This window comes from Microvirga puerhi (genome assembly GCF_020089865.1).
Classification (GTDB): Bacteria; Pseudomonadota; Alphaproteobacteria; order Rhizobiales; family Beijerinckiaceae; genus Microvirga; species Microvirga puerhi.
In genome coordinates, this window is the sequence record NZ_JAIRBM010000005.1 from 172,003 (window position 1) to 283,669 (window position 111,667).

114 protein-coding genes and 1 tRNA gene (1 of these 115 cut by a window edge) are annotated in these 111,667 nt (G+C 62.3%); 76 read left to right on the forward strand and 39 right to left on the reverse strand.

Translation table 11 applies throughout. From position 1 onward, the window contains the following. Both murJ and K9B37_RS08660 read right to left on the reverse strand, forming a co-directional pair. A protein-coding gene (gene murJ / locus K9B37_RS08655) for a murein biosynthesis integral membrane protein MurJ (protein ID WP_224312683.1) crosses the window boundary here: on the reverse strand, positions 1-380 show its beginning. The gene continues 1,147 nt to the left of window position 1, outside the view; only the first 380 of its 1,527 coding nucleotides appear in the window; it begins with the start codon at positions 378-380; its stop codon lies beyond the left edge, outside the window. Between the two features lie 3 nt (positions 381-383). Beyond that, on the reverse strand, positions 384-1,370 hold the full coding sequence (locus tag K9B37_RS08660; RefSeq protein ID WP_224312684.1) for a glycosyltransferase family 2 protein: 987 nt from the start codon (positions 1,368-1,370) through the stop codon (positions 384-386). Between the two features lie 109 nt (positions 1,371-1,479). Here K9B37_RS08660 and K9B37_RS08665 point away from each other — a divergent pair, with 109 nt between their 5' ends. Further along, positions 1,480-2,340 (forward strand): ChbG/HpnK family deacetylase, encoded by an 861-nt coding sequence (locus K9B37_RS08665; protein WP_224312685.1) that lies wholly within the window; start codon positions 1,480-1,482, stop codon positions 2,338-2,340. A gap of 56 nt (positions 2,341-2,396) precedes the next feature. Here K9B37_RS08665 and K9B37_RS08670 read toward each other — a convergent pair whose 3' ends face one another. Then, positions 2,397-2,996: a superoxide dismutase gene (locus K9B37_RS08670; protein WP_224312686.1), complete on the reverse strand. Its 600-nt coding sequence runs from the start codon at positions 2,994-2,996 to the stop codon at positions 2,397-2,399. A gap of 174 nt (positions 2,997-3,170) precedes the next feature. On the opposite strand from K9B37_RS08670, the gene K9B37_RS08675 reads away from it, so the two are divergent. Then, the gene (locus K9B37_RS08675) at positions 3,171-4,172 is read left to right on the forward strand and encodes a hypothetical protein (protein ID WP_224312687.1); all 1,002 of its coding nucleotides are present in this window, start codon (positions 3,171-3,173) and stop codon (positions 4,170-4,172) included. Here K9B37_RS08675 and K9B37_RS08680 read toward each other — a convergent pair. The 3 genes from K9B37_RS08680 to K9B37_RS08690 form a co-directional block, all read right to left on the reverse strand. Next, a complete protein-coding gene (locus tag K9B37_RS08680; protein WP_224312688.1) occupies positions 4,165-4,719 on the reverse strand; it encodes an isochorismatase family protein in 555 nt (184 codons plus the stop codon). The two genes, K9B37_RS08675 and K9B37_RS08680, sit on opposite strands and share 8 nt — an antisense overlap. A gap of 6 nt (positions 4,720-4,725) precedes the next feature. Further along, positions 4,726-7,113, reverse strand: coding sequence for a PAS domain-containing protein (locus K9B37_RS08685; RefSeq protein WP_224312689.1), 2,388 nt, complete (start codon positions 7,111-7,113; stop codon positions 4,726-4,728). Positions 7,114-7,219: 106 nt separating this feature from the next. Continuing rightward, entirely contained in the window at positions 7,220-9,331 is a 2,112-nt protein-coding gene (locus K9B37_RS08690; protein ID WP_224312690.1) for a S9 family peptidase, read from the reverse strand. A 431-nt stretch (positions 9,332-9,762) separates the two neighbouring features. Between K9B37_RS08690 and K9B37_RS08695 the strand changes: the two genes are divergently transcribed. After that, a complete protein-coding gene (locus tag K9B37_RS08695) occupies positions 9,763-10,191 on the forward strand; it encodes a Ros/MucR family transcriptional regulator (protein WP_224312691.1) in 429 nt (142 codons plus the stop codon). Between the two features lie 155 nt (positions 10,192-10,346). On the opposite strand, the gene ftrA is transcribed toward K9B37_RS08695, so the two are convergent. Continuing rightward, entirely contained in the window at positions 10,347-11,327 is a 981-nt protein-coding gene (gene ftrA / locus K9B37_RS08700; RefSeq protein ID WP_255616498.1) for a transcriptional regulator FtrA, read from the reverse strand. Between the two features lie 97 nt (positions 11,328-11,424). Here ftrA and K9B37_RS08705 point away from each other — a divergent pair, with 97 nt between their 5' ends. Further along, positions 11,425-11,862, forward strand: a complete 438-nt coding sequence (locus K9B37_RS08705) for a rhodanese-like domain-containing protein (protein WP_439651704.1) — start codon at positions 11,425-11,427, stop codon at positions 11,860-11,862. Positions 11,863-12,028: 166 nt separating this feature from the next. Continuing rightward, positions 12,029-13,000 carry a DUF6456 domain-containing protein gene (locus K9B37_RS08710; RefSeq protein WP_224312693.1) on the forward strand — a complete coding sequence of 324 codons (972 nt, stop codon included), beginning with the start codon at positions 12,029-12,031 and terminating at the stop codon, positions 12,998-13,000. Positions 13,001-13,028: 28 nt separating this feature from the next. Here the strand turns inward: K9B37_RS08710 and K9B37_RS08715 are convergent, their stop codons facing one another. Next, positions 13,029-13,457 carry a SufE family protein gene (locus K9B37_RS08715; RefSeq protein ID WP_224312694.1) on the reverse strand — a complete coding sequence of 143 codons (429 nt, stop codon included), beginning with the start codon at positions 13,455-13,457 and terminating at the stop codon, positions 13,029-13,031. A 507-nt stretch (positions 13,458-13,964) separates the two neighbouring features. On the opposite strand from K9B37_RS08715, the gene K9B37_RS08720 reads away from it, so the two are divergent. Next, positions 13,965-14,705, forward strand: a complete 741-nt coding sequence (locus K9B37_RS08720) for a class I SAM-dependent methyltransferase (RefSeq protein WP_224312695.1) — start codon at positions 13,965-13,967, stop codon at positions 14,703-14,705. A gap of 208 nt (positions 14,706-14,913) precedes the next feature. On the opposite strand, the gene K9B37_RS08725 is transcribed toward K9B37_RS08720, so the two are convergent. Further along, on the reverse strand, positions 14,914-15,258 hold the full coding sequence (locus K9B37_RS08725) for a hypothetical protein (RefSeq protein ID WP_224312696.1): 345 nt from the start codon (positions 15,256-15,258) through the stop codon (positions 14,914-14,916). Positions 15,259-15,633: 375 nt separating this feature from the next. Between K9B37_RS08725 and K9B37_RS24895 the strand changes: the two genes are divergently transcribed. Both K9B37_RS24895 and K9B37_RS08735 read left to right on the forward strand, forming a co-directional pair. Continuing rightward, positions 15,634-16,443, forward strand: coding sequence for a peptidoglycan-binding domain-containing protein (locus K9B37_RS24895; RefSeq protein ID WP_224312697.1), 810 nt, complete (start codon positions 15,634-15,636; stop codon positions 16,441-16,443). Positions 16,444-16,495: 52 nt separating this feature from the next. Continuing rightward, entirely contained in the window at positions 16,496-16,837 is a 342-nt protein-coding gene (locus K9B37_RS08735) for a DUF1491 family protein (protein ID WP_224312698.1), read from the forward strand. Between the two features lie 4 nt (positions 16,838-16,841). On the opposite strand, the gene K9B37_RS08740 is transcribed toward K9B37_RS08735, so the two are convergent. Continuing rightward, entirely contained in the window at positions 16,842-17,825 is a 984-nt protein-coding gene (locus K9B37_RS08740) for a hypothetical protein (RefSeq protein WP_224312699.1), read from the reverse strand. Positions 17,826-18,073: 248 nt separating this feature from the next. On the opposite strand from K9B37_RS08740, the gene K9B37_RS08745 reads away from it, so the two are divergent. Then, positions 18,074-18,274: a hypothetical protein gene (locus K9B37_RS08745; RefSeq protein WP_224312700.1), complete on the forward strand. Its 201-nt coding sequence runs from the start codon at positions 18,074-18,076 to the stop codon at positions 18,272-18,274. 45 nt (positions 18,275-18,319) lie between these two features. Here the strand turns inward: K9B37_RS08745 and K9B37_RS08750 are convergent, their stop codons facing one another. From K9B37_RS08750 to K9B37_RS08765, 4 genes are all read right to left on the reverse strand, one after another. Then, on the reverse strand, positions 18,320-18,835 hold the full coding sequence (locus K9B37_RS08750) for a GNAT family N-acetyltransferase (RefSeq protein ID WP_224312701.1): 516 nt from the start codon (positions 18,833-18,835) through the stop codon (positions 18,320-18,322). Continuing rightward, complete coding sequence (locus K9B37_RS08755; protein WP_224312702.1) at positions 18,835-19,404, reverse strand: DUF1254 domain-containing protein; 570 nt, start codon at positions 19,402-19,404, stop codon at positions 18,835-18,837. The genes K9B37_RS08750 and K9B37_RS08755 overlap by 1 nt, the downstream gene beginning before the upstream one ends. Continuing rightward, positions 19,401-19,994 (reverse strand): DUF1214 domain-containing protein, encoded by a 594-nt coding sequence (locus K9B37_RS08760; RefSeq protein ID WP_224312703.1) that lies wholly within the window; start codon positions 19,992-19,994, stop codon positions 19,401-19,403. Before K9B37_RS08760 ends, K9B37_RS08755 begins: the two co-directional genes overlap by 4 nt. A 174-nt stretch (positions 19,995-20,168) precedes the next feature. Continuing rightward, the gene (locus K9B37_RS08765) at positions 20,169-22,391 is read right to left on the reverse strand and encodes a transglycosylase domain-containing protein (protein ID WP_224312704.1); all 2,223 of its coding nucleotides are present in this window, start codon (positions 22,389-22,391) and stop codon (positions 20,169-20,171) included. 212 nt (positions 22,392-22,603) lie between these two features. Between K9B37_RS08765 and K9B37_RS08770 the strand changes: the two genes are divergently transcribed. Then, positions 22,604-23,137, forward strand: a complete 534-nt coding sequence (locus tag K9B37_RS08770; RefSeq protein ID WP_224312705.1) for a YcgN family cysteine cluster protein — start codon at positions 22,604-22,606, stop codon at positions 23,135-23,137. 341 nt (positions 23,138-23,478) lie between these two features. Here the strand turns inward: K9B37_RS08770 and K9B37_RS08775 are convergent, their stop codons facing one another. The 3 genes from K9B37_RS08775 to K9B37_RS08785 form a co-directional block, all read right to left on the reverse strand. Next, positions 23,479-24,570: an AI-2E family transporter gene (locus K9B37_RS08775; protein WP_224312706.1), complete on the reverse strand. Its 1,092-nt coding sequence runs from the start codon at positions 24,568-24,570 to the stop codon at positions 23,479-23,481. Between the two features lie 474 nt (positions 24,571-25,044). After that, on the reverse strand, positions 25,045-25,266 hold the full coding sequence (locus K9B37_RS08780; protein WP_369414260.1) for a DUF1259 domain-containing protein: 222 nt from the start codon (positions 25,264-25,266) through the stop codon (positions 25,045-25,047). Further along, positions 25,254-25,466: a hypothetical protein gene (locus K9B37_RS08785; RefSeq protein WP_224312707.1), complete on the reverse strand. Its 213-nt coding sequence runs from the start codon at positions 25,464-25,466 to the stop codon at positions 25,254-25,256. Before K9B37_RS08785 ends, K9B37_RS08780 begins: the two co-directional genes overlap by 13 nt. Positions 25,467-25,601: 135 nt before the next feature. Between K9B37_RS08785 and K9B37_RS08790 the strand changes: the two genes are divergently transcribed. Beyond that, positions 25,602-25,913, forward strand: coding sequence for a PadR family transcriptional regulator (locus tag K9B37_RS08790; protein ID WP_439651700.1), 312 nt, complete (start codon positions 25,602-25,604; stop codon positions 25,911-25,913). Between the two features lie 28 nt (positions 25,914-25,941). Further along, on the forward strand, positions 25,942-27,165 hold the full coding sequence (gene chrA, locus K9B37_RS08795) for a chromate efflux transporter (RefSeq protein WP_224312708.1): 1,224 nt from the start codon (positions 25,942-25,944) through the stop codon (positions 27,163-27,165). Between the two features lie 49 nt (positions 27,166-27,214). Here the strand turns inward: chrA and K9B37_RS08800 are convergent, their stop codons facing one another. The 4 genes from K9B37_RS08800 to K9B37_RS08815 form a co-directional block, all read right to left on the reverse strand. Further along, positions 27,215-27,826 carry a DUF2939 domain-containing protein gene (locus tag K9B37_RS08800; RefSeq protein WP_224312709.1) on the reverse strand — a complete coding sequence of 204 codons (612 nt, stop codon included), beginning with the start codon at positions 27,824-27,826 and terminating at the stop codon, positions 27,215-27,217. Between the two features lie 126 nt (positions 27,827-27,952). Next, positions 27,953-29,041 carry a TRAP transporter substrate-binding protein gene (locus K9B37_RS08805; RefSeq protein ID WP_224312710.1) on the reverse strand — a complete coding sequence of 363 codons (1,089 nt, stop codon included), beginning with the start codon at positions 29,039-29,041 and terminating at the stop codon, positions 27,953-27,955. Positions 29,042-29,200: 159 nt separating this feature from the next. Beyond that, positions 29,201-30,658 carry a sensor histidine kinase gene (locus tag K9B37_RS08810; protein WP_224312711.1) on the reverse strand — a complete coding sequence of 486 codons (1,458 nt, stop codon included), beginning with the start codon at positions 30,656-30,658 and terminating at the stop codon, positions 29,201-29,203. A 99-nt stretch (positions 30,659-30,757) separates the two neighbouring features. Beyond that, positions 30,758-30,907, reverse strand: a complete 150-nt coding sequence (locus K9B37_RS08815) for a hypothetical protein (protein ID WP_224312712.1) — start codon at positions 30,905-30,907, stop codon at positions 30,758-30,760. A gap of 160 nt (positions 30,908-31,067) precedes the next feature. On the opposite strand from K9B37_RS08815, the gene K9B37_RS08820 reads away from it, so the two are divergent. The 4 genes from K9B37_RS08820 to K9B37_RS08835 all read left to right on the forward strand — a co-directional run bounded on the left by K9B37_RS08820 (position 31,068) and on the right by K9B37_RS08835 (position 34,888). Then, positions 31,068-32,105, forward strand: coding sequence for an endonuclease/exonuclease/phosphatase family protein (locus K9B37_RS08820; protein ID WP_224312713.1), 1,038 nt, complete (start codon positions 31,068-31,070; stop codon positions 32,103-32,105). 309 nt (positions 32,106-32,414) lie between these two features. Next, positions 32,415-32,918, forward strand: a complete 504-nt coding sequence (locus tag K9B37_RS08825) for a DUF1772 domain-containing protein (RefSeq protein ID WP_224312714.1) — start codon at positions 32,415-32,417, stop codon at positions 32,916-32,918. Between the two features lie 160 nt (positions 32,919-33,078). Next, a complete protein-coding gene (locus tag K9B37_RS08830) occupies positions 33,079-33,627 on the forward strand; it encodes a hypothetical protein (RefSeq protein ID WP_224312715.1) in 549 nt (182 codons plus the stop codon). Further along, positions 33,560-34,888: a DNA-packaging protein gene (locus tag K9B37_RS08835; protein ID WP_500796457.1), complete on the forward strand. Its 1,329-nt coding sequence runs from the start codon at positions 33,560-33,562 to the stop codon at positions 34,886-34,888. Before K9B37_RS08830 ends, K9B37_RS08835 begins: the two co-directional genes overlap by 68 nt. 6 nt (positions 34,889-34,894) lie before the next feature. On the opposite strand, the gene K9B37_RS08840 is transcribed toward K9B37_RS08835, so the two are convergent. Continuing rightward, the gene (locus tag K9B37_RS08840) at positions 34,895-35,293 is read right to left on the reverse strand and encodes a DoxX family protein (protein ID WP_224312716.1); all 399 of its coding nucleotides are present in this window, start codon (positions 35,291-35,293) and stop codon (positions 34,895-34,897) included. A 139-nt stretch (positions 35,294-35,432) separates the two neighbouring features. Here K9B37_RS08840 and K9B37_RS08845 point away from each other — a divergent pair, with 139 nt between their 5' ends. From K9B37_RS08845 to K9B37_RS08885, 9 genes are all read left to right on the forward strand, one after another. After that, positions 35,433-36,599, forward strand: a complete 1,167-nt coding sequence (locus K9B37_RS08845) for a phage portal protein (protein ID WP_224312717.1) — start codon at positions 35,433-35,435, stop codon at positions 36,597-36,599. 80 nt (positions 36,600-36,679) lie between these two features. Then, positions 36,680-38,014 carry a right-handed parallel beta-helix repeat-containing protein gene (locus K9B37_RS08850; RefSeq protein WP_224312718.1) on the forward strand — a complete coding sequence of 445 codons (1,335 nt, stop codon included), beginning with the start codon at positions 36,680-36,682 and terminating at the stop codon, positions 38,012-38,014. 151 nt (positions 38,015-38,165) lie between these two features. Continuing rightward, positions 38,166-38,693, forward strand: coding sequence for a DUF1697 domain-containing protein (locus K9B37_RS08855; RefSeq protein ID WP_224312719.1), 528 nt, complete (start codon positions 38,166-38,168; stop codon positions 38,691-38,693). An 80-nt stretch (positions 38,694-38,773) separates the two neighbouring features. Beyond that, positions 38,774-39,178: a VOC family protein gene (locus K9B37_RS08860; RefSeq protein WP_224312720.1), complete on the forward strand. Its 405-nt coding sequence runs from the start codon at positions 38,774-38,776 to the stop codon at positions 39,176-39,178. 145 nt (positions 39,179-39,323) lie between these two features. Then, complete coding sequence (locus K9B37_RS08865) at positions 39,324-39,524, forward strand: hypothetical protein (protein ID WP_224312721.1); 201 nt, start codon at positions 39,324-39,326, stop codon at positions 39,522-39,524. Further along, positions 39,521-39,673, forward strand: a complete 153-nt coding sequence (locus K9B37_RS08870; RefSeq protein ID WP_224312722.1) for a hypothetical protein — start codon at positions 39,521-39,523, stop codon at positions 39,671-39,673. Before K9B37_RS08865 ends, K9B37_RS08870 begins: the two co-directional genes overlap by 4 nt. A 29-nt stretch (positions 39,674-39,702) precedes the next feature. Beyond that, positions 39,703-40,209 carry an HK97 family phage prohead protease gene (locus K9B37_RS08875; protein WP_369414261.1) on the forward strand — a complete coding sequence of 169 codons (507 nt, stop codon included), beginning with the start codon at positions 39,703-39,705 and terminating at the stop codon, positions 40,207-40,209. Between the two features lie 105 nt (positions 40,210-40,314). After that, entirely contained in the window at positions 40,315-40,512 is a 198-nt protein-coding gene (locus tag K9B37_RS08880; RefSeq protein ID WP_224312724.1) for a hypothetical protein, read from the forward strand. 93 nt (positions 40,513-40,605) lie between these two features. Then, complete coding sequence (locus tag K9B37_RS08885; RefSeq protein ID WP_439651706.1) at positions 40,606-41,841, forward strand: phage major capsid protein; 1,236 nt, start codon at positions 40,606-40,608, stop codon at positions 41,839-41,841. 9 nt (positions 41,842-41,850) lie between these two features. Here the strand turns inward: K9B37_RS08885 and K9B37_RS08890 are convergent, their stop codons facing one another. After that, positions 41,851-42,651, reverse strand: coding sequence for a S1 family peptidase (locus K9B37_RS08890; protein WP_224312726.1), 801 nt, complete (start codon positions 42,649-42,651; stop codon positions 41,851-41,853). An 85-nt stretch (positions 42,652-42,736) separates the two neighbouring features. Continuing rightward, positions 42,737-43,474 (reverse strand): S1 family peptidase, encoded by a 738-nt coding sequence (locus K9B37_RS08895; protein WP_224312727.1) that lies wholly within the window; start codon positions 43,472-43,474, stop codon positions 42,737-42,739. 21 nt (positions 43,475-43,495) lie between these two features. On the opposite strand from K9B37_RS08895, the gene K9B37_RS08900 reads away from it, so the two are divergent. The 6 genes from K9B37_RS08900 to K9B37_RS08925 all read left to right on the forward strand — a co-directional run bounded on the left by K9B37_RS08900 (position 43,496) and on the right by K9B37_RS08925 (position 46,011). Next, a complete protein-coding gene (locus K9B37_RS08900; protein WP_224312728.1) occupies positions 43,496-44,056 on the forward strand; it encodes a head-tail connector protein in 561 nt (186 codons plus the stop codon). Positions 44,057-44,270: 214 nt separating this feature from the next. Then, positions 44,271-44,606, forward strand: a complete 336-nt coding sequence (locus K9B37_RS08905) for a phage head closure protein (protein ID WP_224312729.1) — start codon at positions 44,271-44,273, stop codon at positions 44,604-44,606. Continuing rightward, a complete protein-coding gene (locus K9B37_RS08910) occupies positions 44,603-45,013 on the forward strand; it encodes a DUF3168 domain-containing protein (RefSeq protein WP_224312730.1) in 411 nt (136 codons plus the stop codon). The genes K9B37_RS08905 and K9B37_RS08910 overlap by 4 nt, the downstream gene beginning before the upstream one ends. Before the next feature lie 31 nt (positions 45,014-45,044). Then, positions 45,045-45,455 (forward strand): phage major tail protein, TP901-1 family, encoded by a 411-nt coding sequence (locus tag K9B37_RS08915; RefSeq protein ID WP_224312731.1) that lies wholly within the window; start codon positions 45,045-45,047, stop codon positions 45,453-45,455. An 11-nt stretch (positions 45,456-45,466) separates the two neighbouring features. Continuing rightward, a complete protein-coding gene (locus K9B37_RS08920; RefSeq protein WP_224312732.1) occupies positions 45,467-45,814 on the forward strand; it encodes a gene transfer agent family protein in 348 nt (115 codons plus the stop codon). Continuing rightward, the gene (locus tag K9B37_RS08925) at positions 45,811-46,011 is read left to right on the forward strand and encodes a phage tail assembly chaperone (RefSeq protein ID WP_255616499.1); all 201 of its coding nucleotides are present in this window, start codon (positions 45,811-45,813) and stop codon (positions 46,009-46,011) included. Before K9B37_RS08920 ends, K9B37_RS08925 begins: the two co-directional genes overlap by 4 nt. Before the next feature lie 12 nt (positions 46,012-46,023). Here K9B37_RS08925 and K9B37_RS08930 read toward each other — a convergent pair whose 3' ends face one another. Beyond that, entirely contained in the window at positions 46,024-46,293 is a 270-nt protein-coding gene (locus K9B37_RS08930; protein ID WP_224312734.1) for a hypothetical protein, read from the reverse strand. A gap of 25 nt (positions 46,294-46,318) precedes the next feature. Between K9B37_RS08930 and K9B37_RS08935 the strand changes: the two genes are divergently transcribed. Beyond that, positions 46,319-46,993 carry a phage tail tape measure protein gene (locus K9B37_RS08935; RefSeq protein WP_224312735.1) on the forward strand — a complete coding sequence of 225 codons (675 nt, stop codon included), beginning with the start codon at positions 46,319-46,321 and terminating at the stop codon, positions 46,991-46,993. A 6-nt stretch (positions 46,994-46,999) separates the two neighbouring features. On the opposite strand, the gene K9B37_RS08940 is transcribed toward K9B37_RS08935, so the two are convergent. Next, complete coding sequence (locus K9B37_RS08940; protein WP_224312736.1) at positions 47,000-47,242, reverse strand: HP1242/YdcH family protein; 243 nt, start codon at positions 47,240-47,242, stop codon at positions 47,000-47,002. Between the two features lie 83 nt (positions 47,243-47,325). On the opposite strand from K9B37_RS08940, the gene K9B37_RS08945 reads away from it, so the two are divergent. The 21 genes from K9B37_RS08945 (at position 47,326) to K9B37_RS09045 (ending at position 74,793) form a co-directional block, all read left to right on the forward strand. After that, entirely contained in the window at positions 47,326-47,964 is a 639-nt protein-coding gene (locus K9B37_RS08945; RefSeq protein ID WP_224312737.1) for a DUF2460 domain-containing protein, read from the forward strand. Between the two features lie 198 nt (positions 47,965-48,162). Next, positions 48,163-49,053 (forward strand): phage/gene transfer agent baseplate hub protein, encoded by an 891-nt coding sequence (locus tag K9B37_RS08950; protein WP_224312738.1) that lies wholly within the window; start codon positions 48,163-48,165, stop codon positions 49,051-49,053. 183 nt (positions 49,054-49,236) lie between these two features. Then, positions 49,237-49,659, forward strand: coding sequence for an NlpC/P60 family protein (locus K9B37_RS08955; protein WP_224312739.1), 423 nt, complete (start codon positions 49,237-49,239; stop codon positions 49,657-49,659). 18 nt (positions 49,660-49,677) lie between these two features. After that, complete coding sequence (locus K9B37_RS08960; RefSeq protein ID WP_224312740.1) at positions 49,678-53,550, forward strand: baseplate multidomain protein megatron; 3,873 nt, start codon at positions 49,678-49,680, stop codon at positions 53,548-53,550. A 173-nt stretch (positions 53,551-53,723) separates the two neighbouring features. Further along, entirely contained in the window at positions 53,724-54,869 is a 1,146-nt protein-coding gene (locus tag K9B37_RS08965) for a GGDEF domain-containing protein (protein ID WP_224312741.1), read from the forward strand. Between the two features lie 102 nt (positions 54,870-54,971). Next, entirely contained in the window at positions 54,972-56,507 is a 1,536-nt protein-coding gene (locus K9B37_RS08970) for a DUF2793 domain-containing protein (protein ID WP_224312742.1), read from the forward strand. 1 nt (position 56,508) lies between these two features. Further along, positions 56,509-57,069, forward strand: coding sequence for a glycoside hydrolase family 108 protein (locus tag K9B37_RS08975; RefSeq protein WP_224312743.1), 561 nt, complete (start codon positions 56,509-56,511; stop codon positions 57,067-57,069). Positions 57,070-57,074: 5 nt separating this feature from the next. Beyond that, entirely contained in the window at positions 57,075-57,284 is a 210-nt protein-coding gene (locus K9B37_RS08980; RefSeq protein ID WP_224312744.1) for a hypothetical protein, read from the forward strand. A 64-nt stretch (positions 57,285-57,348) separates the two neighbouring features. Beyond that, a complete protein-coding gene (locus K9B37_RS08985; RefSeq protein WP_224312745.1) occupies positions 57,349-57,729 on the forward strand; it encodes a PepSY domain-containing protein in 381 nt (126 codons plus the stop codon). 14 nt (positions 57,730-57,743) lie between these two features. Further along, on the forward strand, positions 57,744-58,415 hold the full coding sequence (locus K9B37_RS08990; protein ID WP_224312746.1) for a response regulator transcription factor: 672 nt from the start codon (positions 57,744-57,746) through the stop codon (positions 58,413-58,415). Positions 58,416-58,474: 59 nt separating this feature from the next. Beyond that, positions 58,475-59,812, forward strand: a complete 1,338-nt coding sequence (locus tag K9B37_RS08995; protein ID WP_224312831.1) for a sensor histidine kinase — start codon at positions 58,475-58,477, stop codon at positions 59,810-59,812. A gap of 72 nt (positions 59,813-59,884) precedes the next feature. Further along, positions 59,885-60,997 (forward strand): c-type cytochrome biogenesis protein CcmI, encoded by a 1,113-nt coding sequence (ccmI, locus tag K9B37_RS09000; RefSeq protein WP_224312747.1) that lies wholly within the window; start codon positions 59,885-59,887, stop codon positions 60,995-60,997. Continuing rightward, positions 60,994-61,473, forward strand: coding sequence for a cytochrome c maturation protein CcmE (gene ccmE / locus K9B37_RS09005; RefSeq protein WP_224312748.1), 480 nt, complete (start codon positions 60,994-60,996; stop codon positions 61,471-61,473). Before ccmI ends, ccmE begins: the two co-directional genes overlap by 4 nt. Before the next feature lie 12 nt (positions 61,474-61,485). After that, positions 61,486-63,471 carry a heme lyase CcmF/NrfE family subunit gene (locus tag K9B37_RS09010; RefSeq protein ID WP_224312749.1) on the forward strand — a complete coding sequence of 662 codons (1,986 nt, stop codon included), beginning with the start codon at positions 61,486-61,488 and terminating at the stop codon, positions 63,469-63,471. A 3-nt stretch (positions 63,472-63,474) separates the two neighbouring features. Beyond that, the gene (locus tag K9B37_RS09015; protein WP_224312750.1) at positions 63,475-63,924 is read left to right on the forward strand and encodes a cytochrome c-type biogenesis protein; all 450 of its coding nucleotides are present in this window, start codon (positions 63,475-63,477) and stop codon (positions 63,922-63,924) included. Between the two features lie 131 nt (positions 63,925-64,055). Further along, the gene (locus tag K9B37_RS09020; RefSeq protein ID WP_439651701.1) at positions 64,056-65,267 is read left to right on the forward strand and encodes a S1C family serine protease; all 1,212 of its coding nucleotides are present in this window, start codon (positions 64,056-64,058) and stop codon (positions 65,265-65,267) included. Between the two features lie 159 nt (positions 65,268-65,426). After that, positions 65,427-66,125 (forward strand): winged helix-turn-helix domain-containing protein, encoded by a 699-nt coding sequence (locus K9B37_RS09025; RefSeq protein WP_224312751.1) that lies wholly within the window; start codon positions 65,427-65,429, stop codon positions 66,123-66,125. Continuing rightward, positions 66,122-67,567, forward strand: a complete 1,446-nt coding sequence (locus K9B37_RS09030) for a HAMP domain-containing sensor histidine kinase (protein WP_224312752.1) — start codon at positions 66,122-66,124, stop codon at positions 67,565-67,567. Before K9B37_RS09025 ends, K9B37_RS09030 begins: the two co-directional genes overlap by 4 nt. Before the next feature lie 89 nt (positions 67,568-67,656). Beyond that, entirely contained in the window at positions 67,657-70,608 is a 2,952-nt protein-coding gene (locus K9B37_RS09035) for a bifunctional [glutamine synthetase] adenylyltransferase/[glutamine synthetase]-adenylyl-L-tyrosine phosphorylase (RefSeq protein WP_224312753.1), read from the forward strand. A gap of 918 nt (positions 70,609-71,526) precedes the next feature. Further along, positions 71,527-72,717, forward strand: a complete 1,191-nt coding sequence (locus K9B37_RS09040; RefSeq protein ID WP_224312754.1) for a calcium-binding protein — start codon at positions 71,527-71,529, stop codon at positions 72,715-72,717. Between the two features lie 783 nt (positions 72,718-73,500). Continuing rightward, a complete protein-coding gene (locus tag K9B37_RS09045; RefSeq protein ID WP_224312755.1) occupies positions 73,501-74,793 on the forward strand; it encodes a calcium-binding protein in 1,293 nt (430 codons plus the stop codon). A gap of 100 nt (positions 74,794-74,893) precedes the next feature. On the opposite strand, the gene K9B37_RS09050 is transcribed toward K9B37_RS09045, so the two are convergent. From K9B37_RS09050 to K9B37_RS09070, 4 genes are all read right to left on the reverse strand, one after another. Further along, positions 74,894-77,221: a sensor histidine kinase gene (locus K9B37_RS09050; RefSeq protein ID WP_224312756.1), complete on the reverse strand. Its 2,328-nt coding sequence runs from the start codon at positions 77,219-77,221 to the stop codon at positions 74,894-74,896. 194 nt (positions 77,222-77,415) lie between these two features. Continuing rightward, a complete protein-coding gene (gene pepN / locus K9B37_RS09055) occupies positions 77,416-80,067 on the reverse strand; it encodes an aminopeptidase N (RefSeq protein WP_224312757.1) in 2,652 nt (883 codons plus the stop codon). 307 nt (positions 80,068-80,374) lie between these two features. Further along, positions 80,375-82,078 carry a calcium-binding protein gene (locus tag K9B37_RS24780; protein ID WP_305072143.1) on the reverse strand — a complete coding sequence of 568 codons (1,704 nt, stop codon included), beginning with the start codon at positions 82,076-82,078 and terminating at the stop codon, positions 80,375-80,377. Between the two features lie 383 nt (positions 82,079-82,461). Further along, a complete protein-coding gene (locus tag K9B37_RS09070; RefSeq protein WP_224312758.1) occupies positions 82,462-83,742 on the reverse strand; it encodes a calcium-binding protein in 1,281 nt (426 codons plus the stop codon). Positions 83,743-83,972: 230 nt separating this feature from the next. Between K9B37_RS09070 and K9B37_RS09075 the strand changes: the two genes are divergently transcribed. The 14 genes from K9B37_RS09075 to K9B37_RS09140 all read left to right on the forward strand — a co-directional run bounded on the left by K9B37_RS09075 (position 83,973) and on the right by K9B37_RS09140 (position 97,307). Continuing rightward, positions 83,973-84,416: a VOC family protein gene (locus K9B37_RS09075; RefSeq protein WP_224312759.1), complete on the forward strand. Its 444-nt coding sequence runs from the start codon at positions 83,973-83,975 to the stop codon at positions 84,414-84,416. A 123-nt stretch (positions 84,417-84,539) separates the two neighbouring features. Next, entirely contained in the window at positions 84,540-86,027 is a 1,488-nt protein-coding gene (gene xdhA, locus K9B37_RS09080) for a xanthine dehydrogenase small subunit (RefSeq protein ID WP_224312760.1), read from the forward strand. 4 nt (positions 86,028-86,031) lie between these two features. After that, positions 86,032-88,389, forward strand: coding sequence for a xanthine dehydrogenase molybdopterin binding subunit (gene xdhB, locus K9B37_RS09085; RefSeq protein ID WP_224312833.1), 2,358 nt, complete (start codon positions 86,032-86,034; stop codon positions 88,387-88,389). Next, entirely contained in the window at positions 88,386-89,348 is a 963-nt protein-coding gene (xdhC, locus tag K9B37_RS09090; RefSeq protein ID WP_224312761.1) for a xanthine dehydrogenase accessory protein XdhC, read from the forward strand. Before xdhB ends, xdhC begins: the two co-directional genes overlap by 4 nt. Before the next feature lie 156 nt (positions 89,349-89,504). After that, positions 89,505-89,990: a nucleoside deaminase gene (locus K9B37_RS09095; protein ID WP_224312762.1), complete on the forward strand. Its 486-nt coding sequence runs from the start codon at positions 89,505-89,507 to the stop codon at positions 89,988-89,990. 58 nt (positions 89,991-90,048) lie between these two features. Then, entirely contained in the window at positions 90,049-90,645 is a 597-nt protein-coding gene (locus tag K9B37_RS09100; RefSeq protein ID WP_224312763.1) for an urease accessory protein UreE, read from the forward strand. A 34-nt stretch (positions 90,646-90,679) separates the two neighbouring features. Further along, positions 90,680-91,150 carry a Cys-tRNA(Pro) deacylase gene (gene ybaK, locus K9B37_RS09105; RefSeq protein ID WP_224312764.1) on the forward strand — a complete coding sequence of 157 codons (471 nt, stop codon included), beginning with the start codon at positions 90,680-90,682 and terminating at the stop codon, positions 91,148-91,150. Between the two features lie 184 nt (positions 91,151-91,334). Next, the gene (locus K9B37_RS09110; protein ID WP_224312765.1) at positions 91,335-91,805 is read left to right on the forward strand and encodes a methyltransferase family protein; all 471 of its coding nucleotides are present in this window, start codon (positions 91,335-91,337) and stop codon (positions 91,803-91,805) included. A gap of 63 nt (positions 91,806-91,868) precedes the next feature. Next, entirely contained in the window at positions 91,869-92,768 is a 900-nt protein-coding gene (locus K9B37_RS09115; RefSeq protein ID WP_224312766.1) for a GNAT family N-acetyltransferase, read from the forward strand. A 67-nt stretch (positions 92,769-92,835) separates the two neighbouring features. Further along, on the forward strand, positions 92,836-93,849 hold the full coding sequence (gene dusA / locus K9B37_RS09120; protein ID WP_224312767.1) for a tRNA dihydrouridine(20/20a) synthase DusA: 1,014 nt from the start codon (positions 92,836-92,838) through the stop codon (positions 93,847-93,849). Between the two features lie 184 nt (positions 93,850-94,033). Beyond that, positions 94,034-94,282 (forward strand): hypothetical protein, encoded by a 249-nt coding sequence (locus tag K9B37_RS09125; RefSeq protein ID WP_224312768.1) that lies wholly within the window; start codon positions 94,034-94,036, stop codon positions 94,280-94,282. 826 nt (positions 94,283-95,108) lie between these two features. Then, complete coding sequence (locus K9B37_RS09130; protein WP_224312769.1) at positions 95,109-95,459, forward strand: hypothetical protein; 351 nt, start codon at positions 95,109-95,111, stop codon at positions 95,457-95,459. Positions 95,460-95,518: 59 nt separating this feature from the next. Next, complete coding sequence (locus K9B37_RS09135; RefSeq protein ID WP_224312770.1) at positions 95,519-96,307, forward strand: ADYC domain-containing protein; 789 nt, start codon at positions 95,519-95,521, stop codon at positions 96,305-96,307. Between the two features lie 148 nt (positions 96,308-96,455). After that, positions 96,456-97,307 (forward strand): sulfite exporter TauE/SafE family protein, encoded by an 852-nt coding sequence (locus tag K9B37_RS09140; protein ID WP_224312771.1) that lies wholly within the window; start codon positions 96,456-96,458, stop codon positions 97,305-97,307. On the opposite strand, the gene K9B37_RS09145 is transcribed toward K9B37_RS09140, so the two are convergent. From K9B37_RS09145 to K9B37_RS09155, 3 genes are read right to left on the reverse strand one after another with little or no spacing between them, the layout of a single operon-like run. Then, on the reverse strand, positions 97,291-98,007 hold the full coding sequence (locus K9B37_RS09145; protein WP_224312772.1) for a retropepsin-like aspartic protease family protein: 717 nt from the start codon (positions 98,005-98,007) through the stop codon (positions 97,291-97,293). The two genes, K9B37_RS09140 and K9B37_RS09145, sit on opposite strands and share 17 nt — an antisense overlap. Continuing rightward, a complete protein-coding gene (locus tag K9B37_RS09150) occupies positions 98,004-98,201 on the reverse strand; it encodes a DUF1289 domain-containing protein (protein WP_224312773.1) in 198 nt (65 codons plus the stop codon). The genes K9B37_RS09145 and K9B37_RS09150 overlap by 4 nt, the downstream gene beginning before the upstream one ends. Positions 98,202-98,218: 17 nt before the next feature. Beyond that, positions 98,219-99,055, reverse strand: coding sequence for an adenosylcobinamide-GDP ribazoletransferase (locus tag K9B37_RS09155; protein ID WP_224312774.1), 837 nt, complete (start codon positions 99,053-99,055; stop codon positions 98,219-98,221). A gap of 77 nt (positions 99,056-99,132) precedes the next feature. Between K9B37_RS09155 and cobT the strand changes: the two genes are divergently transcribed. The 6 genes from cobT to K9B37_RS24785 all read left to right on the forward strand — a co-directional run bounded on the left by cobT (position 99,133) and on the right by K9B37_RS24785 (position 104,334). Further along, positions 99,133-100,158: a nicotinate-nucleotide--dimethylbenzimidazole phosphoribosyltransferase gene (gene cobT, locus K9B37_RS09160; protein WP_224312775.1), complete on the forward strand. Its 1,026-nt coding sequence runs from the start codon at positions 99,133-99,135 to the stop codon at positions 100,156-100,158. Next, on the forward strand, positions 100,159-100,689 hold the full coding sequence (locus K9B37_RS09165; RefSeq protein ID WP_224312776.1) for a thermonuclease family protein: 531 nt from the start codon (positions 100,159-100,161) through the stop codon (positions 100,687-100,689). Between the two features lie 72 nt (positions 100,690-100,761). Next, on the forward strand, positions 100,762-101,412 hold the full coding sequence (locus tag K9B37_RS09170; RefSeq protein ID WP_224312777.1) for a uracil-DNA glycosylase family protein: 651 nt from the start codon (positions 100,762-100,764) through the stop codon (positions 101,410-101,412). Then, positions 101,409-102,200, forward strand: coding sequence for an enoyl-CoA hydratase-related protein (locus K9B37_RS09175; protein WP_224312778.1), 792 nt, complete (start codon positions 101,409-101,411; stop codon positions 102,198-102,200). The genes K9B37_RS09170 and K9B37_RS09175 overlap by 4 nt, the downstream gene beginning before the upstream one ends. 12 nt (positions 102,201-102,212) lie before the next feature. Further along, positions 102,213-102,419, forward strand: coding sequence for a hypothetical protein (locus tag K9B37_RS09180; RefSeq protein WP_224312779.1), 207 nt, complete (start codon positions 102,213-102,215; stop codon positions 102,417-102,419). Between the two features lie 193 nt (positions 102,420-102,612). Next, complete coding sequence (locus K9B37_RS24785) at positions 102,613-104,334, forward strand: calcium-binding protein (protein WP_305072144.1); 1,722 nt, start codon at positions 102,613-102,615, stop codon at positions 104,332-104,334. 194 nt (positions 104,335-104,528) lie between these two features. Here the strand turns inward: K9B37_RS24785 and K9B37_RS09195 are convergent, their stop codons facing one another. The 4 genes from K9B37_RS09195 to moaA form a co-directional block, all read right to left on the reverse strand. Next, positions 104,529-105,581, reverse strand: a complete 1,053-nt coding sequence (locus tag K9B37_RS09195; protein ID WP_224312780.1) for an AraC family transcriptional regulator — start codon at positions 105,579-105,581, stop codon at positions 104,529-104,531. A gap of 275 nt (positions 105,582-105,856) precedes the next feature. Beyond that, positions 105,857-106,723 carry an NAD(P)-dependent oxidoreductase gene (locus K9B37_RS09200; protein ID WP_224312781.1) on the reverse strand — a complete coding sequence of 289 codons (867 nt, stop codon included), beginning with the start codon at positions 106,721-106,723 and terminating at the stop codon, positions 105,857-105,859. A gap of 151 nt (positions 106,724-106,874) precedes the next feature. Then, complete coding sequence (locus K9B37_RS09205; protein WP_224312782.1) at positions 106,875-107,660, reverse strand: ABC transporter substrate-binding protein; 786 nt, start codon at positions 107,658-107,660, stop codon at positions 106,875-106,877. Between the two features lie 100 nt (positions 107,661-107,760). Further along, positions 107,761-108,795, reverse strand: coding sequence for a GTP 3',8-cyclase MoaA (gene moaA / locus K9B37_RS09210; RefSeq protein ID WP_224312783.1), 1,035 nt, complete (start codon positions 108,793-108,795; stop codon positions 107,761-107,763). 115 nt (positions 108,796-108,910) lie between these two features. On the opposite strand from moaA, the gene K9B37_RS09215 reads away from it, so the two are divergent. Continuing rightward, positions 108,911-109,273 (forward strand): gamma-butyrobetaine hydroxylase family protein, encoded by a 363-nt coding sequence (locus tag K9B37_RS09215; RefSeq protein ID WP_224312784.1) that lies wholly within the window; start codon positions 108,911-108,913, stop codon positions 109,271-109,273. Positions 109,274-109,322: 49 nt separating this feature from the next. Here K9B37_RS09215 and K9B37_RS09220 read toward each other — a convergent pair whose 3' ends face one another. Further along, positions 109,323-109,907, reverse strand: coding sequence for a L,D-transpeptidase (locus K9B37_RS09220; RefSeq protein ID WP_224312785.1), 585 nt, complete (start codon positions 109,905-109,907; stop codon positions 109,323-109,325). Between the two features lie 243 nt (positions 109,908-110,150). Between K9B37_RS09220 and K9B37_RS09225 the strand changes: the two genes are divergently transcribed. After that, positions 110,151-110,225: transfer RNA gene (locus tag K9B37_RS09225), tRNA-Val, on the forward strand. 58 nt (positions 110,226-110,283) lie between these two features. Here K9B37_RS09225 and K9B37_RS09230 read toward each other — a convergent pair. Continuing rightward, positions 110,284-110,997 (reverse strand): HAD family hydrolase, encoded by a 714-nt coding sequence (locus K9B37_RS09230; protein WP_224312786.1) that lies wholly within the window; start codon positions 110,995-110,997, stop codon positions 110,284-110,286. Positions 110,998-111,105: 108 nt separating this feature from the next. Between K9B37_RS09230 and K9B37_RS09235 the strand changes: the two genes are divergently transcribed. Further along, entirely contained in the window at positions 111,106-111,561 is a 456-nt protein-coding gene (locus K9B37_RS09235) for a hypothetical protein (RefSeq protein WP_224312787.1), read from the forward strand. Positions 111,562-111,667: the final 106 nt, after the last annotated feature.

A 111,667-nucleotide genomic window follows, 5' to 3' on the forward strand; every position in this document is an offset into this window, starting at 1 on the left:
GTGACGGCGAGATCGAACTTCTCCGGATCCTGCGAGAAGCCGGGCGCGAGCAGGTTCACGACCGTCGGCATCGCGAGGAAGGCGAGAACGAGAAGCGCGATCTGCACGAGCAGCATGAGCGTCGTCATGCGGCCGGCGAATGACCGCGCCTTCTCCTCGCCACCCTTTTCCAGCACCTGTGCATAGGTGGGGAGGAACGCGTTGTTGAACGCACCTTCGCTGAAGATCTGGCGGAAATTGTTCGGAATCTTGAAGGCGACCACGAAGGCGTCCGCGATCGGGCCCGTGCCCATCACGGCGGCGATCACCACGTCGCGGATGAAGCCGGTGACGCGGGAGACAAGGGTCCAGCCGCCGACGGAGAGGATTTTCTTGAACATCGCTCAGGCCCGGCGCAAGCGAGGATCGTCTTGGACGAGGCTCGAACTGACTTCCGCCGCGCCGCCGAGCCGCTCCTGCACCACATACAGGGGGCGCCGCTTCACCTCCGCGAAGATGCGACCGACATATTCGCCGATGATGCCGAGCGACATGAGCTGGATGCCCGAGAAGAACATGACCGAGACGATCAGGCTCGGAAAGCCCGGCAGGTCGGTACCGAAGAGGAGGGTGCGGACCAGGAAGTAGACGGCCGTCGCGATCGACATGAACGAGATCAGGAAGCCGAGATAGGTCCAGATACGCAAGGGCACCGTCGAGAAGGCGGCCATGCCGTCGAAGGCGAAGCGGAAGAGCTTGCGGAAGCTCCATTTCGTCGTTCCGTGCAGCCGCTCCTCCACCACGAAGGGTACGCCGGTGCTTTTGAAGCCGATCCAGGCATAGAGGCCCTTGGAGAAGCGCGCCTTTTCGCCGAGGCTGCGAAGCACCTCGACGCCTCTCTGGTCGATGAGGCGGAAATCGCCCGCGCCCTCCGGCAGGGGGATCTCGCCGAAGCGGGCGAAGAGCCGGTAGAACAGATGCGCAAAGCCGCGCTTCACCCGGGTCTCGTCGGAGCGGTCGGTGCGCTGGCCGTAGACCATGAGATTGCCTTCCTTCCAGCGCTCCACGAAGGTTTCGATCATCTCCGGCGGGTGCTGCAGGTCGGCATCCATGATCACCACGGCATCGCCGCGGGCGTGGTCGAGTCCGGCGGCAATGGCGATTTCCTTGCCGAAATTGCGGCTGAGCGACACCGCGCCGATGCGTGGTTCGTCGTGGTTCACGGTCCTGATCCGGGCAAGCGTGTCGTCCCGGCTGCCGTCATCGACGAAGATCACTTCCCAAAGGGAGGTGATCCTGTTCAGCACGGGCAGCAGTCGCGCACAGAGCGGCGCGATGTTCTCGCTCTCGTTATGGACGGGAATAATGACGCTGAGCTTCGGCGACGCCACAATGGTTCCTTTGGTCGGGACGTTTCTGGGACCGGGGCCGCATTGAGACCCGAGTTTCCTCTTTTCCTCAAGAGGAATAGGGTGCGGCAAAGCCGATTTTGAGGTGATAATGAGTCTGCAGCGCCACCTGGTGCTTTGCGCCGATGATTTCGGCATGACCGATGGGGTCAGCCGCGGGATCCTCGATCTCATGGAGCAGGGCCGGCTGTCGGCGACCAGCGTCATGACCAATATGCCGGGCTGGCGCCGCGCCGAGCAGGACCTGAGGCCCTATGCGGGCCGGATCGGAATCGGCCTCCACCTCAACCTCACTACCGGCACGCCGATCCAGCCGATGTCGCACGTGGCCCCCGGCGGCAGGTTCCAGCCCATCGGTGCCCTGATCTCGAATGCCTTTCGTGGGCGGCTCTCCGTCTCGGAGATCGCCGAGGAGATCCGGCGGCAGCTGGTGGCGTTCGAGGGGGTACACGAGGCGCCTCCGGATTTCGTGGACGGCCATCAGCATGTCCACGTGCTGCCGGTGATCCGCCAGGCGCTTTTCACGGTTTTGCAGGAGAAGGGTTATGCGGGCCGGGTTTGGCTCCGCGATCCGTCCGACCGGGTGACCTCGATCCTGCGCAGGCCCATCAGCCGCGGCAAGGCCCTGATCATCACAGCGCTCGCCAGAGGCTTCAGGGATCAGGCGCGTGCGGCGGGATTCGACACCAATGACGGCTTTTCAGGCTTCTCGCCCCTCGATCCCCAGACCGAAGTCCAGCGCCTTTTCGGAACGTCCCTTGCCAATCTGGGTCCGCGACCGGTCGTCATGTGCCACCCAGGCTACGTGGACGACGAATTGCGCAGCCTCGACCCGGCGGTCGAAAGCCGGCCGGCGGAGCTGGCCTATCTCCAGTCGGAGGCCTTCGGGGAGCTGCTGGAGGAGAGAGGTATCGTGCTGGCGCCTGCGCCGCAGGCAATGTTGCGTTCCTGAAACGCGAATGGCCGGACTAAGTCCGGCCATGACGTAACGCGATATGTGTCGTCGCCTTACCGCGACGCAGCCTCGAACATTTCCTCGACGTAAGCCCAGTTCACGAGGTTCTCCAGGAACGCCTTGAGGTAGTCGGGACGGCGGTTGCGGTAATCGATGTAGTAGGAATGCTCCCACACGTCGCAGCCCAGGATCGGCTTCGCGCCATGAACGAGCGGGTTCTCGCCGTTCGGGGTCTTCATGATCTGGATCTTGCCATCCTTGACGGCGAGCCAGGCCCAGCCGGAGCCGAACTGGCCGACGCCGGCCTGGATGAAGTCTTCCTTCATCTTGTCGACGGAGCCGAGATCCTCGACGATCTTCTTCTCCAGCTTGCCTGGCAGGGCGCCGCCGCCATTCGGCTTCATCCAGTGCCAGAAGTGGAGGTGATTGTAGTGCTGGCCGGCATTGTTGAAGAGCGCCTGGTTCTTGCCATAGGAGCCCTTCACGACCTCCTCGACGCTCTTGCCCTCGAACTCCGTTCCTTTGAGCAGGTTGTTGCCGGTGTTCACATAAGCGGCGTGATGCTTGTCGTGGTGGTATTCCAGCGTCTCGCGCGACATGTACGGCTGCAGGGCGTCATAGGCATAGGGCAGTTCGGGCAGGGTGAACGACATAGGCGTCTCCTTCGAGGTTTTAGCGGCCTGCGGGTTAGTTAAAGCGGCAGGGCCGCGAGGGCAACGGCCAAGCTTCCGACTTTTTTCCGGCCAAGCTTTCCTTGACGGGGCCGTTGCCCTATAAAATCCGGGCCTTACCTAATGAGAGATGGTGTTTTGCGTAACGGAGATAGGATGGTCATCGCCCTTTTCGCCTTGGCTCTTGCGATGATCGTCGGCGGCGTTTTCGCCGCGGTACTGGGTTGGGATATCGTTCTCGTCGAGCGTGGCTGGACCATGGTCATCGCAGGAAGCATCAGCGCCGCCAGCGGCGCGCTGCTCCTGGGCGTCGCCACGATCGTATCCCGGCTGTCGCATATCCAGGACGAATTGATGCGCCTCCAGTCCAATCTGGTGGAGGACGAGGAAACGCATGCCGCGCAGGCCGGAGCCGCCGCGGCCGGGATGTCGCTGGCGGCTCTCGCCGGCGGTCTGCTGGGTCGCTCCGCAGCCGAAAGGGCGCCTTCCGAGGCCGAACCGGCGAAGGACGAACAGCCGAGCCTGCCGCTCTTTTCCGAGACGGAGTCCGCAGCCGCCAAGGGTGCGCCCGCCGAGGCCGCGCTTTCGGAGGCCGAACCTGTTCTCTCGGCCCATGAGCATGAGGAGAGCGATCGGCTACGCTCCTATGAGCGGCCCGCGTTCAGAGGGCCGGAGATTGCGGCTCCGCCTCAGGTTTCCGAGGCCGCGCCCCCATCCCGGGAGGAGCCTGCCCCCGAGCCGGACGTTCGCGTTCCCGACTTCCTGATCGCGGAGCGCTCCTGGGAGACGCGCTACACCGAGGTTCAGCCGCCTGAGCCTGCGCGGCCGTTTGCGTTTCCCGAGCGTGAGCCGGAGCAGGCACCGGAGGAACGTGAGCCGGAACCTGACGTTGCGGAGGACGACGACGTTTTGCAGCGCGAGCCGGAAGCCCGCGAAGAGGTCATGAAGCCAGTCGAAGAGCGGGCCGAAGAGGCCGCTTCCGAACCGGCAGGCGCCCGAACGATCATTGGAAGCTACAATTCCGGCGACAACCGCTACGTGATGTTCTCAGATGGCTCCATCGAGGCCGAAACCCCGCAAGGGCTGTTCCGGTTCAAGTCGCTCGATGAACTCAAGGAGTTCATTTCCACCGGTCAGGGCGGCGTCAAGATCACTTAAGAAGCGCGGACAGGGCACGGAAATTGTCCGTGCCGGCTTCCTCCAGCCATTCGAAAATCGCCATCTCGCTCGTAATCCAATGACAACCCGCATGGAGCAACCGGGCGCAGGCCGCCGCGACGCTCGCCGGCGCACGGCTTGAGACGGCATCACCGACCACGTAGGTGTGCAATCCCGCCATGCGGAAGCCAAGTGCGGACTGAAGCACGCAGACATGGGCCTCGACGCCGCACAGCACGATCTGATCGCGGCCCTGGCCACGCAGCATCGTCACGCGCTCCATGATCGCGTCATCGCCGGCCGCCGAAAAGTGAACCTTAGGCAGAACGACCGAGGCCGTCGGGAGAGCATCCAGGACGGGCGTGACAGTGGGGCCAAGTCCTTTCGGATATTGCTCCGTGACCGTCACCGGTATGCCGAGACGCTCCGCGCCGCGCAGCAGAAGATTGACCCGGGGCATAAGATCCTCCCCATGATCGATCGCCGGCATGAGCCGTTGCTGCATATCGACGATCATCAGTTGCGAGCGGGTGGCGTTGAGGAGCATGACTGGTCAGGAATTCGAGTTGAAAGGCGGCGTCGCGTCCGGAATGGGCAAGGTCATGTGGAAGCGCAGGCCCGCTTCGTCATACTCCATCTGCACGTCCGCATTCAGCTGAGCGGTGAGCACGCGCTGCAACAGGCGCGTGCCGAATCCTTGGCGGTTCGGTTCGATCACGCGCGGCCCGCCGCGCTCGGTCCAGGAAAATGAAAGAATGGACTTGCCTTTTTGTTTCTCGACCGTCCATTTCACGTCGACCTGGCCGCCGAAAGCCGACAGCGCGCCGTGCTTGGCCGCATTCGTCGTGAGCTCGTGGAGTGCCATGCCGATCGGGACGGCGGCCTCGGACGGCAGCTCCACCGAAGGTCCCTCGACCGAGACTCGGTTCCGCGCCTCGTCCTCGTAAGGGCCGAGCTCCGTCCGGATCAGTTCCTCGAGCGACGCCTTCTGCCAGTAATCCTCGGTCAGAACGTTGTGAGTGCGCGCCAGCGACACGATGCGTCCAACGAAGCCCTGGTAGAATTCCTCGATGTTCGACGCGGTGCGCGCGGTCGAACCGACGATGGCCTGCACGGTCGCGAGCGTATTCTTGACCCGATGATGCAGCTCGCGGATCAGCAGTTGTTGCCGATGCTCCGCCTGCTTGTAGCGCGTGATGTCGAGGTTGACGCCGACCATGCGCAAGGGCTTGCCATCGGCATCGTAGAAGAAGAGCGCAAGCGTATCGATGTGGTGTGCGCTGCCGTCGGGTCGACGGATACGATAGGTGAGATTCACTTCCGGATCTCGGCGACCGAGTGCTTCCTGAATGAGCTTGTTCGTCGTTCCCAGATCCTCGGGGAACACGCGCTCTTCCCAGGCTGCAAAATCTCCCTTGAATGTGCCGCTCTCGACGCCGAACAGGCGCTCCTGTTCGGGAGTCCAGGTGACCTTGCCGGACGGAACATCCCAATCGAAGACACCGATGCCGGCCGCCCGCTGCGCGAGAGAGAGGCGCTCCTCGCTGATGCGAAGGGCTTTCTCCGTCTCCTTCAGGTCGTGGATGTCGACACTGGTACCAACCCAGCCGGTGAATTCGCCCTTGGCGTTGCGAACGGGTGCGGCCCGGATCAGGTGCCAGCGATAGACGCCGTCCGTCGACCTGTAGCGCGCCTCTGTCTCGTAGTGCGATTCCGTGCGGATGAGGTCCTCCACGTCTTCGACAATCTTTGCGAGATCGTCCGGATGAATCGCGTTCATCCAGCTTCGGCCGAGAGCCTGTTCCGCCGGAAGACCCGAATAGGCGACCCAGCGCTCATTCGTATAGGTGAGGTTGAGATCCGAGCGCAGGATCCACACCAGGGCCGGGAGCGATTCGGCGATGATCTCGAAACGAGCTTGGGTTTCACGCAGGCCGTTTTCTGCCCGTGCCTTTTCGATGGCGATCCATGTGCGTTTGGCAACGTCCTCGACGAGGGAAATATCCTCGTCAGTCCAAGCCTGAGGCTCGGATGAGCTGATGTAGAGAAGGGCCGTGAGCTTTCCCTGATTCAGAAGTGGCACGGTCATCATGGTCCGCACGTTCATGGTCGCGTAGAACGTCTGGATCGGCGGCTCGTCGAGTCGCGGATCGCCCTTGACGTCGGCAATGGCAATCGTGCGTCCTCGCTCCAGATCCTCGACGACCCAGGGCGGAAGATCGCTGAAGCGGTAGCTGCGCCCCTCGTTGCTGATCATGCCGCGCGACCACTCGCGCTCGACCATCACCACATCGCGCGTCTTATCGTATTCACCGTAGCCGACACTATCGACCTTGAGCAGCCTGCCGAGGCTCTGCGCTGTCGCTTCCATGATGTCGGAAGGATCCTGGAAGCTGCGGAGCTGATCGTTGAGTTTCAGGAGGAATTCCTGCCGGCGCTGCGCCTGCTGCGCCTCCTCGCGGATCCTATCGCGTTCGCTCAGATCCTGTGTGACGCCCACCATGCGAACCGGCTTGTCGCCCTCGTAATAGGCGCGGCCCTTGACGAGGATGCGGCCGATCCGGCCGTCCGGCCGCAGAACCCGGTGCTCGATATGGTAGTCGGTCTTGGTGGCAAGCGCATAAGCGACCGCCTGCTCGATACGCTCCACGTCGGCGGGATGCTGAAGTCTGCGCAACCGGTCAAGGGTGAGAGCCTCGTCCGAAGCCAGTCCGAGATGCGCCTTGCAGGCGGCATTCGCCACCATCTCATCGGTGATGAGGTCTCGCTCCCAGGAGCCGAACCTGCCCAGGTCGAGCGCCAGGCGCAGCTTGCCGCTGGTACGGCGAAGGGTGCTTTCGGATTCTTTCAGCCGCTTTTCGAGCTCGGCAATACGCTGTTCCGTCTCGTCGTCGAGAGAGACGGCACCCTGAAGGGTGGATTGGCTGCCTGGCCCGGTCATGAACGTCCGCTTTCACTCTTTCGTTGGCGCAATATCCCGAAGCGGGGGCTTCGGGATATTGCGCCACCCTCATCCTTATACCACGGAAAATGTTAGGGAGTTCCACTTAGTCGTGGAATCCTTCGACGCACATGATGGCGAAGGTGTAGGCCAGGGCCACTTCCTCCAGCCGGTCGAAGCGGCCGGCAGCTCCGCCATGCCCGGCCTCCATGTTAAGCTTGAGCACGATCGGCCCTCCGCCCGTCATGGTTGCGCGCAGCTTCGCCACCCATTTGGCCGGCTCCCAATAGGTCACCCGCGGATCCGTAAGCCCGGCGAGAGACAGGATTGCTGGATAGGCCTGCGGCTTCACGTTGTCATAGGGCGAGTACGAAAGGATGGTGCGGAAGGCAGCCTCGTCGGCGCCGGGATTGCCCCATTCCGGCCATTCCGGAGGCGTCAGCGGCAGATCCGCGTCCAGCATCGTGTTGAGCACGTCGACGAAAGGCACTTCGGCGACGATGCCGGCGAAGAGATCCGGCGCCATGTTGGCGACCGCTCCCATGAGCATGCCGCCCGCGCTTCCTCCATGCGCGACGATGCGCCCGCGTGACGTATATCCGGCCGCGATCAGCGCTTCGCCGGCGGCGATGAAGTCGGTGAAAGTGTTGATCTTGTGCTCGCGCTTGCCGTCCAGATACCAGTGCCAGCCCTTCTCCGTGCCGCCGCGGATATGGGCGATGGCGTAGACGAAGCCGCGATCGACCAGGGACAGGATGTTGGTGCGGAAACCCGCCGGCATGGACACGCCATAGGAGCCGTAGCCGTAAAGCATCAGCGGCGCTGAACCGTTGAGATGAACCTCCCGGCGATGGACGATCGAGACCGGTACCTGTTCCCCATCGGGTGCCGTCGCCATCAGGCGATGCGTCACGTAATCATCCGGATTGTGGCCGCTCGGGACCTCCTGGCGCTTGCGCAAGGTCCGGCTCTTCGTCCGCAGGTCGTAGTCGATCACCTCGCCCGGCGTCTTGAGCGAGGAATAGCGGAAGCGGATGACATCCGTGTCGAACTCGTATCCCGGGTCGGCGCCGAGCGAATAGGTGTCCTCGGGAAATGCAATGGTCTCCTCCCAGCCACTCGCAATTTCGCGCAGCACGATACGCGGCTTGGCATCTTCGCGCTCAAGGCGCACGAGGTGGCGCGCCAGGGCCACTACGAAGAGGATCATGATGCCTGGCCGGTACGGCACCAGATCGCGCCAGTGGGCGCGCTGCGGCGTGGCGACCGGGGCCGTGACGATCTTGAAATCCTCCGCTCCATCCGCATTGGTGAGGATGATCAGATCACTGCCGTGATGCTCGACATCGTACTGCAGGCGCGGCGTGCGTTTTTCGACGAGACGGGGTTGTGCGGCGGGATCCGCTCGGTCAAGCAGCCAGACTTCCGAGGTTTCATGGTCGCTGGCCTCGATCAGCACGAAGGCGTTCGACTGCGTCGCGCCGACTTTGACGAAGAAGCCGGGATCCTCCTCCTCATAGATGACTTCGTCGCGATCGGGGTTCGCGCCCAGGATATGGCGTCGGACCCGCACCGGGCGGTGGTTGTCATCGAGCTCGACATAAAAGAACCCTGACGAGTCGCCGATCCAAACGACGTCTCCCGATGTGCGATCGATCACATCGGATAAGTCTTGCCCGGTCGTAAGGTCTCGCACGCGAATCGTGAAGTATTCGGAGCCTTTGATGTCGGCAGACCAGGCCATCAGCCGATGATCGGGCGAATGATCGGCGCCGCCGAGATCGAAGAAGGCGTACCCCTCGGCTTCCTTGTCGCCGTCGAGCATAATCGTCTCTGCCGCACCGTCGCGAGGCATGCGGCCGACGAGAGGATGCTGGCCGCCTTCACGATATCGTGTGAAGTAAGCATAGGCGCCGTCGGGTGCAGGGACGGACGAATCGTCTTCCTTGATTCGTCCGCGCATTTCGGCGACGAGCTGCTCCTGAAACTTTTCCGTCCCTTTGAAAACCTGCTCCGCATAGGCGTTCTCGCGCTCCAAGCATTTGCGGATTTCGGGAGGCAGCGCCTCAGGGTCTTTCAATACTTCTTTCCAGTTCTCGGCCTTGAGCCAAGCGTAATCGTCGCGAATGCGCGTTCCTTGAACCTCGTAATGGTGAGCTTTTGCCGGAATCGACGGAGCAGGCGGCAGCGGAGGAGGCGACAGACGTTCGCGTTTCATCGGGAGAGGTCCAAATCAGAAGGTATGCCAGAACAGCAAAGACATCTCTTACATAACTCAGATTTGCCGTTCCAGGTCCGTCAGAGCCCTCAAGGCAAAAGCCAAGCATTTCAAGAAAACGATTTCTAGCTACTTCTTCCGATCAGGAACATGCGAATTTTCTCATCCTGTTTACCTATGGTGATGGTTAAGACTTTTAACCGCACAGTTTTATTGTGCTTCGTAAGATGATATAAAGTTTTTTGGAAGATTTCCCGATGAACATCTTGTAATCGGAATGAAACTGGCATAGGTGGTCAATTGGGCACGATTTCTGTGCGATTACTAGTGCGGTTCAGAGTCGAAGCAAGCAACGTCTCTTGCCGAAACTGCCCAAATATATGCCTGCGTAAATATTGGGTAGAGACGGGACCGGAAAGGAAGAAAAGTACATGAGTGAAACAAGCGCAGCGTCCAACTATATTGAGCTGGCGGCGGATATCGTGTCGGCCTACGTGAGCAACAACTCGGTTCCCTCGGGTGAACTGCCCGCGCTGATCAACGAAATCCATTCCGCCCTGATTCGCGTCGGCGGAGGAGTCGCCGAGGCTCCGGTGGAGGCGCCGAAGCCGGCTGTCCCGCTGAAGAAGTCGGTCACGCCGGATTATATCGTGTGCCTGGAAGACGGGAAGAAGTTCAAGTCCCTGAAGCGTCATCTGCGTACGCAGTACAACATGACTCCGGAGCAGTATCGCGAGAAGTGGGGTCTCCCCGTGGACTATCCGATGGTTGCGCCGAACTATGCACGGGCCCGTTCCGAGCTTGCAAAGGAAATGGGCCTCGGCCAGCAGCGGCGTAAGCGTCGTTCTTCTCGCGGCTAGGGCATTTTCCGGCGAGGCGGATCGTTTCGTCGTCGAAAATGCAGCGCGCGACGACAAGAGATGGTTTCACGCAAGTGGAGGCATCTCCAAGATGTCCGAACAGATTGTAGAAGGCCGCTCAGAACCGGGCGGCCTTTTTCATAATGCGGTTCATGTCACGGGCGCGGTTCAGATGCGACCTGTCGCGCAAAACGTCTGCGATAGGCGCCCGGGCTCGTGCCGAGTTTTACTCGGAAATGGTGGCGCAAAGTGACGGCAGTACCAAAGCCGGTTGTGCTGGCAATATCGTCGATATTCGCATCGGAGGCTTCGAGAAGTTCACGAGCGCGTTGGAGCCGTTCCGCCAGCAGCCACTCCCCAGGCGGCATTCCCGTTGCCGCCTTGAAACGGCGCAGGAACGTGCGCGGACTCATGCCGACTTCCCCTGCGAGCATCGCGATGGATTGCTCTTGCGCGAGACGTTCGCGCATCCGGTCGAAGAGCGGACCAAGGCGCAAGCCTTCACGCGTCGGAGGAACAGGACGTTCAACGAACTGCGACTGCCCACCTTCGCGATGTGGCGGCACCACCAAACGTCGCGCAATGCGGTTGGCGATCTCCGGCCCGTAATCATGACGAACCACATGCAGGCAGAGATCGATGCCTGCGGCGCTGCCGGCCGATGTCAGCACCGAGCCTTCATCGACATAAAGGACATCGGGCTCGACGCGGATGTCAGGATAGGCTTCGGCGAGGATCTGCGCATAGCGCCAGTGCGTCGTCGCTCGCCGGCCTGATAGAAAACCGCCTGCCGCAAGGACGAAAACGCCGGAACAGATCGACATCAATCGCGCGCCGCGCTCATGCGCCCGCCTTAAGTAAGCGATCAATTCCGGTGGGACCGGTTCGGACAGAGCGCCGCGCCAGCCCGGCACGATGATGGTGTGTGCCTCATCGAGAAGATCGAGGCCGCCATCGGCGCTCACATGAAACCCGCCGATGGCGCGCAAGGGGCCGGGATCGACGGCGCAGACGGCGAAGCGATACCAGTCGGTTCCCATCTCCGGTCGCGGAAGACCGAAGACCTCGACTGCGATCCCGAACTCGAATGTGCACAGGCGGTCATAGGCGAGGGCGACGACGAGAGGATTTGGCATGATCTGATCGTACATTGGCAAAAGCGCCACTTCCCCACCATGCCCGGTCTGCGTCAATCTCGCCACGGTTTTCGCAAAGCCGGTTTTCCACAAGGAGATTCCCATGCCGACAAACGAGGTTACCGCCATTCGCGCTGCGCCTGCCGCCGAAGCCGCCGCTCATTTCGCGCGTCGTCTTTCTCTCGAAACCGATTGCTCGGACGTGCACGACGCCATGGCGAGCGACGCTCCCGGATTCGTGCTGCTCGACGTGCGCGGGCCCGGCGCCTATGCGCGAGCGCATGTGCCGGGAGCCGTAAACCTGCCGCATCGGGAGATCGGGCAGGAGAGGCTGGCGCAGTGGTCTGACGACACTCTGTTCGTCGTCTATTGCGCGGGGCCACACTGCAACGGTGCCGACAAGGGCGCATTGAAGCTGGCGTCGCTCGGTCGCTCCGTCAAACTCATGATCGGCGGCATGACGGGCTGGGCGGATGAGATGCTGCCGGTTGCGACCGGACCGTCGTCGGGAGGGCAGCGGCCCGATGCGGCCTGAGCCGAATTCCCAAGCAAACACGCCTGAAGCCGGACGTGAGGGATGGGCCTGGAGCCCATCCCCAGAATTATCCACAGTGCGCCGTTGCCTTGACAGGTAGGAATATGGGCTCACAATTCGGGGCGGAGGGACTCGTCCCTTCTTAATTTATTTCAAGGAACAAAACATGAACAAAAAGGATAATGATGGCATTGCAAAACATAAGGCCTTGCCTACCGCCTCGCCGGTCAAGTCGTCACGGCCCCGTCGCCGCAAGCAGAGTGGGGGCGGGACGACGGGCCATCTCGGCAATCTCGTCCTGCCGCGGCCGGCTCTGACCCGGGAGGCGAAGCGCCTGCTCGAGGCCCTCGGCCTGCCGGAGGCACAGGCTTTCGTCGATCCGACTGATGCCGCTGAGGTGATCCTGCGCAAGCGGCGCGCCGCCGTGACGGTGGGGGCAGGGCGATTTTCGCGCGAAGCGGCGGAGACCCTCGCCCGCCAGGACCTCGCCCGCTGGCAGGCAGGCGATGCGGGCACGGACGCGTTGCTCCTGACGGAGACGGGGCGCGCGCATTTGCGCCGCGCCGATGCACCGGAGCCGGACGTTCGGTTCTTCCACCAGCATCGGCATACGGAGGTCGTCGAGATCGAGACCGAAGGTGGACCGCATCGTGTGCGTGTGGATGCGGAGGAGAGCCCGCTCGATTGGCTGCGTCGGCGCAAGGGCCGGGACGGTAAACCTCTTATCGACGACGCGTCGTACCAGGCCGGCGAGCGGCTCCGGACCGATATCGTCCTGGCGGCGCTTCTGCCGGGTGTCGCGGCGCGCTGGGATGCCATGCCGCGAAGCGCCGGTCCGTCCGCGCCGGCCGACGCGACGGATCGCATGGTGGCCGCGCGGCAGCGCATCCGAAACGCCTTCGATGCCGTCGGTGCGGATTTCACCGACCTTTTGATGGATCTCTGCGGGTTTCTGAAAGGATTGGAGGTGATCGAACGGGAACGGCAATGGCCGCCGCGTTCCGGCAAGGTCGTGGTCCGGCTGGCGCTGGCGCGGTTAGCGGAGCATTACGGCATCGAAACGGCGGCGCAGGGCCCCGCCGCATCGCGCGGGATACGCACCTGGAAGGCTGTGGTGATCGAGGGCGGACGGACTTAAAGAATTTTTCAGGGAAGCGGAGCCGTTCTCAAGATGCGGCGAGCGCTTCCTGTGCGTCGTGGCGAATGCGTTCGACCATGGACCTGACGCCGTTGGAGCGTTGCGGCGTCAGGTGTTCGGCGAGGCCGAGATTCTTGAACAGCCCGAGGGCGTCGGTGCTCAGCGCTTCTGAGGCCGTCTTGCCATTGTAGAGGGAGATCAGAAGGGCGACCAGGCCACGTACGATATGGGCATCGCTGTCGCCGATCAGATGCAGGCGCGGCTCGCCCCGCGACCGGTCGCGATTCATCACCAGCCAGACCTGGCTGGCGCAGCCGCGCACCTTATTCGCGTCCACATGATCTTCCTCCGGCAGAGGCTCCATCATGCGGCCGAGCTCGATCAGATAGCGGTAGCGTTCGTCCCAGTCGTCCAGGAGTTCGAAGTTTGACACAATCTCGTCAATGGGCGGCAACATGGCATTCCGGTTCGCGATCTCTGCCCATCATATAAGGATGCAAGGGCCGTTTGGCGACCGGGTGCGACGAACCTCAGGGCTCATTGTTCAAAGCCGAAGATAACGGTTGCTGCGATGCATCGCCAATCCCTGAGCTTGGCAAGGAGGTTTTTCGGTCCTGTTGCGTCGGCGAGAACACGCCCAGTCGTATGGACAGGGTATCTTCCTGCTTCGGCTTGAGGGAATGCAGGGCGACATCTTTCTGCGCGGAGGGCGTTTGTGCGGACAATGCACCTATCATGTCCGTGCCGTGGGCTTGACACTGCCCAAGGTCTCGCCGAGATATCGGCCATGGTCGAGAAGGACACCCATATTGTCGCCCGGTTGACCGGCATCCCCCAGGCGGGGTGCCGGGATGTCGACCACGCAAGCTGAACACGCGGATCGCCAACCCTGGCCTCGCCCCTCGCGGACGAGGCCTTTCGGCTTTGAAAAGTGCCTCGTCCTCCATTCACTATGGAGCTAAACATGGCACAGAACATCTACGACAATCCCGAATTTTTCGCTGGCTACAGCACGTTGCCTCGACAGGTGCATGGGCTGGACGGTGCGCCCGAATGGCCGGCAATCCGAGCTATGCTGCCGACACTAACCGGCAAGCGCGTGGCCGATCTGGGCTGCGGGTTCGGCTGGGCCTCGCGTTGGATGCGTGCGCAGGGTGCAGCCTCGGTGCTTGGTCTTGATCTGTCGCAGAACATGATTTCACGGGCCAAGGCTGATACTTCCGATCCGGCCATCGACTATCGAACCGCCGATCTCGAAACGCTGGAACTGCCCGAGGCGGCTTTCGACCTCGTCTACAGTGCTCTGACCTTTCATTATGTCGAGGATTTCCAGCGCCTCACGCGCATGATCCACAAGGCGCTGGTTCTCGGTGGCGCTCTGGTCTTCACGATCGAGCATCCGATCTTCATGGCTGCGGCGCATCCACATTGGATCGCCGATGTGGACGGTCGCAAGACTTGGCCGGTCAATGGCTATTCGATCGAGGGCGAGCGCCGCACGGACTGGTTCGCCAAGGGCGTGTTGAAATATCACCGGACGCTTGGGACGACCCTCAATACGCTGATCGATGCCGGTTTCGGATTGCGGAGGATCGAGGAGTTCGCCCCAACGCGCGAACAGATCGAGCACTCACCCGAACTGGCCGAAGAGTTGGAGCGGCCGATGATGCTCCTGGTCTCGGTGCAAAAGACAGAAGTGCGTTAAGAGGCGAGCCGCCCGTGTCATATGACACGGGCGGCTCGTGATGGAATGCCGCCTTAACATTTACGATCGGCATGGGGCGGCAACCATCTAACGCCCCGACCCCTAACGGGCCTGACCTCAGAGCTGTTTCCGCCGACGCAGAGTCATTTCTTCGTGGATCCGGCTCGCCGTCAAAAAATGCGGCAAACAAAGATTCGCCAAAGAAACTCTAGGAGTTCGACTTCTTGGCTTCACCGCGCCAGGGCGGCTGCCGGTCGCTGGGCCGGAGCGTATCGCCCGCCGGAGCCGCAGGCGTCGCAGTGGGGCCGAGGCCCGAGGTCGCCAGGATCTTGTCGATCACAGCCTGTTTCGCCCCATCGGGCAGGGCCTGCCACATGGTCTCCAGATGCGCTGGCGTCTCGCCTGCGCCTGGTGCGGATGCCTTGGGCTCGGTCCGCTGCGTCCCCCAGGCCATGAGCCCGTCGAGCGCAGTAGCGCCGTCCGTCTGCTGCCGGACCGGCGAGTAGTAGAAAATCGCCCCGATGATGAGAAAGGCACGCAGAATTGAAAACATGACCCGCTCGTGGCTGTCGGCTGGAAGATGCATCATCATAACCCCGACGGCGGCACGCTCGTAGGGCGGTGAGCAGCAACCTGGAATCAGGATGAACAAAAGGTTGATGCGAATGGCCTGTCGCCGCTCATACCGAAATTCCGGGGAAAATAAGGAAAATGCGAGGCAATATGGATCGCCCGAGAACAGCATGCCCATACAAGCCGCGCTCCGGAACAGAAGAAGGGTGCGGAATCAGCCGGCTGCTTTTAGGTTCGCTTAAGTGGCCTCTGGCACGGTGTTGCTCAAGGACGATGGGGCTGTGACGCCCCACCACTCAAGACGGGAAGACCGAATTTGCGTGAAGCCCTAGCCGCTCGTGACGACGATGATTTCGTGACGTCCTCCCCGCCGCCGGCCCGACGGGCTCCGGCGGCACGGCGGCCTGCCGCGTCGTCGCGTCGGGCGCCTCCGGCGAAGGCGCGCAAGGAGCCGGGGCTCGGAGCGAAGGCGGTTCTCTTTCTCCTCGATCACCCGCGCGAGGCGCTGGTCAGTGCTCTGCTCGCTGCTTGCGCGGGAGCCATCGCCTGGAATGCTCTGGCTCTGCAGACGGTCCGCCATCCTGCGCCGCTGTTCAGCCGCTCCGCCAGCCATGCGCCGGAGAACGTGCCGTCGAACCTGCTGCCGCCGTCGCGGCCGGCACCTGTATCTGCGCCCGCACCAGCCGTCGAACCGCTCGCCGCCGAGCCGCCGCCCGTTGTCAATCATGCAGTGAGCACGGCTCCGCCGGCCGCGCCTCAGCCGGTCAAGCCGCCGCCGCGCAGCGCGATTACCGATCTCATCACGAAAGGGGAGGTGACCCAGCCGCAACGGGTCACCGTAGCCCCACCGCCGGCGCCCGCTCCCGCAAGGCCGCAACCACAGGCCCAGGCCGCCCAGGACAGCATCGCCGACATGATCCGCATGGGGGGGCCTGTGCCGGTGCCGCCGGCGAGCGTCGGCAAGCCGGAAGCGGATCCCGTGCTCCTCGGCCAGCGCGCTCTTGCAAAGCTCGGCTACAACGTGAAGCCTGATGGCCTCATGGGATCAGAGACGCGCCAGGCCCTCGAGCGCTTCGAACGCGACCGGCACCTTCCGGTGACCGGCGAATTCGGAGGAAGGACGCTGCGCGAACTCACTTCCCTTGCGGGCCTGCCGATGCCGTGACCGGAGGCGTCCCGCTTGCAGGGCGCCGCATGCAGTGGCACAGGAAGCGGCCATGTCCCGTCTGCGATCCGATTTCTGGGTGTCCGCCTATCTCCGCCGCTGCGGTGTCGAAGGTGTCGAGGCTGCTCTACGCAAGCGCGGTGCCTCAGAGGCGGGCGCCATCTTCGTGAAGGTCGACCGACTCGACGGCACGGCGAGCCTTTATGGTCCGGCGCCGCAATTGTTTCTCGACGATAGCGGTGAACGTCGCTTCTCACCTGTTCTGCAGGATGTGATGCCCCTCGATGTGGAGGAGCGCATGACGCGGGAGATTCGCTTCGATCCGGACCTGTGGCTGGTCGAGGTCGATGACCGGGACGGACGGCACTTCCTCGATCTCGCGACCGAAGAATGAGGCGTCACACATCGCCCAGGATTGCCCGCACCAGAGCGGCGGCGACGGGAGGCGACGGTTCGCGCATGGCGTGGACGAGGCGGCGCACCGCGGAGAGGGGTTGGGACATTGCCGGGTGAAGGCCGAGAATGATCTCGATCGCATCCCTCTCTCCGAATCCGATTGCTTTCAGCGCAAGCGACAGAAGCTCATGGCGTCCCGAAACGGGAAGACGCCACACCACGCCGGTCGCAAAGCCGAAGGCATAGTTCAACAGTGCTTCGAAATGCGCCACGTCGCTGGCCCGCGCCGCAGCCACCAAGGCTGCGCGTTCGTAATCGGCGAGGCGGAGAGCATCGTCCGCGGTCGCTGGAGCCATTCGGTCCCGGATCCTGCGACGGCGCTCCGGGTCGGCAGCCAGATAGAGCGCGGCTTCGTCACGGAGCGTGAGCCCATCGCGGGCCAGAAGGATCGTCCCGAGCGATGGCCTGTTGCGCGCGCGGCGGACGAGTTCGCGCATCGCGGGACTCGTCGCGAGGATGCTGCGATTGACTGCCAGCACGTCGTCCAGCGCATCCTCGTGCATCACAAGAAGGTGATCGACCGTCGTCGAAGTCAGTGCCGGATGACGGGCGAGACGCAGGCGGCCCTCCGCCGTCGCGAAAAGCTGCTTCACCAGATGGGAAGGAAATATCGCCAGATGGCCGAGCACGATATCGCGTGTCTCCTGCGAATGCCGCAGGAGATGATCGAGAATCGACGACGGCGTATCTTCGCACGGGGATAGAATCCGCGCGAGAGTCACGAGAGTCGCATGATCCATGCCTGGCAGGAAGCCGAGCGCAAGCGATTCAAATGTCTCGATAATCTCCCGGTCGCGAGCCGGCGCAGTGACGAAGAGCTCCGCGTTCATCACCAGAAGAGCAGCACGCGAATCCGCATTCCGGACATTCGGCAATCCGAGACCCGACAGGTCCGGCCAATGCTCCTGCAGGGCGGGGGAGGCCATCAACGCAACTCTTTCGACACGACGTCGCGCACCGTAAGACCGCGCCGTTAGCGGATTGTTAAATGGTTGCCGTATTTGCGCGCGATGCCTCCTTTAGGGAAGGAACCGAAGGGCTTTGCCGTATGTTGATTCCGCAACAGGTGAAGCTTTTGCGCGAAGTTTGTTCGCTGGAAACGGTCTGTTAACCATAGCGTTATTTTGTGAGGGGACCGTCGAAGCAGACAGCGGAGTGGCACGGAGGATTCCACATGAACGACGCTTGGAGCAGAAGTCAGGGGACGCTCCTCATCTTTCCCGATCCGGCGTCTCGTCCGCCCCGGCCCGTGCTGTCGGCGAACGAGCCACGCGGCGAGATTCTTCTCTTTACCGGCGTACGCTACGAGCGGCCGTCGCCCAATCCCGGGCCCTCCCGTCCCTTCGCATCGGACAGCACGCGCCGCCGTTCCTGATCGAGGTCTTTGACGTCGTCCGACCTTGCGCGACGTCGTGATGCCTCACATGTCCGAAGCGACCATATTCTTGCGCATCAGCAGCGCGTCGCCGCCATAGCTGGCGAGTTTCCTGCGCAACGCCTCCGTCATCGCTTCCTGGAATCCGAAACGTCCCCAGAATCCGCGCGAGCCGTTGACGGCCACCAGCGACAGATTGTCGAATCCCCGTTCGATGGCATGCTGCGTCAGTCGCGCAACGATATCTGCCGCATAACCCTTCCCGCGTGACTCTGGAAGCAGCGCGACGTCGTGGACGTAATAGGTCGTTGCATCCGCAGGAATGCTGCCGAGAGGCGTGTTCAGAGCCGGAGGATTGCCGAAGCGCCAGGGATGGCTCAGGGTGTATCCGATGAGGCGCTTGTCTTCCTCGAGGACATGACAGCCGGCGCGATGGAGCGCGAGGCGCTCTACGAAGACCTGCATGTCCTCTGGATGATCCACATGAATGCGGTCGGCGAGAGCCTTCACGACCGGCAGATCCTCTGCGGTCATGGGGCGCCAGAAGCCCGGTTGCGGCATCAGCTCGCCTCGTCTTCGTCGATCGTGCAGGTGACGGCCTTCGCAGCCTCCTCGGCCTGCACCCGCTGGCTTGGTCGCGGCGCGGCCACGCGGACGACGATGTATCCCTGTTCCTGCGGCGCCACAATCCGCACGTCCCGTGACGGGTCGTTCTCGTCTTCCGCCGCACGTGCCTCGTCGAGCTGGCGCGGCGTCATGACGACGAGTTCCAGTTCGCCGCGAATGGCGGCACGGTCCGTGACGGCGAAGAACACGCCTCGCGTCTTGGTGTGAAAGGAGAACGACAGGAAGTCCTGCCCAGGCTTTGCGGTCACGCGCACCGGGCCGTCGGACAGGTCGAAGGCGCAGGCGGCGACGGCGGTCGCCGGGTCGGGCAGCGGGAGCCAGGTCTTCTCGCCGCCGGCTGGGCTGATCAGCTGTGCCTGATCCTCGGTGAGCGTTTCCTGCAGGCGGTTGAAGGCATCGTTCTCGGCAAAGGAGGGCGCGGCGAAGATGATCGCGATGTGAACGCCTGCGGCCAGCACCAGGCCGCTGAGCGTCGCGAGGAAGAGGCGGGTCAGGTTGCTCATGCGCTGCATTCCCCGCGTTCGATGGTGGGCAGGTCATCAGCGTTCAGGTTGAGGCCGGCCGCGCCGGGAATGTCGTAGAGGCGTAGCACGACCGTAAACGGCCCGGAGGCCGGAAGCTGCAGCCAGTTGCCTGGGCTCAAACTGCGCGAAAGGGCGATGGTGAACATATTGTCGGCATCGCGCACGACCTCCGAGGAGGTGAAGCCGCTGCGCCCGAGTTCCGATGGAGAAGGCCGGCCGGCCTCATCATAGACGGTGAGTGTCCACCACCGGGCTGCAGGCGTGGAACGCCCGATGCGATAGGAGCATGCGGAACTCAGCTTGCGCCCGTCCTTGTCGACGAGGGCTGTCAGAGCCAGCCCTTCGCCGATGGCGAGCGGGACGTCGCCCCGGCGGGCTACGATCGCCCGCATATAGGGATCGGCATCCGCCGATCCGAGCTTCGGCCACGCCTGCCAAGGACCGAGACGGCGGCTTCCGAACGGAGGCGTTCCGTTGAGGACGGCATAGGCCGAGCCGACGCCGAGGCCCAAGGCGAGCACCAGGGCATAGAGGATGAGGGCGGCAGTGGGGATCGGTCTGGCGGTCACGGGTAACGGGAATCTTTGGGAGGGTGCGTTGGGACGGGGGTCATGAAGAACACACCTTCGATCTAGAGCATTGGACCCAGAAGGGGAGTCGCCTCGGGGCTGTGCTCACAGGCAGGATCATCGGATTATTCGGCACATAGGGCAAAGTCCTTGTCCCGTCAGGAGGTCAGCGTGTCACGGCATCGCGAAGCGCCGGGAGGCAGACGCGGTGGTGTCACGCGTTTCCGATGTCCGCAGCGGATCCTGCTTGGTCGCCGCAGCCGGACCCACGGCCGACTGGAACAGGTTGCCGATGCTTCCCAGCACCTCAAAGGAGCGGCGGGACAGGGTACCGGCGAGATAGGCCTGTTGCTGCGCCGCGGAGCTATCGTCCGCCGCCCCGCGGTTCGCCACAGCCACCTTGGCGTTGCCGGTCTGCTCCAAGCCGGGAAGCGGCCGGATTTCGAGATTCTGATGGGCAAAGGCCATGACCTCATGCCAGGTCATGGCGGGCAGGGTGCCTCCGGTCATGTTGTTCATGGCGCTGTGATCGTCGTTGCCGAACCAGACGCCGGCCACGAGATTGCCCGTGAAGCCGACGAACCAGGCGTCGCGATAGGCATTGGTCGTGCCGGTCTTGCCGGCGGCGCGGATGCCGTCGAGCATGGCGCGCTTGCCGGTTCCCTCCTCGATGACCTTGTTCATCATGAAGTTCATGGCGTTGACGACCCGCGGCTCCAGGACCTGCGGCGGCGGGGTGTCCGTTGAGCGGCGATAGATCACGTCGCCCTGCGAGTTGCGGACTTCCCAGGCCGCGTAGGGCGGCGCCTTGCGCCCGCCATTGGCGAAGACCGCATAGGATGCGGCCATGTCGATGACCGTCACCTCCGCGGCGCCGATGGGCAGGGAACTCGAATCCGTCAGCGGATGGGTCAGGCCCATCTTCGCACCCATCTCGATGATCTTGGCGCGTCCCGCCTTGGCGTTGCCTTTGCCGATCTGCAGCGACATCCAGACCGGGATCGAGTTGATGGATCGCGCCAGGGCGGAGACCATGGGCATGCTGCCGGAGAAGGAGCGGCCATAGTTCTGCGGGCACCAGTTGCCGAGACAGATCGGCTTGTCGACCACGGTCGAGGTCGGCGTGAGCTTCGGATCCGCCGTGAGAGCCGTGGCGTAGACGAACGGTTTGAACGAAGAGCCGGGCTGACGCAGCGCGTCCGTCGCCCTGTTGAACTGGCTCTGACCGTAGTCGCGCCCGCCGACCATGGCGCGGACGGCGCCGTCCACGTCCATCACGACGATCGCGCCCTGGCCCGCACGATACTCGCGGCCATGCTGCCGAAGCATGTTCTCGAGCGTCTCTTCCGTATGGGCCTGCAGGTTCGTGTCGAGTGGCGTCTTGATGGTCAGCACGCGGTCGTTGCCGAATTTCTTCTCGGCGGCGAGCTGCTTCACCTGCTCGAAGGCCCAGTCGAGATAGAAGTCGGGCGTAGTCTCGCGGCTGCGGTTGACCGGGGTTGCCGGGTTGCGCAGGGCCGTCTGGATCTGGCCCTCGGTCAGGAAACCGGCCTCGACCATGTTGCGCAGCACGTCGTTGGCGCGGGCACGGGCAGCGGGAAGGTTGATATGCGGCGCATATTTCGTCGGGGCCTTGAACAGGCCGGCGAGCATGGCCGCCTCGGCCAGGGTCACGTCCTTGGCCGATTTGCCGAAATAGTAGTCCGCCGCGGCGACCACGCCGTGCGCTCCGCCACCCATATAGGCGCGATCGAGATAGAGCTTGAGGATCTGGTCCTTGGTCAGGTGCGATTCCAGCCAGAGGGCCAGAAAGGCCTCCTTGATCTTGCGCTCGAGGGAGCGCTCGTTGGTCAGGAAGAGATTCTTGGCAAGCTGCTGCGTGATGGAGGAGCCGCCCTGCACCACGCCGCCGCCCTGGGTGTTGACCACGAGAGCGCGGAACGTGCCGATGGGGTCGATGCCCCAGTGATCATAGAAGCGCCGATCCTCAGTGGAGATGGCAGCCTTCACGAGGTAGTCCGGGAAATCCTCAAGCTTATAGGAATCATCGAGCCGGATTCCGCGTCGTCCCACCTCCTGACCGTAGCGGTCGAGGAAGGTGACGGCGAGGTCCTGGGTCTTCAGCCAGTCCTCTTCGGTCTCACGAAAGGCCGGAAGGGCCAAGGCCAGCATGACGATGCTGCCCGCCGTTCCGAGGGTTACGGCCTCGCTGGTGAGATCGAGGATGACCCGGGGTGCGCCACGAAACCGCAGGCACTTCGCCCAGTCCGAATAGATTTCCCAACCACGCCCGAGGCCTTGGCCACTCTGGAACAGGGACGAGTTCAGCCAGGCATCGAAGGCCAAGGCTGCGCGCTTAATCCTTGTCTTGAGGGGTGTACGGGGTTGTGAGCGCACGGAAAAATCCTTGGGGACAGGTCGGGCGACCTGAGGGATTGGATACGGTCCTTCTCACCCGAGCGGCTCGGCTATGCCGCTGTGGCTTGCATTAACAACTCACGAAAAGGCTTGACGGTTCATATGGTTTCATCGCTTCACGGGGGAAGATCCAAAACCGGCAGGTCCCCACCTCCTTCAAAGTGCCGTAAAGAAAGGGTTGAGACCTCTCTATGGATACCACAGCTCCCGTAACGTTAAAGCCTGAAGATTTGCCGTTCTGGAAGACGAAATCCTTGGACGCCATGACGGCGGAGGAATGGGAGAGTCTGTGCGACGGATGCGGGCGCTGCTGCCTCGTCAAACTGGAGGACGAGGATACCGGCGAGGTGCTCTATACGGATGTGGCCTGCACCCTTTTGAACGATCACACCTGCCGTTGCCGGGACTACCCCAACCGGCAGGCCAAGGTGCCGGATTGCGTTCGCCTGACGCCCGACACCGTGCGCCAACTGTCCTGGCTGCCGCCCACCTGCGCCTATCGGCTGATCGCTGAAGGGCGCGATCTCTACTGGTGGCATCCCTTGATGTCGGGAGATCCGGAAACGGTCCATGCCGCAGGCATTTCCGTGCGCGACAGGGTCGCCGGTCCCGAGGAGGACTTCACCGTCCGCGAATTGCTGGAGCGGCTCGTGGATTGGCCGGCGGGCGATGAGGCAGAGAGTGACGCATCGTCTCCATGGCATCCGTCATCGCACGGCAAGTAAAGCCAAGCTCCTGGCGATAAACGAAAAATTTTCAGAAGTGATCAATAGTTCGCGATCTGCGGGATTGACTCCTCGTGACGAAAGGCGGAAGTTGTCGACGTGCCACCCTAAAGAGGAGGCTACGACAATGACGCCACCGGACTCGACCTTTTAAGGGACGTTGTGCTTGACGTGGCCTGACGCCCGCCGCACGACGGACCGAATTCATCCTGATAACTTAGGTTCCATTACCGGATTATTTCCGGATTTCTCCTGGCACATGATCATGTCGCCACCTAAGGAGCTGTTCTTCTTGCGGAGACGGCTCCTTTTGCTTTTCCAAGCGAGCGATTCGATAGGCCTCAGGACTTGGCCGGTCCTGGCATCCCCTCCGTCCCGGGCTTCGCCTCGCCGGGGACGGGGGTCGTCTCGCCGAGGACTTCCCGCACGTAGAGCTTTTTGACCAGAACGAAGATCACGACCAGAAGCGGGAAGCCGAGCATCAGGCCAAGCGTCCCGAAGAGCACGCCGCCGATCACAATGCCGAACAAGGCCAGGGCAGGAGGGATGTTGACCATTTTCCGTTGCAGCAGAGGCTGAATGAGATTGCCCTCCAATTGCTGCACGATGACCACCGCGGCCACCGTCCAGAGCATGGCTTTGCTCCCGAGCGTGATGGAGATCAGCACGGCCGGAACGGCGCCGAGAATCGGCCCCAGGAACGGGACGAATTCCAGGAGCGCGGCGATGAGCCCGAGCGCATGCGGCGAGGGCAGCCCGATCAGCCAGAACGCAAGACCTGCCATGACGCCGACGCAGGCCATCGACAGGAGTTGTGCCGTCAACCAGAGGCGCAGGGCCTGTCCACAGGTGGCGAGGGCGCTTTCGATCCTCTGGTGATGATTGAGCGGGAAGAGCTTGACGAAGCCGTCAAAGTAAAGCTGCGGCGAGGCGGCGATGTAGAGGCCCGCGAAAACCGCCAACGCGAAATCGGTGAGCCCGCCCAGGACCGTTCCGCCGATTCCGGCGATGCGTTGCACGAGTCCCGTGCTCGGAATCTCGCTCATGAACTGTGAAAGGTTATCGGAAATCGAGCTGATTCCGATCTTGCGGCCGAGCTGATCGATGGCAAGCGGCAGCTGCTCCGCCACGCTGCTCATCTGCGTCCTCATATTGGCGCCGAAGAGAAACAGAAGCCCAACGAATAGGGCGAAGATCAGCAAGCTTGCGACAGCCAGCGCCCATCGCGACGGTACGCGAAGGTACCGGCTGAGCGCGTCGGCGGCGGCGTTCAGAATGATCGCGGCGAGGATCGAGCCGAAGGCCAGGAGCACGATACTTGAGAGCTGCCACAGGATCAGGGCGAGGACGATAAGGCCCATGAGAATGAGTGTCTTGCGGATGAACTCCGCATTGCTCATGCGCTCCTTGGGTGGGGAATTGCCGCTGTTCATCGTTCCGGATCCTGGCCTGTTCAGACAATCAGGGCCGCGGCACTCGGTTCCTCGTCCGAGAAACCGGAAGTTTTCGGGCGCGTTTCTCCGTCCCGGATCTGCCCGGAAGCGTGGCCGGTGGCGAAAAGACGAAGGAACAGAAGATTTACGAGGGAGTTTTTAAGCACAGGAGGGTTTGGTCATGTCGTCCCGTGTGATCTGTTTCTTACTCGGAACCGTTTTTCCACTTGCCACCGTCGGGTGGCTTCTTTGGCAAAACTGACGACTGTAAGTATTATTCGCAAGAAGCGAAGTTCTTGCGGTATCGGCTGCGTCGGACATCGTGAGTTTGGAGATCGCGTATACGCTGCCCGGCGATCTTGTTGATATTGGATTTCTGAAGCAGCTTGCGATCCACGCTGATATCTGAGGCCTTCCAAGGCCTTTGGCGCAGGCAAGGTTTGCGAGGTGCTGGAAGCCGGAAGGTTATCTGCTCTACGCCTTCTGGATGTTCATCTTGTCGAGATCTGCGCGGAGACCAACCGCAAGGCCCTGCGACCGGCCAACACCCCACCAATGCATGAAGAACAGGCGCTGCTTCTCTTTCGTCATGGGATTGCGCAGCGCGTACACGATCATCCCGTGCTCCGTCAGTGCTGGAAATGCAGGGCGGCGCAGTCTTTCATTCGCGGCTCGAAACGGGATCAGCGCTTCCAGGCGGCTTCGTTCTTCTGCTCGTAGTCGCTGAACGCCTTCTTGAGTCCGCCGAGCACTTCCGCCGCCGTCTCGAACATCGCCTTGAGCTGCGGCTCATCCACCTTGCCGATATCCTCGCGCAGATGGTCGATCGTCTCCTGGAGCCGGGTCTGCATTTTCTGCGTATGGTGCCGCGGATCGCGGTCGGCTGCGCTCGCCATGATGGATCTCCCTGGCTCAGGGATTGCAATCGGCCCGCTGGAGGCCTCTCCGGCAGATTGCCAAACCAACTCTTGGTCCATATATCGGTTCCCGATAACGAAATTCGATAGTGAGCGGCCACGATCGCATGGAACATGAATGCAATGGAGCATCAGGATCTCATCTCCGGGTTCATCAGGATCCACATCCTGCATCATGCGGCCGAGGGCGATCTGTACGGCAACTGGATGATCGCGGAGCTGGGGCGGCATGGCTACCGCCTCAGTCCCGGCACGCTCTACCCGATGCTGCACTCCATGGAGCGCAAGGGCTATCTGGAATCCCGCATCGAGCGCGTCGGGCGTACCCAGCGTCGGATCTACCGGGCAACATCGCTCGGCCGCGAAGCCCTGGCCTACGCTCGCGACAAGCTGCGCGAGCTGACAGGCGAAGTCCGATCGCGCTGAGCCTCATGCGGGCGGGAGCGCACTGATCATGGACAGGCAAGAGGCTCCTCAGCTCACACCGACGACACCGCAGGGCCATGCGGGCGAGGTTTTCGCGGCCTTCCTCAAGCTAGGCCTGACCTCCTTCGGCGGTCCTGTGGCCCATCTCGGCTATTTCCACGATGAGTTCGTCGTCCGGCGCCGCTGGTTCGACGAGCGAGCCTATGCCGATCTTGTTGCCCTGTGCCAGTTCCTGCCCGGGCCGGCCTCGAGCCAGGTCGGCATGGCCATCGGCCTGTCGCGGGCCGGTTATCTCGGAGCGCTTGCCGCCTGGGCCGCCTTTACGCTGCCCTCGGCCATTGCTCTAGTACTGTTCGCCTTCAGTATCGGGTTCCTGGGACACGCCTTCGGGTCCGGGTGGCTCCATGGACTCAAGGTGGCGGCGGTGGCGGTCGTCGTCCTGGCGGTGCTCAGCATGGCTCGGACCCTGACGCCGGATCGGGAGCGCGCCACCCTGGCAGTGGCTGCGGCCGCCGTCACGCTCGCTTTTCCTTCGGCCTGGGGGCAGATCGGTGCGATCGTGCTCGGCGGCCTCGTCGGCGTCACCTTTCTCCGGGGCACGGGGACCATTGCCCACGCCGAGCTTCCTCTGTCCGTGAGCCGATGGACCGGAGCCGTTGCCCTGGCCGTCTTCTTCATCCTGCTGATCGGGCTGCCCTTCCTGGCGGCCGCGACGGGGAGCCAGAGCGTCGCCCTGTTCAATGCGTTCTATCGGGCAGGCTCGCTGGTCTTCGGCGGCGGCCATGTGGTCCTGCCGTTGCTTCAGGCCTCTGTCGTCCCGCCGGGATGGGTTTCGAACGATGCGTTCTTGGCGGGTTATGGCGCCGCCCAGGCGATCCCCGGCCCACTCTTCACCTTCGCCGCCTATCTCGGAGCCGTCATGGGCCCGGAGCCGAACGGCTGGGCCGGAGCAGCGCTGTGCCTTGTCGGTATCTTCCTTCCGTCGTTCCTGCTGGTTGTCGGCGTCTTGCCTTTCTGGGAAGGTCTGCGGCGCACGCCGACAGCGCAGGCAGCCCTGAAGGGCGTCAATGCGGCAGTGGTGGGTCTGCTCCTGGCTGCGCTGTACAATCCTGTTTGGACGGCGGGCATCCTCAGTTCTGCCGATTTCGACCTGGCGGCGGCCGCGTTCCTGATGCTTTTCATGTGGCGAACGCCGCCATGGATGGTCGTGGTCCTCTGCGCCGTTGCCGGAGAAGTCATCTCGATCCTGTGACGCAGGCCGCAAAATGCGGTCTCCCGGTTTTCGTCGCCCTGGTTCTCCGCTAGCCGGAGGGCGGCGGCATCCGACGGATGAGTTCGTCGCGAAGCGCCTTGGGCAGATCGAGGCCCGAGAGGCGCCAGGTCGTTCCGCTCAATCGCCACGTCAGCCTGAACTGTTCGTCCTTCGGCCGGTCCGTCGGAAGAGGCATGACGATGGTCCGGAAGCCTTGCGATTCAGAGGAAATGAAGAGATCCCAGGCCTTGCGAAGGGTTTCGCGGTTCATGGTGCCGAGATCGAACGCCTGGAGATCCGGGGCAGGGCCGGCGGGTCCCTGCGGTGACGTTCCTTTCTGCAGGAGATCCATGAGCGCCTGCGGCGTCACGAGCTTTTCGATATAGGGGTCGAAGACCGTCGCGCCGGCGCTAGCCGCCGCATTGCGGTCGATGCCGCCGATGTCCTGCCCGTCGGCGCTCTTGAGATACTCGCCCAGGAGCTGGCGCGAGAACGAGAGACGCACGGCGTGGAAGTTGATCCGCTGTTCGATCTTCGCTGTGTCTCGTGCCTGCACGGCCTTCGCGAGATCGTAGAGCGCGACGAAAGGTGAGACGAGAAAGATCAGCCAGGCCAGGAACAGCAGAAAACTGACGCGCAGCGTCCAGATCATGTCAGGCATGTCCCCGCGTTATCGTTACGGAGGCGGGCGAAGGAAGCGCTCGGCCTCTCCAAGAGATAAAGTTAGAGGACAAATAAAAAAGGGCGGCCCTGCGGCCGCCCTCCAATCACGAGAACGTGAAGCCCGTTACCCGCGGGCACGGGCGCGGATCATGAATGTGTCGTAGGAATACTCGGCCACTTGGAACCAGAGATATTCTTCGTTGCGGAAGGCGCGGATGCTCTCGTAGACCTTCTTGAAGTCCGGGTTCTTCGCGGAGGTCTCTTCGTAAACCTCGTTGGCTGCCTTGTAGGCCGCTTCGAGAATTTCCTGCGAGAACGGACGCAGCTGCGTGCCCGAACCGAGCAGGCGGCGCAGAGCGGCCGGGTTGCGGGCATCGTACTTCGCCAGCATGTCGTTGTTGGCGTAGCCGGCCGCGGCCGTCAGGATCGACTGGTAAGCTTTCGGCAGCTCTTTCCACTTGCCCTGGTTGATGAACAGGTGGATCGCCGGGCCGCCTTCCCAGAAGCCGGGATAGTAGTAGTAGGGCGCGACCTTCGAGAAGCCGAGCTTCTCGTCGTCGTAGGGGCCGACCCACTCGGCGGCATCGATGGTGCCGCGCTCGAGCGCCGGGTAGATGTCGCCGCCGGGGATCTGCTGCGGCACGACGCCGAGCTTCGCCAGCATTGCGCCGGCGATGCCGGCAATGCGCATCTTCAGGCCCTGGAGGTCCTGCGGGGTCTTGATTTCCTTACGGAACCAGCCGCCCATCTGCACGCCCGTGTTGCCAGCCGGCATGCCGTAGATGTTGTGCTTGGCGTAGAACTCGTTGAGGAGGTCATTGCCGGTGCCGTGATAGAGCCAGGCGTTCATCTGGCGGGCATTGAGGCCGAACGGTGCCGCAGTGCCGAGGGCGAAGGTCGGATCCTTGCCGAAATAATAATACGAGCAGGTATGGCCCATCTCGATGGTGCCGGTGCCGACGGCATCGGCGATCTGCGGCTGGCCGACGATTTCACCGGCCGCGAAGGGCTGGATCTGGAACTTGCCGTCCGAGGCCTCGGAGACGAATTTCGAGATCACCTCTGCGCCACCATAGATCGTGTCGAGGGATTTCGGAAATCCGGACTGCAGACGCCACTTGATTTCGGGCATCGACTGGGCAATCGCCGGTGCGGCGACGGCAGTCGAAGCAGCGCCGATCGTAGCGGCCTGCAAAAACTGGCGACGTTTCATAGATCGTTCTCTCCCTGGAATCGTGACTGTGTCACTTGGGGTGGTATTGACAACAAAAGTCCATGCCTCCGCAAGCCGATTCCGAAGCCTATCGACGAATGGTTGAGACGGCGGCAGAGCCGGGATTATGAGTGGACGGCCCCTCTGGGACCCCTGTCGCTATCCTGCCGAGGAAAGTGGCACGTCGATGGCGCAAACGACTCCGGTGGGTTCGAACCCCAGATGAACGGTACCGTTGAGCTCGCGCGACAGCCCGTCCTCGATCAGCCGGGAGCCGAATCCCCTCTGGGACGGTGCGCTCACGACTGGGCCGCCTCTCTCTTCCCAGCGCATGAGGAGCCGCCGTGCATCCCCGCTTCCGCTGACCTCCCAGGTGATGCGAACCGTCCCGCCGGCTTGCTTCAGGGCGCCGTATTTCAGCGCGTTCGTGCACAGCTCGTGGAGCGCCATGGAGAGGCTGAGGGCGATGGTTGGAGTGACCCGCAGGTCGGGGCCTTCACTGGTGATGGCATCGCCGTTGCCGGACATGTTCTGATAGGGAGCGAAGATCTCCGCCACGACATCCGATAGACGCACACCTTCCCAGTTCTCGCGGGTCAGGATGTCATGCCCCCGTGCCAGTGCGAAGAGGCGTGCCTCGAAGGCCTCCCGTGCCTGTAAGAACGCGTCGTCCGAAGATCTGCCGATCCTGGCGAAGCTCTGCGCCGCGAGGGACTGGACCGTCGCGAGGGTGTTCTTCACCCGGTGATTGAGTTCGTTGACGAGAAGGCGCAGATGTTCTTCCGCGCGCTTGTGATCGGTGATGTCGATCTGGATGCCGTCCCACACGTACGAGCCGTTCGGTAACTGACGCGGCGCATCGACGATCCGCTGCCAGCGGATCTCACCCGTCCTTGCGTGGCGGATCTCGAACTCCACGTCGAAGGGTGTGCGGTTGCGGTGCGCCTCGGCTAGCTTCCTTGCAACATGCTCACGATGTTCTGGAAGAATGAGGTCGAAGAGGAAGTGAGGATTTTGCAAGGCATGGGAGGCTGGGACACCGTTCAGACGCTCGCAGCTCGCCGAGATATAGAGGAAGCGTCGGTCTTCGTAGCTGAGGCCGTCGTTCATTTGGTAGACCACGCCCAGCGGCAGATTGTCGGCCAGCGCGCTCAGCTGCGCCTGACTTTCCTTCAGCACCTCTTCTGCACGGCGCTGCGCGCTCCATTCGGCGAGACTGATGCCGATGCCGTCCCGACAGGGAAAGATCTTGAGCGCGAGAGCTGCCTTGGCGCGCGAGGAATCCCCTTCGAACAGGATCGGCTCGCCGGTTGTGAGAACCTTCTCGCAGACCGGGCGGAGCGTCGGGACCGATGCGGGAAAGAGGTCCCAGATGATGCGGCCCATCATCGTGTCGCGGGGAACGCCGTAATAGGTTTCGGCCGCCCGGTTGACGGACGTGAACCGCCAGTGACGATCAAGCGTGTAGAACGGACTCCCGATCTCTTCGAGAATGAGGGCTAGCTGTCGGTCGTGATGCCCTCCGGAGCCTTGTCGGCTTTCGGCTCGTTCGGCTTCGTGAAAGACGATAGGGGAAGATGGTTGGGCGGGCGAGTCGGGAGAAGAGGGAATGTTCATTGACAAGATGATAACGTTGCATCATTTTGAGCAACTAGAACCGCTTCTCCAAATTGCCAGAGGACATGCGTGAAAAAGAAACAGAAGTGTCGGTCTGTTTCAGTTGAAGGCTTCGAAGGCGCAGACCAGGGCGAACATCGCGGTCACCGCTCCGAGCTCCGCAGCGCCTCGCAAGACTGCAACAACGTCACCTGACAAATAGGTGAGAGCGCCAACTACAAGCGCGACTAATCCAGCCCAGGTAAGCATGGGCCTTCTCCCCGATCTTCATTATGGCTACGCCGATAAACTCCTAATAGCAAAACAAGTTCCTAATAGTGAGTCATTTTTTTGTTTGTGCTTTACGCTTCCCATGACGAAGGCCATGCCTATCTCGGAGGAAGCCGCTTGACGCAATCGCGAGTCGGTCATGCGTCCTCTCATTCAAACTACCATTGGCGATTTGCCCGCGCCCGAATCCGATCTGCTCGCCGAGGCGCGCAACGGGCCTCCGACGCCGGAGCGTCATGCGGAGTTTCTTCACGCCATTCCTGCTTTCCATAGGGTCGAGCAGCGCCCGACATCCACGCCGCTCGCCTGGCCCGGATACTTGCGGATCGCTGCGTTCAACGCAGAGCGCCTGAAGCGGCCCGATGCGGCTCGCGCTCTTCTCGATGCATCGCAGGCACATGTGGCGCTGCTCAGCGAGGTCGATCTCGGCATGGCACGCTCGGGCAACGGCCATCCTTTGCGCGAGATAATCGGCGCGACAGGGGAGGGCTATGCCTATGGCGTCGAATTCGTGGAACTCGATCTCGGCGACCCCATCGAGATGCGACGGCATGCTGGCGAACGCAATGCACGCAGTTTCCATGGCAACGCGATCGTCTCTAAACTGGCCTTCGACAATCCGTGCATCATCCCGCTCGAGGAAAGCGGCTTCTGGTTTCCGGGCAAGGAGGGGGCGCAACGGCGGGTCGGTGGACGGATCGCCGTTGCGGTCCGTCTCACGGGTGCGCCGCGTCCGCTCTGGGTCGCAGCCGTCCATCTGGAGAGCAAGACCAATCCGGACGACCGGCGCATGCAGATCCAGCATCTGCTGAATGGGATCGAGGCAATCGATGCCCGCGCCGCCTGGGTGATTGGGGGCGACTTCAACACCAAGAGCTTGCCGCGGGATCGACAGGAGGCCCGCCGGCTGCTGGAGATCCCTGAGCGTGACGAACCCCTGTTCGACGATTTGAGGCGCGCGGGTTTCACCTGGGCCTCCGCCAATCTTCCGCTCCCGACCCAGCGGACCGGTCCGCAGAACAAGCCGCAACCTCCCTTCGGCAAACTCGACTGGATCGTCGTGCGTGGCCTGCAGGCCACCGATCCGCAAATCCTGCCCGCACTCGACGGGGAGGGGCAGCCAATTTCCGATCACGACATGGTCGTTGCGGATCTCTTCTTCGAAGGCCCAGAATAGCAGATCTATGGCGATCGGAAGCAACTGGAATGTAATTCTATTTGACAGCAGGTATTGTGTGGGTTATATAAGCATGTATCGTCCCACATTTGTGATGTTAGCAAGTTAAACGTTCATTTTTTATTTGCGTTGTGTTCTCTGTCTGATCGACGGTGGGCGAAATCTTATCCGCAATTTTTTTCATTTTAGCACAAAGGGCGAACGCCTTCTGTTGGGAATGCGTTGCCTTTTCGCGATCGTCGCAGTGTCTTCTTCATCGGAGCCGTATGGCGGCACCCCCTTCGAGGGCTTTATCATCGGGGGATTCTCATGGTCCAGCCGGCCTTGCGATGTGGAGTTCTTGTGATCGCGGCCCTGAGCCTTGGGGCATCTTTCGCGCATGTCCTCGAGGCGTTGCCTCGACTGACGGTGTGGTCGCCGGAGCTTTGGCGCCAGGCGACGGTGTTCAATGGCCAGTATCAGGTTTTCGGTTGGCTCGGCGGTCCGCTCGACATTGGGGCGATTCTGCTTGCGGGGATTCTTGCGTTCACGCTGCGTCGGGAGCGACCCGCATTCTGGTTCGCTCTGATCGGGGCGCTCCTCTTTGCCGTCAGTCTGACGATGTGGCTGTCGGTGGTCGCGCCCGCCAATGCGATTCTCGCCACATGGCAGCCTGGGCCCTTGCCCGAAGATTTCTTTGTCATCCGCAACCGATGGGAGTTCGGCCACATCGTCATTGCGTCTCTGAAGCTCGTTGGCTTCATCACCTTGGTCCTCTCTGTTCTGCAATGCCCGCAGACCGGTGAGTCTCGCCCGGATGGGCGAATATTCTGAATCGAGGCTTGACAGCGATGCGCTCCTAGTGTACAAAACAAGAACACTGACGAAGTGTGAGCGACATTCAAGCCCCCCAGCCGCTCTCCCGCCAGTATCCTCCACCGCTCCGGCCTCGTGCCCGAGCGGTTTTTTGTTGGCTCATCCAGTTCATTGATTCATGACGACCGAGATTTCCGCTGAGATGAAGCAGCGGGCCTACGATTATTATTCCCGTCACCCCGAGGTGACGATCAAATCCATCGCGCTTTTTCTCGATATCAGCACCGAGACGTTTTACCGCCTGCGCCGGGCCTGGTCCTGGCCGCCTCGTGCAGAACTTCTTGCGCCGGCATCGAACGTTGCGCCCGACGATGAGACGACGGAGTTACGTCCCAAGACATCGGCCGTGCGCCGGTCGAGCCTGCATGAGGCGGCTCTGTCGCTGGCGAATGCCACCCGCTCGCGCATCAAGGCTCTCGTGAAGGAGCAGAAGCGCGACGCCACGCTCGATCACGACAAGACGGCGCGCACGCTTGCGTCCTACGCCAAGACGTTGATCGCCGCGCAGGCGCTTCTTGAACAGGAAAGCGATACGCTCGATGAGACCGGGCCGTTCGACCACGCGCAAGGCCGCAGTATCCACGATCTCCGCGACGAGCTTGCTCGTCACCTTGAACGCCTTGTGGCGGAAGAGGAAGCTTGCGGAGGCGACGGCCTCCTGGCGTGAGGGCGATTTCGAGCGCATTCTCCGCCATTGGCCGCTTCGCTGCCACGCCGCGCAGCGGCCGCCTGGGCTTATGCGCAAGCGCGAGCCCTGGACGACCTGGCTCATGCTCGGCGGGCGAGGTGCGGGCAAGACCCGCGCCGGCGCCGAATGGGTGCGCGGCATTGCCGTGGGCGATCCCGATTTTGCCGAACCGCCGCTCGGCCGCATCGCGCTGATCGGCGAAACCTTCGCCGATGCGCGCCATGTGATGATCGAGGGACCGGCCGGTCTTCTCGCAATCCATGCGCGCTCGGAGCGTCCCTCCTGGTCGCCGTCCCTGCGCCGGCTGGAATGGCCGAACGGCGCGGTCGCGCAGGTGTTTTCGGCGGAAGATCCGGACTCGTTGCGCGGTCCTCAGTTCGAGGCCGCATGGGCGGACGAACTCGCCAAGTGGCGTCATCCCGACGACACCTGGGACATGCTGCAATTCGGTCTCCGTCTCGGTGCGCAGCCGCGCCAGATGGTGACGACCACCCCGCGTCCGATCCCGTTGCTCAAGCGCCTTCTCGCGGATCCGCTGGTGGCGGTGTCGCGGGCAAAGACCGCCGACAATGCCGACAATCTGGCTCCCGCTTTCCTCGATATCGTGGTTGGCCGCTATGCCGGAACGCGGCTCGGGCGGCAGGAGCTCGACGGCGAGATCATCGAGGATCGGCCGGATGCGTTGTGGAGCCGCGAAACGATCGAGCTCTGCCGGACGGACCATGCACCGCCTCTGACGCGCATCGTCGTCGCGGTCGATCCGCCAGCCTCCTCATCCCGTCGCGCGGATGCCTGCGGCATCGTCGCAGCGGGCATCGACGACGGCGGCATCGCCCATGTGCTGGCGGACGAGACCGCAACGGGTCTGAAACCGCCTCAATGGGGCGAGAAGGCTATCGCACTCTATCGTCGCCTCCAGGCCGATGCGCTGGTGGTCGAAACCAACCAGGGAGGCGAGATGGCGCTTCAGGTCATTCGCGAGATCGATCCCGCTGTGCCCGTGAAGAGCGTGCGGGCGACACGGGGAAAATATCTGCGGGCCGAGCCGGTCTCGGTGCTCTATGCGCAAGACCGGGTGCGCCATGTCGGCGCCTTCCCGGAACTCGAGGACGAATTGTGCGACTTCGGTCCGGGTGGCCTAAGTTCGGGTCGCTCTCCGGATCGGATGGATGCCCTCGTCTGGGCGCTCACGGAACTGATGCTCCGCGAGACGCCTCTGCCGCGGGTGCGCATGCTGTGATGTGTCTCAGAACGGTCGATCACGATCGACCGATAGCCTGCCGGCGCCCGATGCCATGAGGATGAGGAAGGCGCCAGCCATGGCGATGTTCTTCATCGCCTGGATCTGGTTTTCAGCTCTCGCCTGATCGGACATGTTCCAGAAGTCGTGGAAGAAGGGGATCGTCACCAGGGCGAAGACCGCCAGGGCGAGGGCAGCCCAGCGAGTCCTGAAGCCGACGACGATCGCAAGGCCCAGTGCCACTTCCACCACGGCCGACACTGGCGCGACGAGCCAGGGCAACGGCAGGCCTTTCGATGCGATGTATGCGGCCGTGTCGCCGAGCGCGTAGAACTTGGTGATGCCGGAGATGACGAATATCGCCGCAAGAAGAATGCGGCCGATCAACAGAAGCGTGTCGCGCATGATACTTGGACCTTCTTTCGAATGACCTTTCGGCGGCCCGGTGCTGGGCATTTATGCTCAGTGCCTTTCTGAATGTGCAGCGTCAATCGGCGTTGCGCAAACACTACTTTGCCCGTTCGCATGCGGGTAGGAGCTTTTCATGTTGACGATGTTGACCCGCTGGCTTCGGGATCCGCCCGAAGCCAAGGCCTCGCGCGCGCCGTCCTCCGTGGCGTTCTATGTGGCCGGACAGGCCGTCTGGACGCCGCGGGACTATGGCGCTCTGGCCCGCGAAGGGTTCCAGAAGAACGCCATCGTGCATCGCGCCGTGAGGCTGGTTTCCGAGGCTGCCGCGTCTCTCCCCCTGGTCCTCAAGACGCGAGGCGGGGAGGCGATTGAGCATCCGCTGCTCGACCTGCTGGCGCAGCCCAATGTCCGCGAGGGCGGGCAGCGCTTTCTGGAAAGCGTCTTCGGGCATCTCCTGGTGTCGGGAAATGCTTATGTGGAGGCGGTGAGCGTCGATGGTCTTCCGCGGGAGCTCCATGCCCTGCGTCCGGACCGCATGCGCGTCGTGCCTGGCACGGATGGATGGCCGGCAGCCTATGAATATGCCGTCGGCACGCAGACGATCCGCTTCGCGCAAGGGGCGGACCCGATCCCGCCGATCCTGCATCTCACGCTGTTCCATCCGGCGGACGATCATTACGGGCTTTCGCCGATGGAGGCGGCCGCGACGGCGCTCGACATCCACAATGCGGCCGGCGCCTGGAACAAGGCGCTGCTCGACAACGCGGCGCGTCCCTCCGGCGCGCTCGTCCTCGGCAACGCCCTTTTGAACGATACGCAGTTCGACCGGCTCAAGCAGGAGCTGGAACTGAACTATCAGGGCGCAGGCAATGCCGGTCGCCCGCTGCTGCTCGAAGGCGGCCTCGACTGGAAGCCCCTGTCGCTGTCGCCGAAGGATATGGATTTCGTCGAAGCAAAGGCCGCGGCGGCGCGCGAAATCGCGCTGGCGTTCGGCGTGCCGCCCCTGCTGCTCGGCCTGCCGGGCGACAACACGCACGCCAATTATGCGGAAGCCAACCGCGCCTTCTACCGCCAGACGGTGATCCCGCTGGCGAAACGCACCGCGCAGGCCATCGCCCAGTGGCTTGCGCCGGCCTTCGGCGAAACGCTCCACCTCGAACCCGATCTCGATGCCATCGAAGCCCTTGCCGACGAGCGCGAAAGCCTCTGGCGCCGCATCACCGCGGCCAGCTTCCTGAGCGATGACGAGAAGCGGGAGGCGGTGGGGTATGGGCGACATGTCAATACACAGAGGAGTTGATGCATCGACGAGGATAAGCAGTCAGGTTTTTTTAAATCACACTTTCATGCCGACAATTGTATTAGCGGGATAAATTAGGAATGTCGTTTTACGTAATTGATATGAATGGTGCAGAGGATGAAGCCACATTCCAGAGCTACGTCAATGCTGCGCCTGAGAATGTCACGGTCCTTGTCAAAACCTGTAATGTCTCACTTGTGAACGGGATCAACTTTAGAAAGCCCGGGCATTTTCTCTTCGAGGCGGGATCTCATTTCACTCTTTCGGATTTTTCATCCGCCAACGATGGACTTTGCGTTCGAAGCTCGTCCGTGACGCTGGAAGCGCAGGGCCCTGTCGCCGTAACCGGGCCGCGCACATCGGCCACTACCCAGGCGCAGACCGCGACGAATAATGGCCTAAGTGCAAAAGACTTAGCGGGAGCGGATCTTTTCGATGTGGCAATCAAGGGGCCATTTAAGATCAAAGGTTGGAACGGCGCCGGTATCCGGCCTACCCGTGTCACCAATCTGCGCGTAGAGGGCGTTGAGGTCGCTGACTGCAGTTATGCAGGGGTTATGCTGAATTCCTGCAAATATGCGTGGATCGAAAGAAACAGGGTGGTGAATATCGGCTTGCCGCAGCCGATCACATATGCGGAGAATGCTTATGGCATCGCGGCATCGAACGACAATCAGCTCCCTGTTTCGGAGAGTGTATGGATTAGGAACAACCAGATCTCAGGCGTCGTCACGTGGCATGGCATCGACACGCATGGCGGTCGAAACGTCGTTATCGAAGGAAACTTGATCGAGGCAGTGCGTGACGGCATCTACATCACACCTCAAAACCGCGCTGACGGCGGTGTTCCGCTTCTTGCGCCTGAAAATGTTAAAATCTTGAACAATTCCTTGGTTGGACGAAGCGCTAATGCATCTGGCTTCGGTATCCTCGTTTCGGGCGATTACACCAACGGCAACTTCGCAAAAGACATCCTTATCGAGGGCAACAAGATCGAAGGCTTTGGCTGGCTCGGCACAAGCGGGCAAGAACAGTCGGCTTCAATCGGCCTGGAGTCCGTCCTTGGATACGTAGTCACCGGAAACGTGATCAAAAACGGACGTTTCCGCGGTATTACGGTGAGCGCTGCAACAGGTGGCTCTCAATCTTTCGGTGTCATCACAAGCAATTTTATCGGTCCGATTGCCCAGATCCAGACGAGTGCGAGCCAAGCGTGCTTGTATCTTTATGGAGCATACAACTCAGTTATTATCGACAACAACACTTTTTATTATGTCAATATGTACTGCATCTATGCAACGAACCAGAGTCCATCTTCGAACTATCAGGTTCGCGTTGGAAGGGCGAATAACTATTCCTATAGCCCCAATAAGTACGCTTCGAGCTATCACATCGATGCCGATGCATCACTTTAGTATGGACCGTACTTCGCGAAGCGGTAAGTGTGGAGAGCTATTTGGCGGCTGTCATTAGGAATTGGACGCTGTAGAACTTGCTCGCTGCTCTTATTCTGCCGATCCCGGAAGCTGTTTCCGGGATCGTATTGCCCATCAACGGGGAGGCTTTATGACCGCTTTTGTCGCCCTTTTGCGCGCCGTCAATGTCGGCGGTACGGGAAAGCTTCCGATGAGCGACCTGAAGGCCCTGTGTGAGGCAGCCGGATTTGCGAACGTCCAGACCTATATTGCCAGCGGCAACGTGGTGTTTTCCAGTCACAAGTCGGAAGCGCAGGTGAGGGCGTTGCTTGAGGCTGCGCTGGAAGTCTATGCGGGGAAGCGGGTCGGCGTTCTCGTGCGGACAGCCGCCGAGTTGGCTGCCGTTCTGGACCGAAACCCATTTTCAGACACTGTTCCGAGCCGGACCGTCGCGATCTTCCTGAATGCCAAGCCACCGTCGACCGCTATTGCGGAGATCACCGGTTGCAACGGAGAAGAGGTTCGGCTTGGGAAGCGCGAGATCTATGTGCATTACGGCGATGGCATGGCCTCGTCCAAGCTGAAGATTCCAGCAGCCCGAGAAGGAACGGCCCGCAACATCAACACGATCACGAAGCTCGCCGAGATGGCGAGTGCATTGGAGGATCAGGAGGTGTGACGGCCGTTCGATCTCAACGGAATGTATTGCCCATTCGCTCGTTTCCCGTGATCATCCAGTGAAAATCGAGGAGACAGATCGTGCCGTCAGCACCGACGACCATCCGCCCGTTTCTGATGTTCGAAGGAACGGCGGCCGCCGCCATGGAGTTCTATCTGTCCCTGTTTCCGGACGGGAAGATCATCAGCGCGACGGTCTATGAACAGGGTGAGGCGGGTCCGGAGGGAACCGTGAAGGTGGCGAGCTTTACCATTGCCGGGCAGACCATCATGTGCAGCGACAGTTTCGTGAAGCACGGCTTCAGCTTCACGCCTTCGCTGTCCCTCTTCGTCGAATGCGCCTCCGAGGAGCAGTTCACGCACCTCGTCGACGCGCTCTCCGAGGGCGGAGGAGTGCTCATGCCGAAAGGCGCCTATGGTTTCAGCCGGCAATTTGCCTGGGTTAATGACCGCTTCGGAGTCTCCTGGCAGCTCAACCTGCCGTAACTCGCGCATACTCCTGCGCCGAAGCGTCGAGAAGCGCCTATAAGCCCCTGCTCCTGAAAGGATTTTTGGCGGGACCATCACATCCTGCCGACGCCTTATCGTCCTGACCGCCCGAGAACGAAGCAACTTCTGTCAGGAACAAAACATGAACATTTTCGACAAGGTCGCCGAGGCCATCATCAGCCGTGGCGATCTCGCGCATCTTGCCCTGTTTGTCTGGGCGAGCGGCGCTTCAACTCTGCTTGCGATGACTCTTCGCGATCTTTTCGCGGCTAACCGCCGCTTCGACGAGTTCGTCCGCGAGCTGTCCCTCTTCAACCGCCGTCAATCGGGAGATCCCTCATGATCCGCTCCATTGCGCGCCCGGCGCGCAAGGCGAAGGTGGTGCGCGCGGCGCAAGGCCGTGCCGCTGCCCACGTGTTCCGCGACTTCGTGCGCCAGCTCGAAAGACTCGACGCCAGGCGTCCGAAGTCGGCGCGACAGGGAGCCCGCTGATGCGTTGCGGCATGCCCATCGTTCAGGAAATGAAGCTGCTGTCCGCACCTCTGCACAATATCGATGCCGAAGGTGTGTTCGAGGGTTATGCGAGCCTGTTCGGCATTGCGGATCTCGGGAAGGACGTGGTCATGCCGGGCGCGTTCGCCGACAGTCTCAAGAAGCGTGGAACGGCGAATATCCGACTGCTCTGGCAGCACGATCCATCTGAGCCGATCGGCCGCTGGCTGTCCATCGTCGAGGATCGCCGCGGCCTGAAGGTGCGCGGCAAACTCAACCTCGCCGTCGAGCGCGCCCGCGAGATCCATGCGCTCCTGGAGGAGCGGGCCGTCGACGGCCTGTCGATCGGTTTCCGCGTCGAGCGCGCAAGGGCCGAGCGACCTACCGGCCTGCGTCGCCTGGAAAAGCTCGACCTGTGGGAGATCTCCATCGTCACCTTCCCCATGCTGCCCGGTGCGCGGGTCGATCGGATCAAACATGCAAAGGAGAATCTTGCGGACCGCATTCGCAATACGACGTCTCGATTATTTTCCTGAACCTTGGCCGCGCGACGGCGTTAGACATGGGCCCGCGGAAGAGCGGAGACTGCGGGTCGCCTGTGACCGGGCGGAGCTTGGATCCGCTCGTTCGGGAGATTCGCCATGAAGATGTTTGCTTTCGCGGCCCTCATTGCCCTCGCTGTCGCCGGCTGCACGACCACGCAGGAGCGGGTCGGCGGCGCCGCAGTCGGTGCGGGTGTCGGGGCGGTCGCAGGGCCGGCAGGTGCCGTCGCCGGCGGCGCCGTGGGCGCTGTCACGGGGCCGACGGTCACGCGTCAGGTCCGGCGCGCAACGCGCTGATCGATCCGTTCCTCGCTACCCTCACAAGCCCGCCCTCCGGCGGGCTTTTTCATTTCTCCAAATCACTGGTTCCATCACGTCAAAAGTTCCATGATGTCCCATATCGAAACCAAATCTGCCTCGGACGACGTCTCTGCCGCGTTCGAGGATTTCGCCCGCGCCTTCGAGGCGTTCAAGGAAACCAACGATGTGCGTCTCGGACAGATCGAGACACGTCTGACGAGCGATGTCGTTACCGACGAGAAGCTCGCCCGCATCGACCACGCCCTCGACGAGACCAAGCGCCGCGTCGACCATCTGACACTGCAACGGGCTCGCCCGCCGCTCGGTGCAAACACGGAGGCCTTCCGCGATCCCGTTCTTGCCGAACACAAGCAGGCCTTCGATGTCTATGTTCGCACCGGAGAGGCGACCGGTCTCAAGCGCCTCGAGGAAAAGGCCCTCTCGGCGGCGAGCGGTCCCGACGGCGGCTACCTCGTGCCGGATGTTGTCGAGCGCGAGGTACTGCGCCGTCTCGCAAGCGTGTCACCGATCCGGGCAATCTCTTCGGTGAAGGTGATTTCCGGAGGCCATTACAAGCGCGCCTTCTCCGCTGCGGGTCCTGCCTCCGGTTGGGTCGGCGAAACGTCGCCGCGGCCCGAGACGGCGGGTCCGGCGCTGTCGGAGATGAGTTTCCCGGCGATGGAGCTTTATGCGATGCCCGCGGCGACCCAGACGCTTCTCGACGATGCCGTGGTCGATATCGACCGCTGGATCGCCGAAGAGGTCGAGGCGGCCTTCGCCGAACAGGAGGGTGCAGCCTTCGTAAAAGGCGATGGCGTCAACAAGCCCAAGGGCTTCCTCGCCTCGGACACGGTGGAGGACGAGATCTGGGAATGGGGCCGTCTCGGCACGGTCCAGACCGGCGGGCCCGATTTCCCGGCTACGAACCCGTCCGACGTGATGGTGGAACTGATCTATGCTCTCAAGGCGGGCTATCGCCAGAACGCGACCTTCGTGATGAACCGCAAGACGCAGAGCGCGATCCGTCGCTTCAAGGACGAGAACGGTCAATATCTGTGGGCGCCGCCGGCGAGCCTTGGCCAGGCCGCTACTCTGATGGGGTTCCCCATCGTGGAAGCGGAGGACATGCCGGATATCGCCGTCAATGCCTGTGCGGTCGCGTTCGGCGATTTCAAGCGCGGCTACCTCGTGGTTGACCGCGCCGGCGTGCGTGTGCTGCGTGATCCTTATTCGGCGAAGCCGTATGTCCTGTTCTACACGACCAAGCGCGTGGGCGGCGGCGTGCAGGATTACGCGGCGATCAAACTTCTGAAGTTTGCCGCCTGATCGGCTCCTTCAGCGTTTTGACCAGGCCGTTCCCAGGCCGTCGAGGCTTCCCATCGCTTGGCGAATCCAGCCCATGTGGTCGGTCAGGGATGTCATGGCCGTTAGGCCGCCACAGGCGCTGGGGCCATTCGTGCGCAGTGCGCCACTCGACCAGCTGATGATGCCCGACAGATGATAACCGACGTGCGACCGGGTCAGTACGGGCCCGCCGGAATCGCCTCGGCACGCTCCGGCACCGGCTGTCTCCGCAAGGCGGCCACGATCGGTGGCAATCACCACGCGGTTGGCGATCTGCACGGTGCCGACCGCCAGCAGCTCGGTCTGGCGCAGGGTTCTGGCCGACTTGTTGGCCTTTTCCGCCAGGACGCCGAATCCGACGATCGTCACCGTGTCACCTTCCCCAACGTTGCCGGCGCGGCTGAGATCGAAGGGAATGAAGTCGGCGCCGAGCGGACGCTCGAGCTTGAGGAGGGCGAGGTCGACACCCGGCTGCGTGCGCGGCGTGGTGCCGGCGACGAAGGTGGGATGAATCGCCGCCGCTGCCACGTTGACCGCCTGCATCTTGAACGAGCGTCCTGCGACGACCACCCTGTAGGCGGCCCGATCCGTCAGGCAATGGGCGGCGGTCAGCACGAGATCCGGGCCTACCACGGCACCGGAGCATAGCTCTCCGCTGTTGTTTTCGACCGCAACCACGGATCGCCGCAGCCCGTTCGGGTCGCGCAGGGGCGTGCCCTGAATGACCGCGTGGGCGGGAAGCATGAATGAGAGAAGGGCGGCGGTTGCGCCGATGAGAGGCTGGAAGCGCATGACGTATCTTCGGGAGTTGGGAGAAGCCTATGCGAAGACGGTTACGAAAGAGTTCGCAAGCTTGAGAAGATGACCCCGTGGACGCCTAATCGTTCCATCGAGCCGTACGATTCCACTTGGCGAGAGTCCGATCGATCCAGCTCCTCTGCGGCCCGACAAGGGCTCCTTGCGTGATATCACCACAGCCCTTGCCCTTCGTGGCAGAGGACCAGCTCGTAATTGCCACGACCATGCCATCGACGGCCATGGGGCCGCCGGAATCGCCCTGGCAAGCGCCCATCTGGCCCTTGCCTTGCGACCATAAAAGAATGCTGCTCGGGCCATAGGGCTCCACCACGGCGAGATCGGCAGTCCGGAAGGTGCCGGTCGTCTTCGCTTCGCCTTCGCGGGCAAGGCCATATCCACCCACCATCACCGGGGCTCCGGCGCGCGGTTGCGCGCTGCCGAGAGCCGCGGGAGAGAAACGGGCAGGCAGCTTTTCGCGAAAATGCACCAGCGCAAGATCGATCGAGCGCTTCCGTGCCTCGATTGCCTTCGGCTCATAGCCCGGATGTACGGCCTTGTCCGATGGGACGATCAGGACCGGCTCGCCGGTTTCGTCGCGAAAATGCACGCGGTGCTCAGCCGCACCCGTGACGCAGTGAGCGGCGGTCAGCACGACGTCGGGGGCGAGGACGACCGCGCTGCAGACCCCGCTGTTGGAGCTCAGCACCATCACGCTCGCGTGGGCGAGGGGACCCTGGTCCTCTGTTCCACCGACGATGGCCCGCGCGCCAGTCACGGAGGCCGCGAGAGCGAGGAGCGAAAAGATGACACGTTTCATGACATGAAAGATTCCCATTCGATGTTTCCGATACCTGTCGAAGGCCCGGCCGTCGAGCCGGTGACGCTGCCGGAGATGAAAACCTATCTGCGCGTCGATGACGACGCGGAGGACGATCTTCTCAGCGGGCTGATCAAGGCGGCACGCCTGATGGTGGAGGCGAGTGCACGGCGCATTCTCGTGGCGCAGCGCTGGCGGCTTCTGCTGCATCGCTGGCCGAAGGGCGGAATCGTGCTGCTGCCCCTTGGGCCGCTGATCGCCGTGGAGAGCGTTCAGATCTATGACGCCTCGAGCCTTGCGACTGAGCTTTCACCGGACGCTTATGAAAGCGATGCGGCAAGCGATCCGCCCCGCATCCTCTTTCACCGCATGCCCGAGCCCGGAAAGGCGCGGAACGGCATCGCCATCGACCTGCGGGCCGGATATGGCGACACGCCCGAGGCGGTGCCCGCCACCTTGCGGCTCGCCGTGAAGATCCTCGTCGCACGCTGGTACGAGAACCGTGGCGATGTCGCCGGTCCGCAGGCCTTGCCGCCGGAGGCTCTTGCCCTCGTCGCTCCGTTCCAGCGGGCGAGAATCTGAATTCCGTATTTCGTCACGCTACCATGCACTGTCATTCCGGGGCCGCGTAGCGGAGCCCAGAACCCATAACCGCTGACCAGACGGCAAAGGAACGCAGCGGGTGCCATAGCTCCTTGTTATGAGCTGCTGGTGTTTATGGGTTCCGGGCCTAGCTCTTCGAGCTGTCCCGGAATGACAGTGGTGAACCCATCACAACTTTTCCCTCTGCCGTTCCATGAAAACCAAACCCATTCCCATCGGCGCGCGCTCGCGCCGCTTCGTGCTCGAACTGCCTCTTGAGCGGCCGGATGGCTTCGGCGGCGTGATCCGCTCCTACGCTCCGGGACCGCAGCTCTGGGGTGCCATCGAGATGCTCGCGGGCACGGAGCGCGTCCGCGCCGACCGGCCCGAACAGGCCCTGACCCACCGCATCACCCTGCGCTACCGCGATGGCGTGACCGGCGCCATGCGCCTCACCTCCGGCCTGCGCCGCTTCGCGATCCGCGCCGCCGCGGATCCGGACGGCAGGCGCCGGGACCTGGTATGCCTCGTCGAGGAGGTCTCTCCATGACGAGCCCGGTGCTTGCGCTGCGCCGCGCCATTCTCGATCGCGCGGAGGAGGATGCCGAACTCATCTCTCTCATGGGTGGCACCTTGCGTCTTCACGACGAGTCGCCGCGCGCTGCAACGCCCGTCTATGCGGTTTTCGGCGATGTGACGGCACAGGACTGGTCGACCGATACGGATCGTGGCCACGAACAGAATCTCAGCATCGTGGTCTGGGGCGAAAAGGGCAGCGTTCGCGACGCACTCACTGTCGCGGAGCGCTTCTCCGACATTCTCGACGACACGTCGCTTGCCCTCGACGGCCACCGGCTGATCAACCTGCGCGTGACGGAATTTGCGTCCGCAAGGGATAAGGACAGCCAGCTCTCCCGCGTCACCCTGCGCCTTCGGGCGGTGACGGAAGTGTTCTGATCCAAGAACTATCCATACGAAAGGATTTTCCATGCCTGCTCAGAAAGGCAAGGACCTGCTCATCAAGATATCCGATGGCGCGTCGGGCTTCGTCACGGTGGCGGGGCTGCGCACGCGCCAGATCGCGTTCAATGCCGAAACGGTCGACGTGACGAACGCGGAATCCGCCGGCCGCTGGCGCGAACTGCTCGCCGGCGTCGGCGTGCGCCGAGCGGGCGTCACCGGCTCCGGCGTGTTCAAGGACGAGGCCTCGGATGGGCGCATGCGCCAGATCTTCTTCGACGGAGACATTCTCACGTACCAGATCATCATTCCGGATTTCGGCCACATCGAAGGCCCCTTCCAGATCACGAGCCTCGAATATCGCGGCGATCATGCCGGGGAAGTGACGTTCGACATGGCCTTCGAGTCGGCCGGTGCGCTGACATTCGTGGCATTGTGACGGAGACCGACATGGTGAACAGACGACGGGGCGAAGTGGCCCTGGAACTCGGCGGTCGGCGCTACACGCTCTGCCTGACGCTTGGCGCGCTTGCGGAACTCGAAGACGCATTCGGCGTGCAGGACTTGAGCGCGCTTGCCGAGCGCTTCGGCAGCGGTCGCCTCTCAAGCCGTGATCTTCTGACGATCCTCGCCGTGTCCCTGCGGGGCGGCGGTCACGACATTGACGACACGGGCGTAGCCCATCTGCCGCTCCACGAAGGCATCGCACCGGTGGCCTCCGCCATCGCGGATCTGCTTCTCGTGACGTTCGGCGGCGAGGCGCCGTCTCCAAACCCTCTGCCGCCGCAGGGAGCTTGAGCGAGCCGCAACCCTTCCCGTGGAGAGAGATGATGGGCCTCGGTCTCGGTTTCCTGCGGTGGAGTCCGGCGGACTTTTGGCGTGCGACGCCGCGTGAGGTGTTGGCGGCGTTCGCGGCGCTGACGGATCAATCGCCGCCGCCGGTTCTCAAGGGAGATCTGATGGGGATGATCGAGCGTTTCCCGGATGCGCTCTGATCATCTCGACGCTCAAACGCTTCCCGTTCGCCTCTTCAGATGCGGAAACTGGTCCGTCGTCCCGAGATATTTGATGCCCCTCAGCTCGATGCAGCCGATGTAAAGGCGCTGCCAGCGCACGAAGACGAGACTGCTTGGCGCGGAAGCAGTGGCTTTCTCGGCCTCATAATCGCACTCGCTCTGGATGCGCTCCCACTCCGCTTGGGAGAGGCGAGCCGTGTCGAAGACGAGCGATGGCGCCTCTTGTACGCAGCCCGCCATCGCAAGGATCGATAGAAGCACGACTTTTTTTGAAAGGAAGGCAGCCTTGGCCGATCCCATCGATTCCCGAAATGCCCAGAAATCCGAGATTCTCAAAGATAAGGATCGCGAGCTCCAAACCCTCATCGGCCTCTCCGACAAATTCGGTGAATCCCTCACCAAGGCTTTTGCGAAGAATGTTGCAGAAGGCAAGAAATTCGACGGCGTTCTGAAATCGCTGCGCCAGTCTCTTGTGGAAACAGGGTTACGGTTGGCGCTTGCGCCCCTCCAGCTCGCGTTGAGCCAGACCGCCAAGTCGATCACGACGGGTGGTGTCGGTGGTGCGGCGCCCCTCGATCTCGGAGGGATGCTTGGAGGTCTCTTCAAGGGGATCGGTTCCCTCTTCGGCTCCGGCGCGGATGCGCCTGCGCCCTTCGCCAAAGGAGGCGTCTTCTCGCGCGGGATGGTGATGCCCTTCGCGCAGGGAGGCGTGATCGGTGCGCCATCCTACTTTCCTTTAGGGCGTGGCCTCGGCGTCATGGGTGAAAAAGGTCCGGAGGCGGTCATGCCTCTGGCGCGCGGGCCAGATGGACGCCTCGGTGTCCGTACGGGCGGCGGCGCAAGGCCTCTGTCGGTGACGGTGAATGTCTCGACGCCGGATGCGGAGAGTTTTCGCCGCTCCGAAGCGCAGGTCTCGGCGGCGCTGGCCCGTGCGGTCGCGCGGGGCCAGCGCGGACTATAATATTGCTTAAGCCTTGTCGTCGGCGAGCATGGCGGCGATTTCGTCCTTCAGGCGGACGCGGCGGCGCTTCATTTCCTCCTCCACGTCCTCCGTCGTGGGCTCCACGCGGCTTTCCACACGCTGGATGGTGCGACTGAGCTCCTCGTATTCGTCGTAGAGCCTGGCGAAATGATTGTTGCTCGTCTTCAGCTGATGAATCCGTTCGGCCTTGCCGGGGAAATCGTCCGCGAGGTTGGGAGCATTCGACATCGGGCATCGTTCCTTGTGCGGTGAAGCTTCGCCACGTCAACGCCTCCTCGGGCATTCCGTTTCATCAGAATGAGGCTTCCCTCATGGCTTCCGACTTCCACGAAGTGCGCTTTCCCCTCGATATCGGTCTCGGTCGCCGGGGAGGTCCGGTGCGGCGCACCGATATCGTCACGCTCGCCTCCGGGCGCGAGCATCGCAACAGTCGTTGGGCCCAGTCGCGGCGGCGCTACGATGCAGGCCTTGGCGTGCGGAGCATCGATGCGCTTCATGCCGTCATCGCGTTCTTCGAGGAGCGGCGCGGACGGCTCATCGGCTTCCGCTTTCGCGATCGGGCCGACTGGCGCTCCGGTCCGCCATCGAAGGAGCCGACGCCGCTCGACCAGCGCATCGGCACCGGCGACGGCGCCGCGCGCCAGTTCCAGCTCGTCAAAACCTATGGTTCGACCCATGCACCTTATCAGCGCACCATCGCCAAGCCGGACGGCGCCACCGTGCGCCTTGCCCTCGACGGGACGGAGCAGGAGGCCGGTCCGGCATTTTCCTGCAATCCGACCACTGGGCTCATCACATTTGCGACGCCGCCCGCACCGGGCGTAGCGGTCACGGCCGGTTTTTCCTTCGATGTGCCGGTCCGCTTCGATTCGGACGAGCTCGACATCGATCTCTCAGCCTTCGAGGCGGGCGCCATTCCCCAGATCCCGCTGATCGAGATCGTGCCGTAACTCATCGTCATGCCGGGGCCGCGCGAGCGGAGCCCGGAACCCATAGCCGCCGAGGTTCGCGGATAAGGTGCAGCGTTAGCCGTTGCTTCTTATCCTGTACCGTTGGCGATTATGGGTTCCGGGCCCAGCCCATAGGGCTGTCCCGGAATGACGGTGGTGGCGCTCTGGAACGAATGATTCAATTCCGAAAGCACTCTTATGCGTACCATTCCTCCCGGCCTTGCCGCCCACCTGGCGGAAGGAGCGACGACGCTCTGCCATTGCTGGAAGCTCATCCGTAAAGACGGGCTGGTCTTCGGCTTCACCGATCACGATCAGGACCTCGCGTTCGGCGGCACGGACTTCGCTGCCCGCTCCGGGCTCGAAGCTGCGGAAGCATCCTCGGAGCTCGGCTTCGCGGTCGGCGGAGGAGAGGTGTCCGGCGCGCTCGTGTCGGCAGGCCTCACGGAGGACGACATCGCATCCGGTCGCTATGACGATGCCGGCGTCGAGACATGGCTCGTCAACTGGAGCAACGTGGAGGAGAGAATCCTGCTCGATATCGGTTCCATCGGCGAGATTCGTCGCATGGACGGCGCCTTCGTGGCGGAGGTGAGGGGCCTGATGCACCGCCTCGACGAAGAGCGCGGGCGTCTCTTCACGGCGACCTGTTCCGCCGATCTCGGCGACGCCCGATGCGGTGTGAACCTCTCGTCGTCCACCTATTCCGACACCGGCGCCGTCACACGCACGGACGGCGCGCTCGCCATTGCCGCGTCCGGAATCGGTTTTGCCGACGGCTGGTGCACGGGTGGCCGTCTCACATGGCTCACCGGCGCCAATGTCGGCCTGTCGGTCGAGGTGAAGGTCCATCGCGCGGTCGGCGGCACCGACGAGTTCGATCTTTGGCAGCGTGCGCCGCAGACGATCACTGTCGGCGATACGTTCCGCGTCACGGCAGGCTGCGACAAGGTTCATGCGACCTGTCGCGACAAGTTCAAGAACGCAGTCAATTTCCGCGGTTTTCCGCACATGCCGGGCAACGACTTCATCATCCGCATGCCCCGCCAGGGTGAGCCTGGCCTCGACGGCGGCAGCTTCTTTCGCTGATCCTCCGTCATTCCGGGGCGCCGCAGGCGAACCCGGAACCCATAGCCACAGCATGGCGAGATGAAGCACAACGATTGCCGTTGCTCTTCATGCTGAGCTGTTAGCAGCGATGGGTTCCGGGCCTGGTCCTTTGGACCATCCCGGAATGACGGGGAAATATCCTGTTTCTCTGTGAGGCCCACCATGCCGTCTCCCGCACTCATCGTCTGCGCTGCCCGCGCATGGATCGGCACGCCCTATCGGCATCAGGCGTCCCTGAAGGGCATCGGCTGCGATTGTCTCGGTCTGTTGCGCGGCGTGTGGCGCGAGGTGATGGGCGAGGAGCCGGAATTGCCGCCGCCTTACGCACCTGATTGGGCGGAGGCCGGCGGCGAACGGCTGCTTGCCGCGGCGCGGCGGCATCTCGTCGAAGCATCGGATCTCTCCGTCACCGCCGGCGACGTGCTGCTCTTCCGTTGGCGTGAAAACCTGCCTGCAAAGCACTGCGCCGTCGCCACGTCCGCCGACACGATGGTGCATGCCCATGACGGCGCGGCGGTGGCAGAGGTCGCGTTCCGCCCTTGGTGGCGACGCCATCTCGCGCATGTGTTCCGTTTTCCTGCCTGACGCTCGTGAAGGATCACCATGGCCACACTCGTTCTTCAAACCGTCGGCTCCGCTGTCGGAGGCATGATCGCAGGTCCCTTGGGAGCACTCGCCGGGCGCGCGCTCGGCGGGCTCGCGGGTGCCGCCATCGACAACGCATTGCTCGGTGGGGCGTCCGATGGAGGCAAGGTCGTCGAGGGGCCGCGCCTGAAGGAGATCGACGGACTCACGTCGACGGAAGGCGCACCGATCCCCCGGGTCTACGGACGCGCGCGCATCGGTGGCCAACTGATCTGGGCGACGCGGCTGGAGGAGGTCGCGAACACGGGGACGGAGCGCTCCGGCGCGCAAGGCGGCAAGAGCCTCGGCGGGAAGGGTGCGCAGACGAAGACCGTGACCTATTCATATTTCGCGAATCTCGCGGTTGGCCTGTGTGAAGGGCCCATTGGATTCATTCGCCGCGTCTGGGCCGATGGACGCGAGATCGATCTCAACGCGATCGTCATGCGCATTCATAAGGGATACGAAACGCAAGCGGCGGACCCGCTCATCGTCGCGAAGGAAGGAGCGGCCAATGCGCCTGCCTATCGCGGTCTCGCCTATGTGGTGTTCGAACGTCTGCCGCTCGCGGATTACGGCAACCGCGTGCCGCAATTCTCGTTCGAGGTGATCCGTCCCGTCGGCGGGCTCAACCGCATGGTGCGCGCAGTCTGCCTGATCCCCGGGGCCACGGAATTCGGCTACGACGACCGCCTGGTGATGAAGGTGCTGGGCTTAGGCGCGACCGAGCCGGAAAACCGTCATCAGCTCCAGCGCGCCACGGACATGAACGCTTCGCTCGATGCGTTGCAATCGCTCTGTCCGAACCTGGAGCGTGTGTCGCTCGTAGTCTCCTGGTTCGGCGACGATCTGCGCGCCGGCTCCTGCACCATCGCACCGCGCGTCGATGTCGTCTCCAAGCAGACGGACGGTGCAGCCTGGTCCGTGGCCGGTCTCACCCGCGTCGACGCTAAGCCCGTGTCGCAGGTGAACGGCGCGCCGGCCTATGGCGGAACGCCGTCCGATGAAACGGTGGTGCGTCTCATCCGAGAGCTGAAGGCGCGTGGTCTCGAAGTCGTGCTCTATCCCTTCGTCATGATGGATGTGCCGATCGGCAACGCCTTGCCGGATCCCTACGGTGGAACCGGACAGGCTGCCTATCCATGGCGCGGACGCATCACCTGCCATCCGGCACCGGGTCAGTCCGGCTCGCCGGACGGAACGGTAGCTGCAGGAACGCAGGTAACCCAATGGTTCGATCGCAGCTGGGGTTTCCGCCGTCTCGTGCAGCATTATGCCGATCTCGCGGAGGAGGCGGGGGGCGTCGACGGTTTCATCCTCGGCAGTGAGCTCGTTGGGCTCACGCGGGTACGATCCTCGCCCGGCGTTTATCCGGCGGCCGACAAGCTCAAGTCCCTGGCACGGGACGTCCGTTCGATCCTGCGGGCGGGGACGAAGATCGTCTACGCGGCCGATTGGACCGAATACGGCGCGCATGTTCTCGATGGTGGCGATGAGGTTCGCTTTCCTCTCGACGCCTTGTTTGCAGACAATGCCATCGATGCGATCGGGATCGACTATTATCCGCCCATCTCCGATTGGCGCGACGGTCCCGATCACGCGGATCTCGCGACTGCCCGCAGTGCCTACGACCCGACCTATCTGCGGACACGGCTCGGCGGCGGCGAGGCCTTCGAATGGTACTATAAGAACGCAACGGACCGGCTCGCGCAGAAGCGCACGCCGATCACCGATGGCGCCTATGACAAGCCCTGGATCTATCGCGCAAAGGATCTGGTGTCGTGGTGGTCCAATCCGCATGTGGAGCGCGTCGGCGGCGTGGAAACGCGCACTACGGCCTGGCGCGCCAAATCGAAGCCGATCTGGCTCACCGAGATCGGCATCCCGGCTGTCGACAAGGGACCAAATGGCCCCAATGTCTTTCCTGACCCGAAATCCTCCGAGTCCGCCTATCCGCCCTTTTCCCGCGGCACGCGCGACGATCTTTCCCAGGCGCGCGGATTGGAAGCGATCCTCTCGCGCTTCGATCCCGCGTTGGAGGGTTTCTCATCCGCCTTCAATCCCATGTCGCCGATCTATGACGGGCGTATGGTCGAGCCGGCACATATGTTCATCTGGGCCTGGGATGCGCGGCCCTTTCCGGCTTTTCCGGATTTCACGTCCGTCTGGGCCGATGGCGGCAATTGGGAGACCGGGCACTGGATCACCGGCCGCGTCGAAGGTGCGACGCTCGACCGGCTTATCGTCACGATCCTTAAGGATTTCGGCATCGCGGCGCCGACATCGCTTCCCATCGACGGATTTGTCGATGGCTATGTGATCGATCGCCCTATGTCCGCTCGCGGAGCGCTTGAGCCGCTGATGCGCCTTTTCGGAGTCGACGTCGTGGCGAGCGGCGGCGGCATGACGTGGCGTGGACGCGGTGGCCGGGCTGTTCTGACGCTCGATGCGGGCGATCTGATCCTCGACGACAAGACTCCGTCTCTCAAATTGACGCGTGCCCAGGAAACCGATCTGCCGCAGCAGGTGGAGATCGGCTACACGGACGGCGAGGGGGATTATCGCCGTGCTGCAGTGGCTTCGCGGCGCTTGTCGGGGGCAAGCCGGCGCGAGGCGCGGGCCGACAGCGCCGTCGTAACGAGGCGCGGTGAAGTGCAGAGATTGGCCGATGCCTGGCTGCAGGATTTTTGGGCCGGACGGGAGAGCGCGGAGTTCGAGCTGTCGCCCCGCCGCATTGATGTCGAGCCTGGCGATGTCGTATCGGTCCCGACGGATAGCGGCATGAAGCTGCACCGCGTCGTGCGCATCGCCGACGGCCCGACACGCCGGATCACGACGCGCGCCGTGGAGCCGGCCGTTTTTGAGACGCCAGGCGCTTCCATCCCCAAGCTTCCGCGAAGGCCTCCAATCGTTCCGGGAAAACCCCTTGTCGTGACGCTCGACTTGCCCGTCAGCACCACGGATCCGACGCCGCTGCAATACATGGCGATCGCCGCATCGCCATGGCCTGGCGCGATGACGATATGGCGCTCCTATGACGGCGCCAGCTTCACGCCGCTTCAATTCGCTGACCTGCCTGCCGTGATTGGCACGACGCTCGCCAAACTCGAGCCAGGTCCGATCTGGCGCTGGGATCCCGCGACCTCCCTCGAGGTTGAGATCTCGTCTGGAAGTCTGAGCTCCATCTCGGATGACGAAGCACTCGCCGGCGGCAATCTGTTTGCGGTGAAGGGACCGGACGGCCGCTGGGAAATTCTTTCCGCGGCGCGTGCCGAGATGACCGGCGAGCGCCGGTTCCGGTTGTCCCGCCTGCTGCGCGGCCTCGCCGGCACGGAAGCCGAAGCGCGGCGTCCCGTGCCGGCCGGTGCTCTCGTCGTTCGCCTCGACGAGGCGCTCGTGCCGCTCACGAGCGATCCGGGCGATTTGGGGCGGATCGCGATTTATCGCGTCGGTCCGGCGGGGCGGGATCATGCCGATCCGTCGGTCGCCTCGTTGACGGCAACTCCCGTGACCGAGGCGCTCAAGCCACTCAGCCCCGTTCATGTCAGTGCGCGCCGCGAGGAGGGAGGAATCCGACTCGCTTGGTTGCGACGCACGCGCCGAGACGGCGATGCCTGGGAGCCTGTCGACGTACCTCTCGGCGAGGCGACGGAACATTATGAGATCGATATCCTATCGGGAGAATTGATCCTGCGAACGCTTTCGAGCATCACGCCAGATGTTCTGTATGCACAGGAGATCGAGGACTTCGGTGCAGCTCAGATGTTTTTGAATCTGCGCGTCGTGCAACTAAGCGCCGTCGTTGGACGCGGCTTTACACGAGAGTTCGTCGTGCGGGTTGAGTCATCCTGAAGTTCGATGTGCTGAGATGCACAGCATATCTATGCATATTTGCTAAGGTGACGATGCAATCACTGGTCAAACATGTGACGTTGGTGGTACTCAATACGAGAAAAGCCAAGGTCGAAAACGCGAGAAGTAACGACTGAATTTCGGAAATGTAATAACGTGAGATAGAGCGCTTCATGAAGCTCGATCTTCCTACCTTGAGTGCGGTCTTCAGTCAGATCACGGCGGTGCTCGGTGCGCTGCTGATGTTCTCCTGGGCTCTCAACCGAAAGGTCCAGGCTCTCGCCTGGTGGAGCATTGCGTTCTTTCTCGTTCTTGCAGCAATCGGCGTCGTCAGTCTTGGACACGGCATGCCTTCCGCGCCGGAGCGGCTGATTGCGAACGTCGCCCTCACTCTCGCCTACGGCATGCTTTACGGGGGCTGCCGTGTCTTCAACGGACGAAAGGCGAAACTACCTGTTGTCTTCGCCGGCGCGGGGCTCTGGTGCGTTGCCTTCTGGCTGATTCCGGACGACATCAATGTACGGCTGGCCCTCATCTCGGCGATCTGCACCGTCTATGCAGCTTTTTCTGCATGGGAGTTGTGGCGTCATGCCCGCCAGCGTCTCGCATCTCAGATGATTGCCGTTGTCCTGATGATCAGTCTCGTAATCTTCAACGTGATGAGAGGCTCCATCGGCTTCAGCCTCGCGCATGCGCTCTGGCTCACGGGCTATGCCGAGCGCTGGTCGAGCTCGATGGCGATGGCCGTGGCGACATTCATGCCGACACTGGCCTTCGTGTTCCTCTCCATGGCGAAGGAGCAGATCGAGTACGAGCACAGACAGGCGGCTCTGGTGGATCATTTGACCGGGATTCCGAACCGGCGGGCCTTTCTCGAAAATGCTGCGGCACTTCTGTCGAAGCAGGACAATCCCGTCAGCTGCCTCCTGTTCGATCTCGACAATTTCAAATCCATTAATGACCGCTTTGGTCATGAGGTGGGCGATCACGTTCTTGTGATCTTCGGCAGCGTTCTGTCCGATCATCTGCCACAGGGCGTCTTCGGCCGCCTGGGCGGCGAAGAGTTCGCCGCCATGGTGACGATGGAAGCACCGGGCGCTGAGGCGCTCGCTGAGCGGATCCGCCACTCCTTCTTCTCGGTCGGCAAGATCGTTCAGGGTCTGCGGGTCGAGGTCACGGTCAGTGTCGGCTGCGCCACTGGTGCATGCATCCCAGTGCAGCACCTCCTGCGCGAGGCCGATATCGCCCTGTATCGTGCCAAGGCGCAGGGCCGAAACCTCGTGACGTCCTTCAAGACGGCTGTCGCTCAACAGAGCTGACATCTTCGCACAGTGAGCCGCGTCTCGGGCTCGTCCGTCGCAGCCTCGTGCACGCTGCGGCGTCGCATTCCTTTAACCTTCGCCTCAAACGACAGGCCATCCATGTCGACAACGTCACATCTGGCGCTGCCGCTGCTCGCCGCAGCGCAGGCGCAGAAACATGTCACCCACAACGAAGCACTCGCGTCCCTCGACGCACTCGTCCATCTCGCCGTCAAGGAGCGGCACCGCACGACGCCGCCTGCTGCACCGCAGGAGGGCGAGCGCTATCTCGTCGGCGCCGGCGCGGGCGGAAGCTTCCAGAATCGTGAGGGCGAGATTGCGCTGTTCGATCTCGGCGTCTGGCGCTTCTTTACGCCACGCGCCGGTTGGCGGATCTATGTGGAGGCGGAAGACGCCTTCCTCATCCACGACGGCACCGACTGGTACGAGATCGGCCATTATGTCCGCGGCCTCGAAGTGCTTGACCGTCTTGGGATCGGAACGACCGCCGATGATCTCAACCGCTTCGCCGCAAGGCTCAATGCCGCGCTGTTCGATGCGAGAACGGTGGATCAGGGGGGTACGGGAGATCTCCGCCTCGTCCTCAACAAGCCGGAGAGCCGCAGCGTCCTGTCTCTTCTCTTCCAGACGCGCTATGGCGGTCGAGCGGAGGCGGGACTCGTCGGCAATGATGATTTCAGTCTGAGAATCTCGTCGGACGGCGAGAATTGGCGCGATGCTCTGGTGGTGGACAACCGCACGGGAGCCGTCTCCTTTCCGCATGGCGTGATGCCGGCCGGCGCAAATCTGCTGATGAATGCGAGCTTCGCGGTCAATCAGCGCGGTTTTGCCGGAGGGCCTCTTCCGGCAGGCGCTTATGGGTTCGACCGCTGGCGTGGTGGGATGGGCGGAGCCACGCTCTCCCGAGGCTCCGATGGGACGATCTCGCTGACCGGATCTATCGAGCAGATCGTCGATGTCGCCTTGGCCGAACCGCTCTTGGGAGCGCCGCATTTCGGCGGTTGCACCCTTACGCTATCTGTCGAGGATCTATCCCAGCCATGCATGGTGATGATCGGCACGAAGGAAGCGACGCTTCCTGCCGGTCCAGGCCGCTCGTCCGTATCCGTGACGCTCGAATCGTCGGAGACCAGCCATGTCCGGTGCGCCCTGGCGGCTGGTACCGGCGTCACGTTCAAGCGGATCAAACTCGAATCCGGCCCGTATCCGACCCCATGGCAGCGCGAACTGCCGGAGACCGAGGAAGCGCGGTGTCGCCGCTATTACCAGAGGCTCCTGCCGGTCGGAGGAGCACCAGGAATCCTACCGGTCCTGGGACAGCGCAAAAGCACGAACGTCATCGATCTTCCGCTCACGTTTCCCATCGCTATGCGAGCAGCGCCGACGCTCGCGGCCAGTAGCTTCTCGTGGGCGAGCGCCGCTCCCGTCGGCAGCCAGATCGGGTTTCTCGACGGGGGCTCCGGCGGATGGGTGGGCCAGACGGGTGGCGTGACCGCTACTATGGCGGCCGCTCCGACGGCATCGGCCGCGATCCTTCGCTTCCAGGCCGGGGCGGCGTTCAGCGGCACGGCCGGCAGCATCGGAAACCTGTATCTCGGCGCTTCCGCATCGCTCGGCCTGCAGGCGGAGATCTGACATGGCGGCAACTCCTCGTGCGCCCGGCCTCTTCGATGAGGCGGTGGCGCAGATCTTTGCTCTGGAGGGCGGTTTCGTCAGCCATCCCGCCGATCCGGGCGGAGCGACGAATTTCGGCATCACGCAACAAACTTTGGCGCGGGCACGGCAGTGCTCCGTCACGGTGGACGATGTCCGCAGGCTCACCCGCGCGGAAGCCGCCACCATCTACCGGCGTTTCTACTGGGATGCGGTGCGTGGCGATGAGCTCTCTCCAGGGCTCGGTCTTGCGATGTTCGACCTCGCGGTCAATTCCGGCCCGGCCCGCGCGATCCGTATGCTCCAGGGCATTCTCGGCTGTCCGGCCGACGGCCGCGTCGGTCCTCAAACCCTCGAAATGGTCCGCAAGACCGATGTGGCTCAGGCAATTCACCGCCTGACCCAGGTGCGCCTCGCTTTCCTTGCCGTCCTGCCCACCTGGCCGGTCTTCGGACGGGGATGGCGCAAGCGCGTCCTTGCCGTCGAACGCGAAGCCCTGCGGCTCGCGTCGCTTTCATCACCTTCACTTTTCAAGAATGGATAATGCCCATGATCGATACCAAGGTCATTCTCGCCAGCCGCACCGTCTGGTCCAACGTGATCGGGTTGGCAGCCCTGATGTTCAGCATCCTCGGCTTCGACGCCACGAGCCTCGACGCGCAGCCCTTTCTCGAAGCGGTCATGCAGCTGATCGCAGCCTGGAGCTTTATCGCGTCGACGATCTTCCGTATTCTGGCGACCAAGCAGATCCTGAACTAAGTTTCCTGTAGGGCAATCATTCGCTGCTGGATCTTCGAAGGGCTCGACCTGGGGAGGCGGTCCTATGAAAGTGGTCCGATCCAGTATTACATTCAGGAACCGTTCAGTGCCATTGCTGCAGGGTGCGGGCATGCGTCTGGTTTTATCGATCATAGCCCTGTGGGGATTGATGGGGGCGTCGCACGCGCAAAGCGCGACCGCGGCGCTCGAGAACTGTCTTTTGCCCCGCGAGATGCAGGAGGCGGTCGCCTCGAAGAACATCGTGGCTCCGGCCTCCGCCGTGATCACCGCGCGTCGTCAGGTCCCCAATGCCGACGTGGTGCGCGCGAGCCTCTGTCGCAGCAACGATGCCCTCGTCTATGTCATCATGGCCTTGCAAAAGAACGGCCGGATCGTGCAAGTGACGATTGACGGCCCATCGGGCCGCGTCAAATCTGTTCACTAGAGGAAGTTTGCAGCGTGCGCCTTCTCGTTGTCGAGGACGATCAGACACTTCACCAGCAGATCGTGACGGCTCTGGAACATGCCGGCTATGCCGTCGACTCCGCCTATGACGGGGAGGAGGGGCAGTTCCTGGGCGAGACCGAGCCCTATGACGCTGCCATCCTCGACCTCGGCCTGCCGAAGGTCGACGGGGTATCGGTCCTGAATGCCTGGCGGCGCGAGGGGCGCAAGATGCCTGTCATCATCCTGACGGCCCGCGACCGCTGGAGCGACAAGGTCCAGGGGTTCGATGCCGGGGCGGACGACTACGTCACCAAGCCCTTCCATATCGAAGAGCTTCTGGCCCGCGTCCGCGCGCTCCTGCGCCGAGCGACGGGACATGCGACCAGCGAGATCACCTGCGGGCCGGTCAAACTCGATACGCGCTCGGGCCGCGTGGCCGTCGACGGCAATCCGATCCGGCTCACCTCGCATGAATACAGGCTTCTGTCGTACTTGATGCACCATACCGGCCGCATCGTCTCCCGGGGCGAGCTGACCGAGCATCTCTACGATCAGGATTTCGACCGCGATTCCAACACGATCGAAGTCTTCATCGGCCGTCTTCGCAAGAAGCTCGGCGTCGACATCATCCAGACCGTGCGCGGACTCGGCTATCTCCTCGATACCGGCCAGACGAAAACGTGACCGCGAAGCCGTCGCTCCTTGAGCGGCTGGCGAGCCGCTCCATCGCCGTCCGCCTTGCGATGTCGGCGGTGTTCTGGAGCTTCGCGATCCTCCTGATTTCCGGCGTCATCCTCTCGACCCTTTACCGGGACAACACCGAGCGGGCCTTCGACCAACGCCTGCTCGTCTATGCCAATACGCTCGCCTCGAACCTTGTCGCGCCCGGCGATCCGGACCGTGATCTCGGCCCGGTGGGCGATCCACGCTTCGAGCTGCCTCTGTCCGGATGGTATTGGCAGGTCGGGCGGCCCGATGCGCCCCCGCGCGACATCCGCTCGTCCAAGTCCCTGTTCGGAGGACAGCTGCCGGCGCTGTCTCCGCCGGGCGAGGATACTTTCGGCCAGATCCGGCGCGGCTACGGCAAGGCTCCCGACGAGCGAGAACTGCGTATCGTCGAGCGAGACATCGACCTTGGCGAGGATGGGCGCTTCATCATCCGCGTCGCCGGTCCGGCGGACGAAATCGTGGACGATGTCCGCCGTTTCCTCTTCGCGCTGACCATCACCTTCACGCTGCTCGGGCTTGCGCTCGGGTTCACGACGCTGCTCCAGATCCGGTTCGGACTGAGGCCGCTCGCCAATCTTCGCAATGCGCTGCGGGCCATCCGCCGTGGGGATGCGGAGCGTGTCGTCGGCGAGTATCCGCGGGACATCGCGCCCCTGGCGAACGATCTTAACCTGCTCCTCGACACCAACCGGGAAATCCTCGAGCGCGCACGTACCCAGGTCGGCAATCTCGCCCATGCGCTCAAGACACCCTTGAGCATCGTGGTCAACGAGGCGGAAGGCGCCCCTGGAGACGTGGCGGCGAAGATCCGGGAGCAGGCCGCCATCATGCGCGATCAGGTGAACTATTATCTCGACCGCGCGCGGGCGGCGGCGCTGGCCGGAACTCTCGGCACCCTGACCGACGTCGCGCCGGTGATCGATGCTCTGACCCGGACCTTTACCAAGATCTATCGTGACAAGGATCTGGATATCGAGGTCGCGATTCCCGCAAGCCTGCGTTTCCGGGGTGAGCGGCAGGATCTCGAGGAAATGGCCGGCAACCTCATCGACAACGCGGCCAAGTGGGCAGCAGGCCGAATCGCCGTGTCTGTGGAGATCGTGCCGGGAGGAGACGAACGGTCGCGTTTCCGCCTGTTCATCGACGACGATGGGCCCGGTCTTCCGGAGGAGGCCCGGTCGGAAGTGCTCAAGCGCGGCCGGCGCCTCGACGAGACCAAGCCCGGCTCTGGGCTCGGCCTTTCCATCGTCAGCGATCTTGCCGCCCTCTATCGCGGAACGCTCCGGCTCGACGCTTCGCCCCTGGGAGGCCTGCGCGCTATCCTGGAGCTGCCGGGCGGTGATCGAAATTGACAGTGGACAGCATTAGCGCGTGACACCGTGCCACCGTCGTGCTTGAGCAATGCCCGCGTTAAGTAGGCACTCATGATGATCTGGGTCATTCTCATGATGATGACGGCTTTGGCCGTGATGGCGGTGCTGTGGCCGCTTTCGCGAGCCGTGGCCGTGGCTGGCCAGACCGATCCCAATACCCAGTTCTACCGCGACCAGATCGCCGAGATCGACCGCGACCGTGAGCGCGGCACGCTCCTGCCGGAGGAGGCCGAGGCCGCCAAGGCGGAAGCGGCCCGAAGGCTTCTGCGTGCCAGCGGCCTGAAGGAGGGCGAGGCCTTCGCCGTGGGCGAACCGGCTCTGCGCCGTCGCCGGGCCGTCTCGACGCTTGCCCTGTCGGTCCTTCCTATCGTCGCGCTCGCGATCTACGGAGCCTATGGATCACCGCATCTCTTGAGCGAGCCGCCGGGCGCTCAGCTGCGCCAGGGGGCCGGCAATGGGGCGGGCAATCTCGACCTCGGCACGGCCGTTGCCCAGATCGAAGCCCATCTCGCCAAGCAGCCACAGGATGGTCGCGGCTGGGACGTGGTGGCACCCGTCTATCTGCGGATGGGCCGCACGGAAGATGCGGTCAAGGCATACGAATCGGCTCTGCGCTATCTCGGCCGCGATGCGACCCGTCTGGCGAATTACGGTGAGGCTCTCGTGATTTCCCGCGATGGGATGGTTACGGCGGAAGCCCAGGCGGCTTTTCAGGAGGCATTGGCCATCGACAACAGCTCGGCCAAGGCCCGGCTCTATCTCGCCCGCGCCGCCGAGCAGGATGGACAGATGGCGAAGGCAAAGGCGGAATACCAGGCCATTCTTTCGGCTTCGCCACCGGATGCACCGTGGCGGAGCTTCGTCCAGGACCAGATTGCGCGGATTGATGGAAATCAAGGTGGACCCATCCAGGAAGTGGGAGAACGGCCCGATGCCAACGCCATCGCCGGCATGGTCCAGGGTCTGGCGAACCGATTGGATGCGCAGGGCGGCAGCCCGGATGAGTGGGCCCGCCTGATGCGCTCCTATGTAGTTCTGGGACAGCGCGACAAGGCTGTCGCTGCGACGAAGCGTGCCCGCGAGGCGCTCGCGCAGGACGCAGCCGGATTGCGGACCATCGACGCGATGGCGCAGGACCTGAAATTGACAGAATCCAGCCCATGACCCGCAAGATCCGCACCCGAAAGACCCGTCGCCTGACTCTCATCGCTGTCGCCGGCTGTGTGTTGGCGGTTGCGCTCGGCCTCGTGCTCTATGCGATGAACGACACCATCGTGTTCTTCAACTCACCCGCGGATGTGCAGGCCAAGAACGTTGCGCCCGGCACCCGCTTTCGCTTGGGCGGCTTGGTGAAGGAAGGCTCCGTCCGGCGCGGCGACAAACAGCACGTCGAGTTCGAGGTCATGGACGCGCAGAGCTCGATCCACGTCCAGTATCAGGGTCTCTTGCCCGATCTCTTCCGTGAGGGCCAGGGCATCGTCGCGGAGGGGCGGCTCGAAGCATCCGGTCTGTTCCGTGCCGATACGGTGCTGGCCAAGCATGACGAGAACTACATGCCCCGCGAAGTCGCGGATGCGCTCAAGCGGCAGGGGCATTGGCAAGGCGAGACGCACCCGCCACAACAGGCGCAGCAGAACTAGGGAGTTGCCTTCGTGTTGGTCGAGGCCGGACATTTCGCGCTTGCGCTGGCCCTGGGCTTGTCCCTGATCCAGTTCGTGGTGCCGCTCTGGGGCGCGCGGGCCAATGACCCGGTGCTGATGTCAGTGGCGCCGACGACGGCGCTCGCCGTCCTCGCCTGCGTCGGGTTCGCCTTCCTGACCCTGACCTATGCCTATATCTCCTCGGATTTCTCAGTGCTGAACGTGGTCGAGAACTCACACTCGGCGAAGCCGCTGATCTACAAGATCTCCGGCGTGTGGGGGAACCACGAGGGCTCGATGCTGCTGTGGGTCCTGATCCTGTGCCTTTTCGGCGGCGTGGTGGCGCTGGCGAAAAACACTGTCCCGATGCGTCTGCAGGCCAACACGCTCGCGGTGCAGGCGGCGATCACCGTCGCTTTCCTTCTGTTCATCCTGATGACGTCGAATCCGTTCCGGCGCCTCGTTCCGGCGGCGGCTGAAGGGCAGGATCTCAATCCGCTTCTGCAGGATCCGGGCCTCGCGATTCATCCGCCGCTTCTCTATGTCGGTTACGTGGGCTTCTCGATTTCCTTCGCCTTCGCCTGCGCGGCCCTGATCGACGGTCGCATCGACGCGGTGTGGGCACGCATCGTCCGTCCCTGGACGCTGGCCGCCTGGTGCTTCCTGACGCTTGGCATCGCCATGGGATCCTACTGGGCCTATTACGAATTGGGCTGGGGCGGCTGGTGGTTCTGGGATCCGGTTGAGAATGCCTCCCTCATGCCCTGGCTTGCGGGCACGGCACTCGTTCATTCCACGGTGGTGATGGAAAAGCGCGATGCCCTGAAGGTCTGGACGATCCTGCTTGCGATCCTCACCTTCTCGCTGTCGCTGCTCGGCACATTTCTCGTTCGCTCCGGTGTGCTGACTTCGGTTCATTCCTTCGCGGTCGATCCGGAGCGCGGTACTTTCATCCTCGGCATTCTCGTCATCTTCATCGGCGGCTCGCTCGCACTTTTCGCCTGGCGCGCACCGCTGCTGCAACAGGGCGGCCTATTCGCGCCGATCTCGCGCGAAGGCGCTTTGGTAGTGAACAACCTCTTCCTCGCCAGCGCCTGCGCGACGGTGTTCATCGGCACGCTCTATCCGCTCGCGCTCGAAGTGTTGACGGGCGACAAGATTTCCGTCGGCGCGCCATTCTTCAATGCTACCTTCCTTCCGCTCATCGTACCGCTTCTCCTATTGCTGCCGCTTGGCCAGACGCTCGCCTGGAAGCGCGGCAATCTCCTTGGGACCGTGCAGCGGCTCTATGCGGTCTTCGGCGCGTCGATCCTCGTCGTGCTGGCAGTGCTCGCCTTCACCTATGGCGGTCCGGTGCTCGCGCCCTTCGGCATCGGACTCGGTGTCTATCTCGTTCTCGGCTCCTTCAATGAAATCGTCACCCGCTCCTGGACGCGTGGGAAGCCCTTGAGCGTTGCCTGGATCAAGGCGAGAGGATTGCCGCGTTCGACCTGGGGCACGGTCTTTGCCCATGCGGGCGTCGGACTCGTGGTGCTCGGGATTTCCGCTACCGCCTGGGATGTGGAGAGCCTCGGCACCATGAAGCCGGGGGACCGCATTGGCGCTGGCCCCTATCAGCTGCGCCTGGAACGCATCGTGCCTCGGCAGGAGGCAAATTATCGCGAGGATGCAGCTCTCTTCCGCGTCGACCGTAACGGACGTGAGCTCGGCACGGTCGAGAGCATGAAACGCCTCTACGTGACGCGCGGCATGCCGACCACAGAAGCCGGAATTCTCACCTTCGGCTTGAGCCAGGTCTATGTGAGCCTCGGCGAGATGCAGCCGAACGGCTCCGTGGGCGTCAGGCTCTACTACAAGCCGCTCGTCCTGTTGATCTGGCTCGGCGCCGTGGTGATGGCCTTCGGTGGCGCTCTATCCCTGACGGATCGGCGCCTGCGCATCGCCGCACCGGCACGAAACAGGGCCGCGCCGCCGATTGCTCCCGTTCCGGCGGAGTAGGGGATGCAGCGCGTTCTTCTCCTCATCGCAGCCCTGGTTCTCGGAGGCTCCGCCCTTGCGGTCCAGCCGGACGAGGTGATGAAGAACCCGGTCCTGGAGCATCGCGCGCGGGAGATTTCCGCGGGCCTGCGCTGCATGGTCTGCCAGAACCAGTCCATCGATGATTCCGATGCCCAGCTCGCCCGTGACCTGAGGATCCTGGTGCGGGAGCGTCTGGCTGCCGGCGACACAGACCAGCAGGTGAGGGACTTTCTGGTCCAGCGCTACGGCGAGTTCGTGCTGCTGAAGCCGGCTTTCCGAGCCCACACGCTGCTGCTCTGGCTGGCTCCGTTCCTCGTCCTGATCCTGGGAGCCCTCGGTGCCGTCATTCATCTGAGACGCCGCCCGAAAGCCAATGCAGCGCTCGACGAAGAGGAGCGCCAGGCGCTCGAAGCCTTGCTGAAGCGGGACTGAAGCTCCCTCCGCCAACCTTACGAACATTTCATTCTCAAGTGAGTGAACCGTAAGGGGGGAAGGGCCATGTTTGCTCTCATCACGAACCCGAAAGGGATGAACCCACGGGGTTCCTCGAGGAGAGACAGACCATGATGGATAAAGCCTCCACACCCGCCCGCAAGCGCATGACCAAATGGCTCGGCGCCGCCGCGGTTGCCGCCCTCATCGCTGGCGGCGCCGTCGAAAGCGGTCTTGTGGCTCCCAATCCCGCCCATGCCGAGCTTCGCTCCATGGCGCAGCCGATCCAGGGCATGCCGTCCTTTGCCGACGTCATCGATCGCGTGAAGCCGGCCGTGATCTCGGTCAAGGTCAAGGTGCAGAACGTGGCGAGCCGCGATCAGGGCGACGATGAAGACCAGTTCGGCATGCAGGACCTGCCTCCCGGCATTGAGAAGTTCTTCCGCCAGTTCCGCGATCAGATGCCCGACCAGCGCGGCGGTCAGCGCGGTCAGCGCCAGCAGCCCCGCCAGTTCGGCCAGGCTCTCGGCTCCGGCTTCTTCATTTCGGCCGACGGCTATGCCGTGACCAACAACCACGTGGTCGAGAACGGATCCTCCGTGACGGTCACCAGCGATGACGGCAAGGAATACAGCGCCAAGGTGATCGGCACCGATCCGAAGACCGACATCGCTCTCATCAAGGTCGAGGGCGGCAGCGACTTCCCCTTCGTTCGCCTCGCACCCCAGAAGGCGCGGATCGGCGATTGGGTGCTCGCAGTCGGCAATCCGTTCGGCCTCGGCGGCACGGTGACGGCGGGTATCGTTTCGGCCCAGCACCGCGACATCGGCGCCGGCCCCTATGACGACTTCATCCAGATCGATGCACCCGTGAACAAGGGCAATTCGGGTGGTCCGACCTTCAACCTTGCCGGCGAAGTGGTGGGCGTGAACACCGCGATCTATTCGCCCTCCGGCGGCAGCGTCGGCATCGCCTTCGCGATCCCGGCCAGCACGGTCGAGCAGGTCGTCGCCTCGCTGAAGGACAAGGGTACCGTCACCCGCGGCTTCATCGGCGTACAGATGCAGCCGGTGACCAAGGAGATCGCCGAGGCGATCGGCCTCAAGGAGCCGAAGGGCGCTCTCGTGGCCGACACCGTGAAGGACAGCCCGGCCGAGAAGGCGGGCATCAAGACCGGCGATACCATCGTCGCGGTCGACGGCGAAACCATCAAGGAGGCCAAGGACCTCTCCCGCAAGGTGGCCCAGGTCGCCCCCGGCAAGAGCCTGACTCTCACTCTCTATCGGGACGGCAAGGAGCGCACCGTGACCCTTGACGTCGGAACTCAGCCCAAGGGCACCTAATCGCCCCTGAGGCACGCCATGGATACCGGGCTCATCCCCCTGTCGCTTGTCCCTCGAGCTCGGTATCTTCGCCCGCGGCAGGCCGGCCTTCCCCGCCAAGGCCGGTCTGCCGTCGGGTACTATTTTTGATGGCAGGCATCTTTTGCTATAAGCATGGCCATGCGGATTCTCATCATCGAGGACGACCGTGAGGCGGCCTCCTATCTCGTAAAAGCGTTTCGGGAAGCGGGTCATGTCGCGGATCATGCGGCGGACGGGCTCGACGGCTATGCCATGGCGGAAGCCGGCGACTACGACGTGCTCGTGGTCGATCGCATGCTGCCGAAGCTCGACGGCCTCTCCCTCATCCGGTCCCTACGCGAGCAGAAGATCGAGACGCCCGTCCTCATTCTCTCCGCCCTCGGTCAGGTCGACGATCGCGTAAAGGGGCTGCGCGCCGGCGGGGACGATTACCTGCCGAAGCCCTACGCCTTCTCCGAACTTCTCGCCCGCGTCGAGGTGCTGTCGCGCCGCCGCGCCGCCGCACCGAGCGCGGAGGCGACGGTGTACCGGATCGCAGATCTCGAACTCGACCGCTTGTCTCATCGCGTCACGAGGTCCGGACAGGAGATCGTGCTGCAGCCGCGGGAGTTCCGGCTGCTCGAATATCTCATGAAGAACGCCAACCAGGTCGTAACCCGCACGATGCTGCTCGAACATGTGTGGGATTATCATTTCGATCCGCAGACCAACGTCATCGACGTGCATGTGTCGCGTCTCAGGGCCAAGATCGACAAAGGCTTCGACAAGCCGCTCATCCACACCATTCGCGGCGCCGGCTACACGGTAAGGGTCGGGCAGGGCGAGGGGGAGGAATGAGCCGGGGCGCATCGCCGCTGTCGGCTCTGGGCGCTCTCGTCCGCACCACGGCCTTCAAGCTGTCCTTCGCGTATCTCTTGGTCTTCGCGCTCTTTGCCTTCGTCGCGCTCGGCTATGTGGCCTGGAATGCGCAGCGCCTGCTCTCCGACCAGTTCACCTCGACGATCGATGCGGAGATCAACGGCCTCGCCGAGCAGTATCGCATGGGCGGACTGCGCCGTCTCGTCAACATCGTCGAGCGGCGCTCCCGCGCGCCGGGTGCTTCCCTTTACTTGGTCACGACGGGCACAGGCGAGAAGATCGCCGGCAATGTCGGCGCACTTCCCTCCGGTGTCATCGACCAACCTGGTCAGTTCGAGACCGATTATGCGCGCACGGAAGACACTGACGCGCCGCCAAGCCACGCTCTTGTGAGAGTTTATCTTCTGCCCGGCGGTTTCCGCCTGCTCGTCGGGCGCGACATGGAGGAGAGCGCACGCCTGCGCGACGTGATCCGTCGCGCTTTCGGCTATTCGCTCCTGTTCATCGGCGTCCTCGGCTGCGGCGGTGCCTGGTTCATCACACGCCGCGTCCTGAAGCGCATCGACGACATGACCGAGACCACCCGCGTCATCATGGCGGGCGATCTCAGCGGCCGCGTGAAGGTGGCCGGAACGGGCGACGAGCTGGACCGGCTCGCCAACAATCTCAACAACATGCTGGAGCGGATCGACGAGCTCATGAACGGTATGCGCGAGGTCTCCGATAACATCGCGCACGACCTGAAGACGCCCCTGACCCGGATGCGCAACAAGGCCGACGAGGCTCTTCGCCTCGCCAAGACGCCCGATGAGCTCAGAGTCGCGTTGGAGGCCAATATCGAGGAGAGCGACAACCTCATCCGCATCTTCAATGCCCTGTTGATGATCGCGCGACTCGAAGCCGGCAACGCCCGTGAGGGCCTTTCGGATTTCGACGGCGCCGAAGCAGTCCGCGACGTGGCGGAACTCTACGAGGCTCTGGCCGAGGATGCTGGTGTTCCCCTCGACGTTCAGGTGCAGGACGACCTACCGCTCCACGGCAGTCGCGAGCTTCTGGGGCAGGCGGTCGCTAATCTTCTCGACAATGCCCTGAAATATGGCGCGCCCGCTGAGGGCGAGACGGCCCAGCCGATCACGGTCACGGCGCGGCGTGACGGCGGCGACATGGAGATTATCGTCGCCGACAGTGGAGCGGGCATCCCGGAGGCCGAGCGCAGCCATGTCCTTGAGCGGTTTGTCAGACTGGAAACCGCGCGCTCGCGGCCCGGCTTCGGCTTGGGTCTGAGCCTCGCGGCGGCCGTCGCACGGCTTCACGGCGGCCTGCTGCGGCTGGAGGACAACGCGCCGGGCCTCCGGGCCGTCCTCGTCCTGCCTCTGCGGAAGATGCCTGATCAGCCGCCAGTTCCCGCATTATCTGCCTGATCCTTCAGCGGCCCAAGGCCCACATTTCGGTTGCCTCGCTGTCCGCAGCGTGGAGACTGGCCGGCATTTACGGATTCGTCGGAGCCGTCGTGCCGGATACCACTCATTCCCTTCTCAGCCGCCTGCGGCAGGCGCCACCCGTCTCGGACCGCCGCAAGGCCAAAGCGCAGCTTGTGGATTTGAACGCCCGGATCCCAAACGAGCCCGAGGCGGCGAGCCTTGCGCCCGCACTGGGCGAGGGGTTTCTGCGCGACCTGCTGCTGGCGCTCTCGGACCATTCTCCCTTTCTCTGGCAGCTCATCCGAAACGAGCCGGCGCGCCTTGCGGCGCTTATGGCGGCCGCACCCGAAGACAGCCATCGCGCCATTGCTCAGGATCAGGCCAACCTCTTTCGCCGCTTCAGGGCGGGTGAGATCGCACGAGACGATGTGGTGCGCGCCTTCCGCCGCAACCGCAACAGCCACGCGCTCCTGGTGGCTCTCGCCGACATCGGCGGCGTGTGGGGCGTCGAGGAAGTGACGGCTGCACTCTCGGAATTCGCGGACGCGTCCGTCCGCGGCGGCGTCAATCTCGTGCTCACGGAAATGGCGGATCTTGGTCGCATCCGCCTGGCAAATCCGGACGAGCCGGGAGAGAGCTCCGGTTTCACCGTCCTGGCGCTCGGCAAGCATGGGGCCGGGGAGCTCAACTATTCGAGCGACATCGACCTCGTGGTGTTCTTCGATCCCGCGACGCCGGCCCTGCCCGAGAATGCGGAGGCCGCGACGGTCTATACGCGCATCGCTCAGCAACTGGCCCGCCTCCTGCAGGAACGGACGCCGGACGGCTACGTCCATCGCGTCGATTACCGCCTGCGCCCCGATCCTGGATCGACGCCGACCGCCGTTTCCTTGCCATCGGCCTATACTTATTACGAAACCGTGGGCCAGAATTGGGAGCGCGCAGCGCTCATCAAGGCGCGGCCGGTGGCCGGCGATCTCACGCTCGGCGAGCGTTTTCTCGCAGATCTTCGTCCCTTCATCTGGCGCAAGTATTTCGACTTCGCGTCCATCGCCGACGTGCATGCCATGAAACGGCAGATCCACGCCGTGCGAGGACATGACGAGATCGCGGTTGCCGGCCACGACATCAAGCTCGGACGCGGCGGCATTCGTGAGATCGAGTTCTTCGTCCAGACGCAGCAGCTCGTCTTCGGTGGGCGGCGTCCCGCTTTGCGCGGGCGGCGCACCCTCGACATGCTGCGGACACTCCACGGCGAGGGCTGGATCACCGAGAAGGCGCGGGACGAACTGTCCCACGCCTACCGTTTCCTGCGCGGCATCGAGCATCGTCTGCAGATGGTGGCCGACGAACAGACGCAGCGTCTGCCATCCGGCGAGGAAGAGCTGACGCGCTTCGCCAAGTTCTGCGGCTATCCCACATTGAAAGCCTTTTCCAAGGCGCTGACGCAGCAGGCGCGGATCGTGCAGGGGCACTACGCACTTCTGTTCGAGGAGGGACCGGAACTCGCCTCCGACGTGGGCAATCTCGTCTTCACCGGCACGACCGACGATCCCGAGACTTTGGCGACGCTTGAGCGTCTCGGCTTTCGGGATCCGGCACGCATCGCAGAAACGATCCGCGGTTGGCATTTCGGCCGCCGCTCGGCCATCACGAGCCAGCGTGCTCGCGAAGTCCTCACCGAACTCGTTCCGGCCCTTCTGTCCGCCCTGGGCGGAACCGCCGATCCCGATGGCGCGCTGGCAGCCCTCGATCGTGCGTTTGGACGCATGCCCGCAGCCGTGGAGCTTCTGACCATTCTCCAATCGCATGATCGCCTGCGTCTGCTCTTCGCGGACCTTCTCGGCACCGCGCCACGACTCGCCGATACGGTGGCGCAATCTCCTCACGTTCTCGACGCGCTGATCGATCCCGCCTTCGTCGTTCCGTTGAGCGACGACGCTGCGATCGAGACTCAGGTGCGGCAAATGATTGGGCAGCCGGGCGATTACGAGGATTTTCTCGATCGTGCCCGCGATGCGGCACGGCAGATGCGCTTCGTCACCGGAGCCCGGCTTCTCTCCGACATCCTCTCTCCGCAGCAGGCCGGCGAGGCCTATGCGGCGATTGCGCGGGCTATCCTTCGCGTTTCGTTCGAGCAGGTGCGCCGGCTCTTCGAGGCCGAGCATGGGATAGTGCCCGGCAGCGCCATATCGATCCTCGGCCTCGGCCGTCTCGGCTCCCGCGAGCTGACGGCAGCTTCGGATCTCGATCTCGTGGTAATCTACGATTTCGACGAAAACGAGCGCGAGAGCACCGGTCCACGCAAGCTCGATGCCGTGGTCTATTATACGCGTCTGACTCAGCGTCTGGTCGCAGCGCTCACCGTGCCGACGCGGCGCGGCCTCCTTTATGAAGTCGATCTGCGCCTGCGCCCGCAGGGCGGCAAGGGACCGGTTGCGTCACAGTTCAAAGGCTTTGTCGCCTATCAGACGACGGAGGCCGATCTGTGGGAGCACATGGCGCTCACCCGTGCCCGCGTGCTTGCCGGCGATGAGGACTTCGGTGCGACGGTGCAAGCCGCAGTGCGGCAGATCGTTGGGGCCAAGCGCGAGCCGGCAAAGGTGTATTCCGAAGTCCGCGCCATGCGCGAGCTTATCGCCCAGGAGAAGGGCGACGACGATCCGTGGGATCTCAAGCTCGTCCGCGGCGGCCTGACGGATCTCGATTTCATCGCGCAGGGCCTCGTGTTAGCCTACAGTGCGGCTCACCCGACTCTCATCGGCCATGCGCCGGAAGAAACCTTCATGGAGGCCGCCGGGGCAGGGCTCATCGACGAGGAGGCTGCACGTAGTCTCGTCGAAGCACACCGCCTGTTCCACGCGGTGTTCCAGTGGCAGCGCCTCACCATCGAAGGTCGCTTCGATCCCGCATCCGTCTCGCCCGCGATCCTGAAGCGACTGGCGACCATTGCCGGATTGCCGAATGCGAAAGTGCTGCTGGAGCATCTGGGGGAGATGCGGGGGCGGGTGGCGATGATGTTCGGAGCTATGAAGGGATAGGCCAAGGCTTCACGCCTGTCGCACATTGTCATCGTTTGCGATGTGCAGCATAGATTGTGTATCGCAAGGTCAGTTTAAAACTTCCTATATATAGATCAAAGAGTTAAGGGCTAAGAACTTTCAAATCCTCTTTATCCAGAGAGTTACCTGTCCCCTGAATATCTGCATGGAATTGGTCAGTTTTGGCGCAATGCAGAGTTATGGGGCTGATCCATGCTAAGTGCTCTCGAAATCGCATACCTCGAATTTATGGCCAGCCACGGCGGTGGAACCCCCATCACCTATGGAGGGGCTGTTGACGGTGGAACCAGTGGCGGCGGTGTAACCACGATTAACTCCGACGGCAGTGTTACGACTGATCATCAGGGTGGCGGAACGACCGCGACGGCTATTTCAATGGACGGGACAAAAACCGTAACGACCACTTATGCCGATGGGAGCCGCTCTCAGGTTATCGAGCGTCCGGACGGGACGAGCACGAGTACAACCGTCCAAGCAGGCGTTACGACTACGGTTGTTAGAAACAAGGATGGAAGCGTAGATTCCACAGTTTATCCTAATGAATGGGGCTTAACCACGACCGCCAGATGGGTCCGCAATGCTGACGGAGGCTACACGACGACGGTTCATACCGGGAGTGTCTCAACAATTACAAAGACATTCGACTTAGATGGTACTCTTCGGATGAAGGAAATTCGTCAAGAGCTTGGTCCCACATTCACAACACAATATAATTTAGATGGAAGTTCAAAAGAAGTTTACCTAAGTGCCAAGGGTGACCAATATACAATTTTACATGCGCCTGACGGAAGCATTACGAGTCAAGGAGTTTATACGGCGGGTCAACGGGAAGCTGATTTTTGGGACCGCTACCATCGAGGAGAGCTACCTGTCTATGGGCCGGATCTTCCAGGAGAAGTGAGCGACGATTCAATCAAAAAGAATACCGGCCCGCAGCAAAAGTTTGTAGCGCTTGTTGCAGAAGAAGAGGCACACGTCATTCTGACGACCACTGGAACGTCTGGCGATGATACAATAACTGCAAGCGGCTTGCTTGCTGGAGGTGGAGGGAATGATCAGCTGACAGGCCAGGAAGGCTCAGATATTCTTCTGGGCGGGTCCGGCAACGACCGGTTGGATGGCGGCGCGGGCGGTGACGTCCTCGACGGCGGCGCGGGTGCCGACACCATGGCGGGCGGCAAAGGCGACGACACCTATTATGTCGACAGCGCCAGCGACGTGGTGTTCGAGCTCGGCAACGAGGGCACCGACACGGTCCACTCGACTGTCTCTTTCGACATCCACGCCTGGGCGATCGAGAACGTGGTGCTTGAGGGCGTTAGCAATGCGAGTATCACCGGCAATTATTACAACAACGTGCTCACCGGTAATGCCGGCCACAATTACATCTATGCTGCGGACGGCAACGACACGGTCGATGGTGGTGCCGGTCACGATACCCTCTACGGCGCCGGCGGCAACGACTCGCTGCTCGGCGGTGCCGGTAACGATGTGATCAACGGCGGGGACGGCAACGACATCGTCTATGGCGGTGCGGGTGCCGATTATCTCGATGGCGGGTCGGGCAACGACACGCTCAGCTACTTCGATGCGCAGGGTGGCGTGACCGTCAAGCTGTGGGCGAACAGCGCCTCCGGCGATATCGCCCAGGGTGACGTCATCTCCGGCTTCGAGAACGTCAGCGGTGGGGCCGGCGGCGACTGGCTCGAAGGCGACAACAACGACAATGTGCTCGACGGCTGCGCTGGCGGCGATCTGTTGATCGGCATGGGCGGTAACGATCTGCTGCTCGGCCGCGAGGGCAACGACACCCTGATCGCCGATTGGGGCACCGATATCCTCGAGGGTGGTTCAGGCTCGGATCTGTTTGCGATCTGGGCGACGACCCAGCATGCGATCCTCAACGACTTCAAGCACGGCGAGGATCACATTCAGCTCTCGACCAGCCTGTTCAAGGACTTCGCGGCGATCAAGGCCGGGGCGGTGCAGCAGGGCGACGACGTGCTGATCGCTCGTCCCGGGCTCGACATCCTGCTCAAGCATGTGCAGCTGTCGACCCTCACCGCCTCCGACTTCCAGTTCGTGTAAGCTTTCAGAGCACTGCCTGAAAACCGAAGAATGCAAGAAGGTGCGGCCATCACGGCCGCACCTTCTTGCTATTCCGGTTATCACTACGTTTGTGATGACCTCTTGCTGCACATTTGTTCCTCCTGCCTCATCAACTGTTCCGATCGACAGAGTTCTTCCGCCGTCCGACATCTGATGGTCCATTGTCGGATAGGCGAATGCGAACGTGCTCCTGCATCCGCTGGAAGTGGTAAGAAGCCGGGCGCTGCCTTTGCGCTGAATATTCATGGTTGCACCGAACCGAATATCCACCGTTCGCCAAGCTCGATCGGTGCTGAGCGCTCATTAAGAGCCTGGGAATAGACGGGGATAAAATCGCCTCCGACAAAGCATGATCGGTGGCCTGCCGGAAAGGAGAAATGTGAGAAATCATCTCAGTGATAGGCTTTCCGGTATATTCTGCCTGTTATTTATGGCGAGGATGGAATTTTCCGCGCTGAATTTATAAAATCCATCATATTGTGACGTATATTTCTTCGTCTATCGATAATATTACAAAGCATGATAGAATTTTCACTATAGAACTACATATATATACTTCAAAACTAAAAGTTGTGTTCGGCGATAACTGTCAGATGTGACAAAAATCACTTGTCAAAGCCACATACAGATATATTGTTTCAAAAGTTTATGACTGAACGGTATGCACCAGCCCTTTGTACGAAAAAAGGGCGCTCGCATTGACGTTCACCAGCAAGGCACTCGTTCATATCAGAGGGCGGGTCGGCAACACGGGGGTTAGTGATGACATTCTCACTTGAGCAAGAGTTGGAAGCATTCTTCGACAATAGCGGTGGCGGCGGCATTGCTTACGGCGGCACGGGCCAGACCGGGACCATCACCGGCAATCCGACCGGCGGTTCGGGAAGCGGCACATCCTACACCCAGACCGGCCCCGATGGGGGGATTACATGGCAGAGAACCACCTCGGAAGATGGCACCTATACGGTTTCTTATAATGTCAAGGACGGGGCCGATTATTACGACATGTACGTAATCTATCATCCCACCGAAGACCTTGGCATGCAGATCGTGAAGGGCTGGGGGCAATCGGCCCTAGATGGTATCCAATCGGCTTGGCAGGCTTATTCCGGCGCCGTCAACAGGGGCGCAGACGCGTTCCTCGGGTTCCAACGAGACGCTTGGAATTCCTACCTGGCGGGGGTCAGGCATCTGGTCGACGGCGACACTTCACAGCAGCCTAAGCCCCCGGCAGAGCCGGTCGCTACAATTCACAAAACCGAGGTTGTCCTGGTAACCGGTGCATCGACATATACCAAGGTCAACATGACGTTTGGCTCTTCGGGGAATGACTCCCTTGTCGGGACCGGAGCACTGTTCGGCGACGCGGGCAACGACGAAATCCGTGGAGGCGCGGGAAGCGATTTCATCAACGGCGGCGCCGACAACGACGTGCTTCTCGGTAATGCCGGCAGCGACGTGATCACCGGCGGGGACGGCAACGACATCGTCTATGGTGGGGCCGGTGCTGATCGCCTGGATGGTGGTGCGGGCAGCGACGTCTTGAGCTATTTCGATGCGCAGGGTGGCGTCACCGTGAAGCTGTGGGCGAACAGCGCCTCCGGCGACATCGCCCAGGGTGACGTCATCTCCGGCTTTGAGCACGTCAGCGGCGGGGCCGGCGGCGACTGGCTCGAAGGCGACAACAACGACAATGTCCTCGACGGCTGCGGCGGCGGTGACCTGCTGATCGGTCTGGGCGGCAACGACCTGCTGTTTGGCCGGGAAGGCAACGACACGCTGATCGCCGACTGGGGTACGGATATCCTGGAGGGTGGGTCCGGCAGCGATCTGTTTGCGATCTGGGCGACGACCAAGCACGGCATCATCAACGATTTCGTGCATGGTGTTGATCATATCCAGCTCGCGACCAACCTGTTTGCGAACTTCAACGTTCTGAAGGCGGCGGCGGTGCAGCATGGCGCCGATGTGGTCATCACTAACGCGACGCTCGACATCACACTCAAGAACGTCCAGCTCGCGACGCTGACCGCCTCCGACTTCCAGTTCGTGTAAGCGGCACATTCACCGCCTGAAAAGGCGATGCTGAAACGAAGAAAGGCGCGACCGAAAGGCCGCGCCTTTTTTTATTGGGCGCTTGAAAAGGGGAGGGTGCTCAGGCTGCCGCGTCGGCGAGGGCGATTTCGGCGCTAGTGCTTTCCGTCATCGGCAGGTGGACCAGCACGATGGTGCCAACACCTTCCTGGCTGCGGATGCGCAAGGTGCCGCCATGGAGTTCCGTCAGGGAGCGGGCGATGGCGAGGCCAAGCCCCGATCCTTTGTAGCTCTTGGAGAACTCCGTCTCGACTTGTTCGAAGGGCTGGCCGAGCTTGTGCAGAGCATGAGCCGGAATGCCGATACCGTTGTCTTCGACATAGATGTTGATGGCATTGCCGGCCTGGCGCGTGCGCACTGTGATGCAGCCGCCGTCTCCCGTGAACTTGGTGGCGTTCTGCAGCAGGTTCACCATGATCTGGTGCATGGCACGCTCATCGGCGGAGACGACGATGTCTTCCGGATTGACGTCGACGGTGATCGACAGGTTCTTGGCCTTGATCTGCTCGTTGACGAGCCGCAGCGCCCGCTGGATCGACGCATTGACCTCGATGGGCTGCTTGGTGAGGCTCGTGCGGCCAGCCTCGATGCGCGACATATCGAGGATGTCGTTGATCACGGACAGGAGATATTCGCCGCTCGAGCGAATGTCGGTGCAGTACTCCTCGTACTTCTCCGAGCCGAGCGATCCGAAAATCCCGCTCTGCATCACTTCCGCAAAGCCGATGATGGCATTCAGCGGCGTGCGCAGCTCGTGGCTCATATTGGCCAGGAACTCGGACTTGGCGCGGTTAGCGCTCTCCGCTTGCGCCTTCTGATCGAGATAGCGCTCCGCGAGGTCCGCAAGCTGCTGCGTCTGAGCCTGAAGCTTCTGGCGGGACTGCTTGAGATCGAGAACGGTGGCGATCAGCTCCTTCTCGGATTCGACGAGACGCTGCTCATGGCGCTTGAGCGCGGTGATGTCCGTTCCCACCGACACGTAGCCGCCGTCCTTGGTGCGACGCTCATTGATCTGCAGCCACCGACCATCCTGGAGGCGCGCCTCGTAGCTGCGCGCGCCCACATCCTGCTTCTGCGCCCGCATGAACTGGTGCTGGATTTCCGGCGGACGACCCTGCGCCATCACATCGGCATAGGACTTGCCCTGGATGTCAGCGTCGGGCGAAAGCTCGTGCAGTTTCAGGAATTTCGAGTTGCACAGCACGAGACGGTTGTTCGCATCCCACAATACGAATGCCTCGGAGATCGCCTCGATGGCATCATGCAGGCGCGCATCTGCCTTGGCAGTCTTCTCTTCCAGGCCGCGCTGCTCAGTCACATCCACGGCAATGCCAACCAGATGGCTCGCCGCATCGTCCGGATCGCTCATCAGCTCAGCGCGGGCGCGCAGCCACACCCAGTCGCCGCTCGCGCTGCGGATGCGAAACTCGTAGTCGACGAGCGAGGTCCGAGCGGAGGCGAGCTGCTCTGCCAGCGTGTAGAGATCCTGATCCTCCGGATGGATCATCGTATTGACCTCGCCGAAGGACAGGAACTCGTCCTGCCGCTCATAGCCGAGGAGCTCGTACATCGAGTCTGACCAGTACAGGCGGCCGCGGCCGATATCCCAATCCCACAGGCCGCAGCGTCCGCGATTGAGAGCGGAGTCGATGCGGTCGCGCACCTTCTCGCAGACCTCGTCCGCAGCGCGGGCGCGGTTCGCCTGCATCACGTACGCAATGCCGATGCCGAGAAGCACCACGATCGTCGCTCCGAGCAGCGACACATGTCCGACGGTGCGGGCCCACCAGCCGGACAGAACGTGCGGAAGCGGTTGTACGATGGCGATCTGTCCGTTCGAGGCAGGAAGCGACCGAACGGTGGCGATCCCCTGGTCGCCGGACGCGAGACGGATCGTCATGACGCCAGCGCGATCCGCGAAAGTAGTCAGAGGTTGCGCATCGCCAAGAATGTCGTTGAGAGTCCTCGGCGCACCTGTGGTCGTCGGGTACGCCGCGATGACTTTGCCGGAGGGGTCTGCGAGAAGCAGCATCCGGCTGCGCGACAGCGCGCTCGACGGCATGCCCGTCACGAGCGTCAGAAGCTGTGCCGATGCCTCGGCTGCATTCGCCGGAGCTTTGTTCGGACCGAGCCTCGCTGCGGAAAGAGAGGCAATGACGTCGATGTCGCCGATGGCATCGAGAACCGTATCCTCGCGGCCGTTCCGCACCTGAATCCAGGCGCTTGCAGCGAGCGTGACGAGGAAAAGCGCGAGCAGAGCAGGTACTGCCAGACGCAGCAAGGGCTCATATTGCTCAAGCCGACGATAGGTCGGGTGCGCGTCCGTTCGCGTCACCCCTAGAATTGTACCCGCGCGTGCGGGTACGCATGCGGTCGCCGCCCCCGCCATGCGATCTCCCTCCGGAATCCCTCAATGTCCCTGTTCGGAAGGACGTGCCGCATCTTTCCGAATCACCAACAATAGAATCTTCGCCGCGTGATTTGTCTAGCTAGGCAAAGGCTGTGTAGTGCAAAAATTTTAATATTTCGTTAGGGACCTCAGCAACAGGTGCCTGCCGGAGAAAGGTAATTCGATTCAAAGCCTTATTTAACAAGCGTTTCTTCAAGGGAGCGTTGCACAATGTCTCCTACGTCACGAGAAAGACTCGCGTTTTGAGCGATGCGGCGAAGGGCGCTTCTGGCACGCTCGAGACGCTCCGGCTCCATGATGCGCCATGATCCGAAGGCCGTGAGAAGGCGCGCCGCCAATTGAGGATTCAAGGGATCGACGCGCAGGACCATGTCGGCGACGAATTCGTAACCCTGTCCATCGGCCCTGTTGAATTGCGTCGGGTTCAACATCGCGAAACTGCCGACGAGAGAGCGAACACGGTTCGGGTTGCTGATGGAGAAGGCCGGATGCTCCATCAGGCGTCGCACGCGATCGAGTGTTCCGTCTTCCTGGATCGAGGCCTGAAGGGTAAACCATTTGTCGAGCACGAGCGGCTCGTCCGCATAGCGTCGTCCAAATGCTGCGATAGCCGCCTCGCGCGCCTCGCCAGGCAGCGTCATCAGGACACCAAAGGAGGCCAGGCGATCGGTCATGTTGCTTGCAGTCTCGAATTGCGCCTGGGCGCGCCGTTCTCCCTGCCGCGCATCGGCTGCAGCAAGAAGATCGAGGCTGACATTCCGCAAGGAGCGGCGTCCCGCACTGGCAGCATCCGGACTGTAAGGTCCCTGGTCCGCAAGTTCCTCATAAAGCTGTAGAAGCGGCTCCGCGCAGACCGTGCCAATCATGCGACGCAGCTCTCGCCGGGCACGGTGGATGGCGTCGGGATTCACGTTCGCTCCGATCTCCTGAGCCACATCCGCCTCGTTGGGCAAGGTCAGCACAAGCGCCGCGAAGGCGGGGTCACGACGGGCGTCGCTCTCGAGGAAGGTGCGAAGGGCCGCGGCCAGTCGGTCGAAGTCGCCATCGGGAACGGAGGTGCGTTCCGCCAGTCCGATCAGGAGACGCATGGCCACGGTCTGCGCCGCCTGCCAGCGGTTGAATGCATCCGTATCGTGGCGCAGCAGAACGAGAAGGTCGTCGTTCGTGAGATCGAGCGACGTTCGGACGGGCGCGGAGAAGTCCCGGAATACGGATGGCACCGGTCGCGACGTGACGCCGGAGAAGCTCAGGCTGTCCTGCGCCCTGTCCAGCATGAACACGCCTTGGGGGCTGACGCGCTCGCTTGTTGCCGTCAGGCTGCTTCCATCTTGCGCGACAAGACCGATCGCCACCGGGATCGCCATGGGCTCCTTGGACGGCTGGCCCGGGGTCGGCGCCGTCGCTTGCGCGAAATCGAGCCGGTATGTCTGCGCAGCTTCGTCATAGGTACTGCGGATGGTCACCCGTGGTGTGCCGGCCTGCGAATACCAGCGCGCGAAATGGCTCAAATCCCGGCCGGTCACGGTCGCGAAAGCGTCGAGAAAATTCTCGACGGTCGCCGCCGTGCCATCGCAGCGGTCGAAATAGAGGTCCATGCCGCGCCGGAAGTCCCCCTCGCCGATGATCGTCTTGAGCATGCGGACGATCTCCGCGCCCTTTTCGTAGACGGTCGCCGTATAGAAGTTGTTGATCTCGCGGTATTGCTGCGGACGCACCGGATGGGCGAGGGGGCTTGCATCCTCGGCGAATTGCCGGGCGCGCAGGGTCTTGACCTCGGCGATGCGGTGGACGGGGCGGGAGCGCTCGTCGGAGGAGAATTCCTGGTCACGGAAGACGGTTAGCCCTTCCTTAAGGCAGAGCTGGAACCAGTCGCGGCAGGTGACGCGGTTGCCGGACCAGTTATGAAAATACTCGTGCGCGATGATCGCCTCGATATTGGCGTAGTCCGCATCGGTCGCGGTCTCGGGGCTCGCCAGCACGTATTTGTCGTTGAAGATGTTGAGGCCCTTGTTCTCCATCGCACCCATGTTGAAGTCCGAGACGGCGACGATGTTGAACTCGTCGAGATCGTATTCCCGACCGAAGACCCGCTCGTCCCAGCGCATGGAGCGTTCCAGGGCATCGAGCGCATAATGGGCGCGATCCTCCTTGCCGGGCTCGACATAGACCTTGAGCCGAACGGCGCGGCCGCTCATCGTGGTGAAGGACTTGCCCACATGGCCGAGCCGACCGCCCACGAGCGCGAAAAGATAGGACGGCTTGGGATGCGGATCGTGCCATATGGCGAAGTGCCGGTTCGTCCCCTCGATCGCGCCGCTCTCTACCGGATTACCGTTGCCGAGCAGAACCGGAGCCTCGTCCCGGTCGGCCTCGATCCGGGTCGTATAGACGGAGAGGATGTCGGGACGATCCAGGAAGTAGGTGATGCGCCGGAAGCCGTCCGCCTCGCACTGCGTGCAGTAATTGCCGCTGGAGCGATAAAGGCCCATCAGCTTGGTATTGGCCGTGGGGTCGAGCTCCGTCTCGATCTCCAGGGTAAAGGCTTGGCGCGGCGGCTGGCTGATGCTGAGGAATTGCGGGCCCGTCTCATATTCACCACTCGGCAGCGCGCGGCCGTCGAGGCTTACGGACCTGAGATTCAATTCATCGCCGTCGAGCACGAGCGGTGCATCCGCACGCCCCTCCGGGTTGGGGCGGATGGTCAGCGTGGCTTTCACGCGCGTCGCATGCGGGTCGAGCCTCACGTCCAGCTCGACCCGGTCGATCAGGAAATCGCTCGGCCGATAGTCTTTCAGCTGGATGATCTTGGACTCGTCGGGGCGCATGCGGGCTCACTTTAGTGAAATGATGTTGCGATTTAGGGCCCGTGCCGGATCCTGCAAGGCTCAAGCAGAGGAAGGCAGGCAAAAGTAAACGACTTCTGAACAAATGGCGTGGAATGGCTTAAATCGAAAGGTCGCAGTGCGGAGTATGCCAATCGTCTCGTGATTAAAGGCTGATGGATGATTCTTGTCGGGCGCGACGGGTTGGGCGGGACGCCTGCGGTTCGGAACCAGCATAGAAAAAGGCGCGGCCGAAAGGCCGCGCCCTTGTCTATCTCAGCGTCGCCTGTTCCGGCGACGCATGTTCCGCTTACACGAACTGGAAGTCGGAGGCGGCGAGCGCCGACAGCTGCACATGCTTGAGCAGGATGTCGAGGCCGGAGCGGGCAATCAGCACATCGTCGCCTTGCTGCACCGCCCCGGCCTTGATCGCGGCAAAGTCCTTGAACAGGCTGGTCGAGAGCTGAATGTGATCCTCGCCATGCTTGAAGTCGTTGAGGATCGCATGCTGCGTCGTCGCCCAGATCGCAAACAGATCGTTGCCTGAACCGCCCTCCAGGATATCGGTACCCCAGTCGGCGATCAGCGTGTCGTTGCCTTCCCGGCCAAACAGCAGGTCGTTGCCGCCAAAGCCGATCAAGAGGTCGCCGCCACCGCAGCCGTCGAGGATGTTGTCGTTGTTGTCACCTTCGAGCCAGTCGCCGCCTGAACCGCCACTGACATTCTCGAAGCCGGAGATCACATCGCCCTGGGCAATGTCGCCGGAGGCGCTGTTCGCCCACAGCTTCACGGTGACGCCACCTTGCGCATCGAAATAGCTCAAGGTGTCGTTGCCGGCGCCACCGTTGAGGCTGTCGGCACCGGCGCCGCCATAGACGATGTCGTTGCCCGATCCGGCCTCGATGACATCGTTGCCGTCACCGCCAAGCAGCGAGTCGTTGCCGTCACCGCCGTTGAGGCTGTCGTTGCCGGCCCCGCCAGAGACGGTGTCGTTGCCTTCGAGTGCGAAGATGAGGTTGTTGCCAGCATTACCGGCGAGCACGTTGTCGTAGCAGTTGCCGACGATGTTCACGTTGCCAGTGCCGTCGAGGATGACGTTCTCGATCGCCCAGGCGGCGATGTTGAAATCGACGGTCGAGTGCACCGTATCGTTGCCCTCGTTGCCGAGCTCGAACACCACGTCACCGACGTTATCGACATAGTAGGTGTCGTCGCCGGCACCGCCCGCCATGGTGTCGGCACCCGTGCCGCCGTCGAGAATGTCGTTGCCAGCGCCGGCATCGAGTCGGTCATTGCCGATACCGCCATTGAGCATATCGTCGCCAGCGCCGCCGTTGAGCGTATCGTTGCCAGCACCGCCTACCAGCAGACCGCCACCCGTGATGATGTCGTTGCCATCAGTGCCGAACAGAGATGTTACGATCACATAATTCTGTTGCGGCTCGTCGTGCCACTGTGGAATGACAAGCAGCACCTTATGGGCCACTGGTCCTTCGTCGCGAATATAGGGGGCCGCTCCGTCGTCAATATTCAGAAAGAAATCCGGAATGTGACCATCGGGAATGTAATTGTGAACCCTTTGATATTCCAGGTCTAGCACATCAGGGGTAAGATGTGGCAGAATAGGATCGACCTGATAATCATATTCTTGACCTTCATAGTGATGATTTAATTCAAAGGGACCCTGAAAATAAAAGTAAAGAGGACCGTCCTCATTCTGGATGACACCTGAATCGGGATCTATGCCGGCGTAGTCCGGTATTCCATCTCTATTTGCATCTATGTATACTGTACCACCCTGATCAATTAGATATGTAATTCCGTCCTCGTCCGTGACAGATTCCCATCCATCGTCGACATCACCGCCGTCTTCCGTGACACCACCCGAACCGCCTCCAGACTCAGTCCCGTTGGTGATCGGGCCGGACACGACATAGGTGCCGCCATAGCCGATGCCGCCGCCACCGCTGTTGTCGAAGAACGCTTCCAGCGCTTGTTCGAGTGAGAAAGTCATCGCTACCCCCGTGTTGCCGACCCGTCCCATGACCAGTCGCGCGATCGCCCCGAACGCGCCGCTCAGGACAATACATGTTGTATCATTTCCTATCATGGTCAAGGTGTGCTGGCGCACTCGCGCACGTCCATTCGCGCGACAGGACATGCCTAAGTTGCAGTCGCCAAACGTCAGTCCGCAGGAGACGTTGTAGCGCCGACCATCAACCGCTCGCACTCGCTTCGATACCCAATCTGATGCCTTGCGCGTCTGCAAAGATTTGCGTGCGACGATGCCATCTCGATGGCGTCGATCTCGCTCCCGCACAGCAAAAAAAGCGCGGCCATGAGGGCCGCGCCTTTCTTCGTTTCATGATCGCCTTTTCAGACGGCGGGTTATCTCGCTTACACGAACTGGAAGTCAGAGGCGGTGAGCGTTGCGAGCTGGACGTTCTTCAACGTGATGTCGAGATGAGCACCGGTGATCACCACGTCGGCGCCGTGCTGCACCGCCGCCGCCTTGATGGCAGCAAAGTTCGCGAACAGGTTGGTCGCGAGCTGGATGTGATCCTGTCCGTGCGCGAAGTCGTTGAGGATCGCATGATCGATCGTCGCCCAGATCGCAAACAGGTCCGAACCCGAGCCGCCTTCGAGGATGTCGGTGCCCCAGTCGGCAATCAGCGTGTCGTTGCCTTCCCGGCCGAGCAGCAGGTCGTTGCCGCCCAGACCGATCAGCAGATCGCCGCCACCGCAGCCGTCGAGGACATTGTCATTGTTGTCGCCCTCGAGCCAGTCACCACCGGCGCCGCCGCTGACATCCTGGAAATGGGCGATGGTGTCGCCCTGCGCGATATCGCCCGACACGCTGTTCGCCCACAGCTTCACCGTCACGCCACCTTGAGCATCGAAGTAGCTTAAGGTATTACGGCCCGCACCACCGTCGAGATGATCGGCGCCGGCGCCGCCATAGATGATGTCGCTGCCGTCTCCGCCGTCGATCCAGTCGTTGCCGCCACCCCCGAGCAGCGAGTCGTTGCCTTTGCCGCCGTCGATGGTCTCGCTGCCGGCGTAGCCGACGATCGTATCGTTGCCCATGCCGCCATAGATGAGGCCGGCCTCATGGAAATAGTCGTCGCCGGTCGAGCCGACGAACACCTCGGTGTTGAGATAATAGCCATTGTCAAATTTGAAAACGGCATCGAACTGTTGAACGGTCGTTCCGCCATCGACTGTCCCACCGTCGGGCGTTCCACCATCGCTGCCGCCGGAGCTGCCGCCATTGCTGGCGCCGCCAGCCCCGCCATCGATGCTTCCGTGAGACGTGGGAGTCGTCGTCGATAGGAGCTGATAACGGCTATGGAACGTGAAATCGGGGCTAGCCGTTTCCACGCCGTTGGGGCCTGTCTCCAACCGATAGGCCAGGTTGGCATTCGGATAATCGGGATCGACGGCATAACGGTGGCCGTCGAGTTCGTAGACGTCATAGATCTTCGTCCCGATATGAATCTGGTCGACACGGGTTAGGCCGGAGCTTCCGCCCCCCGATCCTCCGTCGGAGCTGGAGCCGCTTCCGGAGCTGCTTCCGCTACCGCCGTCGGTGGCGCTCGAAGGTCCACTTGCCAAGGGTGTTCCGGCCAGCACGCGCTGTTCGGTTGCTGCCATCTCGTCCCAGAGATTGTAAGTCATCTGTGATGTCTCCTCGTTAGGTCAAGCGGGGACCCTTCCTCTCGAAAGGTCACTCCCAGAAAGCAATGATATGTCATTGCATAAGAGTAGCAAGGGTGAATGCCCCATGACTGTGATGTCCCATCGGAAACCGCAGGGTGAAGTTGTGGCTCAGAAGCCTGTCATTGGTTGATTTTGTCTTGACCTCCGCTGCCGTTGCGCCATCACTCGTGCGCCACACGGAGACACAAATGCACTATCTGCACACGATGGTTCGCGTCTCGAACCTCGATCAATCCCTCGATTTCTTCTGCAACAAGCTCGGCATGGTGGAGACCCGCCGGATTGAGAACGAGAAGGGGCGATTCACGCTCGTGTTCCTCGCCGCCGATGAGGATGCCAAGCGTGCCGCCGCGGGCGAGCGGGTGCCACTCCTTGAGCTCACTCATAACTGGGACGAGCATGAATATGCGGGCGGGCGCAATTTCGGTCATCTCGCCTATCGGGTGAAGGATATCTACGCCACCTGCCAGGCTCTGATGGATGCGGGCATCGTCATCAACCGGCCGCCGCGCGACGGGCATATGGCCTTCATCAGGACGCCGGACAACATTTCCATTGAGCTGCTGCAGGAAGGCGAAGCCAGGCCGCCTCAGGAACCCTGGGTATCTATGCCGAATACCGGCACCTGGTAGGCATAATCCTTATCGCTGGAACCCTTTGATCCGGGTTTTCTCTCAGGCGGGACATTCCCAAAAAGGCCTTGCCCCGCTCTTCGACCCGGCCCACCATGGCGGGCCGGGTTCTTCCGGCGGAGGATGATCGTGACACGAGAAGCGATCCGCTTTTGGCGGCATGGACGGCTGGTCGAGATTGCAGACTTTCACCCCCGCACCACGCTTCTGGATTACTTGAGACTGCAGCAGCGTCATTTCGGAACCAAGGAAGGTTGCGCCGAGGGCGATTGCGGGGCCTGTACAGTCGCGCTCGGTCGCGTGCGGGGTGGGCGCGTGCATTATGAGCCGGTCAATGCCTGCATTCTTCTGCTCGGGCAGGTGGATGGCGCCGAACTCGTGACCGTGGAAGATCTTGCCGTCGGCGGAAAGCTGCATCCGGTCCAGGCTGCGATGGCCGAGGGACATGGTTCGCAGTGCGGCTTCTGCACGCCCGGCATCGTCATGAGCCTCTTCACGCTCTATCACGGCGGCGAGCAGCCTCCGAGCCGAGAGGCCGTCAATGATATGCTTGCCGGAAATCTCTGCCGCTGCACCGGCTATCGGCCCATCGTAGATGCCGCTCTGAAGGCTTGTGCCGACGAACCTGCCGATGCGTTCAGCGCGAATGGCGCGCGCATGGCGGAGAACCTAGCTGCCCTTGCCGACGGCCGGAATGTCTTCATCGGCAACGACCGATGCTTTTTCGCGGCGCCCGCCACGGAGGACTCTCTCGCTGCGCTTTACGCGCAACATCCCGATGCCACTCTCGTGGCTGGCAGCACGGATGTCGGCCTCTGGGTGACGAAATCCATGGCGGATCTCGGGAAGGTCATCTGGCTCGGCCGCGTGGCGGGGCTCGACCTGATCGACGACGGCACCGAGACGCTCACCATCGGTGCAACTGCGACCCATGCGGAAGCCTTTTCCAGCCTGGCACGCATCGATCCCGATCTCGGCGAGATCATGCGCCGCTTCGGCTCGGTGCAGATTCGCGCCTCGGGAACGGTGGGCGGCAACATTGCCAACGGCTCGCCCATCGGCGATCTCGCGCCCGCTCTGATCGCGCTCGATGCCACCATCGAATTGCGGGGCGGCGCTGCGCTGCGCACGATCCCGCTCGAAAACTTCTTCATCGCCTATCGTCGACAGGATCGGGCCGCCGGCGAATATGTCCGGCGCATTCTCGTGCCGAAGCTCGCGGCGGATCAGGTCTTTCGCGCATTCAAGGTGACGAAGCGTTTCGACGAGGATATTTCCGCCGTCATGGCGGCCTTCCGCTTCACGCTCGACGGGCGCCGGATCGCCTCCGCACGCATCGCTTTCGGCGGCATGGCGGGGATCCCGAAGCGCGCCACGGAAACCGAGCGCGCTGTCGCGGGATTGTCGCTCGACGATCCTGGCCGCTGGGGCGAGGCGATGGCAGCGATCGCGCAGGATTTCCAGCCGATGGACGATCATCGCGCTTCGGCTGCCTATCGGGCGACAATCGCTCGCAACCTTCTCCTCAAGGCTCTGAGCGAAGCCGCTTCCGGCGAGACCCACGCCACGCGGATCATCGGACGGCGCGAGACACTCGCGGCGGCGGAGTAGGATGATGAACGAGACGTTCAAGCTGGAGAGGACGAGCGCCCCGCTTGCCGCGGAGGAGAGCGGGGAATCCATGCGCCACGTCCATCGCCCGGTGCCGCACGATTCCGGCGCCAAGCATGTGCAGGGTATCGCGCAATATATCGACGACATCCGCGAGCCGGACGGGACCTTGCACATCGCCATCGGCCAGTCGCCGAAAGCGCGCGGGCGGATCGTGTCCCTGGACCTTGCGATAGTGCGCTCGCAACCCGGCGTGGTAGCCGTTCTGACCGCCAGTGATATTCCCGGCAAGAACGACGTTTCGCCGAGCTTCGGCGACGATCCACTTTTTGCACACGCCGAGGTCAGCTTTCTCGGTCAAGCCCTCTTCGCCGTCGTCGCGACGACACGCGACGCTGCGCGCCGCGCCGTGCGGCACGCGGTGGTCGAGATCGCGGAGGAGGCTCCGAGCATCACTGTCGAGGATGCGTTGCCGCGCGATGAGACCGTGTTGCCCGACTACGCCTTCGGCCGCGGCGATGCTGAAGCCGCCATAACGCAGGCCACTTATCGTCTCGCTGGAAAGTTCCGGGTCGGCGGACAGGAGCATTTCTATCTCGAAGGGCAGGTCGCGCTCGCCGTGCCGGGAGAGGATGGCGATATCCATGTCTATTCCTCCACGCAGCATCCGACGGAGGTGCAGCATGTGGTGGCGCGCGTTCTCGATCTTCCGGACGCGTATGTGGTCTGCGAGACGCGGCGCATGGGCGGCGGCTTCGGCGGCAAGGAGAGCCAGGCGACGCAATGGGCCGTGACGGCCGCGCTCGCGGCGCGGGTGACCGGGCGGGCCTGCAAGCTGCGGCTTGACCGGGACGACGATTTCGTCCTCACCGGAAAGCGGCATGATTTCCGCTGCGACTGGCAGGTCGGGTTCGATGACGAGGGACGGATCGAGGGCTATGCGGTCGATCTTCTCGCCCGTTGCGGCTATTCCGCGGATCTGTCCGGCGGCGTCGTCGACCGCGCGATGTTCCATGCGGACAACGCCTATTGGATGCCCGCGGCGCGGATCGCCTCGAAGCGGCTCAAGACCAACACGGTGTCCAACACCGCCTTTCGTGGTTTCGGCGGCCCTCAGGGCATGCTCGCCATCGAGCACGTCATGGACCAGATCGCCTGGGCGATGGGTCGAGATCCGCTCGATGTGCGCTATGCCAATTTCTACGCGCCAGGCCGCAATTTCACACCGTTTGGCATGGAGGTGGAGGAGACCGACACGCTGGTCGATCTCGTGCGGCGACTGGAGGAAACATCGGCCTATCGCGCCAGGCGCGAAGAGATCGCGGTATTCAATGCGTCGTCACCGATCCTGAAGCGGGGCATTGCGCTCACGCCGGTCAAGTTCGGCATCAGCTTCACGCTGACCCATCTCAATCAAGCAGGCGCGCTGGTGCATGTCTATCAGGACGGCTCGGTGCACCTGAACCATGGCGGCACCGAGATGGGGCAGGGGCTCCATATCAAGGTGGCGCAGGTGGTGGCCGAGGAGTTCGGCATTACTATGGAGCGCGTGCGCATCACCGCGACCTCGACGGCGAAAGTGCCGAACACCTCGCCGACCGCTGCATCCTCGGGCTCCGATCTCAACGGCATGGCTGCACGCATTGCAGCCGGCGCCATCAAGCGTCGCATGGCCGCGTACGCGGCGTCTCTCTACGGCGTTGCGGAGGACGAGATCGAGTTCCGCGATGATCGTGTCTTCGTCGGCAACGAGAGCCTTTCCTTCACCGAACTCGCGAAGAAATGCGTTCTCGGTCGCGTGCCGCTTTCCGAGGCCGGGCATTATCAGACGCCCAAGATCACCTGGAACCGGGAAACGGCGACGGGCCGCCCGTTCTTCTATTTCGCCTACGGGGCCGCCTGTTCCGAAGTGATCGTCGACACGCTGACGGGCGAGAATCGACTTTTACGCGCGGATATCCTCCACGATGTAGGCCGTTCCCTGAATCCGGCCATCGACATCGGCCAGATCGAAGGCGGCTTCGTGCAGGGCATGGGTTGGCTGACTACGGAGGAGTTGGTCTTCGCCAGCGACGGGCGGCTTCTGACGCACGCACCCTCGACCTATAAGATCCCCGTGGCGTCCGACGTACCTGCGGATTTCCGCGTGGCGCTCTATCCCAACAGCAACCGCGAAGAGACTGTCTATCGCTCCAAGGCGGTCGGCGAACCGCCGCTCATGCTGGCGAACAGTGTGTTCTGTGCCCTGTGCGATGCGGTGCATTCCGTCGATCCAGCCAAACCGGTACCGCTCGATGCGCCGGCGACTCCGGAAGCAATCCTGCGCGCCTGCGAGGCCCTGCGGGGGAGGTCGATGGGGTGAGGACCTGGCGCCACCTCGCCGATCTTCTCGAGACCCATGGCGCGGCCGCTCTGGTCAGCGTCCACGACGTGAAGGGCTCTGCGCCGCGGGAGACGGATGCGCGGATGGTGGTGCGCCCTGACGGCGCGTTTTACGGCACCATCGGCGGCGGCCAGCTCGAGATGAAGATGCTCGCGATCGCAGGAGACATGCTGCGGCAGGGCCGGCAGCCGGCGCGTTTCCTGGATCAGGCCCTCGGGCCCGATCTCGGCCAGTGCTGCGGCGGACGCGTCAAGATCCTGATCGAGACCTTCGACAAGCGGGACCTCCAGGATATCGCGCCCCTCGTTGCTGCGGAGGCCGAGGAAAGCCCGTTCACCGTCGAGTGCCGCCTCGACGACGGCTATGTGCGGCGGGAGATCTCCTCCGCCGTCGGCGACGATTCATGGACGGGCTGGCGGGAGGTTCACGGCGAGGCCCGCACGCCGGTCCTGCTTTTCGGCGCCGGCCATGTGGGGCGCGCTCTGGTCCTCGCGCTTGCGTCGCTCCCGTTCCGGGTTCGATGGCTCGATACGCGTGAGGATGTCTTTCCGTCCCACATCCCGTCCAATGCCAGGCCCGTCCTGATGAAGGACCCGGAGGCCGAGATCGCGCAGGCGCCGCCCGATGCCTTCATCCTCGTCATGACACATGACCACCCTCTCGACATGGCGATCACGGCGAGCGCCCTGAGCCGCGGCTTCCCCTATGTCGGGCTCATCGGGAGCGCCACGAAGCGCGCCCGCTTCGAGAAACGTTTCCGGGAGCTGGGACTGGAGGAGAGGCGCCTCCGTGATCTGGTATGCCCCATTGGCCTCCCAGGCATCGTGGGCAAGGAGCCGGCGGTGATTGCCGCCTCGGTGGCGGCGCAGCTGCTTCAGGTGAGGGAAAAATCCCTCCTCGTCATTCCGGGGCCGCACAGCGGAGCCCGGAACCCATAGCCGCTGACGTTCTAGGATGAAACGCAACGGCTGCCATGGTGTCTTCTTCTTCAACACTGGTGGTTATAGGTTCCGGGCTCGCCTACGACGCCCCGGAATGACGGAGCGATCCGAAACCTCTCGCTTCCGCCTCCGGCAGCCGCTAAAACCCTTTTCATGACCCATACGACACCCGAAGATCAGCAATATCTGTCCCGCGCCGTTGCTCTGTCGCGGGAGCACATGGACAACGAGGCCGGAGGTCCCTTCGGGGCTGTGATCGTCCGGGACGGCAGGATCATCGGTGAAGGCTGGAACCAGGTGACCTCCACCAACGATCCGACGGCCCATGCCGAAGTGGTGGCGATCCGCCGGGCCTGCGAGGCCGTCGGCGATTTCTCGCTCCAGGGGGCCACCATCTATACAAGCTGCGAGCCATGCCCCATGTGCCTCGCCTCGGCCTATTGGGCCCGGGTCTCGCGCATCGTCTATGCCAATACGCGGGAGGATGCCGCCGAGATCGGATTCGATGACAGCCTGATCTACGACGAAATTCCAAAGCCCGTGTCTGAGCGCATCATTCCCATGGATCACGTGCCGAGCCTCGAGGCCAAGGCGGTGTTCGACGCCTGGATGCAGAAGCCCGATAAGATCGCCTATTAGCAAACCCTCCCGTTCCTCCTATCTACGGTTTCCGTTCACGCGCTTTTCGAGAGAACCCATGTCCCGTGCCGCCACCATCGTCCGCAAGCCCGCCGTGAAGCCCGACCGGGTCGTGGATACGATCACCCTCGATCATGAGGCCCGCAGCCGCCGTCATGCACATCTGACTGCTGAGGGCGGCACGGCGATCCACCTTGATCTGGACATGGAAACCACGATCCATGACGGCGACGCCCTGCGGCTCGAGGACGGTCAGCTCGTCCAGGTGAAGGCGGCACAGGAAGATCTCCTGGAGGTGCGGGCGGAGAATCCTTTGCGCCTCATGCGCCTCGCCTGGCATCTCGGCAGCCAGCACGGTCTCGCGGAGGTCACGGCGGATGCGCTCTATATCGAGAATACGCCGGCCCTGGCGGAACTCGCCCGCGGCCAGGGCTGTGTGGCGACGCCGGTGAAGCGTGCCTTCAGGCCCGAGCAGAGTGCGCACCACTGTGACCATGACCATGATCACGGGCATCATCAGCACGGCCACCACCATCATGATGAGCACGGCCATCATGGGCATGAGCATGGACATGACCATGATCATCACCACCACGAGCACGGTCATGATTGCGGCTGCGGTCACCATCATCACGGGCACAAGCACGATCACTGATCGCGCGCCCGTCGTTTCCTGATCCGAGACGGCCATGTCCAAGACCACCCGCGCGACGCTCGTCCTGCAACAGGCGGGCGTGGCCTTTACCGTCCACAGCTACGACTACGATCCCAATGCCGAGCGGATCGGCTTGCAGGCCGCGGAGGCGCTGGGCGCCGACCCTAACAGCGTCCTCAAGACCCTGATGGTGCTGGTCGATGCAAAACCCGCCTGCGCGATCGTGCCCTCCGATCGCGAAGTGAATCTGAAGAAGCTCGCCGCTTCCCTTGGCGGAAAATCGGCTCAGATGATGAAGCCCGCCGATGCGGAGCGGCTCACCGGCTATCACGTGGGCGGCATCAGCCCCTTCGGACAGAAGAAGCGGGTGCCGACGATCATCGAGGAGAGCGCCTTCGCCCATGAAAGCGTCTTCATCAACGGCGGCCAGCGCGGTCTTCAGGTGCAGCTGAAGCCTGCCGACGCCGCGAAGGTTCTGGACGCCAAGAAGGCAGGTGTCGTTTAGGCTTCAGCGGTCGGTGGGTATAGGCGCTGCAGCTTGCCATGCCAGACTTCGAGCCTGGGTCATGCTTGAGCGTTATTTTCAGGTTTGCCTCAGCCTTTCCTTCAAAGGATCCATTGGTGCGCCTTGTCTTCGAAAATGCTTGGCTGCAAAGTGATATCGATAAGGACCTTGGCTTCGCAGTCCCATGGCTGACACGGCAGATACCGCTCAAGTCATCATCCGGCCGCCGCTTGCTTGGGGGCTTGCCGTCCTTGCCGGGCTTGCACTCAACTGGCTTGTCCCCTTGCCCTTCCTGTCGGCCGGCCTGCCTGCTGGTTGGATCGGAGCGGCGGTGTTCGTTCTCGCGCTGATGCTGGGCGCCTGGGCCATCGTCACGATGACCCGGGCCGGCTCGAATGTTCCCACCAACCTGCCGACCACCACAATCGTCGAGAGCGGACCATACCGCTTCACGCGCAACCCCATCTATCTCGGCATGTTCCTGGGTCTGATCGGCTTGGCCATTGCGTTCAACAGTCTCTGGCTGCTGATCATGCGGGTGCCCTTCGCGCTCGTTATCCGCTATGGCGTAGTCGCCCGCGAGGAGGCCTATCTCGCGCGCAAGTTCGGCGATGCCTATCGTAACTACCGCTCGCGGGTACGGCGCTGGCTGTAACGCCTCCCTGATGAATCTGCGACCGGCAGTCCTATCATCGTAGTCCGCCAAGGGGTGATGCTTATGCCGCTCGTTTTTCGACCCGCCTGTGCGGATGATTTACAGCGAGCCCAGGAACTCGTCGTTCGCAGCATCAACGACTTAACCGAACGTCACGGGTTCGGGCCGATGGCGAGCGTGCGGCGCCCCGATTTTCAATTGTTTTCCCTCAAGGACGATCCCGACGGCTTGTGGGTGGCGGAGGACGACGATGAGATTGTCGGCTTCGCATTCAGTTGGGCGGACGGCGATCTGTGGTTTCTCGCAGAGCTTTTCGTCGCGCCCGGTCAGCAAGGCCGCGGCGTTGGTAGAAAGCTGCTGGCACACACCCTTGATCATGCCAGTAAATCAGGGGCCGCCACCAAAAGCCTCATCACGTTCACATTCAATGTCGTGTCGCAGGGACTCTATATCCGGCATGGAATGCTGCCGCGCCTGCCGATTTACTTGTTCAGTGGCGTGAGCTCCGACCTGACGGCTGATCAGCACGACGGTAAGCTCCGCTCCATAGCCATCGACCCTTCGCCCTCGCATCTCAACACTTTGGCGCAACTCGATGTAAGCGCCTTGGGGTTCTCACGCGAGAAGCATCACCGCTATCTTCTGAACGACGCCTCGATGAAGGGCGTTTTTCTCCACGACGGCGGCGATTGCGTCGGCTACGCTTACGTTGCGACGACTGGTCACGTAGGACCCCTGGCGGTCACGCAAGCGCACCATATGAGCGCAGCCTTCAGGACGGCGCTGAACTTGGCGGCAACGAGCGGCGCCGGACATGTGTCGGCATTCCTGCCCGGCACCAGTGAAGCTCCTGGTATCGCTCTGAAACATGGAATGCGGATCACTTTTCCTATGGTCCTGGTTTCAACGCACGAGTTCGGCGATTGGAGGCGGTATCTCCCGCGAAATCCGGGCTTCATGTGATCGATGTCGGCGATAGAACTTGCTGCCCATCGTTGCATTGGACGGATAGAGCCTATACGCGGTTGATATGGAATGGAAATTCAGCATCGCCCCGATGATGGACTGGACGGACCGGCATTGCCGGGCGTTTCACCGGGTGCTGTCGCGCCGGGCGCGGCTCTATACGGAAATGGTCACAACCGGGGCCGTGATCTTTGGGCCGCGGGAGCGGCTGCTCGGCTTCGATCCGTCGGAGCATCCGGTCGCGGTGCAGCTCGGCGGGTCGGATCCGCAGGAGCTGGCGAAGGCCGCCCGGATCTGCGCCGATTTCGGCTATGACGAGGTCAACCTGAATGTCGGTTGCCCTTCGGACCGGGTCCAGAACGGCCGTTTCGGCGCCTGCCTCATGCAGGAGCCGGAGCTGGTAGGCGACTGCGTGGCGGCCATGAAGGCGGCAGTCCGCCTGCCGGTCACCGTGAAATGCCGCATCGGCGTCGACGATCAGGATACGGAAATGGCGCTGGACCGGCTCACCGATGCGGTGGTTGCGGCCGGCTGCGACGCGCTTACGGTTCATGCCCGCAAGGCCTGGCTTCAGGGCCTGTCGCCGAAGGAGAACCGGGACATTCCGCCCCTCGATTATCCGCGCGTCTATCGCCTGAAGCAGGCACGGCCGGACCTGCCCGTGGCGATTAACGGTGGTATCAAGACCATGGGCGAGGTCCGCGAGCATCTGCGGTACGTGGATGGGGTTATGCTCGGTCGTGCGGCCTATCAGGATCCGGAGATCCTGCTTGCCGTCGATCCGGACCTTCACGGCGACGCCGCGCCCGTGGCCGATGCCTTCGAGGCCATCGAGGCCTACGAGCCCTACATGGCCGCGCGGCTCGCCGAGGGGGAGCGCCTGCACAGCATCACCCGCCACATGCTCGGCCTCTTTACCGGACGGCCCGGCGCCCGTGCCTATCGTCGGCACCTCGCGACCGAGGCCATCAAACCCGGCGCCGGCCTTGAGACGCTGCGCGAGGCAGTAGCGCAGGTGTCGCGTGCAGAAGAGCGCTTGGCTTATGGGCAGTCCAGCCCAGTTTTCGCGGATAGCTAAGAGAAGGTAGCGTTATTACTTCAGGTTGAGTTTACTAAACCTGAAGTATAGGCACGTGCGATATAATACATATCAGTGTTTAGACGACCAAAATATCCTTTACTGCAACATTGTTCGGTATATTTTCTTCTTGCACTGAGGCCAAGCCTGGGCTTGGTCGATTTGTCAGATAGAGGAGAACGATATGCGCGTTCGAATGTGCATGGGACTTTTGACCCTAGCAATTGCGGTTCCTATCGCGAGTCAGGCAGGCGCTGCCATTGTCGCTAACGGACTAACGGCAAATGGGCTCACTGCAAACGGACTTACTGCGAATGGTCTTTCCTGGAATGGTCTCTCGGCGAACGGGCTTGCCACGACTGGGGCAAGGACCGGCAGTGTCAAAGCGAAATCGGTGATCCTGAAGGACGGGGCGACCGTCTCTCTGAAGTAAGCCATCGACGATATCGCCACATCGACGAGCCCTCCTGCTCCGGCAGGGGGGCTTTTTGCATTGGGCGAACCGATCGCTAGGCCATTTGCTAGTGGCGGGTGTCGAATGATGGCGTTTGTCCACGTGAGGAGTTGGACACCTGTCTGTCGCAGCGAAAGCTGCCGCGCGCTCGTAGGGTTAATAACCTATTCGAGATTGAATTCCGCGGAGATGTAGCAGCAACCTAAAATTGTTTGCTCATTGAGCATGTAATCGAAGGGTGAATCATAAGAAATTTGAGCCAAAAAGCTTTAATTAGTGACTTTATAACTTGACAGTAATGATATTAAGTTGATGATCCTCTGCGTCAGCGTAGTCATTATCCGAGCTGCGCAGGCATCCCCCTCATCGGGCAACCTCTCATGGAGAAGACGATGTTTAAGCGCTATCCTGCCATGTAAGTCTCCGACGACGTCTTCATATTGAAGGGCCCCTCTGCTCCGGCAGGGGGGCTTTTTGTACTTGGGCCATCGGGGCCCGGCCATTTGTCGCCATATCTCAAACGGTGGCGTTTATCCGGCAACGGACGACCGTATATTTACTTGCCACAGCGAAAGCGGCATCGGGCACGTAGGGTTAACAATCTATTAAGGAGCCAATTCCGCAGAGAAGGTTCCTACAACCTAAGATTTATTAGCCTATTGTGTATGTTATCTAAGGATGAATTATACAAATTTTAAACCAACGAGCTCCATCTGGTGACTTTATAACTTGACTGTAACGATATTAAGTTAGTAATCATCGACGTCAGCATGGCCATTACACACGCTGTGCAGGCAACCCCCTTATGGAGAAGATGATGTTTAAGCGCTTTCATTTCGTAATGCTTGGAACGGCGATTACTTTTTTGACAGCAACGGGTGCAGGTGCCCTCGAGACTGCCAACGGCCTCAGCGTGAATGGCCTGAGTGTCAACGGCCTCAGTGTCAACGGCCTTAGCGTGAATGGTCTTAGCGTCAACGGTTTAAGCGTGAACGGGCTCAGCGTGAACGGCCTGAGTGTCAACGGTCTCAGCGTGAACGGATTGAGCGTCAATGGGCGCGATGCACAGGGCAGGGCGCTGTCGTCTGTCGCTCTGCGTGACCGGCAGCCTGCTTCCCTTCTGCTGCAGGACGGTTCGCTCGTCCATCTTCGCTGAGAGCGGGCATCGAGGCCTTTCCATGAAGGAGAGGCCTCATTTCCGAGGAGGGGTCCCCGATGCGCCATCTGACAAGGATCGTTCTGGGGCTTCTTTTGAGCCTGGGCTTCTCGAACCTCTGCTCCGCCCTCGATGGAAGCTTGCGGATGGATGGCGCCGATCTGGCGCTCCATCTGGAAGACGGACGTGTTCTCATGCGTGACGGCCTCGTCGGGCTGACGTTGAACCTCGCGACCGGGAGCGGGAACGCCTCAATCCACATCGACAGCGTCGCGATGGACGACACAGCCATACGCGGCCCTATCGCGCTCTTCAGTCTGTCCCAAGCGCAGCCCGATGGCGCGTCGGAGAATATCTGCCAGCCCGATCCGAAAGGTCGGCGGCTCGCGCTTGCACTCCCCGATGAAAACGGCGGCTTCAGCTTCACATGTACCAGCGGAGCTGAAGGAAAATGCGTGCTGATGGGATATCGGCCCTGGGAATCCCGGGACGGCGTTCCCTTGAAGGATCTGCATCGCGCCTGCATCCACATGCTTCGCGCCGATTACGGCGGTGACGATCATCCGACGACCCGCAACGGCACGCTCGTAGACATCTACGACCGCTTCGGCATCCAAACATCGGAGCCGAACGAGAAGCTCTCATTCGAAGCGGCATGGGGGCCTGACGGCGCACTTTGCGTGGCGCATCCGCGGATTCCGGAGAACATCACACTCTCTGCTCTGGCGGAGCGCTATCCTCGCTTCTCCGGACATCTCGGGCCGGATTCCTGCACGGAGCAGTCCATGCGTGCGGAACCGCGCGCGTTGCTTTTCAACAGGTCGGCCGCCGACGTGGGAAAGCACTAGCGGCGAGCGAGATCCGGCGCAGCGTACCGCGGAGCGCTGCCGATATCATTTGCCCGGCGGAACAGCATAGCCGACTTTCGCCTGACTTGCCGTAACGGGTGATCTCCGCCACAAATCCGGCGGCACTTATCTTGAAAGATCTCTCCTGATGCTCGGCATTTCTCTCTTCGACCTGTCCTGGCTTATCGTCGCGCTTCTCGGCGCGGGCGCGATCACGGGACTTCTCGCCGGCGTCTTCGGTGTCGGTGGCGGGGCCGTGGCCGTGCCGATCCTTTACGAGCTGTTCCGGTTCGTCGGCGTGCCGGAAGAGGTGCGGATGCCGCTCTGCGTCGGCACCTCGCTTGCCATCATCATCCCGACCTCGATCCGCTCCTTCCGCGCCCATCAGGCGAAGGGGGCTGTCGACATGTCGATCCTGCGCGTCTGGGGGATCCCTGTCGTCGTGGGCGTGATCATGGGCAGCGTCGTCGCCCGCTATGCACCGGCGGATCTGTTCAAGACGGTGTTCGTCGTCGTGGCTGGCATCTCGGCCGTTCGGCTGCTCTTCGGCAAGGATACCTGGCGGTTCGGACTCGATATGCCGGCAAGACCGATCATGATCGTCTATGGCTGGATCATCGGCGTGCTCTCGGCCCTCATGGGGATCGGCGGCGGTCAGCTCTCGAACCTGTTCATGACCTTCTACAATCGGCCCATCCACCAAGCCGTGGCGACCTCGTCCGGACTCGGCATCCTGATCTCGATCCCCGGCGCGCTCGGCTACATCTACGCGGGCTGGCCGCGCATGGCGGAATATCCGAACGTGACCGCGCTCCAGCCGCCGCTGGCGCTCGGCTATGTTTCACTCGTCGGCTTTCTCCTGTTCATTCCGACCAGCACGTGGATGGCTCCGATCGGCGCACGCCTCGCGCATCGCCTGTCCAAGCGGAAGCTCGAGATCGCGTTCGGGCTTTTCCTGCTGTCGGTCTGCGTCCGCTTCTTCTTCAGCCTGCTGGGATAGGCTCCTTCGGGCGCAGGATCAGCCGGTTGCCGCGCACCTCGTAGGACGTGAGCCGTTCGAGAAACGTCATGCCGAGCAGATTGGCGTGAAGGGCGCCTGACCGGGTCACGAGCGCATGGACATTGCGCTCCGTGATGGACCCGATGGTGAGCGAGCCGATGATCACCGGCGCCGCCATCGCGATGCCGTTCGCAGTCGCCACCGGGATCGAGAAGTTCAGATCGTCGTCCTTGAAGCCGAAATCGGCCGCGTGCTCCGCGCGCAGCACGACGGTTGAGGCGCCCGTGTCGAACACGAAGCGCGTTTCGTGGCCGTTGACGCGGCCGTTCAACAGGAAGCTGCCGTCGCTGCGCTTGGCCGCCACGATCTCGCCCTTGTCCGTCATCACCGCACGACCGTCCGCGATGTCGCCGATGGCGCGATCGAGCACCATCTGCAGGTCGTCGCGGGCCGAATAGGTGACGAGCCCCGCAATCAAAAGGCCGCCGCTCACCGCCAGCGTCTCGATCCCGTGAGTCCAATGACGAGAAAAGCCGTCCACGATGGCGGCCGCCATGTAGAGGCTGCAGCCGAAGAGGCCGAGAAGGAGCGCGAGCTGGGTCGGTTGGAGGCTGGCGACGGGCGTCTCGCCCATGGTAGCGACCAAAAGGCCTGCAGCCAGAAGAGCGCCGCCGAGAGGGCGGATGCCGGGCATGCTCATTCGGGATCGCTCCCGCCGAGGGCGAAGGCCTGGCGCATGCGTTCGGGCAGCTCCGCCATGATGCGCAGACGTTCTTCCTCGCTGAGGCGAAACCACTGGGCGATCTCTTCGCGCGTGCGGCCGCAGCCCTCGCACAGGCCGGTTTCAGCATCGAGAAGGCAAACGCGAATGCAGGGGCTGGAGGCGCGGTTCATGTCTTCCCATCATGTCGTTACGGACGAAGCGCGATCAAGAGGCCGATCAGCGCAGCCATCTCCGCCACCTGCTGCGCGGCGCCCGCGATATCGCCGGTCTGCCCCTGAATATGACGCCATGCCAATCGCATGAGGCCTATTCCCGAAAGCCCGGCGAACAGGATCATCAGGGCGATTCCGGAAACCGGGAGACCGCCCGCAAGGCCAACGAGGAGAGCAAGGCCGGCCGACAGGGCGACTGCGAGCCAGAAGCTCTCCCGGGCAGGCTGCCCGACGGCCTGCGCTGCCCCGTCCGTTCTTGCTGGAGGCAGGAACACCAGCGGCACGAGACCCGCGACCCGGGACAGGGCGGCAACGATGAGCACGGCCGCCGCGACCGCCGTAGCGTCGGTTCGAAGGATCAACGTCGCCAATGCCGTGATCCGGAGGGCAAATCCGAGGACCAGCGCGCACGTCCCGAAGGAGCCGATCAGGCTGTCCTTCATGATGGCGAGACGCCGCTCGCGGGTCGCGCCGCCGAAGCTGTCTGCCGTATCGGCAAGACCGTCCTCATGAAACGCACCCGTGGTGATCGTCGCAGTCGCAATCGCAAGGATTGCTGCAAGCCAGGGACCGAGATCGAGCCAGAGCGCGAGGACGAGAGCGCAAGCGGGAAGGAGTCCGAGAACGAAACCCGCTAAGGGCAAGATGCGGACGATTCGTCCGAAATCCGGAAGTCCATGCGGATTTCGTTCCCATGAAAGGACAGGAACCGGAAGTCTGGAATAAAAGCGTAAGGCACACGCCAAATCAGCGATTCCCGCCTGCCATGCAGACAGCGAAAGGCTGCCTGTTTCGTTCAATCGGTCGGACATGCTTCACCCCGAATGGATCGACCGCTATAGGTCACGCCTCTTCTGTTGCGCAATGCCCGACCGGGCCGGAGCCTTCCATGACCGCACCTGCGACCTCGCCCTTCGACGATATTCGTCGCCTGATCACGACGATGCCGGGGCCGGATGAGGCAGCGGTGGCGGCCGTGCGTCAGCGCGACGGGCAGTTGACCAAGCCTGCGGGGAGCCTTGGCCGCCTCGAATGGCTCGTCGAGTGGCTTGCGGCCTGGCAGGCCAAGGCCACGCCGACCGCGGACCGGCCGCTCGTCTGCGTCTTCGCCGGAAGTCATGGTGTGACCGAGCGGGGTGTGTCCGCGTTCCCGGCCTCCGTGAACCGCCAGATGTTGGAGAACTTTTCCGCCGGTGGCGCGGCGATCAATCAGATCTGTGCGAGCCTGGGCCTCGGCTTCAAGGTTTTCGATCTGGCCATCGACATGCCGACCGGCGACATCGTCGTGGAGCCTGCGATGGACGAGAAGGCTTGCGTCGCCACCATGGCATTCGGGATGGAAGCCATCGCCGGCGGCACGGATCTGCTGGCGATCGGTGAACTCGGGATCGGCAATACCACTATCGCGGCTGCCATCTACGCAGCACTCTATGGTGGCGAGCCGGCGCATTGGGTGGGCCGTGGCAGCGGCGTCGACGAAGAGGGAATGACGCGCAAGATCGCAGCGGTGGAAGGGGCGCTCGCTCATCATCGCGATCATCTGAAGGATCCTCTCGATGTCCTCCGTCGGCTCGGTGGACGCGAGATCGCCGCCATGGCGGGTGCTATTCTCGCCGCGCGTCTGCAGCGCATCCCGGTGATTCTCGACGGCTACGTGGCGACGGCGGCGGCAGCGATCCTCCATGCCATCCATCCGGCCACCATCGACCATTGCATCGCCGGTCACCTCTCGGCCGAGGGGGCTCACCTGGAGGTGCTGGAGCGGTTGGGCAAGATTCCGCTGCTCGCCCTCGGCATGCATCTTGGTGAGGGCAGTGGCGCGGCCCTCGCAATGGGGATTGTCAAAACTGCCGCTACGGTACATCGTGACATGGCGACTTTCAGCCAAGCCGGTGTATCGGAGCGGTTGCCCTGAATGACCTCACGTATCTTCCGCCAGGGTCGTCTCGCCCCGAAGCCGTCCTGGCTCGGCAGCCTTGCTTCACTCTGTCTCGCGTTCCTGCTGGCCGGCATCGCGCATCTGTTTCTGGAGCGCAGCGAGCGCGTGATCTCGGGGCACGCCTTCGCGATCGATGGCGACACGATCCGGATCGGCAACAGCAAGATCCGTCTTAAAGGAATCGACGCGCCCGAACTCACACAGTCCTGCATCCGGGAGGGACGCCCCGTCCTCTGTGGCGAGAAGGCCCGCGACACGCTGCTCAGCATGATCCTCAACCAGAACGTGGAATGCCGTGTCAGTGGGCGCGACCGTTATCAACGGGCGCTCGCACGCTGCTATGTGAACGGGGAGGATATCGGGGCGCGCATGGTGGAGAAGGGCTGCGCCGTCGCCTACGGCGATTATCGTCTCCTCGAAGCCAAGGCCCGTTTGCAATCCCTCGGGCTTTGGGGAACGGAATTCCAGCGGCCGCAACAATGGCGACGGAACAACAACGTCTATTGAATCATCGCCTGTGACCTCGTGTCGTGGCGCGAAGACCTCGCAGGAAAAGGTCTCGATTCCCATCTTCGCGACATGGCTGCAGTCAATGATTTCGATCGTCTCGCCCGGCGCCTTCGGGCATGCCGGATCTGCCGGGATGCCCCAAGGTTCGGCTCCGCGCTCCCCCATGAACCCCGTCCGATCCTGCAGGGAAGCCCGACGGCGCGGCTCTGTATCGCCAGCCAGGCACCGGGAACCAGGGCCCATGCGAGCGGCATCCCATTCTCCGATCGCTCCGGGATCCGACTGAGGCAGTGGCTCGGCCTCGACGAGGCCGCCTTCTATGATGCGACCCGGATCGCCATCATTCCGATGGGCGCATGCTTTCCAGGCCAGGATTCGAAGGGCGGCGACCTGCCGCCGCGACGAGAATGCGCCGAGACGTGGCGCGAGCCGATCTTCGAGGCTCTTCCCAATCTGGAGCTGGTTCTGCTGATCGGCCAATACGCCCAGGCATGGCATCTGGGTGGCGATTTCCGCGATGGCCTCACACGAACGGTCATGCGCTGGCGCGAAATCCTTTCTTCGCCGCAGCATCCGCGCATTCTGCCGCTGCCGCATCCTTCCTGGCGCAACAACGGCTGGCTCCGAACCAATCCCTGGTTCGAGGCCGAGCTTTTGCCCGTGCTTCGGGATCAAGTCCGCACTATGCTCGCGCCGGACCTCGAGGAGCCGGCGGCATGAGCCTGACGACCCTGCGCGTTGCGACCGAAGGATCGGTTGCTACCATTACCCTCGCGCGGCCCGAGAAGATGAACGCGCTCAATGCGACGATGCATGCGGAGTTGCGCGACACGCTCGATCGCTATGCCCAGGACCACGCGATCAAGGTCGTCGTCCTGACCGGAGAGGGGAGAGCCTTCTCCGCAGGGCAGGATCTGACGGAGAACCTGCCGCGGGACGAGAAGGGGCGCGTCGATCTGGGGCCGCCGCTGGCGCGCGACTACAATCCCCTCGTCCTGAGCCTCGTGAATTATCCCAAGCCGACCATCGCGGCGCTGAACGGTGCGGCGGTGGGAGCGTCCATGAACATTGCGCTTGCCTGCGATATCGTGGTTGCCGCGCGCTCCGCCTATCTGCAGGAGGCCTTCGCGAAGATCGCGCTCATTCCTGATGCAGGCGGTACCTGGATCCTGCCGCGCCTCGTCGGCCCGAAACGGGCGCTCGCGCTGATGCTGTCCGCCGAGTCCATTTCGGCCGAGGAGGCGAGGGCGATGGGTCTCGTGTTCAAGGTTTTCGAGGATACGACCTTCCGTGAGGACCTGTCCGCCTTCGCTGCAGGGCTCGCCCGCGGGCCGGCTCTCGCCTATCGGCTCACGAAGCAGGCAATGGCGAAAAGCCTCTCGAGCGATCTCGAAGCTCAGCTCGTGCTCGAGGCCACGTTGCAGCGTGAGGCTGGTTTCAGCCATGATTTCAGCGAAGGCATCAGTGCCTTTCGCGAGAAGCGGATTCCGAAGTTCGAAGGACGGTGACGGAGATCAGCGATGCGCATCACCTATATCATCCTGGCTCTTCTGGTCTTCAGCGTTGTGCTCAGCATGCTGATCTCGCAGGATCCGGAAAGGTCTGCCGCTCTGTCGCAGATGTACCGGAACGCTGCGTTTTCCGGTGAAACCCGCCAAATCATCATCGCAGCCCTCGCGATCGGCATAGGCGGCTTCATCGTCTATTTGACCATGACGCGGCGATAGCTGCTCCTCCCGGCAACGAACGCGTTCATCTCGCACCTGCGGGATTTCCGTAACGGAAATAGTCTGGATCGGACACGAGTTCGCTGTCCGAGCGCGGTTTTCACATCAACTTGAGTCGAAAGGAGCCATCGAAGCTCTTGCATAAGCGCGTCATATTTTCTATTCAGAACGTAATAACGTATAGGATTGCTAGATGACGACTATCACTTCAAACCTCATGACCACCGCCGATTTCGATCACGGCTACGACGTTGCCGAACTCGATCCCGTCACCATTGCTTCCGGCGTCACGGTCTCGGCCGGCGGTGCCAACGCGGCGGGCATTCATGGCGCTGCGGCGGGACAGGTGACACTGAACGCCAACGCTCTCGTCGTCAGCGGTCTCTCGGATGCCATTTCGTTCGACGGGGCCGGATACATCACCCTGAATGCCGGCAGCACTGCAATTGCCCATCGCTACGGTGTCTTCTTCACGGGAAGTGACAACACGTTGCAGAACTTTGGTGCGGTCCTGAGTGAGACGACTGCAGTCCGAGCCAACGGGTCATCACAGATCATCAATGAGGGCTCGCTCACCGGCGCGAACGGCCACGGCGTATGGATCGATGGAAGCGGCGTCCTCCTGAGCAACAGCGGCACCATCGAGGGTAGTCAAACGGGCGTCTTCGTCGGCGCGACGACAGGCTTTGCATCGATCACGAACAACGGGACCATCCTCGGCGGAACCCAGGGGGCGCTCCAGGTTTCCAATGGCACCGTCGCCGTCTCACTCGACAACAATGGCAGCATCGTCGGCAACGTCATTTTCTCCGGCGGCAATGACTTCTACGACGGGCGCGGCGGACATGTGGACGGGCTGATCGCGCTTGGGGCAGGGAGTGACCGCGCCTATGGCAGCACCGGGATCGACACCTATCGCGGCGGCGCCGGCAACGACACCATCGACGGCGGTGGCGGGAACGACATTGCGCTTTATTCCGGCTCCCGCGCCGACTACGACCTGACCACCGCCAATGGCGTCACCACCATCGCGCACAAGAACAACGGCGCCGACGGCACCGACACCTTGAGCCATGTGCGCTTTGCCAAGTTCGAGGGCGATAACACCACGGTCACGCTTTACAACACCGCCCCCGACAGCGTGCGGCTGACCACCGGCAGCGTCGCCGAGACCGCACTGGTCAATACGGCGGTCGCGTCGGTTGCCGCCCATGACGCAGAGGGCGATGCCCTGACCTATACGCTGATCGATCCCACCGGCACCTTCCGGCTCGACGGAACCAGCCTGATTCTCAATCGTGTCCTCGACTACGAGACCCAGGCGCATCAGATCGCCGTCAGCGTGACGGCCAAGGATGCCTATGGCGGCACGACCACCCAGAGCCTGACGCTGGATGTGCTCAACATGGTTGAGACCAATCCCCTGACTTTGATCGGCACAACCCTAGCCGACAGCCTCACCGGCGAGGCCGGCAATGATGTGATCAAAGGGCTTGCCGGCAACGACACGCTCAAGGGCGAAGCGGGCAACGACAAGATCTATGGCGGGCTGGGCAACGACCTGTTGACTGGCGGCGCGGGCCAGGACGTGTTCGTGTTCGACGCCAAGCTTGCCCGGACCAATGCCCTCAACAAGAAGCAGAACCTGGACAAGATCACCGACTTCTCGGTCAAGGACGATACGATTCAGCTGGCCAAGGGCGTGTTCAGCAAGATCGCCAAGAAGGGTGTTCTCGCCAAGGCTGCGTTCTACGCAGGCGTGAAGGCACATGATGCCGACGATCGGATCGTCTACAACAAGAAGACCGGCGCGCTCTCTTACGATGCCGACGGCAATGGAGCGAAGGAGGCGATCCAGATCGCCATGCTGACCAAGAACCTTAAAATAACCGAAAAGGACTTCTTCGTCATTTGAAGAAGGGCTTCCGGATTTCGTCCTCCCAGATCTCGGAACATCCGAGATCTGCTCATTGAATATGCATCTCCGAGCCGCCGATTCTCGCCGCGGTGAGAGCTGTGGTGAGGGTAACCCTCCGAGTGTTCAGCTCCTTCCCGCGCTTTGAACGTTGCAGGTTTCTTTCTGACGATCTTTTTCGTTGTTTCCGTTGGTCAGGCGCCCTTGAGCAGGGTTTGACGCGGCGTCGCGCCGAAGGTGCGTCTGTAGGCCGTCCCGAACTCGCCCATGTGGGTGAAGCCACATGCAAACGCGATCTCGGCCACGGTCGACACTGTTGGATCTGCGACCCGCAGGGTGTGATGCGCTTTCTGCAGCCGGACAGAGCGCAGGAATGCCATTGGCGTCATGCCGCGGAAATTCTGGAAGCCGTTCTGCAGGCTGCGGGCGCTGATTCCCGCATGGCTGGCGATGTCGGCAAGAGACAATGGCTCGGCAAAGTATGCCTCGATATAGGCTTCCGCCCGCTTCACGTAGAAGGGTACAGCGGCAGGTTGAGGCTGGAGCAAGGCTTCGGAATAGTTGTGGCGATGTCCGAGGAGAAAGCTTGTGAAGAGCAAATGCTCGAGATGCTGCCAAGCGGCTGGCACATATCTGATGGGAGAATCCGGATAGCTGAGTTCCGCAGATGCATGCTGCACGGTCCGGAGCCAACTGTGCCCAGATCCAGTGCCTAAAGGAACACAGGTCTCCAGATTGAGACGCTTATCAAGATCTCGCCCGAGCAGCTTCGCGCAGTGTTCCGACAGCCGTTGACGGTCCATGAAGAGAGCGCGGGCGTCGCAATCCTCCGAGAATTGTAGCGTATGTGTTGGTCCAGCCGAAAAGACCAGGCCTTGCACTTCCGAGATCGCAAATTCGTCCCGCCCGCTGCGCAGCTGGGCATTTCCTTTGGAGGCCATGACGAAAGCGATGTTGTTGTGGCGGTCGTCAACGTCTTGAGGGGGGAAATCAATGGACAACTTTTGTCCGAAGTGGACGCCGAAGAAACCGAGTTCCTGCGTTCCATGAAACTGAAATGCGCTGTCGAGTTCTCCCATCCGGGTCATCGGGACGAGCCGCTGTGCCGAGACGAACTGACTCAACATCTCTTCGAGTTCGTCGATCTGGCTAGTCGTGCGATGATGATCCACAATGAACTTGTGGGTTCGATCCGGTACAGGCTGGAGAGAATCCTGGCTCTCTCCTGGGGCAATCGTCCTGTCCATGGCGCAACCCGACAAACACACTAAGCTTGCATGAAGGATATACCGTTGTCCATTGGAGCTCCTTCAACACGCATCGAAGGCTTCTTTCTTTGCTAGGCCGCACTTTTGACGATGAACCGGAGCTACTTCACTAAAAATGTTTTGGCCGAGATAACGTGAATGGTTCACGTGCAAAAGAATCGGCCTGAAGCATTGCACTGCAGGTGATTTTCAGTTGTGAGCGGGGCTGAGGCCGGCAGACATTTGCGCAATAGCTGGCCCCACCGCGAGACATCTCACCGCTCGAGCCTCGAGATCAGGCTCGACGTGTCCCAACGGTTGCCGCCTTTCGCCTGCACTTCGGCATAGAACTGATCGACCAGAGCGGTCACCGGCAGGCTGGCGCCGTTCTTGCGCGCTTCCGCCAGAACGATGGCGAGGTCCTTGCGCATCCAGTCGACGGCGAATCCGAAATCGAACTTGCCCTGGTTCATGGTCTTGCCGCGGTTCTCCATCTGCCAGGAGCCGGCGGCACCCTTGGAAATCACGTCGAGCACGGCCTCGATGTCGAGGCCGGCACGCTTGCCGAAATGAATGCCCTCGGACAGCCCCTGAACGAGGCCGGCGATGCAGATCTGATTGATCATCTTGGTGAGCTGGCCTGCTCCCGCGGGGCCCATCAGCCGGCAGGCGCGGGCGAAGCTCATGATGACCGGCTCGGCCTTTGCGTAGGCTTCCGCGTCGCCGCCGCACATCACCGTCAGCACGCCGTTCTCGGCGCCCGCCTGTCCGCCCGAAACCGGGGCGTCGACGAAGGCGGCGCCCTTCGTCTTGGCTTCCTGATAGAGCTCGCGCGCCACTTCGGCGGAAGCGGTGGTATGGTCGACGAAGATGGTGCCGGGCCGCAAGGCTTGGAAGGCGCCGTCCGGGCCGAGCGTGATCTGACGCAGGTCGTCATCGTTACCGACGCAGGCGAACACGATGTCCTGATTTTCCGCCGCCTCACGGGGTGTCCTGGCCGCCCGGCCGCCGTTCTCGGAGACCCACTTGTCGGCCTTCGCAGCGGTGCGATTATAGACCGTTACCTCGTGTCCCTTGGCCTTCAGGTGCTTTGCCATGGGATAGCCCATGACCCCGAGACCGATGAAACTGACCTTCGCCATCACTTGCTCCCTGAACCGAGGACTCCGGTTCTAGAGGTGTTTCCACGGGCGTGGAATCATCTCTTTTTCATTTGCCGCATTTTTGACGGCGAACCGGAACCACTTCGCCGAAAAATGCTCTATGGAGTGTGCGAAGGCGCGTCAAACAGCACTATTTGATATCGAAGGAAAAATACTTGGTGCGGATGCGGTCGTAGGTGCCATCGGCGATGACCTGATCGATGGCCTTGTCGAACTGGTCCTTGAGCGCTGTATCATCCTTACGCAGGCCGACCCCGTAGAATTGGCGCTTATAGGGGGGCGTGCTCGGTGCGGGTCCCACGATCCGGCAGCATTCGCCCTCTCGCGTCTTCAGGAACTCCGACAGGGCGCGCTGTCCGCCGAACACCGCATCGATGCGTCCGACGAGCAGATCGAGATTGGCTTCCACCGGAGAACTGTACGGAATGATCTCCGAACTCCTGTAGAATTGTTTAAGATAGTCCGCGTGGTCGCTGCGATCGGCCGCGCCGATCTTCTTGCCGGCCAGCGCCAGCGGCGTCACGCGCGAGATGGAACTGTCTTTGGGCGCGATGAAGACGGCTGGAATGTGATAATAGGGCTTGGAGAACATAATGCGCTTCTGGCGCCGTTCCGTGATCTCGAGCGACGACATGATCGCATCGTAGTCGCGGTTCACAAGCCCGCGCATGATCCCGTCCCACTCGTGTTGGATCAGGGTGCAATTGGCCTTCATGGCCTCGCATAGGGCCTTGCTGAGATCTACCTCGAAACCCTGGAGTTCGTTGTTCTCCATGTAGTTGAAGGGCGGATAGGCGCCTTCGACGGCAATGCGGATCGACGGCTTTTCCTGCGCCGTCGCGGACAGGCCCGAGGCGAAGAAGATGCAGAGGCCCGCCCACGCGGCCAGTCGGCGCCCGAAACTCAACACGTTCACGATGTTATTGCCTTGAATGTCGTCGCGATATTCCTGGAAGCTGATGAATAGTCAAGAATCCTTCCCGGCCTATACTGTCGCGGGATAGTATTCTTATGAGTTAGCCGCCGGTAAGGCTCATGTGACGAGCCATGGCCGGCCGTGCATGGCGGCGGTCGATCACGAAGTCATGCCCCTTGGGCTTGCGGGAGATCGCCTCGGCGATGGCCTGCCGAAGCATAGCGTCGTCGGACGAGGCCCTGGCCGGCCCCCTCAGGTCTGCGGCATCCTCCTGGCCCAGGCACATGAAGAGCTGTCCCGTGCAGGTTAGCCGGACCCGGTTGCAGCTCTCGCAGAAATTGTGAGTCATCGGGGTAATGAAGCCAAGCTTGCCGCCGGTTTCGGCGACACGCACGTAGCGGGCGGGACCGCCGGTGCGCTCGTCGATCTCCTCGAGAGAGAAACGCTGCGCAAGCTGTGCCCGGACGAGGGACAGAGGCAGAAACTGGTCGATCCGCTGGCCGTCGATCTCGCCGAGCGGCATGACCTCGATCAGAGTCAGGTCCATGCCCCGTCCATGAGCCCAGGTGAGAAGCGTCGCGATCTCGTCCTCGTTGACGCCCTTCAGGGCGACGGTGTTGATCTTGATCTTCAGTCCGGCCCGTTGGGCCGCGTCGAGGCCCTCCTGCACCTTCGCGAGATCGCCCCAACGAGTGATGCGATGGAATTTCTCCGGATCGAGGGTATCGATGGAGACATTGATGCGTCTGACACCGCAGGCGGCGAGCTCCTCCGCGTAGCGGGAGAGCTGCGATCCGTTCGTGGTGAGCGTGAGTTCATCGAGGGCGCCGGAGTCGAGATGTCGCGACAGGGAGCGGAACAAACTCATGATGTCCCGCCGCACCAGGGGCTCGCCACCCGTAATGCGCAGCTTGCGCACGCCGTTGGAGACGAAGACGGAGCAGATCCGGTCAAGCTCTTCGAGAGTCAAAAGATCCCGCTTCGGCAGGAACGTCATGTTCTCGGACATGCAATAGACGCAGCGGAAGTCGCACCGGTCCGTCACCGACACCCTCAGATAGGTGATACCCCGGCCGAAGGGGTCGACCAGCGGGCGGAACGCGGAGGGGAGGGGCTCTGTCTTGCTTTCCGGCATATGATGCCGTTCCTTTGCGGTTCTCGCGGCGGACTGCCTCTAGGGTAGTTCTTGCCTTCACGGTAGTTATCAAGCAGCTAGCGTCAATTCACAAAGCAGGCAAATGAGGCGGAACATGGCATCGGAACGGTGGCCGACGGAGCTGCGCCTCGCGCAGGACAAGCGCAGCCTGCGGATCATGTTCGACGACGGCACGAATTTCGACCTTCCGGCCGAATATCTGCGGATATCGAGCCCATCTGCGGAAGTGCAGGGACATAGTCCGGCCGAGCGGAAGACCGTTGCCGGCAAGCGCAATGTGGAGATCATCGGTGTCGAGCCGATCGGCAATTATGCCGTCAAGCTGACCTTCGACGATATGCACGATACCGGTATCTATGGCTGGGACTATCTCTACGAACTCGGGAGCGAGCAGGAACAGCGACTTGCCGCCTATCTCGATGAACTTGCGGCGAAAGGGCTGTCGCGGGATCGCTAGAATACGTCGTGAGGCGCACTGTCACCTGCGCCTCACGATGATTATCGGTTTATCGCTGCACGACGACCCGGGCGCCGACCTTGGCGCGGCTGTAGAGGTCGATCACGTCCTCGTTGGTCATACGGATGCAGCCGGAAGAGACGGCCTCGCCGATGGTCTCCGGCTCGTTCGAGCCGTGAATTCGGTACATCGTGCCGCCGATATAGAGAGCGCGGGCACCGAGAGGATTGTCAGGTCCGCCGACCATGTAATGGGGCAGGTCGGGGCGGCGCTTGAGCATTTCCCGCGGCGGGCGCCAATCCGGCCATTCGCGCTTCATGGTGACCGCGTGGCTGCCGGCCCAGGTGAAGCCGGGGCGGCCGACGCCGATGCCGTAGCGAAGAGCTCTGCCGTCGCCCAGAACGAAATAAAGCCGGCGCTCGCCCGTCGAGACGATGATGGTGCCGGGAGCGTAGCGGCCGTCGAAAGCTACGATCTCGCGGGGAATCGGGGATGCCTGCGCGTTCAGCGCTTCTCCAGGCGTATAGAGGGGCTGACGGGTCAGCGGATCGATTGCGGTGAAAGCTGCGGCCGGCGTCGCAAGAGCGGCGAAGGCACAAGCAAGCCCAAGCAGGGCAGCGCGGGTGCGTCCCATATTTGCCTCGAATTGAACATGTATGAAGCGGGTTGGTGAAGTCTCAACGCAATGGCCGCGTTTCGGATCCGTGGGATAACAAAGGTTCGGCAGTAAATCACCGGAGCCATTGCCTCATTCTCGCCATATCCTAACCGGGAAGTTAAAGCCCTGCTGACACAGTCGGCATGCGAGAAATGTCATGGCTGGGGCGTTGGAACCGCTTGACGCCAGGGGCTTAACGACTTTAGAAGGCCCTGGTCAGGGCGCGTAGCTCAGCGGGAGAGCATTCGCTTCACACGCGAAGGGTCACAGGTTCAATCCCTGTCGCGCCCACCATTTCTTCCTGATAGTCGATCTTCACAATTTTGTGTATGGCCGCTGGTCGTCGCATGCCTCAGGCGGCTGCGAGACGAACCAGGGTCGCGACCGCGTCGAACAGCTCGTCAAAGTGGCCGATGACCAGATCCGGATTGAGCCGCTTTACCGGCACGTCGGTGTAACCGAACGGCACTGCGATGGATGGAATGCGGGCTGCCTGCGCCGTGACGATGTCGGTGCGCGAGTCGCCGACCATCACGGCCCGGTGGGGATTGCCCCCGGCCTTTTCGATCGTCAGCGTCAGGTGGCGTGGATCGGGCTTGAACACCGGAAAGGTATCGCGTCCGCAATTCGCCGCGAAGCGATGGGCAATCCCGAGAGCCTCAAGCAGCCGGACCGAGTGGTCCTCATACTTGTTGGTGCAGACGGCAAGAACGAAGCCGGCATTCTGCAGCCGCGCCAGGGCCTCCTCGGCCCCAGGATACAGCCGCGTCTTGATGCAGATATTGTCCCGGTAGTGGATCATGAATTGCTGGAACAGGTCGTCGAGACGATCCGGCGTCAGTTCCTTGCCGCTCTCCTCGAAGCCGCGCTGGAGAAGCGCCCGGGCGCCGACTCCCACCAGGTCCCGCGCCTTGCGGACAGGGAGGGTCGGTAGGCCTTCCGCTTCCAAAATCGCGTTCAGGGTTCCGACGAGATCGCCAGCAGTGTCGGCCAGGGTGCCATCGAGATCGAACACGACGATGGGTGGGGCGACGCGGGGGGCGAGGGACGGGCTATGAATGGCCATGAAGGTCGGCTACCTGCACAGGACAAGGGAATCAAGCGGGAGGGGATGATATGGTCTTCTGGTTGATTCGTTCTTACCAAGCTCAAGAAGAACAAGAAGGAGTGTTGAATGCGGCATGCTGCATCGTTGGCATATCTATTTCCGGCTCTGGTGCTGGGAAGCCTCACCGTTCCCGCCTTCGCCGCTCCCTATGATTTCGTGCCCGCGCCCCAGACGGACCTGAACCGGATCTATCGGATCGACCGTATTACCGGGGAGGTCAGTTCCTGCCAGTACGGCCTCCAGGAAGGCACCATCGGCGTGACCCTCTGCTTCGGGGCCGGCGAAGGGGCGGGACCGCAGACGCCCGGCGAATACGGTCTCGTCGCGTCGCGTCACGAGCGCGAGGGAGGCGTCTTCCGGGTCAATTACCGGACCGGGGACATGAGCATCTGCTACGTCTTCGATGAGAAGGTGGTGTGCACCCCCCAGACCAATCCCTCGACCCAGGGCGCCCCGCAATCCGCTCCCGCCGCCACACCCAGCGTCAGGCCCGGAACGGGCGCATCGCCGCAGCGGCCCTGAATGGACTTGTGCCGACCCTCAATCCGTTGAAAAGACCCTGAAACAATCTTTCTCCTCGTAGCTCTGTCGTGCTAGAGGCCAGCCTGACCGGCTTCGCCACGAGGAC

Excerpts from the sequence above, each read along its gene's own strand:
- K9B37_RS08810 (WP_224312711.1), bottom strand. The coding sequence starts at position 30,658 with ATGAACATTCCCTCTTCTCCCGACTCGCCCGCCCAACCATCTTCCCCT.
- K9B37_RS08665 (WP_224312685.1), top strand. The coding sequence starts at position 1,480 with ATGAGTCTGCAGCGCCACCTGGTGCTTTGCGCCGATGATTTCGGCATG.
- K9B37_RS08775 (WP_224312706.1), bottom strand. The coding sequence starts at position 24,570 with ATGAACAGCGGCAATTCCCCACCCAAGGAGCGCATGAGCAATGCGGAG.
- K9B37_RS09150 (WP_224312773.1), bottom strand. The coding sequence starts at position 98,201 with ATGAACCGCGCCTCCAGCCCCTGCATTCGCGTTTGCCTTCTCGATGCT.
- K9B37_RS08865 (WP_224312721.1), top strand. The coding sequence starts at position 39,324 with ATGAACATTTTCGACAAGGTCGCCGAGGCCATCATCAGCCGTGGCGAT.
- K9B37_RS08680 (WP_224312688.1), bottom strand. The coding sequence starts at position 4,719 with ATGCTCCTCAACGCCACCCGCTCGCAACTGATGATCGTCGATATGCAG.
- K9B37_RS08885 (WP_439651706.1), top strand. The coding sequence starts at position 40,606 with ATGTCCCATATCGAAACCAAATCTGCCTCGGACGACGTCTCTGCCGCG.
- K9B37_RS08880 (WP_224312724.1), top strand. The coding sequence starts at position 40,315 with ATGAAGATGTTTGCTTTCGCGGCCCTCATTGCCCTCGCTGTCGCCGGC.
- K9B37_RS08840 (WP_224312716.1), bottom strand. The coding sequence starts at position 35,293 with ATGCGCGACACGCTTCTGTTGATCGGCCGCATTCTTCTTGCGGCGATA.
- K9B37_RS09140 (WP_224312771.1), top strand. The coding sequence starts at position 96,456 with ATGCTCGGCATTTCTCTCTTCGACCTGTCCTGGCTTATCGTCGCGCTT.
- K9B37_RS08805 (WP_224312710.1), bottom strand. The coding sequence starts at position 29,041 with ATGAAACGTCGCCAGTTTTTGCAGGCCGCTACGATCGGCGCTGCTTCG.
- K9B37_RS08870 (WP_224312722.1), top strand. The coding sequence starts at position 39,521 with ATGATCCGCTCCATTGCGCGCCCGGCGCGCAAGGCGAAGGTGGTGCGC.
- K9B37_RS08985 (WP_224312745.1), top strand. The coding sequence starts at position 57,349 with ATGAAAGTGGTCCGATCCAGTATTACATTCAGGAACCGTTCAGTGCCA.
- K9B37_RS08770 (WP_224312705.1), top strand. The coding sequence starts at position 22,604 with ATGGATACCACAGCTCCCGTAACGTTAAAGCCTGAAGATTTGCCGTTC.
- K9B37_RS09145 (WP_224312772.1), bottom strand. The coding sequence starts at position 98,007 with ATGAGCATGCCCGGCATCCGCCCTCTCGGCGGCGCTCTTCTGGCTGCA.
- K9B37_RS08915 (WP_224312731.1), top strand. The coding sequence starts at position 45,045 with ATGCCTGCTCAGAAAGGCAAGGACCTGCTCATCAAGATATCCGATGGC.
- K9B37_RS09195 (WP_224312780.1), bottom strand. The coding sequence starts at position 105,581 with ATGGACAGGACGATTGCCCCAGGAGAGAGCCAGGATTCTCTCCAGCCT.
- K9B37_RS08970 (WP_224312742.1), top strand. The coding sequence starts at position 54,972 with ATGTCGACAACGTCACATCTGGCGCTGCCGCTGCTCGCCGCAGCGCAG.
- K9B37_RS08800 (WP_224312709.1), bottom strand. The coding sequence starts at position 27,826 with ATGCCTGACATGATCTGGACGCTGCGCGTCAGTTTTCTGCTGTTCCTG.
- K9B37_RS08820 (WP_224312713.1), top strand. The coding sequence starts at position 31,068 with ATGCGTCCTCTCATTCAAACTACCATTGGCGATTTGCCCGCGCCCGAA.
- K9B37_RS08895 (WP_224312727.1), bottom strand. The coding sequence starts at position 43,474 with ATGAAACGTGTCATCTTTTCGCTCCTCGCTCTCGCGGCCTCCGTGACT.
- K9B37_RS08825 (WP_224312714.1), top strand. The coding sequence starts at position 32,415 with ATGGTCCAGCCGGCCTTGCGATGTGGAGTTCTTGTGATCGCGGCCCTG.
- K9B37_RS08875 (WP_369414261.1), top strand. The coding sequence starts at position 39,703 with ATGAAGCTGCTGTCCGCACCTCTGCACAATATCGATGCCGAAGGTGTG.
- K9B37_RS08890 (WP_224312726.1), bottom strand. The coding sequence starts at position 42,651 with ATGCGCTTCCAGCCTCTCATCGGCGCAACCGCCGCCCTTCTCTCATTC.
- K9B37_RS08815 (WP_224312712.1), bottom strand. The coding sequence starts at position 30,907 with ATGCTTACCTGGGCTGGATTAGTCGCGCTTGTAGTTGGCGCTCTCACC.
- ybaK (WP_224312764.1), top strand. The coding sequence starts at position 90,680 with ATGTCCAAGACCACCCGCGCGACGCTCGTCCTGCAACAGGCGGGCGTG.
- K9B37_RS08720 (WP_224312695.1), top strand. The coding sequence starts at position 13,965 with ATGGCACAGAACATCTACGACAATCCCGAATTTTTCGCTGGCTACAGC.
- K9B37_RS09200 (WP_224312781.1), bottom strand. The coding sequence starts at position 106,723 with ATGGCGAAGGTCAGTTTCATCGGTCTCGGGGTCATGGGCTATCCCATG.
- K9B37_RS24785 (WP_305072144.1), top strand. The coding sequence starts at position 102,613 with ATGACGACTATCACTTCAAACCTCATGACCACCGCCGATTTCGATCAC.
- K9B37_RS09045 (WP_224312755.1), top strand. The coding sequence starts at position 73,501 with ATGACATTCTCACTTGAGCAAGAGTTGGAAGCATTCTTCGACAATAGC.
- K9B37_RS08725 (WP_224312696.1), bottom strand. The coding sequence starts at position 15,258 with ATGTTTTCAATTCTGCGTGCCTTTCTCATCATCGGGGCGATTTTCTAC.
- K9B37_RS09050 (WP_224312756.1), bottom strand. The coding sequence starts at position 77,221 with ATGGCGGGGGCGGCGACCGCATGCGTACCCGCACGCGCGGGTACAATT.
- K9B37_RS09235 (WP_224312787.1), top strand. The coding sequence starts at position 111,106 with ATGCGGCATGCTGCATCGTTGGCATATCTATTTCCGGCTCTGGTGCTG.
- K9B37_RS08690 (WP_224312690.1), bottom strand. The coding sequence starts at position 9,331 with ATGAAACGCGAACGTCTGTCGCCTCCTCCGCTGCCGCCTGCTCCGTCG.
- cobT (WP_224312775.1), top strand. The coding sequence starts at position 99,133 with ATGACCGCACCTGCGACCTCGCCCTTCGACGATATTCGTCGCCTGATC.
- K9B37_RS09025 (WP_224312751.1), top strand. The coding sequence starts at position 65,427 with ATGCGGATTCTCATCATCGAGGACGACCGTGAGGCGGCCTCCTATCTC.
- K9B37_RS08785 (WP_224312707.1), bottom strand. The coding sequence starts at position 25,466 with ATGGCGAGCGCAGCCGACCGCGATCCGCGGCACCATACGCAGAAAATG.
- dusA (WP_224312767.1), top strand. The coding sequence starts at position 92,836 with ATGGAATGGAAATTCAGCATCGCCCCGATGATGGACTGGACGGACCGG.
- xdhB (WP_224312833.1), top strand. The coding sequence starts at position 86,032 with ATGAACGAGACGTTCAAGCTGGAGAGGACGAGCGCCCCGCTTGCCGCG.
- K9B37_RS08910 (WP_224312730.1), top strand. The coding sequence starts at position 44,603 with ATGACGAGCCCGGTGCTTGCGCTGCGCCGCGCCATTCTCGATCGCGCG.
- K9B37_RS08945 (WP_224312737.1), top strand. The coding sequence starts at position 47,326 with ATGGCTTCCGACTTCCACGAAGTGCGCTTTCCCCTCGATATCGGTCTC.
- K9B37_RS09030 (WP_224312752.1), top strand. The coding sequence starts at position 66,122 with ATGAGCCGGGGCGCATCGCCGCTGTCGGCTCTGGGCGCTCTCGTCCGC.
- K9B37_RS08950 (WP_224312738.1), top strand. The coding sequence starts at position 48,163 with ATGCGTACCATTCCTCCCGGCCTTGCCGCCCACCTGGCGGAAGGAGCG.
- K9B37_RS08685 (WP_224312689.1), bottom strand. The coding sequence starts at position 7,113 with ATGACCGGGCCAGGCAGCCAATCCACCCTTCAGGGTGCCGTCTCTCTC.
- ftrA (WP_255616498.1), bottom strand. The coding sequence starts at position 11,327 with ATGCCAAATCCTCTCGTCGTCGCCCTCGCCTATGACCGCCTGTGCACA.
- moaA (WP_224312783.1), bottom strand. The coding sequence starts at position 108,795 with ATGCCGGAAAGCAAGACAGAGCCCCTCCCCTCCGCGTTCCGCCCGCTG.
- K9B37_RS08855 (WP_224312719.1), top strand. The coding sequence starts at position 38,166 with ATGACCGCTTTTGTCGCCCTTTTGCGCGCCGTCAATGTCGGCGGTACG.
- xdhA (WP_224312760.1), top strand. The coding sequence starts at position 84,540 with ATGATCGTGACACGAGAAGCGATCCGCTTTTGGCGGCATGGACGGCTG.
- K9B37_RS09020 (WP_439651701.1), top strand. The coding sequence starts at position 64,056 with ATGATGGATAAAGCCTCCACACCCGCCCGCAAGCGCATGACCAAATGG.
- K9B37_RS09015 (WP_224312750.1), top strand. The coding sequence starts at position 63,475 with ATGCAGCGCGTTCTTCTCCTCATCGCAGCCCTGGTTCTCGGAGGCTCC.
- K9B37_RS08995 (WP_224312831.1), top strand. The coding sequence starts at position 58,475 with ATGTCGGCGGTGTTCTGGAGCTTCGCGATCCTCCTGATTTCCGGCGTC.
- K9B37_RS08755 (WP_224312702.1), bottom strand. The coding sequence starts at position 19,404 with ATGAGCAACCTGACCCGCCTCTTCCTCGCGACGCTCAGCGGCCTGGTG.
- K9B37_RS08715 (WP_224312694.1), bottom strand. The coding sequence starts at position 13,457 with ATGTTGCCGCCCATTGACGAGATTGTGTCAAACTTCGAACTCCTGGAC.
- K9B37_RS09215 (WP_224312784.1), top strand. The coding sequence starts at position 108,911 with ATGGCATCGGAACGGTGGCCGACGGAGCTGCGCCTCGCGCAGGACAAG.
- K9B37_RS08980 (WP_224312744.1), top strand. The coding sequence starts at position 57,075 with ATGATCGATACCAAGGTCATTCTCGCCAGCCGCACCGTCTGGTCCAAC.
- K9B37_RS09100 (WP_224312763.1), top strand. The coding sequence starts at position 90,049 with ATGTCCCGTGCCGCCACCATCGTCCGCAAGCCCGCCGTGAAGCCCGAC.
- K9B37_RS08830 (WP_224312715.1), top strand. The coding sequence starts at position 33,079 with ATGACGACCGAGATTTCCGCTGAGATGAAGCAGCGGGCCTACGATTAT.
- K9B37_RS09175 (WP_224312778.1), top strand. The coding sequence starts at position 101,409 with ATGAGCCTGACGACCCTGCGCGTTGCGACCGAAGGATCGGTTGCTACC.
- K9B37_RS09180 (WP_224312779.1), top strand. The coding sequence starts at position 102,213 with ATGCGCATCACCTATATCATCCTGGCTCTTCTGGTCTTCAGCGTTGTG.
- K9B37_RS09155 (WP_224312774.1), bottom strand. The coding sequence starts at position 99,055 with ATGTCCGACCGATTGAACGAAACAGGCAGCCTTTCGCTGTCTGCATGG.
- K9B37_RS08675 (WP_224312687.1), top strand. The coding sequence starts at position 3,171 with ATGGTCATCGCCCTTTTCGCCTTGGCTCTTGCGATGATCGTCGGCGGC.
- K9B37_RS09110 (WP_224312765.1), top strand. The coding sequence starts at position 91,335 with ATGGCTGACACGGCAGATACCGCTCAAGTCATCATCCGGCCGCCGCTT.
- K9B37_RS08960 (WP_224312740.1), top strand. The coding sequence starts at position 49,678 with ATGGCCACACTCGTTCTTCAAACCGTCGGCTCCGCTGTCGGAGGCATG.
- chrA (WP_224312708.1), top strand. The coding sequence starts at position 25,942 with ATGGACAGGCAAGAGGCTCCTCAGCTCACACCGACGACACCGCAGGGC.
- K9B37_RS08750 (WP_224312701.1), bottom strand. The coding sequence starts at position 18,835 with ATGCCGCAACCGGGCTTCTGGCGCCCCATGACCGCAGAGGATCTGCCG.
- K9B37_RS24780 (WP_305072143.1), bottom strand. The coding sequence starts at position 82,078 with ATGACTTTCTCACTCGAACAAGCGCTGGAAGCGTTCTTCGACAACAGC.
- K9B37_RS08955 (WP_224312739.1), top strand. The coding sequence starts at position 49,237 with ATGCCGTCTCCCGCACTCATCGTCTGCGCTGCCCGCGCATGGATCGGC.
- K9B37_RS09130 (WP_224312769.1), top strand. The coding sequence starts at position 95,109 with ATGGAGAAGATGATGTTTAAGCGCTTTCATTTCGTAATGCTTGGAACG.
- K9B37_RS09075 (WP_224312759.1), top strand. The coding sequence starts at position 83,973 with ATGCACTATCTGCACACGATGGTTCGCGTCTCGAACCTCGATCAATCC.
- K9B37_RS08920 (WP_224312732.1), top strand. The coding sequence starts at position 45,467 with ATGGTGAACAGACGACGGGGCGAAGTGGCCCTGGAACTCGGCGGTCGG.
- K9B37_RS08745 (WP_224312700.1), top strand. The coding sequence starts at position 18,074 with ATGAACGACGCTTGGAGCAGAAGTCAGGGGACGCTCCTCATCTTTCCC.
- K9B37_RS08845 (WP_224312717.1), top strand. The coding sequence starts at position 35,433 with ATGTTGACGATGTTGACCCGCTGGCTTCGGGATCCGCCCGAAGCCAAG.
- K9B37_RS09135 (WP_224312770.1), top strand. The coding sequence starts at position 95,519 with ATGCGCCATCTGACAAGGATCGTTCTGGGGCTTCTTTTGAGCCTGGGC.
- K9B37_RS08710 (WP_224312693.1), top strand. The coding sequence starts at position 12,029 with ATGAACAAAAAGGATAATGATGGCATTGCAAAACATAAGGCCTTGCCT.
- K9B37_RS08975 (WP_224312743.1), top strand. The coding sequence starts at position 56,509 with ATGGCGGCAACTCCTCGTGCGCCCGGCCTCTTCGATGAGGCGGTGGCG.
- K9B37_RS08735 (WP_224312698.1), top strand. The coding sequence starts at position 16,496 with ATGTCCCGTCTGCGATCCGATTTCTGGGTGTCCGCCTATCTCCGCCGC.
- K9B37_RS09165 (WP_224312776.1), top strand. The coding sequence starts at position 100,159 with ATGACCTCACGTATCTTCCGCCAGGGTCGTCTCGCCCCGAAGCCGTCC.
- K9B37_RS09170 (WP_224312777.1), top strand. The coding sequence starts at position 100,762 with ATGGCTGCAGTCAATGATTTCGATCGTCTCGCCCGGCGCCTTCGGGCA.
- K9B37_RS08900 (WP_224312728.1), top strand. The coding sequence starts at position 43,496 with ATGTTTCCGATACCTGTCGAAGGCCCGGCCGTCGAGCCGGTGACGCTG.
- K9B37_RS08905 (WP_224312729.1), top strand. The coding sequence starts at position 44,271 with ATGAAAACCAAACCCATTCCCATCGGCGCGCGCTCGCGCCGCTTCGTG.
- K9B37_RS08850 (WP_224312718.1), top strand. The coding sequence starts at position 36,680 with ATGTCGTTTTACGTAATTGATATGAATGGTGCAGAGGATGAAGCCACA.
- K9B37_RS09070 (WP_224312758.1), bottom strand. The coding sequence starts at position 83,742 with ATGACTTACAATCTCTGGGACGAGATGGCAGCAACCGAACAGCGCGTG.
- K9B37_RS09115 (WP_224312766.1), top strand. The coding sequence starts at position 91,869 with ATGCCGCTCGTTTTTCGACCCGCCTGTGCGGATGATTTACAGCGAGCC.
- K9B37_RS09125 (WP_224312768.1), top strand. The coding sequence starts at position 94,034 with ATGCGCGTTCGAATGTGCATGGGACTTTTGACCCTAGCAATTGCGGTT.
- K9B37_RS09095 (WP_224312762.1), top strand. The coding sequence starts at position 89,505 with ATGACCCATACGACACCCGAAGATCAGCAATATCTGTCCCGCGCCGTT.
- K9B37_RS08740 (WP_224312699.1), bottom strand. The coding sequence starts at position 17,825 with ATGGCCTCCCCCGCCCTGCAGGAGCATTGGCCGGACCTGTCGGGTCTC.
- K9B37_RS08670 (WP_224312686.1), bottom strand. The coding sequence starts at position 2,996 with ATGTCGTTCACCCTGCCCGAACTGCCCTATGCCTATGACGCCCTGCAG.
- K9B37_RS08965 (WP_224312741.1), top strand. The coding sequence starts at position 53,724 with ATGAAGCTCGATCTTCCTACCTTGAGTGCGGTCTTCAGTCAGATCACG.
- K9B37_RS08940 (WP_224312736.1), bottom strand. The coding sequence starts at position 47,242 with ATGTCGAATGCTCCCAACCTCGCGGACGATTTCCCCGGCAAGGCCGAA.
- ccmI (WP_224312747.1), top strand. The coding sequence starts at position 59,885 with ATGATGATCTGGGTCATTCTCATGATGATGACGGCTTTGGCCGTGATG.
- K9B37_RS08695 (WP_224312691.1), top strand. The coding sequence starts at position 9,763 with ATGAGTGAAACAAGCGCAGCGTCCAACTATATTGAGCTGGCGGCGGAT.
- K9B37_RS08790 (WP_439651700.1), top strand. The coding sequence starts at position 25,602 with ATGAATGCAATGGAGCATCAGGATCTCATCTCCGGGTTCATCAGGATC.
- K9B37_RS09230 (WP_224312786.1), bottom strand. The coding sequence starts at position 110,997 with ATGGCCATTCATAGCCCGTCCCTCGCCCCCCGCGTCGCCCCACCCATC.
- pepN (WP_224312757.1), bottom strand. The coding sequence starts at position 80,067 with ATGCGCCCCGACGAGTCCAAGATCATCCAGCTGAAAGACTATCGGCCG.
- ccmE (WP_224312748.1), top strand. The coding sequence starts at position 60,994 with ATGACCCGCAAGATCCGCACCCGAAAGACCCGTCGCCTGACTCTCATC.
- K9B37_RS09220 (WP_224312785.1), bottom strand. The coding sequence starts at position 109,907 with ATGGGACGCACCCGCGCTGCCCTGCTTGGGCTTGCTTGTGCCTTCGCC.